At 57.9% G+C, this 115,343-nt stretch carries 105 protein-coding genes, 1 tRNA gene and 1 riboswitch (2 of these 107 cut by a window edge); of the genes, 65 read left to right on the forward strand and 41 right to left on the reverse strand.

The window, feature by feature from the left end; all coding sequences use genetic code 11:
• The 6 genes from HNQ50_RS15110 to HNQ50_RS15135 form a co-directional block, all read right to left on the reverse strand.
• Positions 1-1,481, reverse strand: the 5' portion of a protein-coding gene (locus tag HNQ50_RS15110; RefSeq protein WP_184102028.1) for a hypothetical protein. The gene continues 16 nt to the left of window position 1, outside the view; the window shows 1,481 of its 1,497 coding nt (coding positions 1-1,481); it begins with the start codon at positions 1,479-1,481; its stop codon lies off the left edge, out of view.
• 25 nt (positions 1,482-1,506) lie between these two features.
• Positions 1,507-3,078, reverse strand: a complete 1,572-nt coding sequence (locus tag HNQ50_RS15115) for an NAD(P)/FAD-dependent oxidoreductase (RefSeq protein ID WP_184102029.1) — start codon at positions 3,076-3,078, stop codon at positions 1,507-1,509.
• Positions 3,075-3,518 carry a GtrA family protein gene (locus HNQ50_RS15120; RefSeq protein ID WP_184102030.1) on the reverse strand — a complete coding sequence of 148 codons (444 nt, stop codon included), beginning with the start codon at positions 3,516-3,518 and terminating at the stop codon, positions 3,075-3,077. The genes HNQ50_RS15115 and HNQ50_RS15120 overlap by 4 nt, the downstream gene beginning before the upstream one ends.
• Complete coding sequence (locus tag HNQ50_RS15125) at positions 3,515-5,509, reverse strand: hypothetical protein (RefSeq protein ID WP_184102031.1); 1,995 nt, start codon at positions 5,507-5,509, stop codon at positions 3,515-3,517. Before HNQ50_RS15125 ends, HNQ50_RS15120 begins: the two co-directional genes overlap by 4 nt.
• Positions 5,506-7,410 (reverse strand): hypothetical protein, encoded by a 1,905-nt coding sequence (locus tag HNQ50_RS15130; protein ID WP_184102032.1) that lies wholly within the window; start codon positions 7,408-7,410, stop codon positions 5,506-5,508. Before HNQ50_RS15130 ends, HNQ50_RS15125 begins: the two co-directional genes overlap by 4 nt.
• A gap of 103 nt (positions 7,411-7,513) precedes the next feature.
• Positions 7,514-7,960, reverse strand: coding sequence for a pilin (locus tag HNQ50_RS15135; protein ID WP_184102033.1), 447 nt, complete (start codon positions 7,958-7,960; stop codon positions 7,514-7,516).
• 146 nt (positions 7,961-8,106) lie between these two features.
• On the opposite strand from HNQ50_RS15135, the gene HNQ50_RS15140 reads away from it, so the two are divergent.
• Positions 8,107-8,182: transfer RNA gene (locus tag HNQ50_RS15140), tRNA-Thr, on the forward strand.
• 261 nt (positions 8,183-8,443) lie between these two features.
• Here the strand turns inward: HNQ50_RS15140 and HNQ50_RS15145 are convergent.
• The 5 genes from HNQ50_RS15145 to HNQ50_RS15165 all read right to left on the reverse strand — a co-directional run bounded on the left by HNQ50_RS15145 (position 8,444) and on the right by HNQ50_RS15165 (position 13,498).
• A complete protein-coding gene (locus HNQ50_RS15145; protein ID WP_221303215.1) occupies positions 8,444-9,619 on the reverse strand; it encodes an NAD(P)H-dependent flavin oxidoreductase in 1,176 nt (391 codons plus the stop codon).
• A gap of 142 nt (positions 9,620-9,761) precedes the next feature.
• Entirely contained in the window at positions 9,762-10,487 is a 726-nt protein-coding gene (locus HNQ50_RS15150) for an anaerobic ribonucleoside-triphosphate reductase activating protein (RefSeq protein WP_184102035.1), read from the reverse strand.
• Positions 10,484-10,672 (reverse strand): anaerobic ribonucleoside-triphosphate reductase, encoded by a 189-nt coding sequence (gene nrdD, locus HNQ50_RS15155; protein WP_184102036.1) that lies wholly within the window; start codon positions 10,670-10,672, stop codon positions 10,484-10,486. The genes HNQ50_RS15150 and nrdD overlap by 4 nt, the downstream gene beginning before the upstream one ends.
• 78 nt (positions 10,673-10,750) lie before the next feature.
• Positions 10,751-12,751, reverse strand: coding sequence for a ribonucleoside triphosphate reductase (locus HNQ50_RS15160; RefSeq protein WP_184102037.1), 2,001 nt, complete (start codon positions 12,749-12,751; stop codon positions 10,751-10,753).
• Positions 12,752-12,877: 126 nt separating this feature from the next.
• A complete protein-coding gene (locus tag HNQ50_RS15165; RefSeq protein WP_221303205.1) occupies positions 12,878-13,498 on the reverse strand; it encodes a TetR/AcrR family transcriptional regulator in 621 nt (206 codons plus the stop codon).
• Positions 13,499-13,557: 59 nt separating this feature from the next.
• Between HNQ50_RS15165 and HNQ50_RS15170 the strand changes: the two genes are divergently transcribed.
• A complete protein-coding gene (locus tag HNQ50_RS15170; RefSeq protein ID WP_184102039.1) occupies positions 13,558-14,124 on the forward strand; it encodes a hydrolase in 567 nt (188 codons plus the stop codon).
• Between the two features lie 63 nt (positions 14,125-14,187).
• Here the strand turns inward: HNQ50_RS15170 and HNQ50_RS15175 are convergent, their stop codons facing one another.
• The 5 genes from HNQ50_RS15175 to argH all read right to left on the reverse strand — a co-directional run bounded on the left by HNQ50_RS15175 (position 14,188) and on the right by argH (position 18,574).
• Positions 14,188-14,730, reverse strand: coding sequence for an MOSC domain-containing protein (locus HNQ50_RS15175; RefSeq protein ID WP_184102040.1), 543 nt, complete (start codon positions 14,728-14,730; stop codon positions 14,188-14,190).
• A 3-nt stretch (positions 14,731-14,733) separates the two neighbouring features.
• Complete coding sequence (locus HNQ50_RS15180) at positions 14,734-15,474, reverse strand: pyridoxine 5'-phosphate synthase (protein WP_184102041.1); 741 nt, start codon at positions 15,472-15,474, stop codon at positions 14,734-14,736.
• Positions 15,475-15,551: 77 nt separating this feature from the next.
• Positions 15,552-16,166, reverse strand: coding sequence for an NUDIX hydrolase (locus HNQ50_RS15185; RefSeq protein WP_184102042.1), 615 nt, complete (start codon positions 16,164-16,166; stop codon positions 15,552-15,554).
• A 476-nt stretch (positions 16,167-16,642) separates the two neighbouring features.
• Positions 16,643-17,110: a GNAT family N-acetyltransferase gene (locus HNQ50_RS15190; protein ID WP_184102043.1), complete on the reverse strand. Its 468-nt coding sequence runs from the start codon at positions 17,108-17,110 to the stop codon at positions 16,643-16,645.
• A 78-nt stretch (positions 17,111-17,188) separates the two neighbouring features.
• Entirely contained in the window at positions 17,189-18,574 is a 1,386-nt protein-coding gene (gene argH / locus HNQ50_RS15195; protein WP_184102044.1) for an argininosuccinate lyase, read from the reverse strand.
• Between the two features lie 332 nt (positions 18,575-18,906).
• On the opposite strand from argH, the gene HNQ50_RS15200 reads away from it, so the two are divergent.
• Both HNQ50_RS15200 and HNQ50_RS15205 read left to right on the forward strand, forming a co-directional pair.
• Positions 18,907-19,587 (forward strand): SPOR domain-containing protein, encoded by a 681-nt coding sequence (locus tag HNQ50_RS15200; protein WP_246428742.1) that lies wholly within the window; start codon positions 18,907-18,909, stop codon positions 19,585-19,587.
• A gap of 133 nt (positions 19,588-19,720) precedes the next feature.
• Entirely contained in the window at positions 19,721-20,401 is a 681-nt protein-coding gene (locus tag HNQ50_RS15205) for a thiol:disulfide interchange protein DsbA/DsbL (protein WP_184102046.1), read from the forward strand.
• A gap of 87 nt (positions 20,402-20,488) precedes the next feature.
• Here the strand turns inward: HNQ50_RS15205 and ubiT are convergent, their stop codons facing one another.
• The 6 genes from ubiT to HNQ50_RS15235 all read right to left on the reverse strand — a co-directional run bounded on the left by ubiT (position 20,489) and on the right by HNQ50_RS15235 (position 25,802).
• The gene (gene ubiT, locus HNQ50_RS15210) at positions 20,489-20,932 is read right to left on the reverse strand and encodes a ubiquinone anaerobic biosynthesis accessory factor UbiT (protein ID WP_184102047.1); all 444 of its coding nucleotides are present in this window, start codon (positions 20,930-20,932) and stop codon (positions 20,489-20,491) included.
• Positions 20,929-21,816, reverse strand: a complete 888-nt coding sequence (locus HNQ50_RS15215; protein ID WP_184102048.1) for a U32 family peptidase — start codon at positions 21,814-21,816, stop codon at positions 20,929-20,931. Before HNQ50_RS15215 ends, ubiT begins: the two co-directional genes overlap by 4 nt.
• A gap of 13 nt (positions 21,817-21,829) precedes the next feature.
• Positions 21,830-22,828: a ubiquinone anaerobic biosynthesis protein UbiU gene (gene ubiU, locus HNQ50_RS15220; protein WP_184102049.1), complete on the reverse strand. Its 999-nt coding sequence runs from the start codon at positions 22,826-22,828 to the stop codon at positions 21,830-21,832.
• Between the two features lie 121 nt (positions 22,829-22,949).
• Positions 22,950-23,891, reverse strand: coding sequence for a carbohydrate kinase family protein (locus HNQ50_RS15225; protein WP_184102050.1), 942 nt, complete (start codon positions 23,889-23,891; stop codon positions 22,950-22,952).
• 118 nt (positions 23,892-24,009) lie between these two features.
• Positions 24,010-25,071 carry a patatin-like phospholipase family protein gene (locus HNQ50_RS15230; protein WP_184102051.1) on the reverse strand — a complete coding sequence of 354 codons (1,062 nt, stop codon included), beginning with the start codon at positions 25,069-25,071 and terminating at the stop codon, positions 24,010-24,012.
• A gap of 8 nt (positions 25,072-25,079) precedes the next feature.
• Positions 25,080-25,802 (reverse strand): pseudouridine synthase, encoded by a 723-nt coding sequence (locus tag HNQ50_RS15235; protein ID WP_184102052.1) that lies wholly within the window; start codon positions 25,800-25,802, stop codon positions 25,080-25,082.
• An 81-nt stretch (positions 25,803-25,883) separates the two neighbouring features.
• On the opposite strand from HNQ50_RS15235, the gene HNQ50_RS15240 reads away from it, so the two are divergent.
• The 8 genes from HNQ50_RS15240 to HNQ50_RS15275 all read left to right on the forward strand — a co-directional run bounded on the left by HNQ50_RS15240 (position 25,884) and on the right by HNQ50_RS15275 (position 33,498).
• A complete protein-coding gene (locus HNQ50_RS15240) occupies positions 25,884-26,501 on the forward strand; it encodes a uracil-DNA glycosylase family protein (RefSeq protein ID WP_184102053.1) in 618 nt (205 codons plus the stop codon).
• A 22-nt stretch (positions 26,502-26,523) separates the two neighbouring features.
• Entirely contained in the window at positions 26,524-27,039 is a 516-nt protein-coding gene (locus tag HNQ50_RS15245) for a MarR family transcriptional regulator (RefSeq protein WP_184102054.1), read from the forward strand.
• A gap of 92 nt (positions 27,040-27,131) precedes the next feature.
• Positions 27,132-28,562 (forward strand): efflux transporter outer membrane subunit, encoded by a 1,431-nt coding sequence (locus HNQ50_RS15250; RefSeq protein WP_184102055.1) that lies wholly within the window; start codon positions 27,132-27,134, stop codon positions 28,560-28,562.
• A 160-nt stretch (positions 28,563-28,722) separates the two neighbouring features.
• Complete coding sequence (locus HNQ50_RS15255) at positions 28,723-29,889, forward strand: HlyD family secretion protein (RefSeq protein WP_184102056.1); 1,167 nt, start codon at positions 28,723-28,725, stop codon at positions 29,887-29,889.
• Positions 29,886-30,056, forward strand: a complete 171-nt coding sequence (locus tag HNQ50_RS15260) for a hypothetical protein (protein ID WP_184102057.1) — start codon at positions 29,886-29,888, stop codon at positions 30,054-30,056. Before HNQ50_RS15255 ends, HNQ50_RS15260 begins: the two co-directional genes overlap by 4 nt.
• 56 nt (positions 30,057-30,112) lie before the next feature.
• A complete protein-coding gene (locus HNQ50_RS15265; RefSeq protein ID WP_184102058.1) occupies positions 30,113-31,675 on the forward strand; it encodes a DHA2 family efflux MFS transporter permease subunit in 1,563 nt (520 codons plus the stop codon).
• Between the two features lie 772 nt (positions 31,676-32,447).
• Entirely contained in the window at positions 32,448-32,825 is a 378-nt protein-coding gene (locus HNQ50_RS15270; protein WP_184102059.1) for an antitoxin Xre/MbcA/ParS toxin-binding domain-containing protein, read from the forward strand.
• Positions 32,800-33,498: an RES family NAD+ phosphorylase gene (locus tag HNQ50_RS15275; protein WP_184102060.1), complete on the forward strand. Its 699-nt coding sequence runs from the start codon at positions 32,800-32,802 to the stop codon at positions 33,496-33,498. The genes HNQ50_RS15270 and HNQ50_RS15275 overlap by 26 nt, the downstream gene beginning before the upstream one ends.
• A gap of 7 nt (positions 33,499-33,505) precedes the next feature.
• Here the strand turns inward: HNQ50_RS15275 and HNQ50_RS15280 are convergent, their stop codons facing one another.
• Positions 33,506-34,408, reverse strand: a complete 903-nt coding sequence (locus HNQ50_RS15280) for a LysR substrate-binding domain-containing protein (protein ID WP_184102061.1) — start codon at positions 34,406-34,408, stop codon at positions 33,506-33,508.
• Positions 34,409-34,536: 128 nt separating this feature from the next.
• On the opposite strand from HNQ50_RS15280, the gene HNQ50_RS15285 reads away from it, so the two are divergent.
• The 11 genes from HNQ50_RS15285 (at position 34,537) to HNQ50_RS15335 (ending at position 48,979) form a co-directional block, all read left to right on the forward strand.
• A complete protein-coding gene (locus HNQ50_RS15285) occupies positions 34,537-35,115 on the forward strand; it encodes a nuclear transport factor 2 family protein (RefSeq protein ID WP_184102062.1) in 579 nt (192 codons plus the stop codon).
• A gap of 911 nt (positions 35,116-36,026) precedes the next feature.
• Entirely contained in the window at positions 36,027-37,040 is a 1,014-nt protein-coding gene (locus HNQ50_RS15290; RefSeq protein ID WP_184102063.1) for a substrate-binding domain-containing protein, read from the forward strand.
• Positions 37,041-37,417: 377 nt separating this feature from the next.
• Positions 37,418-39,046, forward strand: coding sequence for an alpha-glucosidase family protein (locus HNQ50_RS15295; protein WP_184102064.1), 1,629 nt, complete (start codon positions 37,418-37,420; stop codon positions 39,044-39,046).
• 68 nt (positions 39,047-39,114) lie between these two features.
• Entirely contained in the window at positions 39,115-40,218 is a 1,104-nt protein-coding gene (locus HNQ50_RS15300) for an ABC transporter ATP-binding protein (RefSeq protein WP_184102065.1), read from the forward strand.
• Positions 40,219-40,428: 210 nt separating this feature from the next.
• A complete protein-coding gene (gene malE / locus HNQ50_RS15305) occupies positions 40,429-41,634 on the forward strand; it encodes a maltose/maltodextrin ABC transporter substrate-binding protein MalE (protein WP_184102066.1) in 1,206 nt (401 codons plus the stop codon).
• Between the two features lie 463 nt (positions 41,635-42,097).
• Positions 42,098-43,627, forward strand: a complete 1,530-nt coding sequence (gene malF / locus HNQ50_RS15310; RefSeq protein WP_184102067.1) for a maltose ABC transporter permease MalF — start codon at positions 42,098-42,100, stop codon at positions 43,625-43,627.
• Positions 43,628-43,804: 177 nt separating this feature from the next.
• Complete coding sequence (malG, locus tag HNQ50_RS15315; RefSeq protein WP_184102068.1) at positions 43,805-44,695, forward strand: maltose ABC transporter permease MalG; 891 nt, start codon at positions 43,805-43,807, stop codon at positions 44,693-44,695.
• A 986-nt stretch (positions 44,696-45,681) separates the two neighbouring features.
• Positions 45,682-46,149 (forward strand): CreA family protein, encoded by a 468-nt coding sequence (locus HNQ50_RS15320; protein WP_184102069.1) that lies wholly within the window; start codon positions 45,682-45,684, stop codon positions 46,147-46,149.
• Positions 46,150-46,167: 18 nt separating this feature from the next.
• Positions 46,168-46,374 (forward strand): SlyX family protein, encoded by a 207-nt coding sequence (locus HNQ50_RS15325; RefSeq protein WP_184102070.1) that lies wholly within the window; start codon positions 46,168-46,170, stop codon positions 46,372-46,374.
• A gap of 153 nt (positions 46,375-46,527) precedes the next feature.
• The gene (gpmA, locus tag HNQ50_RS15330; RefSeq protein WP_184102071.1) at positions 46,528-47,217 is read left to right on the forward strand and encodes a 2,3-diphosphoglycerate-dependent phosphoglycerate mutase; all 690 of its coding nucleotides are present in this window, start codon (positions 46,528-46,530) and stop codon (positions 47,215-47,217) included.
• A 64-nt stretch (positions 47,218-47,281) separates the two neighbouring features.
• Positions 47,282-48,979, forward strand: a complete 1,698-nt coding sequence (locus HNQ50_RS15335; protein ID WP_184102072.1) for a bifunctional metallophosphatase/5'-nucleotidase — start codon at positions 47,282-47,284, stop codon at positions 48,977-48,979.
• Between the two features lie 219 nt (positions 48,980-49,198).
• Here the strand turns inward: HNQ50_RS15335 and HNQ50_RS15340 are convergent, their stop codons facing one another.
• The 4 genes from HNQ50_RS15340 to HNQ50_RS15355 form a co-directional block, all read right to left on the reverse strand.
• A complete protein-coding gene (locus HNQ50_RS15340; protein WP_184102073.1) occupies positions 49,199-50,146 on the reverse strand; it encodes a DegV family protein in 948 nt (315 codons plus the stop codon).
• Between the two features lie 365 nt (positions 50,147-50,511).
• Complete coding sequence (locus HNQ50_RS15345; RefSeq protein ID WP_184102074.1) at positions 50,512-51,003, reverse strand: gluconokinase; 492 nt, start codon at positions 51,001-51,003, stop codon at positions 50,512-50,514.
• Positions 51,004-51,070: 67 nt separating this feature from the next.
• Positions 51,071-52,411, reverse strand: a complete 1,341-nt coding sequence (locus HNQ50_RS15350; RefSeq protein WP_184102075.1) for a GntT/GntP/DsdX family permease — start codon at positions 52,409-52,411, stop codon at positions 51,071-51,073.
• A 350-nt stretch (positions 52,412-52,761) separates the two neighbouring features.
• Positions 52,762-54,033, reverse strand: a complete 1,272-nt coding sequence (locus tag HNQ50_RS15355; protein WP_184102076.1) for an amino acid deaminase — start codon at positions 54,031-54,033, stop codon at positions 52,762-52,764.
• A 122-nt stretch (positions 54,034-54,155) separates the two neighbouring features.
• On the opposite strand from HNQ50_RS15355, the gene HNQ50_RS15360 reads away from it, so the two are divergent.
• The 9 genes from HNQ50_RS15360 to HNQ50_RS15400 all read left to right on the forward strand — a co-directional run bounded on the left by HNQ50_RS15360 (position 54,156) and on the right by HNQ50_RS15400 (position 63,648).
• Entirely contained in the window at positions 54,156-55,025 is an 870-nt protein-coding gene (locus HNQ50_RS15360; protein WP_184102077.1) for a MurR/RpiR family transcriptional regulator, read from the forward strand.
• Between the two features lie 59 nt (positions 55,026-55,084).
• Positions 55,085-56,560, forward strand: coding sequence for an N-acyl-D-amino-acid deacylase family protein (locus HNQ50_RS15365; RefSeq protein WP_221303206.1), 1,476 nt, complete (start codon positions 55,085-55,087; stop codon positions 56,558-56,560).
• 28 nt (positions 56,561-56,588) lie between these two features.
• Positions 56,589-56,978 carry a RidA family protein gene (locus HNQ50_RS15370; RefSeq protein ID WP_221303207.1) on the forward strand — a complete coding sequence of 130 codons (390 nt, stop codon included), beginning with the start codon at positions 56,589-56,591 and terminating at the stop codon, positions 56,976-56,978.
• Between the two features lie 539 nt (positions 56,979-57,517).
• Positions 57,518-59,935 carry a beta-N-acetylhexosaminidase gene (locus HNQ50_RS15375; RefSeq protein WP_184102079.1) on the forward strand — a complete coding sequence of 806 codons (2,418 nt, stop codon included), beginning with the start codon at positions 57,518-57,520 and terminating at the stop codon, positions 59,933-59,935.
• Positions 59,936-59,948: 13 nt separating this feature from the next.
• On the forward strand, positions 59,949-60,287 hold the full coding sequence (locus HNQ50_RS15380) for a 2Fe-2S iron-sulfur cluster-binding protein (RefSeq protein ID WP_184102080.1): 339 nt from the start codon (positions 59,949-59,951) through the stop codon (positions 60,285-60,287).
• 96 nt (positions 60,288-60,383) lie between these two features.
• On the forward strand, positions 60,384-61,382 hold the full coding sequence (locus HNQ50_RS15385; RefSeq protein ID WP_184102081.1) for a sulfate ABC transporter substrate-binding protein: 999 nt from the start codon (positions 60,384-60,386) through the stop codon (positions 61,380-61,382).
• A gap of 121 nt (positions 61,383-61,503) precedes the next feature.
• Positions 61,504-62,142 (forward strand): peroxiredoxin, encoded by a 639-nt coding sequence (locus tag HNQ50_RS15390; protein WP_184102082.1) that lies wholly within the window; start codon positions 61,504-61,506, stop codon positions 62,140-62,142.
• Positions 62,143-62,254: 112 nt separating this feature from the next.
• Positions 62,255-63,055 (forward strand): EAL domain-containing protein, encoded by an 801-nt coding sequence (locus tag HNQ50_RS15395; protein WP_184102083.1) that lies wholly within the window; start codon positions 62,255-62,257, stop codon positions 63,053-63,055.
• Between the two features lie 5 nt (positions 63,056-63,060).
• Complete coding sequence (locus tag HNQ50_RS15400; RefSeq protein WP_246428743.1) at positions 63,061-63,648, forward strand: RBBP9/YdeN family alpha/beta hydrolase; 588 nt, start codon at positions 63,061-63,063, stop codon at positions 63,646-63,648.
• Between the two features lie 356 nt (positions 63,649-64,004).
• On the opposite strand, the gene HNQ50_RS15405 is transcribed toward HNQ50_RS15400, so the two are convergent.
• The gene (locus HNQ50_RS15405; RefSeq protein WP_184102084.1) at positions 64,005-64,331 is read right to left on the reverse strand and encodes a hypothetical protein; all 327 of its coding nucleotides are present in this window, start codon (positions 64,329-64,331) and stop codon (positions 64,005-64,007) included.
• 220 nt (positions 64,332-64,551) lie between these two features.
• On the opposite strand from HNQ50_RS15405, the gene HNQ50_RS15410 reads away from it, so the two are divergent.
• Both HNQ50_RS15410 and HNQ50_RS15415 read left to right on the forward strand, forming a co-directional pair.
• Entirely contained in the window at positions 64,552-65,601 is a 1,050-nt protein-coding gene (locus tag HNQ50_RS15410) for an NADP(H)-dependent aldo-keto reductase (protein WP_184102085.1), read from the forward strand.
• A 135-nt stretch (positions 65,602-65,736) separates the two neighbouring features.
• Positions 65,737-66,954, forward strand: a complete 1,218-nt coding sequence (locus tag HNQ50_RS15415; RefSeq protein ID WP_184102086.1) for an MFS transporter — start codon at positions 65,737-65,739, stop codon at positions 66,952-66,954.
• Positions 66,955-67,094: 140 nt separating this feature from the next.
• Here HNQ50_RS15415 and HNQ50_RS15420 read toward each other — a convergent pair whose 3' ends face one another.
• The 3 genes from HNQ50_RS15420 to HNQ50_RS15430 all read right to left on the reverse strand — a co-directional run bounded on the left by HNQ50_RS15420 (position 67,095) and on the right by HNQ50_RS15430 (position 71,112).
• Positions 67,095-68,414, reverse strand: a complete 1,320-nt coding sequence (locus HNQ50_RS15420) for a hemolysin family protein (RefSeq protein WP_184102087.1) — start codon at positions 68,412-68,414, stop codon at positions 67,095-67,097.
• Positions 68,415-68,751: 337 nt separating this feature from the next.
• Positions 68,752-69,759: a porphobilinogen synthase gene (hemB, locus tag HNQ50_RS15425; protein ID WP_184102088.1), complete on the reverse strand. Its 1,008-nt coding sequence runs from the start codon at positions 69,757-69,759 to the stop codon at positions 68,752-68,754.
• 33 nt (positions 69,760-69,792) lie between these two features.
• Complete coding sequence (locus HNQ50_RS15430; RefSeq protein WP_184102089.1) at positions 69,793-71,112, reverse strand: D-amino acid dehydrogenase; 1,320 nt, start codon at positions 71,110-71,112, stop codon at positions 69,793-69,795.
• Between the two features lie 125 nt (positions 71,113-71,237).
• On the opposite strand from HNQ50_RS15430, the gene HNQ50_RS15435 reads away from it, so the two are divergent.
• The gene (locus HNQ50_RS15435; RefSeq protein WP_184102090.1) at positions 71,238-71,726 is read left to right on the forward strand and encodes an Lrp/AsnC ligand binding domain-containing protein; all 489 of its coding nucleotides are present in this window, start codon (positions 71,238-71,240) and stop codon (positions 71,724-71,726) included.
• Positions 71,727-71,824: 98 nt separating this feature from the next.
• Here the strand turns inward: HNQ50_RS15435 and HNQ50_RS15440 are convergent, their stop codons facing one another.
• The 3 genes from HNQ50_RS15440 to HNQ50_RS15450 all read right to left on the reverse strand — a co-directional run bounded on the left by HNQ50_RS15440 (position 71,825) and on the right by HNQ50_RS15450 (position 75,008).
• The gene (locus tag HNQ50_RS15440) at positions 71,825-72,481 is read right to left on the reverse strand and encodes an NAD(P)H-dependent oxidoreductase (protein ID WP_308419168.1); all 657 of its coding nucleotides are present in this window, start codon (positions 72,479-72,481) and stop codon (positions 71,825-71,827) included.
• Between the two features lie 150 nt (positions 72,482-72,631).
• Entirely contained in the window at positions 72,632-73,834 is a 1,203-nt protein-coding gene (locus HNQ50_RS15445) for an ammonium transporter (protein WP_308419169.1), read from the reverse strand.
• Positions 73,835-74,111: 277 nt separating this feature from the next.
• On the reverse strand, positions 74,112-75,008 hold the full coding sequence (locus HNQ50_RS15450; protein ID WP_184102092.1) for a 5'-nucleotidase: 897 nt from the start codon (positions 75,006-75,008) through the stop codon (positions 74,112-74,114).
• Positions 75,009-75,270: 262 nt separating this feature from the next.
• Between HNQ50_RS15450 and HNQ50_RS15455 the strand changes: the two genes are divergently transcribed.
• Positions 75,271-75,954 (forward strand): glycine zipper 2TM domain-containing protein, encoded by a 684-nt coding sequence (locus HNQ50_RS15455; RefSeq protein WP_184102093.1) that lies wholly within the window; start codon positions 75,271-75,273, stop codon positions 75,952-75,954.
• 80 nt (positions 75,955-76,034) lie between these two features.
• Here HNQ50_RS15455 and grxD read toward each other — a convergent pair whose 3' ends face one another.
• Complete coding sequence (grxD, locus tag HNQ50_RS15460) at positions 76,035-76,343, reverse strand: Grx4 family monothiol glutaredoxin (protein WP_184102094.1); 309 nt, start codon at positions 76,341-76,343, stop codon at positions 76,035-76,037.
• Between the two features lie 77 nt (positions 76,344-76,420).
• Positions 76,421-77,248 (reverse strand): peptide chain release factor N(5)-glutamine methyltransferase, encoded by an 828-nt coding sequence (prmC, locus tag HNQ50_RS15465; protein ID WP_184102095.1) that lies wholly within the window; start codon positions 77,246-77,248, stop codon positions 76,421-76,423.
• A 74-nt stretch (positions 77,249-77,322) separates the two neighbouring features.
• Here prmC and corA point away from each other — a divergent pair, with 74 nt between their 5' ends.
• From corA to HNQ50_RS15505, 8 genes are all read left to right on the forward strand, one after another.
• Positions 77,323-78,282: a magnesium/cobalt transporter CorA gene (gene corA / locus HNQ50_RS15470; protein WP_184102096.1), complete on the forward strand. Its 960-nt coding sequence runs from the start codon at positions 77,323-77,325 to the stop codon at positions 78,280-78,282.
• Between the two features lie 468 nt (positions 78,283-78,750).
• On the forward strand, positions 78,751-80,049 hold the full coding sequence (gene gshA / locus HNQ50_RS15475) for a glutamate--cysteine ligase (RefSeq protein WP_184102097.1): 1,299 nt from the start codon (positions 78,751-78,753) through the stop codon (positions 80,047-80,049).
• A gap of 80 nt (positions 80,050-80,129) precedes the next feature.
• Positions 80,130-81,083 (forward strand): glutathione synthase, encoded by a 954-nt coding sequence (gene gshB / locus HNQ50_RS15480; RefSeq protein WP_184102098.1) that lies wholly within the window; start codon positions 80,130-80,132, stop codon positions 81,081-81,083.
• A complete protein-coding gene (locus HNQ50_RS15485) occupies positions 81,083-82,132 on the forward strand; it encodes an FAD:protein FMN transferase (protein ID WP_184102099.1) in 1,050 nt (349 codons plus the stop codon). Before gshB ends, HNQ50_RS15485 begins: the two co-directional genes overlap by 1 nt.
• Positions 82,133-82,471: 339 nt before the next feature.
• Complete coding sequence (locus tag HNQ50_RS15490; RefSeq protein WP_184102100.1) at positions 82,472-82,873, forward strand: PTS sugar transporter subunit IIA; 402 nt, start codon at positions 82,472-82,474, stop codon at positions 82,871-82,873.
• An 18-nt stretch (positions 82,874-82,891) separates the two neighbouring features.
• Positions 82,892-83,161: an HPr family phosphocarrier protein gene (locus HNQ50_RS15495; protein ID WP_184102101.1), complete on the forward strand. Its 270-nt coding sequence runs from the start codon at positions 82,892-82,894 to the stop codon at positions 83,159-83,161.
• Between the two features lie 108 nt (positions 83,162-83,269).
• A complete protein-coding gene (gene ptsP, locus HNQ50_RS15500; protein WP_184102102.1) occupies positions 83,270-84,997 on the forward strand; it encodes a phosphoenolpyruvate--protein phosphotransferase in 1,728 nt (575 codons plus the stop codon).
• A gap of 160 nt (positions 84,998-85,157) precedes the next feature.
• A complete protein-coding gene (locus HNQ50_RS15505) occupies positions 85,158-85,487 on the forward strand; it encodes a YegP family protein (RefSeq protein ID WP_184102103.1) in 330 nt (109 codons plus the stop codon).
• A gap of 75 nt (positions 85,488-85,562) precedes the next feature.
• Here HNQ50_RS15505 and HNQ50_RS15510 read toward each other — a convergent pair whose 3' ends face one another.
• From HNQ50_RS15510 to thiC, 3 genes are all read right to left on the reverse strand, one after another.
• Entirely contained in the window at positions 85,563-86,957 is a 1,395-nt protein-coding gene (locus tag HNQ50_RS15510; RefSeq protein ID WP_184102104.1) for a phosphohexomutase domain-containing protein, read from the reverse strand.
• A complete protein-coding gene (locus tag HNQ50_RS15515; protein ID WP_184102105.1) occupies positions 86,954-88,339 on the reverse strand; it encodes a mannose-1-phosphate guanylyltransferase/mannose-6-phosphate isomerase in 1,386 nt (461 codons plus the stop codon). The genes HNQ50_RS15510 and HNQ50_RS15515 overlap by 4 nt, the downstream gene beginning before the upstream one ends.
• A 422-nt stretch (positions 88,340-88,761) precedes the next feature.
• Positions 88,762-90,675: a phosphomethylpyrimidine synthase ThiC gene (gene thiC, locus HNQ50_RS15520; RefSeq protein WP_184102106.1), complete on the reverse strand. Its 1,914-nt coding sequence runs from the start codon at positions 90,673-90,675 to the stop codon at positions 88,762-88,764.
• A gap of 61 nt (positions 90,676-90,736) precedes the next feature.
• Positions 90,737-90,833, reverse strand: a riboswitch (TPP riboswitch).
• Between the two features lie 156 nt (positions 90,834-90,989).
• Here thiC and HNQ50_RS15525 point away from each other — a divergent pair.
• The 21 genes from HNQ50_RS15525 (at position 90,990) to HNQ50_RS15625 (ending at position 113,327) form a co-directional block, all read left to right on the forward strand.
• Positions 90,990-91,643: a protein-L-isoaspartate O-methyltransferase family protein gene (locus HNQ50_RS15525; protein ID WP_184102107.1), complete on the forward strand. Its 654-nt coding sequence runs from the start codon at positions 90,990-90,992 to the stop codon at positions 91,641-91,643.
• An 83-nt stretch (positions 91,644-91,726) separates the two neighbouring features.
• Complete coding sequence (locus tag HNQ50_RS15530; RefSeq protein ID WP_184102108.1) at positions 91,727-92,050, forward strand: rhodanese-like domain-containing protein; 324 nt, start codon at positions 91,727-91,729, stop codon at positions 92,048-92,050.
• 226 nt (positions 92,051-92,276) lie between these two features.
• Positions 92,277-93,095: a glycosyltransferase family protein gene (locus HNQ50_RS15535; protein ID WP_184102109.1), complete on the forward strand. Its 819-nt coding sequence runs from the start codon at positions 92,277-92,279 to the stop codon at positions 93,093-93,095.
• A gap of 89 nt (positions 93,096-93,184) precedes the next feature.
• On the forward strand, positions 93,185-94,297 hold the full coding sequence (locus HNQ50_RS15540; protein ID WP_184102110.1) for a glycosyltransferase family 4 protein: 1,113 nt from the start codon (positions 93,185-93,187) through the stop codon (positions 94,295-94,297).
• A gap of 27 nt (positions 94,298-94,324) precedes the next feature.
• Positions 94,325-95,383, forward strand: a complete 1,059-nt coding sequence (gene rfbB, locus HNQ50_RS15545) for a dTDP-glucose 4,6-dehydratase (RefSeq protein WP_184102111.1) — start codon at positions 94,325-94,327, stop codon at positions 95,381-95,383.
• A gap of 1 nt (position 95,384) precedes the next feature.
• Entirely contained in the window at positions 95,385-96,284 is a 900-nt protein-coding gene (rfbD, locus tag HNQ50_RS15550) for a dTDP-4-dehydrorhamnose reductase (RefSeq protein WP_308419170.1), read from the forward strand.
• A gap of 18 nt (positions 96,285-96,302) precedes the next feature.
• Positions 96,303-97,184, forward strand: coding sequence for a glucose-1-phosphate thymidylyltransferase RfbA (gene rfbA / locus HNQ50_RS15555; RefSeq protein WP_184102113.1), 882 nt, complete (start codon positions 96,303-96,305; stop codon positions 97,182-97,184).
• Complete coding sequence (gene rfbC / locus HNQ50_RS15560) at positions 97,184-97,729, forward strand: dTDP-4-dehydrorhamnose 3,5-epimerase (RefSeq protein ID WP_184102114.1); 546 nt, start codon at positions 97,184-97,186, stop codon at positions 97,727-97,729. Before rfbA ends, rfbC begins: the two co-directional genes overlap by 1 nt.
• A gap of 128 nt (positions 97,730-97,857) precedes the next feature.
• Entirely contained in the window at positions 97,858-98,610 is a 753-nt protein-coding gene (locus tag HNQ50_RS15565) for an ABC transporter permease (protein WP_246428755.1), read from the forward strand.
• Positions 98,600-99,937, forward strand: coding sequence for an ABC transporter ATP-binding protein (locus tag HNQ50_RS15570; protein WP_184102116.1), 1,338 nt, complete (start codon positions 98,600-98,602; stop codon positions 99,935-99,937). Before HNQ50_RS15565 ends, HNQ50_RS15570 begins: the two co-directional genes overlap by 11 nt.
• Positions 99,930-103,250, forward strand: coding sequence for a glycosyltransferase (locus HNQ50_RS15575; RefSeq protein WP_184102117.1), 3,321 nt, complete (start codon positions 99,930-99,932; stop codon positions 103,248-103,250). The genes HNQ50_RS15570 and HNQ50_RS15575 overlap by 8 nt, the downstream gene beginning before the upstream one ends.
• A gap of 50 nt (positions 103,251-103,300) precedes the next feature.
• A complete protein-coding gene (gene wecB / locus HNQ50_RS15580) occupies positions 103,301-104,401 on the forward strand; it encodes a non-hydrolyzing UDP-N-acetylglucosamine 2-epimerase (protein WP_184102118.1) in 1,101 nt (366 codons plus the stop codon).
• A 3-nt stretch (positions 104,402-104,404) separates the two neighbouring features.
• The gene (locus HNQ50_RS15585; RefSeq protein WP_184102119.1) at positions 104,405-105,523 is read left to right on the forward strand and encodes a glycosyltransferase family protein; all 1,119 of its coding nucleotides are present in this window, start codon (positions 104,405-104,407) and stop codon (positions 105,521-105,523) included.
• A 46-nt stretch (positions 105,524-105,569) separates the two neighbouring features.
• On the forward strand, positions 105,570-106,013 hold the full coding sequence (locus tag HNQ50_RS15590; protein WP_184102120.1) for a GtrA family protein: 444 nt from the start codon (positions 105,570-105,572) through the stop codon (positions 106,011-106,013).
• Positions 106,014-106,032: 19 nt separating this feature from the next.
• Complete coding sequence (locus HNQ50_RS15595) at positions 106,033-106,875, forward strand: glycosyltransferase family 2 protein (protein WP_184102121.1); 843 nt, start codon at positions 106,033-106,035, stop codon at positions 106,873-106,875.
• Positions 106,875-107,885, forward strand: coding sequence for a lysylphosphatidylglycerol synthase domain-containing protein (locus HNQ50_RS15600; RefSeq protein WP_184102122.1), 1,011 nt, complete (start codon positions 106,875-106,877; stop codon positions 107,883-107,885). The genes HNQ50_RS15595 and HNQ50_RS15600 overlap by 1 nt, the downstream gene beginning before the upstream one ends.
• Positions 107,882-109,345, forward strand: coding sequence for a capsular biosynthesis protein (locus HNQ50_RS15605; RefSeq protein WP_184102123.1), 1,464 nt, complete (start codon positions 107,882-107,884; stop codon positions 109,343-109,345). Before HNQ50_RS15600 ends, HNQ50_RS15605 begins: the two co-directional genes overlap by 4 nt.
• 7 nt (positions 109,346-109,352) lie before the next feature.
• Entirely contained in the window at positions 109,353-109,751 is a 399-nt protein-coding gene (locus tag HNQ50_RS15610; RefSeq protein WP_184102124.1) for an HAD family hydrolase, read from the forward strand.
• Complete coding sequence (locus tag HNQ50_RS15615; protein WP_184102125.1) at positions 109,748-110,482, forward strand: glycosyltransferase family 2 protein; 735 nt, start codon at positions 109,748-109,750, stop codon at positions 110,480-110,482. The genes HNQ50_RS15610 and HNQ50_RS15615 overlap by 4 nt, the downstream gene beginning before the upstream one ends.
• Before the next feature lie 140 nt (positions 110,483-110,622).
• Positions 110,623-112,233: a hypothetical protein gene (locus tag HNQ50_RS15620; RefSeq protein ID WP_184102126.1), complete on the forward strand. Its 1,611-nt coding sequence runs from the start codon at positions 110,623-110,625 to the stop codon at positions 112,231-112,233.
• The gene (locus HNQ50_RS15625; protein WP_184102127.1) at positions 112,233-113,327 is read left to right on the forward strand and encodes an acyltransferase family protein; all 1,095 of its coding nucleotides are present in this window, start codon (positions 112,233-112,235) and stop codon (positions 113,325-113,327) included. Before HNQ50_RS15620 ends, HNQ50_RS15625 begins: the two co-directional genes overlap by 1 nt.
• A 120-nt stretch (positions 113,328-113,447) precedes the next feature.
• On the opposite strand, the gene HNQ50_RS15630 is transcribed toward HNQ50_RS15625, so the two are convergent.
• Complete coding sequence (locus HNQ50_RS15630) at positions 113,448-113,858, reverse strand: GMC oxidoreductase (protein ID WP_184102128.1); 411 nt, start codon at positions 113,856-113,858, stop codon at positions 113,448-113,450.
• A 27-nt stretch (positions 113,859-113,885) separates the two neighbouring features.
• Positions 113,886-115,343 carry the 3' portion of an FAD-binding protein gene (locus HNQ50_RS15635; protein WP_184102129.1) on the reverse strand. It continues 129 nt past the right edge of the window, so the window shows 1,458 of its 1,587 coding nt (coding positions 130-1,587); its start codon lies off the right edge, out of view — the gene reads right to left on this strand; its stop codon occupies positions 113,886-113,888.

The raw sequence follows: 115,343 nt of genomic DNA on the forward strand, positions 1-115,343 counted from the left end.
TTCGCAGCGTTGACTGGCTGTATCTGCAGTTGAATGATGGTGCCAGGTGCCAGTTTTGTAGATAAAAAGCCGTTATCAATGCGCGCAAAATAATGGGCTACACCGCTAGTCTCAACAAATGTATTGGCATATGGCGGGGAATTCCATCTGGGCAGAACGAGCGCCCGTGCAATTTCATGCAAGCCGGTGATCGCGCCAAGACAAAGCACGGCGATCAGCAAATGATGGCCCTTTTTGTGCGCCACACCGTTCGCTGTGCTATTGCCCAGCCGTTCCACAGCGTACAGGGCCAGAATGATCAGCGGGGCAATCGATGCCCGCATGGCCAGATCATTGGCCAGCCCAAGCCGGTATAGCGGCAGCACAAGCAAGATGATGCCCGAAGTGAGTAACAACGCTTCGCGGCGTGTGCGCAGCAACAGCACCCACAGGATGCCAAACTCCAGCGAGATGAAAGCACCATACAGGCGTAACCATTGCGCGAAGGGCAGCGCCTGCATCGTCCAGTTGCTGGGTACGCCGGCAGAATCCATCGTCAGATAAGCTGCGCACAGTATTGCAGGGGGCAGCAGGCAAAGTGCAACACCGGCACCCGCAAACAGGGTGGCCTGGTTGTGCCGGACATGTTTGAAGAACCAGACAGCCAGCAACGGAATGACGCCGATTGTGGTTAGCGGAGACCACAGTGGCATTACCGCAATCCACCACGGAATCGTGCGTATGGCTTTCGGGTTATGCCAATGCAGGTAAAGACATGCTGCCAGTAACCACCCCGGCAAAGCATGATTGGGGACCCAGAAAAGCTGGGTGGAGGCCGAGGAGTACTGAAATAGCCCCGCCCACCATTGCAGATGTACGGTAGAAAATAGCGGCAGCGGATGGGCAAGTATCCAGCCGCCTAGCCAGTCCATCCCGCCAAACAGGGGCAAGATCAACAGGGTCAGCGTGACGTGACGCCAGCCGCTACGCAATGAGGCGGCCAGCGAGAGAAACAGGAATACCCCCAGGAAGGTCCAGGCCAGCAAGAACAGCTGACCCAGCTGTTCACCCCACAGTTTTGCGGCCAGGGCGGGCACCAGAAAATAGCCGAGCGGGCAGCGCAACAGCCAGACCGCATTCTGGGAAGACAGCTTGAAGCCGATCGGACCCAGGTGGCGCGCAAGGTCCATTAGCAGCGCATCGCGGACATGCCAATCGAAATAGTTGGCGTAGAAAAGGTGCCCGGCTCCGCCCAATGCCGACCAGATCAACGCCACCAGGACAATTGCAAGCCATTGCAAGTGGGTAAAACCAGGCTCTCCGGGCTGACCGAAAACGTGGTCCGGGCTGGCATTGCGCCAGGCCAGCCAGGAACCCAGCACCGTCAGAGCGCCCAGTGGCAGGCCCCAGGCCGGTTGTAACCAGGTCAGCAGGAAAAGTACGACCGGAGTGGCCAGATAAAGGGCCACCAGGGTCGTCAGTACGCGTTGGATTCTGGACAAAACGGTTACCTGCTTGAGCGATTACTTATTTTTCTTCGTGATACTCGTCATCAACGTTGATCGCCCAGATGGCGGCCTTGTCGGTATTGGCGGTCAGGATCGATTCCACTGCCAGCTTGGCGGTCAGCATGGAGTGATCCTGGTTGTTGTAGCGGTGCATGCCGTTGCGGCCCACCAGAAACAGATTGCCAATCCGGTCGATCTGTTCACGCAGCGTGTCAAACTCGTCATAGCTGCCGAAATACGCCGGGTAGGCTTTTTCTACCTTCACCACGGTGCCATCAAGCACTTCGGCTTTATCGATCAGACCAATCTTCACGAGTTCGTCCTGGGCAAATTCAAAGAACTTGTCCTTGGGCATTTCCCACAGCTCGTCGCCTTCGGAACAGAAATACTCCAGGCCCAGCCACACTGTATTGGGTTCATCCACGACCAGATACGGGCTCCAGTTGTTGAAAATCTGCAACCGGCCCAGTTTAACGTCGCGCTCCTGGATGTAAATCCAGTTATCCGGCAGCAGATTGTTGGCGGTGCCTGGCAAAGAATGTTTGTTTTGGCGCAGTTTGCGCACCAGCACACCCACGGTGATGAAGTCGCGGTATTGCAGGCCGGCGGCCACCCGCTGCGCTTCGGCCCCCAGCGCGGGCGAGATACCGGCAACCAGTTCGCGAACCGGCATGGTTGAGATGACATGGTCCGCCCCAAACTCGCGGATTTCGCCAGTTTGGGTATTGCGCGCGCTGACGCTGGCAATGCGGTCGCCTTCCCGTTTCAAGCCCACGGCCTTGTGGTGGAAATGAATCTCACCACCCAGCTCGCGCACTTTTTCTGCGACCACTTCCCACATCTGGCCGGGGCCAAGACGCGGGTAGAGAAATTGCTCGATCAGGCTGGTTTTGACTTCTTTTTGCTCACCACCGGCTACGTTTTTAACAATCTGTCGTGCCGCATGCTTGAGCGCCTCGGTAATCGACAAGCCCTTGATGCGTTGGGCCCCCCATTCCGGGCTGATTTCCTGGCACGGTACGCCCCAGACTTTCTCGGTGTAATCCTTGAAGAAGGTCAAATAGAGTTCGCGGCCAAAGCGGTTGACGATAAAGTCTTCCAGGCTTTTCTCGGGGGAAATCGGGTTCAGGCGCGCTTTGGAATAACTGGCCATAATCCGGGCAATCCGCACCGGACCCAGATTGCGCACCGTATTCAGATTCATTTTGACCGGGTAGTCAAAGAAGCTGCGCAAGAAGTAGATCCGCGACAGCCGCGGGCGCAACAGCATGTGGCGATCATCATCCGTGCTGTCTTGCGTATCAATGCTGCGCTGTTTGTTCTGGTAAGAGATCACCGCATCGCCGCCATCACCGCGCGCGGGCAGTATCTGTTGCCACCAGTTCATGACCCAGTCAGATTTGGAGAAAAACCGATGTCCGCCAATATCCATGCGGTTGCCGTTGTAATTGATGGTTTTTGAAATGCCACCAATATCACCGGAGGATTCAAGCACGATGGGTTTGAAGCCCTGATTGGCGCGGAGCAACTCCAGCGCAGCAGTCAGACCGGCGGGGCCGGCACCAATGATCACAACTTGTTTTTGGGTCATGTTTCAGGAAGGTCGGATTTGCGAAAAAAACTACTCAGCCAGTTGAGCACGTTGCTGTTTTCACTGAACAGCAAATACCGTCGGCCAAAGAAATTGAAGAAGAAGACTGCCGCAGTGGCAACCAGTTTGCCGGTTTTATAATCCACCCCTGCTTCAGCGAGGCCGTAGATCACCAGATCATTGATGAATAGTCCAGCGACTCCGACAGACGCAAAAATTATGAACTCAAGCGGATGCTTGTCGGCATTATTCTTGCTGAATACGAAATGCAAACATAATACGTAATTCAGTATCAGCCCGACGACAAAACCGGTTGTGGCAGCGTAAATGGTTCCCCAATGCAACACTTCACGGCAAAACGTCAGGGTAGAGAAATCAAGCGCAAAAGCCGCGCCGCCGACAAAGCCGTAACGCAGCAATTGTTTGAAAAGCGAATTCATCGGGCTGATCCGGACAGGAAATGCGAGCAGTCGTAAAGGTACATGGATTGCGGCGCACCCGGGATTTTGGGAGACCAACGGGATACCACATACCCTGGAAGGTCAACATAGCTCACCACAAAGTTGATTTGCGGATCAGCTTGGCAAAGCAGCTGGAATGTTTGTGCATCCCCGATGCATTGCCGCGCGTCGTTGCTGCCCTCGCACCCCTTGATTGATCTGGCCTGGGCAACCTGCATGGTCAGCGTTTGCCGTTTGTTGTATGCCATGGCCAGTTCCCGGTTAAAGACAATGGCCGCGGCGCTCATGCCACTAACATAACTGGCCCGTTGCAGGGCCACCCATGGATAGGGAAAGAACTCGGGCCAGTACACATTCGCCGTGCGGGGAATATGTTGGTCGAATGGATTTTGCCCAGAGTTCGTTTCAGTAGCGTGTTGCCAATCCGAGCGTTGGTCCCAGACAAAGAGTACGAGCGCAAAACTGGCAATCAACACGACAAAACGCAGCGTGTTCCTGCGCGCAAGGTAGCAAAGCAGTAATACCAGCAGGCAGAAAACGGCACTTAAAAGACGTGGGTAAAACCCGGTCAGATGGATGCTTGCAAACAGGTGTTTGTCATAGATGATCTGCGCTACGGCCTCGGCACTGAGCGCGATCAGTAGCACTGTCATCATGATGACATTGTAGACGCGTTGTAAAAACGGGCGGATCTTGTTCGCGCCAGGGAAATAAGACATTTCCAGACCCAGCATGCAAAACAGCAAGCTGATCTGAAAATTGCGGGCAAGGTAGGCCAGCAGCACCAGTTGCAGGGTGAGGATATGGCGATAATCAGGGCGTTCTGCTTCGCTGAAGAGCAAAATCAGTCCAAGGCAGTCCAATACCACCACCAGCCACATGCCACGCCACAGCTGCAGTGAGGTGCCCAGTACGCTATGGATGACATCCGAACCCAACACCGCGAGTGCCAGCAGAGGAATCGCCATGAAACCCAGCACAGTAAATACACGCTGGTTTACCGGATTTTTGAAGGCGCGCAGCAGGCAAAGTGTCAGGGTCAACTGCGCTGCCAGCAGATTAAAGTCAGCCTGACGCCATTGGGAAAAAAAGCACTGCGCGGTGTTTCGCCTGGCGGCTGCCAGCCAGAGTGGATCGTACAAAACGTCCCAGCTGTTAAATGGCCCAACCCGTAAAGCGCAGAGACCCACCAGCACGAGCAGCAAAACAGGAACACCACAGAGAAGGACTTTCTGGCGTTGAGCGCGCGTCATCCCTGTGAGATGCCAGACGACGAACATGACCAAACCCGGTAACGTCATCAGAGGATGCACTGCCGCAGACAACGCAAAGCAGGCCAGCGCGGCCTTCCAGCGACCACGGAAAGTCAGCCCTAATGCAAACAGCGTCAGCGGTTCTGCGTAGCTGCGGGCAGTGAGAAAATCTTCTGAAATTGTGAAGATGTTGTAGCCACCATAACCGCCAGGCATGGCGATGACGGCCAACCCGGCCGCAAACAGCGCAAACCGCCGCAAGCCAAGGCTGTATGCCAGAAACAAATAGCCGGCAAACCACAACAAATGGGCGACAAACATCAACCCGATCGATGATCTGGACACGCCCAGCCACTTGATTGCCGTGGCCTGCAGCGAGGCAAAAATGGTGAACTGGTCCTGGGAACCAAAAACAAAAAACAGATCGTGCCCAAACGTTGCAGGGCTTAGGTGCAAGAGCGCCTGCGCCAGGTAAAGTACACCATCGTGATAGATGCCATGCCAGGAGTGGGCAGACATCCAGCCGATGATGGCAATGGCGAGGAGTTGCCATTCGGGGATCTGGCCGGGCAAGGCTTTCAGTGCTTGCCTTGCACGATTGAACCATGGCTTCGATAAGCTACTGGATGAGCCCTCTGCCGCTTGAGTGCCAAGCATGAAATCTGCAGAGGTTTCCTGGCCCGTTGGCGCACGCAAGTTTGGCTCGGCAGGGATCATTTTTTCTTTTTCCCCTGCAAATAATCTTTGCAGCGGTAGAGGTAAATGGTCTCGGGGCCGAACGGCACTCGAGGTGTCCAGGTCGCAAGGGCTTTTCCGTCTAGCGGGTAGTAAGTAACCAGGTAAGCCAACCGGTCATCGATATCACATTCTTTGAGTGAACTGGCTATCAGATTGGTAGCGCAGTCATCTTCGGAGTATCCGTGAGCCTGGCATGCCTTGATATCTGCGGCGTGGTAAACCAACTGACGGCGTTGCACGTATTCCAGTGCAAATGCCTTGGTAAAGGGAACGCCTGCAGCACTCATTATGTTGAGGTAAGAGGGGCGATTGAGAATAATCCAGGGGTAGGGGTTGAAAGAGCCCCAGAGAACTGCTTCATCTTTACCAATATAGTGGCTGAACGGATTACGGTCACCGATATTTTCAGTGTAAATAGTCCAAAGCGGGCGCCTATCCCAAGTGAGCAAAGTGAGTACGATCAGCACGGTCAGAATAAGGCCGCGTATGACGGATTTTGGAGAGAGGCAAAAAAAAGTGAGGGCAACAGCAATGATAAATAAAGAAACTGCCCTGGGAAATAGAAGTTGATAATAGGAGTAAGGGGACATTCCTCCTACCAAAGGCAGTTGAAGCCAGTTTTCATTTAGAAAGGCTGCAATAACACCAACAATAAGCGCACTACTGATGGCAATTCGAATTCGCGGATCAAGATGAATTTCTCGGTGAAACACGGTTAATAGCACGCTTGATCCGATCAATATGGAAGACCAAGGGTAGTACTGGGCAAATAAACTGATCACCGCACAAGCCAGTGCCCAGAAGTAAACCGGATCAAGTCGGTGACGATTGCTCCAGAACCAGGGGAGTACGAGGAGGTGGACAATCAGATTCCAGACCCACTGGGCGCGCCAAAGCTGACAAGAAACAATGAAGACATTTTTGAGTACATCCGCGCCAATGTAGGTGAGCAACATGGCGCTGATAAAAACGGCAGTACTTGCGAGCACCAGGCGTCGTAGTGGGCCGTCTTCGGCCAGGCGGAAATAAAGAAGGATAATCGCGAGGTTGACCAGCACCGGCGCCCAGTCTTTCCATTTCCAGAACCAGACAAACAGGTCGGCAGTCCAGGTTGAGGTCACCGCATACCACGCACCATCGTAGCTCTTCGTCAGATTGCCAAAGGGAGGCACTTTAAATACGACAAGCAGTACAACTGAAGCGACAAGAATAAGGGTAAACGCAGCGTAGACCCATTTTTGTCGAGAGTCTTGCAGGATTAGAGCGAGGGAAACATACCAGATTGCCAATCCGGGCAGAGCGATAAGGGGGTGAATCGTTGCAGCAAAGGCAAGTACAATTAGTGAACTAACTGTCTTTTGACGGACGAGCAATGCAATACCCAGGATAACCAGCGGTTCGGAATAACTCCGCGCCGTCAAAAAGCCTTCCGCAGAGGTGAATAGCGTGGCTGCGCCATAATATGTTAGCAGTGCTATGCCGAGCACCAAACCAAGGTACACGGACGACCATTGCTTGAAAATGCTACGTAGCAAGAAGGTCAGGCTGCCAAACCAGGCCAGTTGCCCCAGAAACATCATGGACCGCGCGGCGTTGGGCAACCCAAGCCACAAAATGACTTTTCCATATAACCAGGAAAACCAGGTGAAGCTATCTTGCGATCCGTACAGGAAAAATAAGTCTCCTGCGTAATGATCAGGATAGATTGACCGGAGTGCCTGGCCAGCATAAAGAAAACCGTCATGGCGAATGCCCAGATAAGGATGGGAAATCAGCCAGCCACAGAAAAGTACCGCAAGCCAGAGCCAGAATGGCAATTGTTTAAGTGGATGCACAAAAGCATCGAATCTTGCGTAGGTGGGGGGCAGGCTGGTTTTCATTCGCCGATATAACAGGTGGGGGATTAAACAGATGACAAAACGCCTTCCAGAATAACAGGAAGGCGTTTTGAAGAGCTGAAGTACTTCTACAGCTATTTAAAGCTTAGCCGCGGCACTGTGCCGGCAGGTATTTCTGAGCAACACCGGTACCAACGGAAGAAGTGCAGGCCCAGGTCAGTACACCAACGGGGATGGTGCCACTGGCCAGCGACGATGTGGTGCTGGAGTCTGTCGGGTGCAGCACAATGTTGCTGTTACCAGCTTTGGCAGTGTAGGCAATGTTGATGTTGCCGTTGGCGGGATCGATAGTGATGGAGTTGATGTTGGCAGTCGAACCCGGAGCGTTATAGCCCAAGCCCAAGGAAGTGCCGTTAGCAGCGTTTTCAGCAACAGTCACCTTGGCAGCGTCAGCCAGGCCCAGACCTTCAGTGATACGGGCGCGGACGGTGTAGTCCTGGTAAGCCGGGATGGCCACAGCGGCCAGAATACCGATGATCGCAACAACGATCATCAGTTCGATCAGGGTGAAACCCTTTTGCATGCGTTGCATGTTCAGTCTCCGAAAATTTGTTTGTTGGTGTGCGGTGGCACCGCGCCAGCGAATACAGAGCAAAAGCTATGCCAGCGGAATGACAGTCGCCGGCGCATTGTGCCCGGCTTGGTATCTGTTGCAAAGTTGCTTATAATGCTGGCTCCGCCGTTGTAGCTCAGTTGGTAGAGCAACTGATTCGTAATCAGTAGGTCGAGTGTTCGATTCACTTCAACGGCACCAAAGACAGTAAGGGTCAGGCTTTCGAGCCTGGCCCTTCTTCGTTTCCGGGGTCTGGCGGGTTGATTGCAAACGCCATAATCACGACGCGCTTATGTCCGCAGAACCACGCCAGGCGGCGACGAGTGGCGGGATTGTGGTGCAAAAACAAAGGCCGGCGTGGGGTTCCACGTCGGCCTTTGTGCCCGGATGTGACAAAAATCGTCACCCGGAATTTCTGTAATTCGTCAGGTTTCTCTTATATTCGCCCTGACCCGCTTGAACTTAAGCCACGCCAGCGGTGAGCCCGGCCGGGTTTTGACCGGTGAGCAGGTAGTCGATCAGCTCGCGGACCGGGCGGATGGCATTGCCAAAGGGCAGGCTGTCGGCACCACGGAAGAAGAGGCCACGATTTACTTCGCCGCGCATGGCTGCAGCCAGTTTCAGATCAATGCAGAACTGCCCCACCTTGGCCAGACCATCGCGCAGGCCACAGACGGATAGGCAATTGAGGCCTTGTGTGCAACGCGCCGGGTCTGCTTTGGCGTTGGATTGCAGGCGTGCTTCACGGTTGATGTAGTTTTTGAGCCAGGGCGTGAGCACGGCGCGGGCGGGCAGGCCGGCCACGCTCATGAATTCCACGATGTCTTCATCACGCGCGTTGGCCAGCACTTCTTTGAAGTTGGGGTGGGCATCGCCTTCTTCTGACACCGCAAAGGCGGTGCCCAGTTGCACGCCGCTGGCGCCGCTTTGCAGATAATGCTGAACCTTGGCGTGGCTGTTGATGCCGCCGGCCACGATGAGTGGGATGCGCAGGCTTTCCAGTTGCAGGTCTTTGAAAATCTGCAGGGTTTCGCTGAGCACACGATCAAAGCCGAATTTTTCGTTGTGGACATCATCCAGGCGCGTCGCGCCCAGGTGGCCGCCAGCGTGGCCCGGGTGTTCGATCACAATGGCATCGGGCAGGCGGTTTTTCTTGAGCCACTTTTTCAGCACTACGCTAATGCCGCGGCTGTCCGAAAGGATGGGGACCAGGGCGATCTCCGGATGATCTGCCGTGATCTCGGGCAGGTCCAGCGGCAGGCCCGCGCCCATGACGATGGCGTCGGCACCGGCTTCGCAGGCGCAGCGCACGTAGTCGGTGTTGGCCGAGACGGCCTTCATGACGTTGACGGCGATGAGACCGTTGCCTGCGGCGGTGGCTTTGGCCAGGTGTACTTCGCGGGTGAGCGCTTCGAAGTTGAGCGCATCCAGACCGGCCTGGTCTTTGATGGTTTTGCTCTGTTCCATCAGGTCGGGGTGATGATGACGCAGATCAACGCTCGCGACTGTACCCATAGCGCCCTCGCGGGCGACCGCGCCAGCCAGTTTGTGCGCCGAAATACCCACGCCCATGCCACCCTGAACAACAGGGAGCAAGGCTTTGCCTTTGATCAGCAGTGGTTTGAAAGCATGTTGCAGCATGGGTGAGTCTCCCGCCGTGATGGCGATTCCGGGTTAAGAGCGGGGAGTCTGCGGCTTTGCCTCTGGTTTGATTTTGATTTAGATCAAAGCGTTACCGGGAGGATGATGCCGTGTATACAAATCACCAAAACCAGTGTGACTAATGCGTACGCACTTGCGTGCCGGGCAACAATTGGCGTAACCGGGCCAACATGGCGGTGTCCGGCCAGCCTGGCGGTACGGGTTGTTGCAGCAGCATGGCGCTACTGCAGCCTGACGCCCGAAATGGTTGCAAGACAAAATCCTGGATACCTTGCACGGCCAGTGTACCGGCCAGTTGCAGTAGCGAATCCAGGTTGTGCAAGGCGGGGTGGATGGTGGTACGGCACTCAAAGGGGACGCCGCTTTCCACCAGCATTTGCAGCGAGGCACGCGCGGCCTGACCGCTGTTACGGATCTGTGTGACCTGTTCGTAATCGGCAAAGGGCGCTTTGACGTCAAACCCGACCCAGTCCAGCAGTGGCAGGCATTGCTTGAAGCGGGCCGGATAGGCTCCGCCAGTGTGCAGGGCGATTTTGAAGCCGAGAGCGCGGCTGTCTTGCATCATCTGCGGCAGCCAGTGTTCTGCCAGCGGTTCGCCGCCGCAGAACACGACGGCATCCAGCAAGCCTTTTCTGGTGGCCAGCCAGGCCAGGGTGTCATCCCAAGAAGGGGTAGTGGGGCCTTTGTGCCGAGCCTGCAAATGCGGATTGTGGCAGTAGTGGCAGCGCCACGGGCAGCCAGAGATAAACACCACAGAGGCTAGATGACCGGGGTAGTCGCAGCTGGAAAACGGCACCACACCGCCCAGTTTGGGCGGTGTGCGTGGATGGTCATCGGCATTCATGGCCGTTCCTGGAAGAATTGGCGTTCCTTGAATTCACCCTGTTTGCCAATATTGAAGGCGGATACCGGGCGGTGGTAGCCCATCACCCGGGTCCATACTTCGCAACGCGTGCGCTCTTCGGTTTTGAGGGCAGGGATTGCGGACTGGGCGGTGTCGATCAAGGTCTGGGTGGCGCGGTCGTTCATGGCATGCTCCAAAAAAAACAAGGTGGGTAGAAAAAGAACGCGACCGGCATTCCGTGGCAATCTCCGGTCGCGTCGCTGCTAGTTGCAGCAAACTGGTTTGGCGGCCAGCAGTTCCTGATCGCACTTGGGGCAGAACTCGTGATGCCCGCTGAGATAACCGTGTTTCGGGCAGATCGAGAACGTCGGCGAGACCGTGATATACGGCAGCCGAAAGCGCGTTAGCGCGCGGCGAACCAGGGCCCGGCAGGCGTCGGCCGAAGAGATCGCCTCGTTCATATACAGGTGCAGTACCGTACCGCCGGTGTATTTGCGCTGTAGCGCGTCCTGGCGTTCCAGTGCTTCAAACGGGTCATCGGTAAAGCCGACCGGCAATTGGGTGGAGTTGGTGTAATACGGCTGATCTTCTGTGCCGGCTTGCAAAATATCCGGATAGCGGCGTTTGTCTTCTTTGGCAAAACGGTAGGTGGTGCCTTCGGCCGGCGTGGCTTCCAGGTTGTACAAGTGGCCGGTTTCTTCCTGGAAGCGGGTCATGTTTTCGCGGATGTGGTCCATCAAGCGCGTGGCCAGATCGTAGCCATAAGCGGTGGTGATATCGTCCTGATCTGCCGTGAAGTTGCGGATCATCTCGTTGACGCCGTTCACGCCCAGCGTGGAGAAATGGTTGCGCAGCGTGCCGAGATAACGCTTCGTATACGGGTAGAGGCCACCATCGATCAGACGCTGGATCAGTTTGCGTTTGATCTCCAGGCTTTGTTTGCCCAACTCCATCAATTCATCCACCCTGCCAAACAGGCCCGCTTCATCGCCCTTGAACTCATGGCCGATGCGGGCGCAATTGAGGGTCACTACGCCCAGGCTACCGGTTTGTTCGGCCGAACCAAACAGACCGTTGCCGCGCTTGAGCAGTTCGCGCAGGTCCAGTTGCAGGCGGCAGCACATGGAGCGAACCATGTGCGGCTCCAGATCACTGTTCAAAAAGTTCTGGAAATACGGCAAACCGTATTTGGCGGTCATCTCAAACAACAGGGCCGTGTTGGGATGATCCCAGTCAAAATCCGGCGTGATGTTGTAAGTGGGGATAGGGAAAGTGAATACACGGCCGCGTGCATCGCCTTCCATCATGACTTCGATGTAGGCGCGGTTAATCATATCCATTTCGGTTTGCAGATCACCGTAGGTGAACGGCATCTCCACACCGCCCACGTAGGGAATCTGCTCCCGCAAATCTGCCGGGCAAGTCCAGTCGAACGTCAGATTGGTAAACGGAGTTTGCGTGCCCCAGCGGCTGGGCACGTTCAGGTTGTAGATTAACTCCTGGATGTACTGCTTGACCTGCGTGTAGCTCAGCTTATCCACCCGCACGAACGCAGCCATATAGGTATCGAACGACGAAAACGCCTGGGCACCCGCCCATTCGTTTTGCAGCGTGCCCAGAAAATTGACAATCTGCCCAATGGCGGACGACATATGCTTTGGTGCGGTCGCCTCCACTTTGCCCGGCACGCCATTAAAACCTTCGTGCAGCAAGCGGCGCAGCGACCAGCCAGCGCAATAACCCGACAGCATGTCCAGATCGTGGATATGGATGGCGCCAGAGCGGTGCGCCGCGCCAATTTCGGGTGGGTAAACGTGGTTGAGCCAGTAATTGGCAATCACCTTGCCGCTGGTGTTGAGAATCAGCCCACCCAGGCTCCAGCCCTGGTTGGCATTGGCGTTAATACGCCAATCGGACTGGTTGAGGTATTCGTTGATGCTGGCCTCAACATCCACCACCGTACGCACGTCCGAGCGCAGCCGCGCGTGCTGGCTACGCCAGGTGATATAAGCGCGTGCGGTCTTCAGGTAGCCGTCGCCTAGCAGGGCTTCTTCAACATGATCCTGAATGATCTCGATGCCAGGGCTGGTGAGGCCAGCCTGCGCCAGCCGCCCCGTAATCCGCTCGGTCAGCTTCTGGGCCGTGGCGGCATCAAATTCACCGCTGTTTTGGGCTGCCGCAAGCAAGGCGCGGGCGATGCGGCTGGCATCAAAGCCGACAATACGACCATCGCGCTTGTGAACATGGGTGGGCTGACTGGACACGGCGTACCTCAATATCTTGTTGTTGATGTGGGCTCAGGCACAAGATATTGGGGTTTTATACGTAATGGCGTGTTGACCGGGGTCAATTCTCAGAATAGTGAGCATTGCCCCTTGTCGGCAGGCCTGTCAGGTGGTGGGGTTTAGCCGGCTGGTCAGCCACTGCACCAGCATTTCGCGCATTTCATCGAGTGCCTGCGGGCGTGTTGGCAGATCTTCTTCGCCGTTCAAGGCCACAGCCGCTTTCATGATTTGCAGCACCACCACGGCGACGGGGGCCAGTGCTTCATCGGTTTTGTCAGGGGCTTTCAGGCGCAAAATGGCCAACACATGTTCGCGCATTTTCTGCCGTACCCCCATGGCCTTCACCGGTGGTGCGCCGCGCGCTTCCACCAGTACGGCAAAGGCCGGATGAGCCGCGCGGAACTGGATCAGCGCCGTGAACAGATGACGGGCCGTATCGGCCACGGACCATTGGGTGGCCTGTTGGGTGAGCAGGTCCATACGCTGGTACAGGTCGGCGGCGTGATCGGTCAGCACGGCATCCGCTACATGTTCTTTGGTGGGGAAAAACTGGTACAAAGAACCGATGGATGAACCCGCCTGAGCGGCGATTTCAGTCATCGTCGTGGCCTCGAAACCCTTGCTGGCAAAGAGCTGGTCAGCCGCTTCCAGCAGTGCGGCCACGCGCAGGCGGCCACGCTCGCGCTGCGGCTGTCTGGCGGTGACACTTGCGTTTTGTGAGTCCATCCTCATATACTCGGTGTGTTTTATGAGGTTTCCCTCACATATTGACGGAGTGTAACGACATGCTTGATCCAAAAACAACTGCCCTGGTGCTGATTGACCTGCAACAAGGCATCTTGCCGTTTGCTGGCGGTCCGCACAGTGCACAAACTGTGGTTGATCATGCGGCGCAACTGGCAAAGCGGTTTCGCGAACTGAATGCGCCGGTGGTGCTGGTGCGTGTGGGTTGGTCGGATGACTTTGGTGATGCGCTCAAACAACCGGTAGATCAACCGTCTCCGGCCAGGGCCCTGCCGGAGAACTGGATGATCTTTGCACCCGAACTGGCGGTTACCGAGCAGGATATCAAGATCACCAAGCGTCAGTGGGGTGCGTTTTACGGTACGGATCTGGATTTGCAACTGCGTCGTCGCGGTATCAAGACCATTGTGCTGGCTGGCATCTCGACCAATATCGGCGTGGAATCCACCCTGCGTGCGGCCTGGGAACACGGGTATGCGGCGGTCGTGGCAGAGGACGCCTGCAGCGGTGCCAATGCCGAACATCACAACTTTGCCATGCAGACCATCTTTCCAAGATTGTCTCATGTGCGCAGCACCGAAGCGGTTCTGGCAGACCTGGCCGCCTGAACCCCAGCCACACGGTGACATCAGAAAACGGGCGTTCGCAGCGCCCGTTTTGTTTTTACAGGTTCAGACACGTTCCAGCTTGCGGTGCGGTAGCGGCGGCAGGGTCACGCTGATGAGGTCACCGGGCCGGACTGCGCCACCGGCCAGCACAATGCCCATGACACCGGCCTTGCGCACCAAATTGCCCTGGGCATCTCGCCCCAGTACGGCGGCGGTCAGTCCGGGCTGGTGGTGATCCAGTTGCCCACACGGATTACGCAAGCCGGTGATCTCGATGATGGCATCGGGGCCAAGGTGCAGACGGGCGCCTTGCGGTAGCGCTAGCAGATCAATGCCACGGGTGGTGATGTTCTCACCCATCTCGCCGGGTTGCAGGGTAAAGCCGGCAGCGGCCAGTTCATCGTGCAACTCGCCGTGGATCAGATGCACCTGCCGCAAATTGGGTTGCGTCGGGTCGGCCGCCACGCGGGAGCGATGTTTCACCGTGACGCCCATATGCGCATCGCCCTCTACCCCAAGCCCGGCCAGCAGCCGGATCGCAGCGGTATTGGATTTGCTGAACGTGTGGCCAGTGCTCAGGCTGACATGGCTGACGGTGGCCGGCATGCGTTAGCCCGCGGCCTGGCAGATCGCGACGTACTGGCGCACGACGTTGGCGTAGCCTTGCTCCAGCGCTTCGACGGTGAGGGCATGGCCAATAGAGACCTCATTGACCCCGCGTACCGCGCTCAGAAAATCGGCCAGGTTATCCAGATTAAGATCATGCCCGGCATTCAGGCCCAGCCCGGCCTGGCTGGCGGCTGCGCCGGCCTGCACATAACTGTCGATGACGCTGGCGTGTGAGCCTTCGCCATGCTTGAGCGCATAGTCTTCGGTATAGAGTTCCACGCGGTCTGCACCGGTTTGCGGGGCCAGTGCCACTTGCGCCGGGTCCGGGTCGACAAACAGGCTGACACGCACCCCGGCCGCATGCAGTTCGGCCACGACCTCTTGCAAAAACGTCAGATGGCTGCGGATATCCCAGCCGTGGTCGGAGGTAATCTGGCCCGGTTCATCGGGCACCAGCGTGCATTGCGCGGGCCGTGCTTGCAGCACGACATCCAGAAACTCACGCGAGGGGTAGCCCTCAATATTGAGTTCTGCACCGGCAAAGTCTTTGACCAGTGCGGCCAGTGCCATGGCGTCGGCATTACGGGCATGCCGCTGGTCCGGGCGCGGGTGGATGGTCACGCCGCTGGCGCCGTTTTCCAGCGCAATCCGGGCGAAGTGTTCGACAGAGGGGTAATCCCGCCCGCGTGAATTGCGGATCAGGGCGATCTTGTTCAGGTTGACGCTAAGCAGGGTGGGCATGTCGGAACGCTGTGTTTTCGCCAAAGCATGCATTTTTGCCTGATTGACCGGCCCTGTCCATTCCAGGCGCTGCCGCCTTAGTCAAACTCGGTCTGGCCGCTTTGGCGCAAGGCAAACAGGCGTGCAATCTGGGCGGGCAGAATGCGCCCTTCTGACAGCGGTGGCAGGGCGTCTGCGGCAAAGAAATCCACGCCATCGGTCTCAATACCATCCGGTGCGGTTTGTCCGGTGATTTCGCCTTCAAAAACCAGCTTCCAGATATGAAACGGCATCACCGGGTGAGGGTGCAGGTTCATGTCGATCAGCTTGAGCAAGCGGGTAATGCGGACCACGTAGCCGGCTTCTTCCAGCACCTCGCGCTCGGCACACTGGGCGGGGGACAGCCCGATATCGGCCCAGCCACCGGGGAGTGTCCACAGGCCATCGCTCATCTCACGCACCAGCATGATGCGGTTGTCGCGAAAGACCGCGGCGCGGACATCCAGCTTGGGATTGGCGTAGCCGGCTTCCGGCATGAAGATGCGGGCGACGTCCTCGGCTTTGGTGTTGCCAATCAGTTCTGCCATTTGTGCCTGCGCGATGGCGGCGACTTCTTCAAAGCGCTGGATATCAAACTTGTCTTTGCCGTAGGCAAGGCCAGTCTGGGCGATGGCGAGCAGGCGGCGGGCTTGTTCAAGGCGGGAGGTGGACATTTGAGGTGAGGGGGCAGGCTGTTGACCGGGTTATGGTCGGGGTGGCGGGGGGCTGTGTCAACCCGCAGGCCGCAGGTAGTTTTTACCGATTAGAGCCACTTCGTAGCCGAGCCGTCAGGCGGGAGTCCGGGTTGGAGGGCGTGTTGCGAGCGTAGGGTGGATTCGGAGCGGTAGCGACAATCCACCGTTTGCTGTGTTGGGGTGTTAGCGCCTGACGGCGCGGTTGGTTTTGATACCGGCGGTGGCCGGAGCACGTTACTTTCTTTGCTTCGCCAAAGAAAGTAACCAAAGAAAGGCGACCCCCGGACTTTTTCGCTCCGCGATGCCCTCAATCAGTCGGGAGCCTAAGGTCTCCCTCCCTCAATCGGAAAAGTCCTCGACAGGGGGAGAACGTCAAAGGCAACTTCAACGGCAACTTCAACGGCTGAGGCAACGGCAAGGCAACGTCACCCCAACCACCTGCGGTGATCGCTGGCCTAACCCCGCCAAAGCATATCCACATGTGCAATCCCGTCTTCGTCGTATTCCGGGCCAACGGTTTCAAAACCCAACGTGGCGTACATCTTTTGCAGGTGGGCTTGCGCGCCAATACGGTTGCCCTGACCGGGCCACAACAGGGCTGATTGGCGTAACCCCTCAGCCACCAACAGCTTACCCATACCGCCGCCGCGCGCTTCTGCCGCCACAACAACACGGCCGATGGAGGGCTCGGCATATTTCATGCCGGGCGGGACGATGCGCAAGGCGGCGACCACCTTGCCATCACGTTTACCCACCAGGTGCCAGGATGGCTGATCCAGGGCGTCCAGATCGGGGTAAATGCAGGTTTGCTCGATCACGAACACGTCCTGACGCAGTTTCAGATAGTCATACAAGGTGGGGGCATCAAACTGGGCAAATTCAAACCATGACCACTGGATATCGGCGGGGGCGGGTGTGTTCATGCTGGGTAGTCCTGGTGTTGGGCGACAAAAACAAACAGGCCGCAAAGGCGGCCTGTTGGGGGCAAGGGCAGGCCGGGGTCAGACGCCCAGGCGTTGACGCCACTTGCCAATCTGCAGACGCACTTGATTGGGCGCAGTGCCGCCAATGTGATCGCGTGCGGCAATGCTGCCGTCGGCGGTCAGCACTTCGGCAATGTCGGCCTCGATCAAGGACGAGAAGCTTTGCAGCTCGACCAGTTGCAACTCGGACAAGTCCTTGCGTTTTTCTTCGGCGTAACGCACGGCCAGTGCCACGGCTTCGTGGGCGTCGCGGAAGGGCAGGCCCTTCTTGACGAGGTAATCGGCCAGGTCGGTCGCGGTGGCGTAGCCTTGCTTGACGGCTGCGGCCATACAGTCCGGGCGCACCGTGATGCCACGCATCATGTCGGCGTAGATGCGCAGGGTGTCAGAGAGCGTGTCGACGGTGTCAAACAACGGCTCTTTGTCTTCCTGATTGTCTTTGTTGTAGGCCAGCGGTTGACCCTTCATCAGGGTCAGCAGAGACACCAGGTTGCCGTTAACGCGACCGGTCTTGCCGCGGACCAGTTCCGGCACATCCGGGTTTTTCTTCTGCGGCATGATCGACGAGCCGGTACAGAAGCGATCAGCAATATCAATAAAGCCAAAGCGCGGGCTCATCCACAGGATCAGCTCTTCTGACAGGCGCGACAGATGCGTCATGGTCAGCGAAGCGGCCGCAGAAAACTCGATGGCGAAGTCGCGATCCGACACGGCGTCGAGCGAGTTCTCACAGACCGCTTCAAAATTGAGCAGTTCAGCGGTGTACTGGCGATCCACCGGGAAGGTGGTGCCCGCCAGCGCAGCGGCGCCCAGCGGCAAGCGGTTAACGCGGCGGCGGGTGTCGGCAAAGCGTTCGGCGTCGCGGCCCAGCATTTCCACATAGGCCAGCATGTGGTGACCAAATGTCACCGGCTGGGCCACTTGCAGGTGCGTGAAGCCCGGCATCACTGTTGCGGCGTGCTTCTCGGCCAGATCCAGCAGCGACAATTGCAGGTCGTGGACCAGACCAATCAGCATGTCGATGGCGCCACGCAGGTACAGGCGAATGTCGGTAGCCACCTGATCGTTGCGGCTGCGGCCGGTATGCAGGCGCTTGCCGGCGTCGCCGATTTTCTCGGTCAGGCGACGCTCGATATTCATGTGCACGTCTTCCAGATCCAGCGACCATTCAAACGTGCCGTGGCGGATTTCGTCCAGGATATCCGCCATGCCGGACTGGATGGCGCGCAGATCGTCGGCGGTGAGCACGCCGGCGCGTTGCAGCATGGTGGCATGGGCCAGCGAGCCCTGAATATCCACCTCGGCCATGCGCTTGTCGAAATCGACCGATGCGGTGTAACGCTTGACCAGATCGGATACCGGTTCGGTAAAGCGGCCGGACCAGCCTTTCTTGGAATCCTGCATGAGGAAAACCCTGGAAACACGAAAAGAGGGGACTGATTATATGACGGTCGCGCTTCTGTTGCACTGCACCGTCCCTTCCTGGGAAGCAAAATTCCCCTTTATTATCTGCGGCAAGCCGGAAACAGGGTGCTAGAATTCCGCCATTTGCCACCAACCACGCCACTTTGGACGCAATCAACCGTCTGGCGTCTGGATGGGGCCTTTCGGTATGGCATTGAAATCGGTACGCTGCGGATTACGGTAAAAACCTGGCCAGACTGGCACCATTGTCAGTATGGCTGGCGGGACAGGCGTGAGGATAAGCGCCGGAGAAGGAATACATGAGTAGAGACATGAAACGCACCCGTTCAAGTGGGAACAGCTCACGCGGGGGCGGTGGGGGAGGCGGCGGTTCACTGCTGACGGGGCTTGTGCTGGGTGCACTGGTTGGTGTCGCGGTGGCCGTTGGCGTTGCCTTTTACATCAATCGCGGCACCAATCCGTTTGCCAACAAGGTCTCCGCGCCGCCGCCCGATGCGGTGTCCAGCGCGCCAGTGACCGTGGCGAATCAGCCAGAAGTCTTACGCCCGCAAGGCGAGGGTAAGGATGTGGCGCAACCGCTGCCGCAGACCGTGGCCCCGGTGTCCTCTACGCCCGCAGCCAAAGCGGCCAGCGATGGCGAACGTTTTGATTTTTACAAAATGTTGCCCGCCATGTCAGATAAAAGCGACAACAAGGCGGCGACGGGCAAGAAACCAGTCCAGCCTGATGCGACGCCACCGGCCACAGTCGAAGCGCCCAAGGGGGCTTATCTGCAAGTGGGCGCGTTCCAGGATGAACAGGAAGCGGACAATCTGAAAGCCAAGCTGGCCCTGATCGGCATTGAAGCCCGTATCCAGACCGTAGAAACCCAGGACAAGGGCGTGTGGCACCGCGTGCGCGTAGGGCCGTTCACCAGTGTGGCGGATATGGACAAGGCCCGCGCCGATCTGAAGGCCAACGGCATTGTCAGCGCGCAGGTCAAAGCCCAGTAAACGGGATATCCTGGCTCACCGTTGAGTTCAAGGCCGGGATACAAACTATTTTGCGTGAACATTGAATCTAAAACGGGTAACGCGGGTCAGAGTCGCCGTTGCCCTTGAATCAAACACAAAGGAAAAGTTAGCAATGACTCGCTGGATCAAATCTCTGTTGCTGGCCGTCGGTTTTGTTGCGGCCACCGTTGCCCATGCCGATATCAAGGAAGGCACTGAATACAAGCTGATGGCCCAACCGGTACCGGTGCAGGTGCCGGGCAAGATCGAAGTGATCGAGTTCTTCTGGTATGGCTGCCCGCATTGCTTCCACGTTGAGCCGTTTGTTGAGCAGTGGGCGGCCAAGTTGCCGTCTGATGTGAACTTCATCCGTTATCACGTGGTGTGGCAAGGCCGTAGCGATATCGAAGCACATGCCAAAATTTTCATTGCGCTGAACCAGATGGGGATTGCCGGCAAATACCAGCAAGCCGTGTTCAACGCGATCCAGCGTGACAACATTGAATTGCGTCGCCCGGAAGCCCTGTTTGACTGGGTGAAGAAGCAAGGCATCGATGTGAACAAGTTCAAGGCTGCGTATAACTCTTTCTCGGCCAATGCCGAACTGGGCAAGCTGTCACAGCTGGTTGAGACCTACCACATCGACGGCGTGCCGACCTTTGTCGTGAACGGCAAGTTCGTCACCGCGCCGTCCATGGTGGGCAAGGAAGACGGCACCGTGCTGACCGTGATCGACCAACTGATCGCCAAAGAACGTGCCACGATGAAGCCGGCCGCTGCCGCTGCCACGACGGCCACCAAAAAGAAGAAGTAAGGGGGCTACCCTGGCGACGAGCCAGGGTCGGTCACAGCAAAACGCCCGGTGCAAGCCGGGCGTTTTTGTTTTGGGATCGGCCTGGTATCAGGCGCGCGGGCTGAGCCAATGCGCTGCCGGGCCGGGTAATACGCTGCGCAACGCATCCCAGTCTGTCGCATCCAGCCAGTTTTTCAGATGCAGCCCCAGTTCGGTGTCCCCGTCAATTTGCAAACGGCGCTGGAAAAACAGCGTGTCCGGGTCTGCCTCTTGCCGGATCATGGCCAGGAAGTCTTGCCAGCCTGCGCGCAGCGTGACATCGGCCGCCTGCTGCATCGGTACAAAGTGCCGGCCGTCATGCCCCAGCGTGATGCCGATGGCCGGTTCGACCAGCGCAATGCGGATGGCACGGCCCGCCAACCAGGCAAAGTCTTCGTCTTGCCATAGCCGTGGCGCGAGCCGGTTGAGTACAAAAGCGGCAATGCGGGCGGGCGGGGCTTCCGGCAAGCGCGGCAACGTTTTGGCGGGGAGGGTGCTGAAGAAACGGATCATGTGCTGCTCCCCACGATGTGGGCCAGCCCGGCTTTACCGTGCCAGTAACCGTTGGAAATCCCCTCCGGCTGCCAGGTGGCCACGTCCGGTGGCGTGGCGGTGCCGGCCAGCGCGGCCGCCCAGGCGGCGACCCATTCTTGCGTGTATTGCGCTTGCGGGCTAATGCGTACCGCGTCGACGCCGCTGGCGGCCAGCTCTGGCAGGTCATTCCACAAGCTCTGACAGGTGGCCGATTGTGTCTGGATGCCGTTGATGCGCAAGAACGGCTGGCCTTCCCGCGTGTTGACCGGCAGGCCGTCCGGATGCTCAATGCAGCGGAACTCGCAGGCATCCTTGTTCAGGTCGAAATGGCGGGCGGTAAAACAACGGGCGGAAAACGCCAGCGGGGCGTGACCGTGACCAAAGACCTCGGTCTGGATAGTGCATTGGCGTTCGGCCAGCAACTGCCGCAGCGCCGCGCCGGACATTTCCAGTGCGGGCACCCAGCCAATAGCCCCCATGCTGGCGTACCAATCCAGCGTGGCACCGTTGTAGATATTCAGATGCGGCCCGGCAATGATGGGGGCGCCGGCATCGCGGGCAATGCGTACTGCACCCATGTCGTTGGCTTCCAGCGCAAAACCCGCTTCGGCCAGTTTGCGCAGGCTGATCAGGTCGCCGGCAGACTCCAGCAGCGCTTGCGAACTGAGTACGACATTTTTGCCCGCCGTTTTCAATTGCTGCGCCAGGGCAATCCAGTCTGCTGTGCGTAGTTCATGCCGCCGTGCACAGACCACTTCGCCCAGGTAAATGGTATCGACTGGCCAGGTGGCCGCAGCTTCGTAAAAATCCAGCACCTGCTGGCGAGGCCAGTAGTACAGCAAGGGACCGAGTGTGAGTTTCATGATGACCTCCGGCTCAACGCCATGGACGGTGATAAGCACCCAGCGTTTGCTGGTGCCCTTCGGAAATCGCGGTCAGCTGGCTTTGCCATTCCGGGCGCACGCTGTAGCGTTCCTGGCTGGCGGCATCAATGGCCGCGCGCAATACGCGGGTGACTTGCGCGGTGTAGGTCGGGCTGCGCTGGCGGCCTTCGACCTTGATGGCGGCGATGCCCATGCGCATCAGCTCCGGCAAGATGGATAACGTATTAAGGCTGGTGGGTTCTTCCAGTGCGTAATACGTATCGCCGGCGACATCAAAGCGGCCCTTGCACAAGGTGGGATAACCGGCAGGCTCGTCCTTGCCAAAACGATCAATCAACAGGCCGTTGAGGCGGGCATAGAGCGTGTCGCCTTGCTGATCCCAGCGCACATGGGTGGCGGGGGAGCAAACGCCGTGGGTATTGGGAGATTCGCCCGTAGCCCAGGACGACAATGCGCAGCGGCCTTCCGCCATGACGCACAGGCTGCCAAAGCCAAAGACTTCAATCTCGACCGGTGTATGTGCGGCGACGTATTCCACCTGGGGCAGCGTCAGCACGCGTGGCAGCACCACGCGGGAAATGCCAAAACATTCATGCGCCAGGTTGATGGCATCGGCATTGGTGGCAGAGCCTTGTACGGACAGATGCCGGCGCAGTTGCGGCCAGGTGCGGGCGGCGTAGGCCAGGAGGCCGGGGTCGGCCATGATGACTGCATCGGCGCCCAGTTCTGCCGCACGGTCTACCGCGCGGTGCCAGTGCCCGGTCTGACCGGCTTGCGGGTACGTGTTGATGGCGACCAGCACCTCGCGGCCGTGGCGGTGAGCATAGGCCACGCCTTCAGCCAGTTGCGGATCGGTGAAATTGAGCCCGGCAAAATTGCGGGCGTTGGTGGGGTCTTTGAAGCCGACATACACAGCATCTGCGCCATGATCGACGGCTTTTTTCAGCGCGGGCAGGCTACCTGCCGGGCAAACAAGATGAGGAACACGCATGGTGCGCTCCGCCGGGTGGCAAAGCGCACGAGCTTAGGCGTGTTCAGACCGTTGGGTTTTAACCCAGGTCAAACCGGATTCTTGTAATCAAGTTTTGCCTTGATGAGAAGTATCCGATGGCTTAACCCGGCCAGCGCTGACCAAACTCCTTCTCATATTGCGCTTTGATATCGGCCAGCACCACTTGGTGGTTCTGCGCGCCGCGGCGCGCAATTTTGAGCGCGCCCAGCAAAGAAGCCAGGCGGCCGGTGCTCGGCCAGTCCCAACCCTGGCTGATGCCATACAGCAGGCCGGCGCGGAATGCGTCGCCACAACCGGTGGGATCAACCACCGCTTCAGCCTTGACCACCGGAATACGGTGGATTTCGCCATCAGCGTAGATTTCCGAGCCCTCGCCGCCGTAGGTCACGATCAGCGCCTTCACTTTCCTGGCCAGGTCTGCAATGGAGACCCCGCTCTTGCGTGCCATGACTTCGGCTTCGTAATCGTTCAACGTCAGGTAGTCGGCCTGTTCGGTCATTTCCAGCAGTTCTTCGCCCGAGAACAGCGGCATGCCCTGGCCCGGATCGAAAATGAACGGGACGCCGGCCTCGGCCAGTTGGCGGCAGCGCGCCTGCATGCCCAGCTTGCCATCCGGCCCGACAATGCCCAGTTCTACCGGCACGCCGATGTCTTTGGTGTTGATGAAGTGCGAGAAATTCATCGCACCCGGGTGGAAGGCGGCGATCTGGTTGTCATCCAGGTCTGTGGTGACAAAACATTGTGCGGTGAAGTGTTCCGACAATTCTTTGATGCCGGCGCGCGAGATACCTTGCTGATCCAGCCGTGCCGCATACGGGCCAAAGTCACTGCCGACCGTGCCGACAATCAACGGATCGCCGCCCAGACCTTTGAGCGTGTAGGCGATATTGCCGGCACAACCGCCCAGTTCCTTGCGCATTTCCGGCACCAGGAAAGAGATGGAAATGATATGCAGCTGGTCGGGTAGCAAGTGGTTCTTGAATTGGTCCTGGAACACCATGATGGTGTCGTAGGCAACGGAACCGCTAATCAGAATGGCCATGGCGCGCTCAAAAGGGGTGAGATGTGAACAATGCCCGCATTATGCCACTGGTGTATGGCAAGCAGGCTGAACGCGGCTGTTGTGTCTTAAAAAGGAAGAAATCGGGCCGGAGCGCGTTTCAGCCCGGCAGGGGCCGCACCAACTGCAGCGGTTCTTTGCTGTGCATGAACGTGGCAAAGTCGTCCGCCAGGTGCTGCCCCAGATCGATGGCCTTTTTCCAGTCCCGTTCGCGTTCGGCATCCCGCCCGGCGTAGCGTGCAAAGTCTTTGCGACTGGGCACGCGGCCATTGGGCAGCAACTGCAGGAATTCGGCTGTGGGGGTCAGCAGCAGGGTGCGTTGCATGTAACGGGGTTTGCGCCACGGTAAAAACTGATCCAGCCAGCCGGTGGTGACCCGGTGCGAGAAGTGCGGTAGCAGCAACAGACCGGCCGGCTCGTGCAGCGCCAGATCCATGTGGTAATCGATCAGCCCGCCATCCAGATACGCGCCGGCCGGTGCGCCGGGAATATCACTCACGGTTTCCAGCACGCCCGGAATGGCGCCACTGGCCAGCAAGGCGTCGGCAAAGTTGCCTTGATTGAGCGCGACAGCGGTATCGCCAAAACCATCGTCAATAAAGCGCATTGGTGTCTGGCCGGTATGAAAAATCACGCGCTGGAAGAAGTCCGCCATGTGGCGACGGCCACGCGCATTGGCCAGCACTGCGCGGGCCAGCGCCAGTTTGTCGCGGCCGCTGCCTGAGCCGTCCACGCCGGCAAGGCCGCGTGCGGTCAGTATGGAAAGATGCATGCGCGGGTTAGCCAGAATCTGGGCTACACCGTCGTCTCCCAGCATGGCGTCCATGATCTGGCGTACGACGCGGGTGACTTCTTGTGGCGTGGGTTTCAGGCTGTAGCGCTGGGCCAGGTACGCTTCTTCCAGCCGGTCCAGACCGGCCAGCGGGTCTGCCACGGCGACAGCCGCCAGGCGCCATGCGCCAATGGACGCGCCAACGGCGTGCAAGGGACGTGTCCGCTGGGGCAGCCACTCGCCAAACAATACGCGATCCAGCCGCGCCAGCACCTGCCATTTGGGGCCGCCTGCCGCTGCGCCCAGGTGCGAAAACAGATCAGCTTTGAAGCCATCCGTCTGTAATTGCCGCAAAGCCTCTGGCCCGGCGGTGATGTCCAGATATTTCATGGTCTGGTTCAGGCGGGTTCGCTGTTGAGGGCGGTGATCTGGTCGGCGCTGAGATAACACCATTCGCCTTCGGCCAGATTGAGCGAGGCCAGCGTCAAGCCGCCAATCGCCACGCGGGTCAGCGCCGCACAATGGTTGCCGGCTGCGGCCAGCATGCGTTTGACCTGATGATATTTGCCCTGGTCGAGCATGATCTCAAGATGCGTTGGGTCCAGCAGTTTTGCGGACAGTGCGGCAATGGGCGCAGGCTCGTCATGCAGCTGCACGCCACGGACGAGTTCATCGGCCAGCGCCTGGGTGGCGGGTTCGGCCAGTGTAGCCATATAGGTTTTGGGTTGGTGATGGCGCGGGTGGGATTGGGCGTGGATAAACGCGCCATCGTCCGACAGCAGAATCAAGCCGGTGGTGTCATGATCCAGCCGGCCCACCGGTTGTACATCACGCCAGCGCAAGGGCTCAGGCAGCAAGGTCAGAATGCCGGGGTGATGGCTGGGTTTGCGGGAGCACTCGTAGTTGGAGGGCTTGTTGAGCGCGGCGTACACCTGCGCGTGGTAGGGCCAGTCTTCCTCGCCGAACAAGGTGATCACCAGGCCGTCCGTTTCCACCACGGTGCGCCAGTTGTCGATGACCTCGCCGTTGATGGAGACATCACCGTCGGTAACCAGCTCGCGGCAGCCTTTGCGGGTGCCGAAGCCCTGAGATTGGAGAATGCGATCGATTGCCAGTTTCATGTCCGCAACTTTAACGCGCCAGCGGGCAGATCGAAAGTGCCATTACACTACGCTTTGTGCGCTGCCTGATCTCAAATTGCCATGATCTCCCTGGAAAACCTGCTGGTTGAAATACGTGCTTGCCACGCGTGTACCGATTTACCGCTGGGCCCACGCCCTGTTGTGGTGGCAGATGCACGCGCGCCGATTCTGATTGTCGGGCAGGCGCCGGGCGCCAAAGTCCATGCCAGTGGTGTGCCGTGGTCTGACGCTTCCGGGCGACGTTTGCGGCAATGGCTGGGTGTCGACGAGGCGACGTTTTATGATCCGGCGCAGTTTGCCATTGTACCGATGGGGTTTTGTTATCCGGGCAGGGGCAAGTCTGGCGATCTGCCGCCCCGACCGGAATGCCGCAGCTTGTGGCATCCGCAATTGCTACCTTTGCTTATTAACGTGAAACTGATCCTTGCGATTGGTCAGTATGCGCAGGCGTATTGTCTGGGCGATACCCGCAAGGCCGATCTGACGGCCACCGTACTGGCCTGGCGGGACTACGCCCCGCGTACCTTCCCGCTACCCCATCCCAGCCCGCGTAACCAGTTGTGGTTAAAGCGTAATCCGTGGTTTGAAACCGGGGTCATCCCCGCCTTGCAGACACGGGTTGCCGACTTGCTGACCACAAAGTGCTTGGCCGGTTCAAATATTTCTTGCCAAAAATAGTACAACTATTTACTATTTATTCATGAACGAAATCCATGATCAGACAGATATCCCGAGTTTCTCGGATATCGAAAACCGCATCGACCGTGTTTGCGCTCGTGTACCCGGCAGCAACCGTCAGGCGGTCTTGCTTAAAATGCTGCTGCAGCACGTGGCCGGCGGATTTAATTCGCGCATGAATCAGGTGCTGCGTGAATACGGCCTGAACCGCATCAGTTTTCTGGCGCTGATCATGCTGGTGAGTTCGCAAGGCAAGCCGCTCAATCCGTCAGACCTGGCCGAAGCCACGGGCGAATCTCGCGCCAATGTCACCCGCATTTGCGATGAACTGGTCGCCAAAGAGCTGCTGTCACGCGAACCCAATCCTGAAGATCGCCGCCGCATTGATCTTTACCTTGCCCCGCATGGGGACGAACTGGTGAAAGAGTTGCTACCCAAAATCCAGGACTATGCCTTTGTGGCATTCCAGGTGCTCAGCGGCGACGAGTGCGACCAGCTGGAAACGATCCTGAAAAAATTGCTGGCTGGTTTTGCCTGACCGATCTGGTCACTGACAGATTCCGAGAGAGTGGTTGATTGATAGCGGCCACTTTTTTTTGCTCAAATAATTTAACTTTTGATTATAACGCCATGAAACAAAAGCTTGCATTTGGCATATTGGTTCTGCTGGCAGGTTGCGCCAGCATTCCCGATGACCACCCGACTGTGCAGATGCGTGACGCCGCTGCGGCGCAACTTTCCACCCAGCTCAAGCTGGCACAGGAAGGCTGGCCCGCCGCCCGCTGGTGGACGCGTTATCACGATGATCAACTGAATGCCCTGGTTGATGCCGCCCTCAAGGGCTCGCCGTCGCTGGCCGTCGCGCAAAGCCGTGTAGCATTGGCGCAGACCACCGTTAGCCAGGCGCGTGCCGCCGATGGCCTGAATGTGGATGCCAGCATCCGTGCGACGCGTGAGCTGACCTCCAAGTACGGGATCTACCCGCCGCCACTGGCAGGTAACTGGATTACCGATACAGAGCCAATGATCAACGCCTCCTACGATTTTGACTGGTGGGGCAAGCACAAGGCCGAGATTGCTTCCGCGCTGGGCGAAACCGCCGCTGCGCAAGCCGATTACGCCGCCGCAGAACAGCAACTGACCGCCGCTGTGGCCCAGGCTTATTTTGACTGGCAGGCCGATCAAGCCCGCATCCAGATTGTCGAGCAACAGCGTGATGTGCAGGATCATCTGCACCAGATCGCCGCCCGCCGCGTACAAAGCGGTCTGGATACCGATGCCGTCCAGCGCAGCGCGCGCGGTGACGTGGCCAACCAGGACAGCGTGATTGCCCAGCTGCGTACCAGTGAGCGCAAAGACCGTGAGGCGCTGCGTGCCCTGGTGGGCGCCACCGGTGATGTCGCCAGTATCGATCAACTGAAAGCCGTACCGCTGCCCACCACGGCCGGTGGCGTGCCGACGGACCTGGGTTTGAACCTGTTGTCGCGTCGCCCGGATCTGCAAGCCGCCCGCTGGCGTGTGGAAGCCAGTGTGAAGCGCACGGATGCCGACAAGGCCGCGTTCTACCCGGACATCAATATCTCGGCGTTCATTGGTTTTTCCAGTATCAGCCTGGATGACTTCCTCAAGCGCGGCACCCGCACCATGGGTATCACGCCAGGGATCAGCTTCCCGATCTTTGATAACGGTCGGTTGTCGGCGGGTTTGCAAGGCGATCGCGCCCAGCGTGACGTGATCATTGCCCAGTACAACCAGGCGCTGGTGAACGCAGTCCAGGACGTCGCCAATCAAGGGATCGCCCTGCAAGGTCTGTCGGATCAGGAAAAAGCGATGACGGCTTATCTGCGTGCGACTGAAGCGGTGCGGGACAACCAGCAACGCCGCATGCAGAACGGCCTGACCGATCAAGGTTCGGTACTGCGCGCGCAATTGCCGGTGTTGTTGATCCAGGAACAACTGCTGATCCTGAAAAACCGCCAGTTGGCTGCGGAAATTGGCCTGACCCACGCTTTGGGTGGTGGCTACGAAGCGCCGGCCGATACGGTGGCCCAAGCCAAATGATTCGCAACTGATTCGCGACTGATTCGATTAATGAGATGCAGCTGGTAGCAAACCGGCTTGATGAAAAAACCAAAGGCGGCTAACAAAATCTCGCTGGCAAGGCGTGCGAACGCAGCCAGCGGCATTTTGTTAGCCGCCAGGAATCCGGAGATACGTTTAAATGACCACCGAAACCAACGCAGCCCAACCGGCAGAGCAGCAAAAGCGCCGCAAGCCGGTCATGGCGATCCTGACCACCGTATTTGTGCTGGCAGGCATTGGCTATGGCATCTATTACGCGACCGTGCTGTCGCAACGTGAAGAAACCGACAACGCCTACGTCGGCGGCAACCTGGTGACGCTGACCAGCCAGGTGAGCGGTACCGTGACCGAAATCCGCGCGGATGAAACCCAGTTTGTGAAAGCCGGTGAAGAACTGGTCAAGCTGGACCCGGTCGACGCCAAAGTGGCACTGGCACAGTCCGAAGCCGCACTGGGTGATTCTGTGCGCCAGTTGCGCCAGCAGTACGCCAACGCCGCGCAATATGATGCCGCCCTGGCGCAACGCAAGATCGATCTGGCCCGTGCCCAGGACGACTTGAACCGCCGTGCACCGCTGGCCGCGGACCACACCGTGTCGAGCGAAGAAGTGTCCCACGCCAAAGACTCGGTGGAAAACGCCAAGGCCGCGCTGGATGTAGCCGAAAAACAAGCCGCAGCAGCACATGCCGCGATCGACGGCGTAGACATCCCCAACAACCCGACCGTGCTGCGGGCCCGCGCCAACTTTGAACAGGCCTGGCTGTCGGTGCAACGTAACGCCATCGTCGCCCCGGCTTCGGGTTATGTCGCCAAGCGCGGCGTGCAAGTGGGCGCACGCATCACTCCGGGGCAATCGCTGCTGTCGATCGTGCCGCTGGATCAAGTGTGGGTCGATGCCAACTTCAAGGAATCCGAACTGCGCAATATCCGCATTGGTCAGCCGGCCAAACTGACTGCCGATATCTACGGCGGCAAGGTGGAGTACAGCGGCAAGGTGGTGGGTCTGGGCGCAGGTACGGGTAGCGCATTCAGCCTGCTGCCGGCACAGAACGCCACCGGTAACTGGATCAAGGTGGTGCAGCGCGTACCGGTCCGGATCGAACTGGACAAGAAAGACCTGGCTGAACACCCGCTGCGCGTGGGCTTGTCGATGGTGGTGGATGTGGATACCCACAACCGGGATGGCGCCGTGTTGTCCGCCGCGCCGGAAAACAAGCCGCTGTTCAGCACGGAAGCGTTCACTCAACCGATGCAGGACGCCGACAAACTGGCTGACAGCATCGTGCGCAAGAACCTGGGCAAGTGATCTGCAACGCTGATCACCACGCGCCTGCCCGGCAGCAGGTGAGTTCGTGGACCGGGCTGGCGGTGCTGATGGCACTGTCCGCGCTCGTGCCCGAACCACTGCGCCTGCCGTTTGTGCGCCGGGTGGCCAGCCGCGAAAACCGCTGGATTCTTACCGTAATCAAATAGCTCTGCATGGCCGCCTGCTGCGGCCGTGAGGGGCAAACTCCGTCTGGAGGCGAATCATGACTGCCAGTACTCAGGCGGTTGCACCCAGCCCGGCGCCGTTACACGGCGGCAAACTGGGCATGATGACCGTGGCACTGTCTTTTGCCACGTTCATGGAAATTCTGGACACGACCATTGTGAACGTGTCCGTGCCGCACATTGCCGGTGATCTGGCGGTGGCGGCCAACCAGGGGACCTGGGCCATCAGTTCGTACGGTCTGGCCGCGGCGATTGCCGTGCCGCTGACCGGCTGGCTGGCCGGGCGCTTTGGTCAGGTCAAATGTTTTTCGATGTCCGTGTTGTTGTTCACGGTGATGTCCATCATGTGCGGCCTGGCCAATAGCCTGCCCATGCTGGTGGCTTTCCGCTTCTTGCAGGGCCTTGTGTCTGGCCCGATGGTGCCGCTGTCGCAAACGCTGTTGCTGAACAACTACCCGCCCGAGAAAAAAGGCGTGGCGCTGGCGCTGTGGTCCATGACCGTGATTGTGGCGCCGATCTTTGGTCCGCTGCTGGGTGGCTTCATTACCGACCAGTACAGCTGGCCATGGATTTTCTACATCAATGTACCGATCGGGATTGTGGCCGGGATTGCTTCCTGGCAGTTGCTGAAACACCGCGAAACGCCCACCGTGAAAAAGCCGATTGATGTGGTCGGGCTGATTCTGCTGGTGCTGGGTGTCGGTAGCTTGCAAATGATGCTGGATAACGGCAACGATCTGGACTGGTTCAACTCCACCTTCATCGTCACCCTGGCGGTCATTGCGACGCTTGCCATCAGTTACTTTGTGGCGTGGGAACTGACCGATGACCACCCGATCGTGGATCTGACGCTGCTAAAGCGCCATAACTTCCGCATTGGCGTGATCGTGCTGTCGCTGGGGATGTTCTGCTTCTTTGGCTCGACCGTGCTGTTCCCGCTGTGGCTACAAACCGTGATGGGTTACAACGCCACCTGGGCCGGTATTGCCACTGCGCCAGGCGGGGTGCTGGCGCTGTTCCTGTCGCCAATCATTGGCAAGAACATCACCAAACTGAACCTGCGCATGGTGTCGTCCGTCGCGTTTGCCACGTTTGCCGCCACCATGTTCTGGTATTCGGGCTTCACGCTGGAAACCAACTTTGGCTACATCGCCATGGCGCGGTTTACTCAGGGCATCGCCATTGCGTGTTTCTTTATCCCGATCAACCAGATCATTCTGGCGGGCCTGACGGGTGGGCAGATGGCATCCGCCTCTGGCTTGTCGAATTTCTTCCGGACCATTTCCGGCAGCTTTGCGACCGCCATTGCCGTGTTCTTGTGGGACCGGCGCCAGACCTTTAGCCATGCCCGTTTGACCGAGAACATTACCAATGCCAGCCCGGCCACCACGGACTATCTGAACAAGCTGCAAGACCTGGGCATTGCCGGGCAGACGGCGTATGCGCAGATAGACCAGGTGATCAGCCAGCAGGCGTTCATGATCGCCACCAAGGAAGTGTTCTGGTTGCTGGGGGTGATTTTCCTGTCGCTGGTGGTGGTGGTGTGGTTTGCCAAGCCGCCGTTTACCAATAGCGCGGGGTCGGGGGGCGGCGGGCATTGATTTTGTCCTGGCCTGGCGGGCCGGCTGCGGTGCTTGCAAGGATGAAGAGGTCTGTTATCCCACGACCGCGTCATTCCGGCCTTGAGCCGGAATCCAGCTGCGGTGCTTGCAAGGATGAAAGGGCTATCTATCCCACTACCTCGTCATTCCCGCGGAGGCGGGAATCCAGTCTGGAGCCGGGACGGCTCCGTTCCCTGGCGAGAACCACTTTGTTAGCGCCTACGGCGCGGGTTTTAAAAGCATTTGATACCGGGGGTGCCCGGAGCACGTCACTTTCTTTGGGGCCGCCGAGGTGCTTCGCCACCTCGGCGGCCCCAAAGAAAGTCCCCTTCGAGGATAAATAACCAAAGAAAGGCGACCCCTGCCGGGCGGCCCTCCGGGCTTCCCTCAGTCAGTCGGGAGCCTAAGGTCTCCCTCTCTTCTTCGGCGCTTGGCTTTAATGGGGGAGAAAGTCAAAAGCAAGGGCAATGGCAAGGGCAAAAGCAACGGCAACGGCAACGGCAACGGCAACGGCAACGGCAACGGCAACGGCAACGGCCAAATCGTTTGCGTGCTGTTTTGTAGGGTGGATTCGGAGCATCGCGACAATCCACCGTCGCCATGGCCGATTGCAGGGCCAATCCACCCCACAGGCCGATCTACATCTGCCCCATTCGCATCATGCGCCGTGCCAGGCGCAGGTGTGACGATGACAAGCCCTGCCGCTTGACCGGCCGGGTTTTTCTTTAGAAAAGAAATCGTGGTATATTTTCAGTAGAAAAGGAGATCCATCATGACCGCTCTGCAAAAACCGACACCGCAAGAAGAAGCCGTGGTGACCCGGGCCGTGGTGCGCACGGCTGAGAAGCTGGATTTCCGTCAGTCTGACCTGGGCCGCCTCTTGGGGTTGTCCGGTGCCAGTGTCAGCCGCATGGTCCACGGTCAGTACGAACTCAATATCCACCGGCCCGAGTGGGATGTCGCGCTGGCGCTGATCCGTGTGTACCGCTCACTTTCGAGCATTCTGGGCGGGCAGGAAGATTTGATCCGCCGCTGGATGCACTCGCCCAATACCGATCTGGGCGGTGTGCCGTCCGATATCCTGCGCCGTGGTGCGGGCGGTCTGTTTCAGGTAGGCATTTATCTTGATTCCATGCGCGGCCGTATCTAACGCAGAAGTCACCCTCAAACCCTGGCGTTCCGTCGAAACCCAGCGGGAAGTCGCCACGCTGGCGCTGGTGGATAACGACCCGGATGAACAAGCGCTGCTCGAATCCATTCTGGACGACAACAAGCCGCCGCTGCCGGCTGAGGCCAGCAAACTGCATTACCTGCTGGCGACGCCGTTCCGCTATCCGGCGCATCCGCCCAATGGCAGCCGCTTTGTGCGCCCGGGCGCGCTGGGTATGCTGTACGCCGCCAACAACAAGGTGACCGCCATGGCCGAATCCGGTTACTGGCAACACCGCTTCAACCGGGCCTCAGAAGGCCTGCGTGATACCCACGTGACCCTGGCGCGTACGTTGTTCCAGATCAGCGTTGCAGGCAAAGCCATTGACCTGTTGAAGGCACCCTTCAGCGATCATGCCGGTCTATGGAATCAGCCAGACAACTATGCTCCCACTCATGAACTGGGCAGCGCCGCGCGCGAAGCGGGGGATGTCGATCTGATCTTGTATGAATCCGTGCGTGATCCGGAGCATGGCGTCAATGTGGCCGTGGTGAACGTGCGCGCCTTCAAAAGGCGCAAACCGTTGGCCAGCGAGGAATGGCATTTGACCCTGCAGGGCCCCAACGTGCTGTTCCGGCGCGGCGAGGAAACCATCGGCTTCAAATTCGACTGAGCGTGGCTCAGTCTTCTTCCCCATCTTGTTCATCCGCTGGCGCATCGGCCAGCGCCAGATAAGCCAGCACCGCGCCCGTGGTTTCATCTTGCCGGTTGATGCGCACCAACCGGGCGGCCAGGTCCGGATGCATGATGTGCCGATAGGTGATGCCAGGCATGGCGATATCCGCCAGTGAAGCGGGCACCAGCGCCACACCCAGCCCTGCTGCCGCCAGGGCCACCACACTGAGCGTATTGCTGGCGCGATGGGCGATGACCGGCTCACGCCCGAACTCCGCGCGCAGCACGTCAAGCGTGTGATCGCTGTCTTCCGCGCTGTAGACAATCAGCGGTTCAGCGGCAATATCCGATAAACCAATATGCACGCGGCCGGTGAGCGGGTGGTCGGTCGCCATGGCCGCCAGCAAGGGCCATTCGCCAATCAGTACCATATCCAGCCCCGGTGCGGCCAGGCCGCCATGGTCCGGGCAATAGGCGATATCAATCCGGCCTTCCAGCAACGCGGCCATTTGTAGTTGTGGCGACACTTCTGCCACCTCTAGCTGCGCCTTGGGGTGGGCGCGGTGGAACCGGTGCAGGTCAGCGGTGAGCTGGCCGCTGAATACGGCGTTGCCGGCAAAGCCGATACGTACAGAGCCCACATCGCCACTGAGAGAGTCCGCCACCACGGCCCGGGCGCGTTCGGCTTGCTCTAGCGTGCGGCGGGCTTCGGTCAGCAGGGCCGATCCTGCGGTGGTCAGCGTTACCTTGCGGCTGGTGCGTACAAACAGCGGCCCGCCCAGTTCTTCTTCCAGCGCCTTGATTTGCATACTGAGCGCCGGTTGCACGATATGCAGCCGCTCCGCCGCGCGGCCAAAATGACCTTCTTCGGCCACCGCCACAAAGTAACGCAAATGCCGCAGTTCCATGATGGGCTATCAATCAAAAAATGTGATTGATTGATCATATCAATCTATTTTTATTTTGTCCGGGGCTGGTCCATGATGAGTGCATGAAGTGGTGCCCGACCGGTGCCACAGTACACAAGGAGTTCACCATGGATACAGCACGTTTGGCCGATCGCCAGGCCATTGCAGATTTGATGACCGGCTGGATGTTCCGCGACCTGGCGCAGTGGGACAAACTGCGTGGTCTGTTTCATGCCGATGGTCGCATCGAGATCACCTGGTTTGATGGTCTGGCCAGCGATTTTGTTGATGCCTCTGCCCGCATGGGCAAGTCTGACCTGCGCACCAAACACGTGGTTGCCGCACCGACTGTCCTTTTTAACGGCAACCGCGCCGTAGTGGAAACCAACGCGCTGATCCTGGGTGAGAACGTCAAGCTGGGGCTGGGTTGTACGTGTTATTCGCGTTTTTATGATCAGGTTGAGCAGCGCGATGGCGTCTGGGGTATCGTCCAGCGGCACGCTATCTATGATCTGGGCACATTCAATTTCCCGCGCGGCGTGGTGGAGATTGATCTGGCTACGCTGGACCGTTACCCACGGGAATACGCGGCGCTGGCTTATCTGCTGGACAAGAGCGGGTTTCCGGTGGAGAACCTTCAGGCTACGCACGGCAGTGATCTGGAGAAAGCACTTAAAGCGAAGGCTGAGGCGTGGTTGCGCGGGTGAAACGGTTTTCCTGTTGCGTAAGTGCAGGGGCCAGCTTCGTAGCCCGGATGGAGCGATAGCGGGAATCCGGGGTGGCGTGCCTGGCTCATATTGCTTTGTATGTAGCGTGTAGGGTGGATTCGGAGCGAAGCGACAATCCACCTTTGCAATGTTGTTAGCTCCGTAGCCCGGATGGAGCCGGAGGCGGGAATCCGGGGTAGCTGGCCTGTTTAATGTTGCGGTGGGTGTTAGCGCCTTTGGCGCGGGTTTGAAAGGCATTTGATACCGGCGGTGGCCGGAGCACGTTACTTTCTTTTGCTTCGCCAAAAGAAAGTAACCAAAGAAAAGGCGACCCCTGCGACAGCGCCCCTTCGGGGTTCCCTGCGCTTCTCGCAAGGCGCGGCTGGCTACGGGAACTCGGGCTACGCCCTCAAACACCCCTTCGCCGAAACCCCGCGCCTTGCTGCGATGCTCGGCGCTGCCGGAGGGGAGGTATGTCAAAGGCAACAGCAACTTCAAAAGCAACTTCAAAAGCAACTTCAAAAGCAACTTCAAAAGCAACTTCAAAAGCAACCCCAACCCCGCAAACCATCTGCTCGCAAGAATGATTCACCTCACCCACCACTTCGTCATTCCCGCGGAGGCGGGAATCCAGCTGTGATGCAGGCCAGAAAGTTGCCCTCACGAATTTTCAAAACCTTCCCATTCCTGCACAAGGGGTCTCCTCACACTGCCCCAGCCAGCAAACGGCAGCACCGCCCCCAACCAGCCATCCGCCCCCTGGTTTCATTCGGCGTTTACCTGATTACGGCCTTGTGCCACGTCACGCACAATCGCGTTTTGAAATCGTTGTCAAAACGCGATCAGGCGGCGCTCACCAAAACCGGGCCGCCTGAACTAGAATCTGCTGACACCTCAATCAGACCCGGCCCATGAATCTCAGAGAACTTGCTGCTCATCTTCAGTTGTCCCCGACTACGGTCAGCCGCGCACTCAACGGTTTTCCCGAGGTCAACGCCGAAACCCGTGAGCGCGTGGTGGAAGCGGCAGCCCGCCTGGGTTATCGGGCCAACACGGTGGCGCGCCGGCTGGCTACGGGCAAAACGGACAGCATCGGCATCATTTATCCGTTTGAACCGTCTGACCTGGGTGATCCGGTGTTTCTGGACATCATTGCCGGGATTACAGAGCGGCTGGGTGAGGCGGCCATGGATCTGGTGATTGTCTCTGCCGCGCAGGAAAACGAACTGGAAACCTACCAGCGCGTGGTCTCCGGCGGGCGGGTCGATGGCTTGATTGTGGCGCGGACCCAGGTCGATGACCCGCGTCTGCAATATCTGCAGGAACGCAATTTTCCGTTTGTGGCCCACGGCCGCAGCGAGCTGGCCAAACCGTATGCCTGGTTCGATTATGACAACGAATACGGCATGCGCCTGGCGGTTGATCGCCTCACCGCGCTGGGGCACCAACACATTGCGCTGATTAGTGCGCCGTTGTCGCTCAACTTTGCCGCACAGCGTCGTATGGGCTATCTGGTGGGGCTGAATGCCGGCGGCGTGGCGGTCGAGCCCGAGTTCATGATTTCCTGTGGCCTGTCGCCAGCGGAAGGTGCGGCTGCCATGAATCGTTTGCTGGCCATGCCACAACGGCCCACGGCGGTGGTGGTGGATAACAACGTCTCTGCCGTTGGGGTGATGAGCGCATTGCGCCAAAGCGGGCTGCATCCGGGCGAGGATATCTCCATCATCGTGTTTGGTGGCTTGCCAACCTTGCTGGCCGATACCATGACCGTGAGTGCCGTCATGCAGCCGCGCGCCCGGCAAGCGGGTCGCACGCTGGCGGAGCTGATGTTGAACCGCCTGGCCGGGCACAGCGCCCCATCGCTCAGCGCGTTGTGGAAACCTGAACTGGTGAGCGGCAACACCGATCAGCCGCCACGCAGCTGACGTTTTTCAGCGACAGCATTCCACCGTTTGACGCTTTTTTCAGCAAGCAACAAGTAGTGCCGATTGTCGTGACTACGGCTTGATTGTTGGGTTTGGTGTTTCAAACCGGTTTGGATTTTGACTATAGTAAGTGATTTACCGGGGTTTCGATCCAGCCACATGCGGGATTAAGATGCATCCCAATGGTTTTCAAACCGGTTTGAATTGTGTTGCGGACACCGCCGCAAGCGGCAAACGGGCAGGGTGCGGTTTATAACTCAGCCAGTACGTCCATAGCCGCTTTTGTAGTGGCCGGTTAATACGCAACATCCAGTGCCGCTGACAAAAATATCTGGCAGGACGTTTTTGCCAGCGACCCTTTTTAACAGAAGATCACAATGACTCAACCCATCGCACAACAGAAAGCCGCGCCGTGGTGGCGTGGCGCCGTCATTTACCAGGTGTACCCACGCAGCTTTGCCGACAGCAACGGCGACGGCGTCGGTGATTTGAACGGCATTGCCGGCCACCTGGAATACATTGCCAGCCTGGGCGTGGACGCAGTCTGGATCAGCCCGTTCTTCAAGTCCCCGATGAAGGACTTTGGCTATGACGTGTCTGATTACCGCGATGTGGACCCGCTGTTTGGTAACCTGGCCGACTTTGACCGCCTGCTGGCCAAAGCGCATTCGCTGGGTCTGAAGATCATCATCGACCAGGTGTTGTCGCATACGTCCGATGCGCACGCCTGGTTCAAGGCTAGCCGCCAGGATCGCACCAATGACAAGGCCGACTGGTACATCTGGGCTGATCCGCAAGCCGATGGCACACCGCCGAATAACTGGTTGTCCATTTTTGGTGGCCCGTCCTGGCGTTGGGACACCCGCCGCCTGCAGTATTACATGCACAATTTTCTGTCCAGCCAGCCGGATTTGAACTTCCACAACCCGGCGGTGCAGGACGCCACGCTGGGCGAGATCGAATTCTGGCTCAAACGGGGCGTGGATGGTTTCCGCTTTGATGCATGTAACTACCATTTCCACGACCAGCAATTGCGCAGCAACCCGCCCGCCACCGTGCGGGATACGGCCTCGGTCAGCGTGGAGAACCCCTACGGCTATCAAGCCCACCTGCACGACAAGACCCAGCCGGAAAACGTCGCGTTCCTGCAGCGTATCCGCAAGCTGCTGGATCAATACGGTGCGATGAGCGTGGGTGAAGTGGGTGACGACAACAGCATTGCCATCATGGCGCAGTACACCAATGGCGGCGACAAGCTGAACATGGCGTACAGCTTCAACCTGCTGACTGCAGATTTTTCAGCTGCGCATATTCGCAAGCAGGTACAAGACCTGGAAGCGCAGATCAAGGATGGCTGGGGCTGCTGGACCACGGGCAATCATGACTCCGTGCGCGTGGTCACCCGCTGGGGCAAGGACACGCAACACCCGCGCTTTGCGCCGATGATCGTGGCCATGGAAACCGCGCTGCGCGGCTCGTCCTGCCTGTATCAGGGCGAAGAACTGGGCCTGCCAGAAGCGCAATTGACCTTCGAACAATTGCAAGACCCATACGGCATCACCATGTGGCCGGAATTCAAAGGCCGTGATGGCTGCCGCACGCCGATGCCGTGGCAGCACAATGCGCCGCACGCCGGTTTCAGCAAGGCTGACACCTGGTTGCCGGTAGTGGCGCCGCATGTGCCGTTGGCGGTCGATACGCAAGAGTCGAACAGTGATTCCACGCTCAACGCCTATCGCCGGATTCTGCACTGGCGTAAAACCCAACCCGCGCTGATTACGGGTGACATCACCTTCTTGCAAAGCGCGGAACCGATACTCGCCTTTACGCGTAGCCAGGACGGCCAGACGCTTGTCGCCGTATTCAACCTGAGCGAAACCGACGTCACGTTTGAGCTGCCGGTAGCCGCCACCGAACTGGTAGGCCACGGCCTGACCGGTGCCAGCCTGGCGGGCAAGACGCTCACGCTGGGTGCGTGGGGCGGATGGTTTGGTACGGTTGATTGAGCAACAACGAGCTTGAAGAAGCTTCAGCGGCCGGGCGCCGATGAAGCTTCGAATCACAGAGAGACAGCATGGCAACAGTTAGCCTGAAAAACATCGTAAAGCGCTTTGGTGATGTCACCACGCTGCATGGCATTGATCTGGAAATCCGCGATGGCGAGTTCATCGTGTTTGTCGGCCCGTCCGGCTGTGGCAAGACCACGTTGCTGCGCACGATTTCCGGTCTGGAAGACATCAGCGAGGGCGAGCTGCAGATTGGCGGCGTGCGCATGAACGAGTTACCGCCGGTCAAACGCGGCATTGCCATGGTGTTCCAGAGCTACGCCCTCTACCCGCACATGAGCGTGTTCGAAAACATGGCGTTTGGTTTGCGCCTGGCCAACATGAAAAAGGCCGAGTACACGCCGATTGTCCAGGATGTGGCCAAGGTGCTGCAGCTGGATCATCTGCTGGAGCGCAAGCCGCGCGAACTCTCTGGCGGTCAGCGTCAGCGTGTCGCCATTGGCCGCGCCATTGTGCAAAAGCCGGAAGTCTTTTTGTTTGACGAGCCGCTCTCTAACCTGGATGCCGCGTTGCGCGTACAGATGCGGATCTACATCGCCCAACTGCACCGCAAGCTGGGCGCCACCATGATCTATGTGACGCACGATCAGGTTGAAGCCATGACGCTGGCTGACCGCATTGTGGTGTTCCAGGCCGGGCGTCTGGAGCAAGTGGGTACACCGACCGAGCTTTACTACGAACCGGTCAATCTGTTTGTAGCGGGCTTCCTCGGCTCGCCCGGCATGAACTTCATGACGGGCAGTATCAGTGCCATCTCCAGTGAGCTGATCACCGTGGCGCTAGCCGATGGCCAGAGTGTGCATGTCGCCGTGGATGGCAGCACGGCCAAAGTGGGCGATGCCGTGACCGTGGGTGTGCGTCCGGAACATTTGCTGGCCGGCGTGGCAGACAACTGCGTCAGCGGCAAGGTGGTGGTGCTGGAGCGCTTGGGTGATTCGTCCGTGCTGTATGTCGAGCACCCGGGCAGTGCGCAACCGTTGGCGGTGCGGATTCCGGCGCTGAAACATGTCGCGGTCGGAGAAACGGTCACACTGGGCTTCAAGCCGCAGCATGGATATCTCTTTAATGCGCAGGGCATTGCCTTGCGCCGGCTGGACCCCCTGGCCGAGTAGGGATCACCAATACCCTTTCGCTGGCTGCGTTATGCGCGGTACTCACGTACTGTCTGCGCGCGCAGGCCTTGCCAGCAAAAGGGTCTTGGCGATCCCGAATCGTCAGGGGCTGGGGCAACTGCAAATCGGCCTGGTATGACTCTGTAATCCGGGGCGGATTTGCGGTTTTCTCACTCTCAAAACTCTGAAAATACATTGATGGAGAGTCACATGGATATGTCGAGCAGTCGTTTGGGTCGGGTTGTTGTTTCTTCGGTGGCCGCCGCCGTGATGGGGCTGGGCGCCATGTCTGCCTTTGCCGGCGAGCCGGGCAAGCTGTTGATCTGGACCAACGGCGACAAGTCGTACAAAGGTCTGATGGCCATTGGTGCAGAATTTACCAAGGCCACGGGCGTACAAGTGGTGGTTGAGCGTCCGGAAGATGCGCCCAACAAGTTCCAGCAAGCTGCTGCCGCAGGCAAGGGCCCTGATATTTTCATCTGGCCGCATGACCGCATGGGCGAGTGGGCAACCGCTGGTTTGCTGAGCCCGATCAACCCGAGCGCCAAGGTCAAGGGCGAGATCGACCCACTGGGCTGGAAAGCCTGGACCTCCGGCGGCAAGACCTGGGGCTACCCGATCGCCATCGAAGCCGTGGCCCTCGTGTACAACAAGGACCTGGTGCCGACCCCGCCCAAGTCGTTTGACGACGTGATCGCGCTGGACAAAAAACTGTCTGGTCAGGGCAAGAAGGCCATTCTGTGGGACTACACCAACACCTACTTCACCTGGCCGCTGCTGGCCGCTGGTGGTGGTTACCCGTTCAAGCTCAAGGCTGACGGCACCTACGATGCCAATGATGTCGGCGTGAACAATGCCGGTGCCGTGGCCGGGATGAACACCCTGATGAAGCTGATCAGCACCGGTGCCATGCCCAAGAGCGCTTCCTACGCTGAAATGGAAGCCGGCGTGAACCAGGGCAAGATCGGCATGATGATCACCGGCCCGTGGGCATGGGAAAACCTGAAGAAGAGCAAGATCAACTTCGGCGTGGCCCCGATCCCGACCGTGAACGGCAAGGCTTCGGCCCCGTTTGTGGGCGTGCTGGGTGCCATGCTGGTTCAGTCCAGCCCCAACAAGGATCTGGCCGTGGAGTTCCTGGAGAACTACATGTTGACCGTGAAGGGTCTGAAGACCATGAACGACGACGTGCCGCTGGGCGTACCGGCCAACAAGGCGTTCTACAACGAGCTGAAGGCTGATCCGAACATTGCCGCCACCATGAAGAGCGCGCAAGCCGGTAACCCGATGCCGAACAACCCGGAAATGGGCAAGTTCTGGTCGACCATGGCCACCACGCTGCAGAACATCACCCAAGGCCGTCAAGGCGTGAAGGATGGTCTGGACGCTGCTGCTGCCAAGATCAAAGCCAAGTAATCAGTGAGGGGTGAGGCGGGAGGGGCAACCCCTCCGCCTGATCCGGCTGTATTGACGTTGACGGGCGGATTTGATGGCGCTGCCACGCTATGAAACCGGCCGGGAACCTCAGAAAATCTGACGGCACCGGGGCGATGATTCGCTCCGGTACTGGCAGACCCGTAGTACCGCTGTGCCGCTATGCGCATTGTCGTAGCCCGAGGCCACACCCCTTGGTGGGAGCCCCCACAAAGCCATTAGATGTCTCAGATGGTCGTTGCAGTGGGGCAGGGCGGGAATCCTGGGATGCGATGTTGGCCAGGGGGCTGCCCCGGATTCTCGCTGCCCCGCTGCTGCTGCCATTTGGTATACCAGTACCATTATGGGGGCACCCGCCAAGGGGCGCGTTCAGCCGGGCTACGCAATCACGTTTCTATTTTTTGGGAAGTTCCGGGGCGTGCTGCCACCGGCAAGGACTACCGCAATGCAAAGCAAACTGGCCCGCTGGGCCGGCTCCGCGCTGGGGCTGCTGCTGATACTGGCATCCATCTGGTTGATTACGGCGGTATACCGCGCCGGTCACACCGGGATTGCGATCACTTTTACCGTTATTCTGGCGGCCTCGATCTGGCTGCTGGCTTCGCCACGCCTGTATGCGTGGCGCTATCTGTACCCGGGTGTGTTTGCCGCGCTGGTGTTTGTGGTGTTCCCGGCGGCCTACACCGTGAGTATTGGCTTTACCAATTACAGCTCCACCAATTTGCTGACGTTTGATCGCGCCACGCAGTATTTCCTCGATCAAACGTACTCTGCCGGCGGCGATGCGCTGGATATGGCCATTTACCCCGCTGGTGCGGATGCCCGGGTGTTCCTGACCGCAGCCGACGGCCATAGCTGGGTATCTGACACCATCAACCTGGACAAGCCCACCGGCAAGCCGGTTGAACTGAAGGTGTCCCCGGCCACCGCTGCACCGGCGGGGGAGAAAATCCCCATCCGTGGCGTCATTGCCCTGCAGCCAGCGCTGAAAGAACTGCGCATCAGCGTGCCGGATCATGTGTCCAGATACCAGATTTCCGGCTTCTCCAAGGTGTCCCCAGCGGCACCGCTGTACCAGCAAAACGCCGATGGTTCGCTGAAGAACCTGCAAACCGGCGATGTGATCAAGCCCAACATCAAGACCGGTTTCTATGAAACCGCCACCGGCGACAAAGTTGCGCCGGGTTTCTCGGTCAAAGTGGGTCTGGCCAACTTTGTGCAGTTGTTTACCAGTAGCCAGTTCCGTGGCCCGCTGTTGAAGATTTTTGTCTGGACCGTCTGTTTTGCCGCCGGCACCGTGGTGCTGACCTTTGTGGTGGGTTTCCTGCTGGCGGTTGCGCTCTCCTGGGAATCGCTCAAGTTCCGTGGCATTTACCGCGTCGCGCTGTTTTTGCCGTACGCCGTGCCGGGGTTTATCTCCATCCTCATTTTCAGAGGGTTGTTCAACGAGAACTTTGGCGAGATCAACTACGTCCTGCATGCCATGTTCGGCATCAAGCCAGAGTGGTTCTCCAACCCCTGGCTGGCGCGCACCATGCTGCTGGTGGTGAATACCTGGCTGGGCTATCCGTACATCATGTTGCTGGTGATGGGCCTGATCAAATCGATCCCGTCGGACTTGTACGAGGCCTCCGCCATTCATGGTGGCGGCGCGTGGACCAACCTTAGCCGCATTACGCTGCCGCTGATTGCCAAGCCGATCATGCCGCTGCTGCTGGCCAGCTTTGCGTTCAATTTCAACAACTTTGTGCTGATCTCGCTGTTGACCGCAGGCGGCCCGGACTTTGCCGACAGCCTGACCCCGGCCGGTGCGACGGACATTCTGGTGAGTTACACCTACCGCATCGCCTTCCAGGATTCCGGCCAGAACTTTGGTCTGGCGGCGGCCATCTCCACGGTGATCTTTGTGCTGGTGGGCGCGCTGTCTTTGCTGAATTTGAAGCTGACCCGGGTGAATGCGCCGGATCGGAAGTAGCAAATATCCTGGAGTAGGGTGGATTCGGAGCAGCGCGACAATCCACCTGGCAATGGTGGATTGCTTCGCGAATCCACCCCACGCCTCGCCCCATAGTTAAATGGATATCACGTGACCCGCTCAAGGGATCACATCAGGCCTGCATGGGCCAGGCTGTCGAACGAAAGGAAAACCATCATGGCCATGGTGCTGGATAAAAGTCATACCGGGCGGGTGTTTGCCACCCATCTGGCGCTGCTCGTGTTCATTGCGCTCTCGTTGTTCCCGTTCCTGATGATCATCTCGATCTCGTTGCGGGCGGGCAACTTTGCGGCGGGCAATATCATTCCGGATCACATCAGTCTGGAACACTGGAAGCTGGCGCTGGGTTTCTCATACATCGACCAGTTCGGTCATCAGGTGGACCCGCCGTTCCCTGTGCTGCACTGGTTGTGGAACTCCTGCAAGGTGGCCATGATGACCGCCGTCGTGGTGCTCACGCTCTCCACCACCTGCGCCTATGCCTTTGCCCGGCTCAAGTTTGTCGGCCGCAAATTTGGCCTGAACGCGCTGTTTCTGATGCAGATGTTCCCATCCGTGCTGTCCTTGATTGCCATCTACGCCATTTTCGACCAGATCGGTAATTACGTACCGTGGCTGGGCATTGATAGCCACGGCAGCCTGGTGCTGGCCTATGCCGGCGGCGTGGCGCTGCATATCTGGACCATCAAGGGTTACTTCGAAACCATTCCGGTGGAAATCGAAGAAGCCGCACTGGTCGATGGCGCTAGTCATTTCCAGACTTTCCGCCTCGTTTTGCTGCCCATGGCGGTGCCGATTTTGATCGTGGTTTTCCTTCTGTCGTTCATTGGCGCGATCATCGAGTACCCGGTGGCATCAGTTTTGCTTCACCAAGAACAAAACCTCACGCTCGCCGTGGGATCGAAGTTATATCTATACACGCAGAACTATCTGTGGGGGGACTTCGCCGCCGCTGCAATCTTGTCAGGGCTGCCGATTACATTACTGTTTTTGCTTTCGCAAAAATGGATGGTCAACGGCCTGACTTCGGGCGGGGTGAAGGGTTAAGCGGGCACCAGCGCGGCCAGACGGCCAGCGGTAGCCAGCGCAAGGGGAAGGAAAAGAAATACATTGCAGTAAGCAGTAGCTTTGCACGCGACTTCGACCGGTCCCCCAATGCGCGGGGCCGGTTTTTTTATGTCCGCGCGCCGGCGGTACTTACCTGTGTAGTAGTTTCGGAACTGCCCGATTGCGTCACTTTCAACAATCTGCGTCAGCCAAGTGACGAAGATTGTCACGTGCCAGGCTATATCTTTGATTTGCTTACAATTTGTGCCAGCAAGAAATAGCTCTGAAACACTGCCGTTCAGCGGCTCGGCGTAGTGATGAACCCTGGCGGTTAGCGAGATTGAGTGGCGTTATATTGTCAGCTAGCCCAAAGGGGAAAGCTGCCTTTGGTGTTGCAGTTGGTGTTGCAGTTGGTGTTGCAGTTGGTGTTGCAGTTGGTGTTGCAGTTGGTGTTGCAGTTGGTGTTGCTTTTGACTTTCTTCCCCCATTAAAGCCCAGCGCCGAAGGAGTGGAGGGAGACCTCAGGCTCCCGACCGACTGAGGGCAGCCCGGAGGGCCGCCAGGCTGGGGTCGCCTTTCTTTGGTTCCTTTCTTTGGCGAAGCAAAGAAAGGGACGTGCTCCGGCCACCGCCGGTATCAAACGCCTTTCAAACCCGCGCCACAAGGCGCTAACACCCACAACAATATTAAACGGGCCCGCCACCCCGGATTCCCGGCCATATGGCCTCCATCCGGGCTACGGAGTAGCATCTGCCAGCAAAGGCCACCTGCGGCGGCCAGACTGGATTCCGGCTCAAGGCCGGAATGACGAGATCATGGTCGGACAAGCGGTCCATGCTTGCAAACACCGCCACCCCGAATCCCTCCTCCCGCCATCCAGACAACGAACCTGCTATCCTGCACCGCGCGCTCATACCCCGCCGCTGCGCATCGTCACGCCCCGGCAACGCCAGCATGCCTATGCTGGCAAAAAAGGAGCCCTCCCCATGAAAGCTGCCGCTATAGTCGTCACCCTGCTGTCGCTTGCTGCCCTGAGCCACGCCGAAGAAATCGGCTCGGTCGATACCGCCTTCCAGTGGATCGGCCCGGATCACAAAATTGTGGTCGAGGCGTTTGATGATCCATCCGTCAATGGCGTAGCCTGTTACGTCTCGCGCGCCAAGACCGGCGGATTGAGTGGGGCGGTGGGTCTGGCCAAAGACCCGTCGCGTTTTTCTGTCGCCTGCCGGCAGGTAGGGCAGATCAAATTCGTCAAACCGCTGCCCAAACAGGAAGAGGTCTTCAAGCAGGGCGCATCGCTGGTGTTCAAGCATGTGCGCGTGGTGCGCATTGTGGACGTCAAACGCAATGCGCTGACCTATCTCAGTTACTCGGACAAGCTTGTGGATGGCAGTCCGGATAACGCCATCACCGCCGTGGCGGTGAGCGGCCAGGCTATCCCGGTTAAACCTTGAATGCCCCAGGAGGCACCGATGGAATCCCGTATTACCGAACTGGAAATCAAGGTCGCGTTGCAGGATGATCTGCTCGATGCGCTCAACCGTGTCGTGGCCGAACAGTCTTTGCAGATCAGCCGCTTGCAGCAAGAACTGATGATACTGGCGGGCAATGTCCGCACGCTGGAGGCCGACAGCGGCCGCAGTTCGTCGCTGCGGGATGAAATTCCGCCGCATTACTAAGGCGTGGCCCCGGCCGGTTCCATCCTGGCGTATGCCAATACGCACAATGCGCGCCGCCCCATGCGCCTGCTATCCTTGAGAGTATTCTCAAAAAGCAGTCCTGCGGCCCGGACAGGAAAACCGGCTGCGCTTACCCAATAACCGGAGAATTTCATGGCCAAACTGGTACTTGTGCGCCACGGCGAATCGCAGTGGAATCTGGAAAACCGCTTCACCGGCTGGGTGGATGTGGATATCACGGAAAAGGGCGCGGCCGAAGCGCGTAGTGCGGGTGAACGCCTGAAAGCCGCCGGTTATACCTTTGATGTGGCGTATACCTCGGTGCTCAAGCGCGCCATCCGCACGCTGTGGCATGTGCAGGACGCCATGGATCAGATGTGGATTCCGGTAAAGATCAACTGGCGTTTGAATGAGCGTCACTACGGCGCGCTGTCTGGCCTGAACAAGGCCGAAACTGCCGCGCAGCACGGTGATGAGCAAGTACGCATCTGGCGCCGTAGCTATGATGTACGTCCGCCTGCGCTGGAAGCCGGTGACAGCCGCGATGTATTTGGCGATCCGCGCTACGCCGGTGCCACCCGCGCCGAAGTGCCGCTGACCGAATGCCTGAAAGACACCGTCGAACGCGTGTTGCCCTACTGGGAGTCTGACATTGCCCAGTCGCTGCGCGAAGGCAAAAACGTATTGATTGCCGCCCACGGTAATTCGCTGCGGGCGCTGGTCAAATATCTGGAAAATGTCTCTGATGCAGACATCATGGGCGTTGAAATCCCGAATGGTGCGCCGCTGATTTATGACTTTGATGAGAACCTGAAGCCGACCCGCATTGGTTATCTGGCTTAAGTTGTGACCCACAGCCGGGCGGTGCAAACCGCCCGGTTTTGTTTTTTGTTACCCGTTCACGTTTATGCGTCTGCTTTCACTGATTGTCCTGGCTCTGCTCTGGAGCCGGCTGGCCATTGCGGCCGAACTCCCCGTTGCCAATCGTACGGTTGAAGTGGAAATCCTTGCGCTCAATGATTTTCACGGCAATCTGTTGCCGACGCCGTTTTACGCGCCGCAAGCCGATGGCGGCTGGCGTATGCAACCGGCCGGCGGCATTGAGGCGCTGGCGAGCCTGGTGCGCCAGGAGCGCGCGCGCAACCCGCAGCTGATCTTTGTCGGCGGCGGCGATCTGATCGGCGCCAGTCCGCTCAATTCTGCCTTGCTGCGTGACGAGCCCACTGTTGCTGCCCTCAATCAGTTGGGGCTGGAGTTTTCTGCGCTCGGTAACCATGAGCTGGACCGTGGTCGTGACGAGTTGTTGCGCATGCAAAAGGGCGGCTGCGACTCGGTTGATCCGCAGCGTGCCTGCAAATACGCGCCTACCTATGACGGCGCGCGGTTTAGCTGGATTGCCGCCAACGTGCTCGATACCGCCACGCACCAGACCCTCCTGCCGTCTTACGCCGTGCGCGAGGTCAATGGCGTGCGGGTGGCATTCATTGGTGCCGTGCTCAAATCCACGCCGCTGATTGTCGATGCCGACGGCGTGGCCGGGTTGAGTTTCGAGGACGAAGCCAATGCCATCAACCGCGTGGTGTTCCAGTTACGCAAGCAAGGTATCCGCGTGTTCGTGGCGCTGATTCATCAGGGTGGGGACAGCCGGCAGCACTTTGATGTGGAAAACTGCGACACCTTGACCGGCGAGATTGTCGGCATCGTCAAGCGGCTGGACCCGGACGTGCGCACTGTGATTTCCGGCCATACCCACCGGGGTTATCAATGCCGGGTGGACCATAAACTGGTGACGCAGGCCGACGACTATGGGCATCTGCTGACCCGCATTACCCTGAAGATTGACGCCATCACCGGGAAGGAAGTGGGCGAGCGCTCGGTTAACCTGGTCGTTGACCCGGCCCGGCTGCCGCCGGACCCCGCCATGCACGCCATCGTGGCGCGTGCACAGTCGCTGACCGATCCTGCTGCCGCGCGCGTGGTGGGCAAGCTGGCGGTGACCCAACTGGTCCGCGCCGGCAAAATGCACCCGGATACCGGCGAAGCGCCGCTGGGAGATCTGGTGGCCGATGCTTTCCTGGCGGCAACCCGCCAATGGAATACCCAGATTGCTTTTGTGAACCGCAGCAGCCTGCGCGCAGATTTGCCGGTCTCGCCGGTCATGAGCCAGAGCGTGAGCTGGGGCGACGCCTTTGCCACGCTGCCGTTTGGCAACAAACTGGTGCTGATGACATTGACCGGCGCGCAGATCAAAACCGCGCTGGAACAGCAATGGACGTTGACCGCCTCCACTGCCCACGTCATGCAGGTGTCCGGCGGCTTTGCCTATGCCTGGGATGGTGCCGCACCGATCAAGGAGCGCATAGAGACGTCCTCTCTGGTGCTGAACGGGCATCCGCTTGAACCCGAGCAAACCTACCGCGTGGTGATGAGTGATTTTCTGGCGGAAGGTGGGGATGGCGTATCGGTGTTCCGGGACGGCACCGACCGCCTCATCACCCCGCTGACGGATTTACAGGCCCTGACTGGTCACATCCAGCGCCGTAGCGCCGCCAACAACCCGCCAGGCCATGCGTTGGCGGCAGACCGGATCGTGCGGCGCAATTGAGGCGGAGCGAGCTGGACGGAGTGCGTAGGGTGGATTGCTGCGCGAATCCACCCTACAGACTGACTCGTCACTCCCGCGAAGGCGGGAATCCAGAACGTAGCCCGGATGGAGCCGGAGGCGGGAATCCGGGGCAAGCTGGCAGGTACTTGCAAGTGCTTGCATATTGGGTCTCCCCGGATTCCCGCTTCGCTTCATCCGGGCTACGGTTTGCCCCAGCCGTTAATCCAGCGTCGCTTCCCGGGGCGAGGCAAATGCCACTGACACGCCGCCCGTCCCGATATTCACCCCTGCAGTCAGGCTCATTTCCGACACCAGCACGGTTACGCCCTGTTGCTGGGCTGTTTTTTGCAGGCGGCCAAAGCCGGGCAGGGCAGATACGCGAGCCGGGTCACCGCCATAACTCACGGTCACGATAGGCGCATCCAGTCCGGATTCGATGTGGGAAACGGCCAGATCAAACAACTTTTGTACGCCGGTTTCAAACCCGCGAATGCGCGCCACCGGCTCGGTGTTGCCCTGAAAGCCCCGGATCACCGGTTTGATATCCAGGGCCGAGCCCATCATGTAAGACATCAGCCCCACACTCTTGTCGCCCTTGCGCCGCGCCTGCGTGCGCAACTGGCCCAGGTTTTCCGGGATCAGGAAGGCTTGTGTGGTTTTTTGCAGGCGTTCGATCTGGCGGATGATTTCCAGGGTAGAGGTCCCGGCCGCAGCCAGGCGCGCTACTTCACCCACCACCAGACCTTGCCCGGTAAAGAGGTTGTTGCTGTCAAACACCCGCAGCGAGAACGGGCCGGTGACGGCGGCTTGTTCCCGGATCGGCTTGTAGCTGTTCAGAATGCCCAGCGCGGCCTGAGTGGCGTTTTCGTGGATTTTGCTGCGGCTGGACATCACGGTCAGACAAAACACGTAATCAAACTCAACCACCAGTTTGTCCAGGAACAGCTTGCGGATCTCGTCGACCGAGTAAGGCGAAGATTCGTATCCGGAATTACCGGCCTCCAGGCGCTCCCGATAGAACTTGAGCGTGGCCGCGGTATCCCGGTTGTCGATGAAGGTTTGACCTTCCGCGTCTTGAATGGTGATGGGCAGGATGACGATGCCATGCTCATCCAGGTATGAGCGTGGCAGGTCGCAGCAGGAATCGGTGACGATGCCGATGCGCATGCGGATTTCCTCCAGAGTGGTACGGGCGTTGTTATATGTTCATCAATACGGCTTCGCCGTACATGACGCCGGCATGGCTCGCAATGATGCCAGTTACATTACAGATAGCAAAACGATGGGAGGCCGCACAACAGGGATAACCGGCAGGGGCGGCGTTTCAAACCATACTTGTGTTGCACAAGTGTGGCAGCACAGCCGCAAGTTCAAATAGAACAGGGCGCAAAGCCGCGTCTTTCAAGGCATCCAGCCATGCTGACACGGCGCTGGCACGCGTTGCACATGCCATTGGTCTGCCTGGCTTGCCGTGACATGAATACAACAAACCCGACGCAAGGTCGGGTCTGGTGGAGTAAAAAACCGTCGGGTCAGGCAGCGCCGAGCCGGCGCAGCACCTCGCTGGCGATCTCATCGGGCGGTGGGGCGATATCGACGACGATGGCGTGTTCCGGCATTTCCAGAATATCGATCTGGCTCTGCAACAGATGCGGATCAAAAAAGTGACCCTTGCGCTGCGCCAGACGCTGCTGCAAGAGTTCCGCCGTGCCATTGAGCAGCACAAAATGGATATCCGCTTCCCCAGGATAAGCCAGTTTCTCGCGGTAGATTTCCTTGAGCGCAGAGCAGGTGAATACATGGGTGACCCCGCGCTGACGGTAATCCTCAATCGCGGCGCGAATGGCCGCCAGCCAGGGCCAGCGGTCGTCATCGGTCAGGGGGATGCCATTGTGCATTTTTTCGATATTGGACTTGCTGTGAAACACGTCCGCATCCGAAAAACCACAGTCCAGTTTCTTGGCCAGCAATTGCCCCACGGTGGTTTTACCGCTGCCCGATACACCCATCAAAATCAGAATCATGTTACCGCTCCGCAAAAAACGCGGCCTGCCGCCGAAGGGCGACGGGCCGTTTGCTGCACAATGAAGATCAGGAGACCACGGTGGCCAGCGCCAGCGTCAGCAACAGCGCAACCACCGAGATAATGGTTTCACACACGGACCACGTTTTAAGGGTCTGCGGTACGGTCATGTTGAAGTATTCCTTCACCAGCCAGAAACCGCCATCGTTCACGTGCGAGAAAATCAGCGAGCCCGCGCCGGTGGTCAGTACCATCAGTTCCGGATGCGCGCCGGCTGCGGCGGCAATCGGCGCCACAATCCCGCAAGCGGTCGTCATGGCGACGGTGGCGGAACCCGTGGCCAGGCGAATCAGCACGGCGACCATCCAGCCCAGCAACAATGGGCTGATATGTGCGCTGGTGGCCATATCCACCACGACTTTGGAGACACCGCTATCCATCAGGATGCGACCAAAGCCGCCACCGGCACCCACCACCAGGGTAATGGTGGCCGTCGGGGCCAGACATTCATTGCTGAACTTGAGGATGGTTTCACGGCTGATGCCGCGCGCCAGACCCAGCGTCCAGAAGCTGACCAAGGTGGCAATCAACAGCGCCATGACCGAATTGCCAATCAGCTTGAGGAAGTTGTTACCCAGCGTGCCGCTGGCAAAGAACAGATCGGCCCAGCTACCGATCAGCATCAGCACGACAGGCAGCAAAATGGTGCCCAGGGTGATGGCAAAGCTGGGCAGTTCGCGCTCTTTGTCTTGCGCGAACTGCTTCATCATCGGGTTTTCACCATCCAGCTTGATGACCTTGCTGATCTGTTTGGCAAACACCGGGCCAGCCAGCAAGGCCGTGGGGATACCGACAATAAGCGAATACAGAATGGTGCGGCCAATATCAGCGTGATATGCCGTCACGGCCAGCAACGCTGCCGGGTGGGGCGGGATCAGGCCGTGCACGACAGAGAGGCCGGCCACCATGGAAATCCCGACCAGTACCATGGAGGTATTGGTGCGCTTGGCGACGTTGAAGGCAATGGGGATCAACAACACAAAACCCACTTCAAAGAACACCGGCAGGCCGACAATCAAACCAATGGTGACCATGGCCCAATGGACGTTCTTCTCGCCAAACCAGTCAATCAGCGTGCGCGCAATGCGCTCCGCGCCGCCAGATTCGGCCATCATCTTGCCCAGCATGGTGCCCAGTGCAATCACGAGTGCAATATGCCCGAGCGTATTGCCCACGCCGGTTTCAAACGATTTGACGATGGTGGTCATGGGCATGCCGGCGGAAACCGCCAACACAAACGACACCACCAACAGTGTGATGAATGGATTCATCTTGAAGCGCGCGATCAGGACGATCAGCGCAATAATCGCCACCAGGGCGTAGATCAGCAGCAAGCTACCCTGCACCATTTTTGAGTCGACTCCTGTTTTGCCTTGTGGTGCGACTGACCCGGGCGGCGTGATGACGCCCGTGTGTGCGAGTCGCATTTAAAAGCTTTGTAGTTAGGTCCGGGCCGTTTTACCGGTGAATTTGTAGCGCACTCCCATGCGCTTTCACCGCTGGACCCATCGCCGTCCCAAAAAAGCGGTCAGGCGACTGGCTTATAACATCATGATTTACGACTTATGTTAACGTTAACATCGACAGTTTTTGTCGTGTATCAGGGAAGAACCGTAGTCGCCCGGATGAACGCTACATGCATCATCCAGAAGACGACGGGGTGACGCATGGGCCATCTGGCGGACACTTCGATCATCGGTCAGAAAAAGGTCTGCACCACGTCGATGACGTTGAACTGTGCGTCCAGTACCGGGATGTGCCGCCATTTGTCGAACGTCAGGCACGGATGAGAAATATCAAACGCCACCAGATCGCCCACTTTGACGTCATCGCCGGGCTGGATCTGCAAATAGGCGTGCTGATCCATCATGCCGGTGAGCTGCCAGTGCGCGGGCACGGCGACCGGCGTGGTGCTGCTGCCGGGGCGGAACAGTTGCGCCGGGGTGGGCAGGCCCGCGTCGAACGCCGCATCGCGCTTGCCCAGGGCAATGATGGCTTTTTCCGGCTCCGGGATGGATTGCACACACGCCCACAATTGCAACGCCGGTTTCAGGCTGGTGCGTAATTTGCGGGCGATCGGGTTACGGGTCTGGATTTGCGCCTGCGCGGCCTTGTAGATGCCCACATCTTGGGTCAGATAACAGCCCGGCCGCAGCACCACGTCCAAAGGCATGCCAATCTGCGCTTTGCTGAATTCTTCTGCCACCACGTCATACCAGGCCGAGCCCGCGCCGGTCAGCACGGCGGGCGTGCGGCGGATCAACCCGGCCTGCGCCAGTTCACGGCTCACCGCCACGGCGCGTTGCAAGAACGCACGAATATCGGCTTCTTCTTTGAGCACGCCTTCGTAGACCTCAACCCCAGCCAGTTTGATGGCCTCTGGCCAGCGGGCAATGGCAGCCAGGACCTCGGCCTGCTGAGTGGCGTCGCGCACGCCGGTACGACCGCCGGCCACACCCAGTTCCAGCAGCACTTGCAGGGTCTGGCCCCGGCAGGCAAAGAACTCGCCCAGCAGATTCACGCCAGCGGCCGAGTCCACCAGACAGAAATACTCGAACGCCGGATCGCGCAACAAATCGGCCACGATTTCCATATTGCGCCGGCCCACCAGCTGGTTGGCCATCAGCACGCGGCGGATGCCGTGTTCGTAGGCCACGCGCGTCTGGTGTGCCGTGGCCAGGGTAATGCCCCATGCACCGGCTTCAATCTGTCGGGCAAACAGTTTGGGGGCCATGGTGGTCTTGCCGTGCGGGGCCAGTTTGGCGCCGTATTCAGTGACAAACTGCTGCATCCAGGTCAGGTTGTGCTGAAGCAGGTCTTCATACAGTACGGCGGCCGGCAGGCTGAGTTCTTCCGCCAGCAGGTTCCAGCCCAGCGTGCCCGCCTCGGTTGGGGGCACCGGTGTGGTCAGCGCGCCAACCCCTTTGTTCAGCGGGTCGATCATGCCGGTCTGGTATTTTGTATCAGCCATATAAATCACCATTTGTCTGGAGTTGTAGCGCCTGTTTGAGGCAAAGCGTGTGACTTCTGAATTTGATCTGTTATAAAGTAACAGTCAAGCGCAAATGACTGCGCACTGGATCAGCGGCAAATATGGAATCCTCGTTCGACATTGTGACGCGCATTGCAGAGCGTATTGATCAACTCAGCTTGTCTGAACAAAAGGTCGCACGCTGGATCCTGGCGGATTTGTCAGTGGCCGGCGCCGCCAGCATTGATACGCTGGCAGTGCAATCTGGAGTAAGTAAGGCGACGGTAACCCGGTTTGCCAGAGCGCTGGGGTGTACGGATGTGCGGGAATTGAAACGCCGGCTCACCCAGGCGGCGGCGATAGGCTCACGCTTTTTGCAACCGCGCCCGGATGCACCGGCAGACAGCGCCGACGTGGTTTACCAGGACATCGTGTCCATGCTGCAGGCCAATCGCGCGCTGGTGAACATGGACGTGATCAAACGGGCCGCCCTGGCCGTCCGCAACGCCGGCATGGTCTATGCCTTTGGTATGGGCGGGGGCTCGACGGTGGCGGCGGACGAGGCCCGGTTCCGGCTAGTGCGCTTCGGGATTCCGGTCAGCACTTACCAGGATGCGGTGTTGCAGCGGGTGGTTGCGGCCACCATGGACCAGCGTGCCGTGGTGCTGGCATTTTCTGTCACCGGCCAGGTGCCGGAAATGCTGACCAGCGTGCGCATTGCCCGCGAATACGGGGCGCAGATCGTCACCATCACCGCGCTGGGTTCGCCACTGGCCGGGTTGGCAGACCACCTGTTGCCCATCCAGATCATGGAAACCGATTTTGTGTTCAAGCCATCCAGCTCGCGTTACGCCATGTTGATGATGCTGGATATCCTGGCGACGGAAGTCGCCATGCTGGAACACGCCCGGGCACAAGAACTGTTACGGCGCATCAAATATGTACTGGATACCGGCCGGGGTGGTGACGACCGCCAGCCTTTGGGCGACTGAGTCCCAGCGGCCAGAACTTGATAGAAAGATGAAAGATGGACAGAGAGAGGAGCAAGCCCATGTCGCAATGTGATCTGTTAATCCGCAACGCCCGCATCGTGGATGGCAGCGGCGCACCGGTACGCAATGGCGATGTGGCCGTGACACGTGGCCGCATTGTGGCGATTGGCGATCTCTCTGGCTGGGTGCCGGCAGAGGTGGTGGATGCCGACGGCAAGGTACTCAGCCCCGGATTCATCGACGTGCACACGCATGACGACACCAACGTCATCCGCCAGCCGCAGATGTGGCCCAAGCTTTCGCAGGGCATCACCACGGTGATTGTCGGCAATTGCGGCATCAGCGCCTCGCCGGTCACGCTCAAGGGCGACCCGCCAGACCCGATGAACCTGCTGGGCACGGCCGAGGCCTTTCAATATCCCTCGTTCGGGGCCTATGCCGATGCAGTGAATACGGCCAGCCCCTCGGTGAACGTGGCCGCTCTGATCGGCCATACCGCCTTGCGGCAGAACCAGATGGACACGCTGGACCGCGCCGCCAATGCCAAAGAAATTGCCGCCATGCGTGCGCAACTGGCCGAAGCGCTGGACTACGGTGCGCTGGGCCTCTCCACAGGTCTGGCCTACGCCAATGCCTATGCCGCCAGCACGCAAGAAATCATGGCGCTGGCCGAGCCGCTGGCCGATGCCGGCGGCATCTACACCACGCATCTGCGCAGCGAGTTTGCCGAGATTCTGGACGCCATGGATGAAGCCTTCCAGACCGGCAAACACGCCCGCGTGCCGGTGGTGATCTCCCACCTGAAATGCGCCGGGGTGGAGAACTGGGGTCGCACGGTGGATGTCCTCAAAGCGCTGGATGCAGCACGCAAAGAACAGGTGGTTGGCTGCGATTGCTATCCCTACACCGCTAGCTCATCCACGCTGGATCTTAAACAAGTCACCGACCAGATCGACATCCTGATTACCTGGTCCGAACCGCACCCGGCCATGGGCGGCAAGCTGCTGGCGGAGATCGCCGCAGAGTGGCGCCTGCCACAACTGGAAGCCGCCAAACGCCTGCAACCGGCCGGCGCGGTCTATCACTGCATGAGCGAAGCCGACGTACGCAACGTGCTCAAGCACCCGGCCACGGCGGTGGGCTCGGATGGCCTGCCCAATGACCCCATGCCGCACCCGCGGCTGTGGGGCGCCTTCCCGCGCGTGCTGGGTTATTACTGCCGCGAACAACAATTGTTTGAGCTGCCCGAAGCCGTGCACAAGATGACCGGCTTGTCGGCCGAGCGTTTTGGCCTGGCCGAGCGCGGTTTTATCCGCGAAGGTTACTGGGCCGACCTGGTACTGTTTGACCCGGAAACCGTGCGCGATCTGGCCACCTTTACGGACCCGCAACAAGCCGCTGAGGGCATTGCGGCGGTGTGGGTCAATGGCGTGCTGTCTGCCACCGACAAACAACCCACCGGCCGCCGCGCCGGGCGTTTTCTGCGCCGTGGCCGCATAGGCAACACATTGCCCGCTGCCGCGTCTGCGGTTTGAACTGATCATTACCAGAGAGGAGTAACTCATGAGCGACATCACCCGATATGGCGTAGGCGGCGGCACCGGCACTGGCGGCCAGCACCTGCCGTTTGCCCGCGCTGCCGGCGCGGATGGCTGGCTGTTTGTGTCCGGCCAGACCCCCATGGAAAACGGCGAAGTGATTGAAGGCGGCATCGTCGCGCAATCGCACAAGACCATCCAGAACCTGATCGCCATCCTGCACGAAGCCGGCTATGGCACGGAACACGTGGTGCGGTGTGGCGTATGGCTGGATGACCCGCGTGACTTCCAGTCTTTCAACAAGGTGTTCAAGGAATACTTTGGCGAAAACCCGCCAGCGCGCGCGTGTGTGGTCTCCAGCATGGTGATTGACTGCAAAGTGGAAGTGGACTGCGTGGCGTACAAGAAGCCGTGAGGAGTGAGAGATTGGCATACCCCGCCTCGTCGTTCCGGCGTTCGCCGGAATGACGGTGTAGTTTGCCGTGGTGGATTGTCGCTTTGCTCCGAATCCACCGCGACAGGGTAGTGAGGTGCCAGCATCCCTCTGCCTCGTCATTCCGGCCCTGAGCCGGAATCCAGGTGTAAATGTTTGTGCCGCAGGTACTGAACGTGGTTTACCAGCAAGGGCCCACCTGGGGTGGGCGTGCTGGATTCGTCCGCCGGATTGACGATGTAGTTTGCGGTGGTGGATTGTCGCTTTGCTCCGAATCCACCGCGACAGGGTAGTGAGGTGCCAGCATCCCTCTGCCTCGTCATTCCGGCCTTGAGCCGGAATCCAGGTGTAAATGTTTGTGCCGCAGGTACTGAACGTGGTTTACCAGCAAAGGCCCGCCTGGGGTGGGCGTGCTGGATTCCGGCGTCGGCCGGAATGACGGTGTAGTGGGTCAGGGTCGAGTGCGCCGAATCCACCCTGCGAGTTAGCCGGTTCTTCCAACAACAAGAGAAACCTGCCTGATGAACAAGCGTGCTTTGCTCCAGCCCGTTCTTGCCGCTGTATTGGCGGCGGGTTTCATTCACCCGGCGCAGGCCGCCGCACCCAATACCAGTTTGCCGTTGATGCCCTATCCGGCACACGTCACACAACAGGCTGGTGCGCTGCCGCTCACTGGCAATTTCTCTGCCATTGCCACCGGGCCGGATGCCGCCGCACTGCAACCCGCACTGGCCGACTGGCTCAAGCAGTTACAACGCCAGACCGGCATTCCCCTGACGCAGGCCCTGGCGGATCAACCCGGCACGGCCACCTTGCGCATCAAGGTGGAACAGGCGGTAGCCGATGCAGTACCGCCGCCGGATATGGTGGAGAGCTACCGGCTGGAAGTGACCGACAGCGGCATCATCCTCACCGCGCCGCAGCGCTACGGCGCACTGCGTGGTTTGCAAACGCTGCTGCAATTGCAGACCACAAATAGCCAGGGCGTGGTCTTCCCGCATGTGTTGATTGAAGATGCGCCACGTTTTGCCTGGCGGGGGCTGCTGCTGGATGTCTCCCGTCATTTCATCCCGGTCGCCGACGTCAAACGGCAACTTGATGGCATGGCGGCGGCGCGGCTCAATGTCTTGCATTGGCATTTATCGGATGACCAGGGCTGGCGCATCGAATCCCTCCGCTACCCCAAATTGCAGCAACTGGCCTCTGACGGCCAGTTCTACACCCAGGCGCAAATCCGGGATGTGGTCGCTTATGCCGCACAGCGCGGTATCCGCGTGGTGCCGGAAGTCGACATGCCCGGCCATGCCTCTGCCATCGTGACCGCGTACCCGGAACTGGCGGCGGCGCCCGGCCCGTATCAGATTGAGCGCCACTGGGGCGTGTTCCGCCCCACGCTGGACCCGACCAACGATGACACCTGGCAATTCATCGGCGGTTTGCTGGATGAACTGACTGCGCTATTCCCTGATCCGTATTTTCATATCGGTGGGGATGAAGTGAACGCCTGGCAGTGGAATCACAATCCGCAAATCCAGTCCTTCATGCAAGACCAGCACCTGAGTGACGCCGCAGCCCTGCAGGCCTGGTTTAATGCACGCCTGGAAAAAGAGCTGGAACAGCGCCACCGCAAGATGGTGGGCTGGGATGAAATCTTCCACCCCGATCTGCCCAAAACCGTGATGGTACAGAGCTGGCGTGGTATGGATTCGCTGGCGCAGGTGGCGAATGCGGGGCATCCTGGTTTGTTGTCGACGGGGTTTTATCTGGATCAACCGCAGGCCGCCGCCTACCACTATCGAAATGAACTGAACCCCAAACCGGAAACCTTTACCGCCCCCGTTTCCGGGGAAGCCTGGCAAAGCTGGTACTTTGTCATTCCACGCAAGCGCGGGTCTGCCCTCAAAGGCAGTTTCACCCTGGTGGGTGACAAAACCCATCCCTGGCGCGGGTATATCGACTTCGATGGCCAGACCCGCCGTGCGGTACGGGACATTGCCTGGCGCGGTAATCAGGTCAGTTTCTGGCTGGATACCTGGATGGGCGAAACGCGTCCAGTGTTCACGGTGGACGCCGACCCGGACACTGCCAGTGGCTATTTTCTGCTGGGCAATGTGGCGTTTGCCTCGACCGCCGTGCGGCTCAAGGGTGATGCCCCGCCAGAAGGACAAATGCCACCCGTACTGGCGCCGGACAATGCCGCCCATATCCAGGGGGGCGAGGCCGCACTGTGGGCGGAGATCGTCAACCCGCAAACGCTGGATCTGCGCTTGTGGCCGCGTACGTTTGCGGTCGCAGAGCGGCTGTGGTCGCCCGCAGAGCTAAGCGATGAAACCAGCCTGTACCGCCGCCTGAAAGTGATGGATCGCTTTAGTACGGTGTCCGTGGGCACCTTGCAACAAGCGCAAATGGAGAACAACCTGAGGCGCCTGGTCAGTCGTGGTGACATCGGCCCCTTGCGTACCCTGGCCGAGCCCGTCGAACAAGCGCAGTACTACACCCGTTTGTACGAGAAATACGGCGCGGGTCAGTACACCAGCGCAGAACCGCTCAACCGCTTTGCGGATGCGCTCCCGGCAGAGAGCTTTGCGGTCCATGATCTGCAGCAAGCGGTCGATGCCCTGAGCCACAACCGCAATGACGCTGCCGCGCAAGCTGCGCTGGCCGGCTGGTTCAAGCGTTGGCAGGGCAATACCCCCGCCGTGAGCCAATTGCTGGATGCCAATCCGGCGTTGCTGCCATTGCGGCCGGTGGTGGAATACGCCGATCAGGTTGCTGCGCTGGGGCTGACCTTGCTGGCGCATTGCAAAAGCGGCAAACCCTTGTCCGCCAAAGAACGGCGTAATGCCTCCACCCTCTTGCAGAATGCGCTTTCCGTGCGGGATGAAGTAGTGGTGGGGGCCGCGCGGCCCGTGCGCGCGCTGTTGTGGCTAACGCCGTGAGCGGATGACGAATATGCCTGCCGTGACCTTTGTCTCTGAAAAATTGACCAGCCCGCTGACGGTACACGGCGAGCCGGGCCAGCGCCTGATTGAGGTGGTGCGTGATCAGGTCAGCGCCGGGACGTTGCCCATGAGCTGGCGCTGCGGGCAAGGCACGTGCGGTGCGTGTGTAGTGCGACTGCTGCATGAAGGCCAGCCGCGCCCGGTGCATTTATCCGGGATCGAGCGCAATGTGCTGATCCGCATCGGGCTGATGGCGCCATCGGCGGCCAGGGATCAACCCGACAGCCCGGAATTGCCACGTCTGGCCTGTCATGTGACGCTGGATCGAGAGCTTTTCGTATATTTCTGAAAGGCATTAGAAATTAGTTTAATAGTCTTTGATGTTAAATAGCTAAATGGCATGATCTGGCTTGTCTTGATAAATAACAAGCCTAAGAGAACCGCCATGAGCCTCAAACCCCTGCTGACCTCCCTTGTTTTTGCTTTCGCAGCCACGTCATCTCTGGCTGCCAGCTTTGAACTGCTTAACGTGTCCTACGATCCGACCCGTGAGCTCTACCAGGATTACAACAAGGCCTTTGCCAAGTACTACAAGGCCAAGACCGGTGATGACGTCACCATTCGCCAGTCCCATGGTGGCTCTGGCGCACAATCCCGTTCCGTACTCGATGGCCTGCAAGCCGACGTCGTGACGCTGGCGCTGGCCTATGACATCGACGTGCTGGCCGACAAAGGCAAGCTCTTGACGCCAGACTGGCAAGCCAGGCTGCCAGACCACGCCACGCCATACACCTCCACCATCGTGTTCCTGGTGCGCAAGGGCAACCCCAAGCACATCAAGGACTGGACCGATCTGGTGCGCTCTGACGTGAAGGTGATTACCGCCAACCCGAAAACCAGCGGTGGTGCACGTTGGGCTTACCTGGCCGCCTACGGCTGGGCCAAGAAGACCTACGGTTCGGACGACAAGGCCAAGGATTACATCCAGAAGGTGTACAAGAACGTCCCGGTACTCGATACCGGCGCCCGTGGCTCGACCATCTCTTTCACGCAGCGCGGTCTGGGTGACGTGCTGCTGGCCTGGGAAAACGAGGCTGTCCTGTCGCAAAAAGAATTCGGTGCCGACAAGTTTGACATTGTGACCCCGTCGATCTCCATCAAGGCAGAACCGCCGGTGGCCGTGGTGGACAAGGTGGTCGACAAGAAGGGCACCCGCAAGGTGGCTGAGGAATACCTCAAATACCTGTACAGCAAGGAAGGCCAGGAAATTGCCGCCCGCAATTTCTACCGCCCGATCGACAAGGACGTGTACGCCAAGTACGCCAGCCAGTTCCCCAAGGTGCAACTGTTTGACATCGACGACGTGTTTGGCGGCTGGACCAAAGCCCAGCAAACGCACTTCGCTGATGGTGGCGTGTTCGACCAGATTTACAACGCACGATAAGACTGGCCAGGCTATAAGCAGGGTACGGATGCGGGCGCCCGCCGCCACATCCGTACAGGCGGGCCACCTGGCCCTGGTCATGACACTCTGAAGCCGTACCTATTGAAGCAGGAGTAATACGATGACGCTGCGCCTGGGCGATGTTGCCCCCGATTTCACGCAAGACTCTTCTGAAGGCCCGATCCATTTTCATGAGTGGGCCGGTGACAAATGGATTGTGCTGTTCTCTCACCCGGCTGACTTTACGCCGGTGTGCACCACCGAACTGGGCTACACCGCCAAACTGGCGGACGAGTTCAAAAAACGCAATGTCAAACCGCTGGCAGTCAGCGTTGATCCGCTGGATTCCCACGCCAAATGGATTGAAGACATCAACGAAACCCAGCACACCCGGGTCAATTTTCCGATCATTGCCGACGCCGACAAAAAAGTCGCCACGCTGTACGACATGATCCACCCCAACTCGCTGGCCAATGCCACGGTGCGTACCGTGTTCATCATCGACCCCAGCAAGAAAATTCGCCTGACGTTGACCTACCCGGCCAGCACGGGCCGCAATTTCAACGAAATTTTGCGCGTGATTGATTCGCTGCAACTCACCGACAACTACAAGGTGGCCACGCCGGCCAACTGGCAAGACGGTGATGAAGTGGTGATCGTGCCTTCCTTGCAAGATGAGGCCGAAATCAAACAACGCTTCCCCAAGGGTTACCGTGCCGTGCGCCCGTATTTGCGCCTGACACCGCAGCCCAACAAGTAATCACGGATCACGGTTAACACCACGGTCTGACCGCCGGGTCTGCGGACCTGGCCTTTTTTTTGCCGCAAACCGCTTGATGCCCACGCCGGTTTGTGGCGGTAAAGCCGCTGCCATGACGCAACAAAACACCGCTGTTTCCGTACTGCCCCTGCCGGACTTCATCCGGCAAGAGTGGCCTGAAGCCGGCTTTTCGATCGACGGCTCCCGCGGGATGGGTGTGCGTGCGCTGGGGCTGGCACTGACCAGCGTGTTCCAGCCGGTGTTTGATGCCGACGGCAACATTTACGGGCACGAGGCGCTCTTGCGGGCCACCACGCGCGGCAAACCGCTTTCGCCGGCTGGCGCTTTCCAGGCCGCTGCCGCACACGGGCGCCTGATCAGCTTTGACCGGCTGGCCCGCACGCTGCATCTGTACAACTACGCCACCTTTCATGGCGATCAGAAATGGTTGTTCCTGAATGTGCATCCAGGTTTGTTGACCGGTGTGGAGCGGCACGGCGTGGTGTTTGAGCGGGTGCTGCACAGTGTGAACTGGCAACCCTCGCAGATCGTGCTGGAAATTGTGGAAGACGAAATCGTGCCCGGAGAACTCAACCGGGTACGTGACGCGGTGAACAACTACCGCAAGCTGGGCTACCGCATCGCCATCGACGATTTTGGTAGCCGCCATGCCAACCTGGACCGCTTGTGGCAACTGGAGCCACACGTGGTCAAGCTGGATCAGGCGTTGATTGCGGAGGCGGCTACCTCCCACCGCCTGCAACGGGCATTGCCACGGCTGGTGGCACTTTTGCATGAACTGGACGCCACCGTGGTGGTGGAAGGCATAGAAACCGCAGCCCAGCACAGCATCGCGCGTGACGCCGGGGCCGATCTGCTGCAAGGGTTTTATCTGGGTGAACCACGGGGATAAGCACAATGATGATCGACCCGATCGAACGCTGGCTGGAGGCCGGCAACAGCATCGTCGTCGCGCCGGGCTGGCGCGGTTCTGGCGATGAACACTGGCAAACCCGCTGGTGCGAGCAATACCCGGAGCTGATCCGCGTGGAACAGCAAGACTGGGAAAAACCGCGTGCCGCTGAATGGGTGGCCGAGCTGGAACGCACGCTGGATCGTGCACCGGGCCGGGCCGTGCTGGTGGCGCACAGCCTGGGCTGCGTGACCGTGGGGCACTGGTCCGCGTTGACGCGTCGGGCTCATCAGATTGGCGGGGCGCTACTGGTGGCGCCGGCCGATGTCACCCGCGACGAAGCGCCCGACAGCTTCCAGGGGTTCATGCCCTTACCTGCCCGACCACTGCCGTTTCCGAGCGTGGTGGTGGCCAGTGACAACGACCCTACATGCACGCTGGATCGCGCTACCGCGCTGGCGGCTACGTGGGGAAGTGAGCTGGTGCCACTGTCCGGTGTGGGGCATATCAATGTGGATTCCGGCCATGGCGACTGGCCGGTGGGGGTGAAGTTGTTGCGGCAGTTGTTGCGGAAATTGGGGCGGATGAATTAGGGGGAGGGTACGCTCGCAGTGGAGGAGGCAGCGGCCTCTGCCTGGAAGGAGGACGAGTTTACTGCTCACCACTTCGTCATTCCCGCGAAAGCGGGAATCCAGTCGGCCACCGCAAGGGGGCCTTTGCTGGCAAGAATGCCGATTTGGTAGGGTGGATTCGAAGCGGTAGCCGCAGCCACTTCGTAGCCCGGATGGAGCCGCAGGCGGGAATCCGGGGTGGCGATGCGTACAAGAATGGGCTGTTGGCTTTGTTACTGACTCGTCATTCCCGACCTCGGCGGCCCCCTTGGTGGGAATCCAGTCGGCCACCATAAGTGGCTTTTGCTGAACGAAGCCGGGAAACCTTGAACACTGTGTTAGTCCTTGTTAGCGCCTTCGGCGCGGTTGTTTACATGTCGGGGGTTGCCCGACAGCAAGTGCCTTTCTTTTGGATCGCCAAAAGAAAGGCACCAAAGAAAAACGACCCCTGCGACAGCGCCCTCCGGGTTCCCTGCGCTTCTCGCAAAGTCCGGCTGGCTCCAGGGAACTCGGCCTTTGGCCTCAAACACCCTTGCGCCGAAACCCCGGACTTCGCTGCGATGCTCGGCGCTCCCGGAGGGGAAGAAAATCAACAGCAACCCCAACAGCAACCCCAACAACAACAACAACAACAACAGCAACAGCAACAGCAACACGTCAGACATTGCCCGTCTGTTTCTACCTGACCCGTTCGGCATAGGCAGGCGTTTGAAACAGGTTAATATACGACCGGTCTGGTCAACGGTGAGCGATGTTGATCGTTACATATGAAATCATCGCCTGAAGCATGGCCCGTTGCCGCACGCATGCAAGGTTCAAGCCAGCAAAGCAGCCATACGCTTTGCCGTCACCATAAAAAGCCATCTACGATAGCCAGGAGACACAATGGAATACCGCAAGCTTGGTCGTACCGATCTGGAGGTCAGCCTGATCGGCCTTGGCACCATGACCTGGGGCGAGCAGAACACAGAGGCTCAAGCCCATGAGCAAATTGATTACGCACTGTCGACCGGCGTGAATTTCCTGGATGTGGCCGAGATGTATCCTGTGCCACCCAAGCCGGAAACCCAGGGCCGCACGGAAGAATATATTGGCACCTGGCTGGCCAAAACCGGTCGCCGCAAAGAGGTTGTGATTGCCACCAAGGCCGCCGGCCCGGTGCGGCAGGCGCATCAGCCCAACCATATCCGGGGTGGGGAAACCAACCACAATCGCGCCAGCTTGTTTGCGGCGGTGGATGGCAGCCTCAAACGCCTGCAGACCGATTACATTGACCTGTACCAGTTGCACTGGCCAGATCGCAGCACCAATACGTTTGGCCGCCTGGCCTATCCCTGGATTGATGGCGAAGAAACCGTCGCGATCGATGAGACCCTCTCCGCGCTGGCAGAACTGGTGAAGAGTGGCAAGATTCGTCACATCGGCGTATCCAACGAAACCCCGTGGGGCGTAGCGCAGTTTCTGGCGGCGGCTGAAAAGCACAACCTGCCGCGTATTGTGTCGATCCAGAACCCGTATTCGCTGGTGAACCGCACGTTTGAAATCGGCTTGTCTGAGTTCAGCCACCGCGAACACGTAGGTCTGCTGGCGTATTCGCCGATGGCATTTGGCACGCTGTCGGGTAAGTATCTGAACGGGCAGCGCCCGGCGGAGGGTCGCATCACGCTGTATCAGCGCTTTACCCGCTATACCAAACCAGAAGTGGAAGCCGCTGTCACAGGGTATGTCGAGATCGCCCGCAAATACGGCCTGTCGCCAGCCCAGATGTCCCTGGCGTTTGTGAACAGCCGTCCGTTTGTGACCAGCAATCTGATTGGCGCGACCACCATGGCGCAACTGAAAGAGAACATCGAAAGCGTTAACGTGACGCTTGGCGCAGAAATTCTCACCGAGATCGAAGCAGTACATAACCGGCAGCCTAACCCGGCGCCGTGATCGCGAACGGCCAAGGCCTCAGTGGCTGGTGATTTTCTGGCTGGCCACTGAAGCGCTGACCGCTCGCGAGTGTTTGCATTCACGGAACAGGCAACATGCCTGTTCCGTTTTCTATTCCCCGGAACAAGCCCGCACATGGCCTCATCGTTACTGTCACTGAAAACCTACCGACATTTCCTGGCGAGCCGCCTTGGTTCATTTCTGGCCTACCAGATGCTGGCCGTGGCTGTGGGCTGGCAGATGTATGACCTGACCCACTCTGCACTCAATCTCGGCTTTATCGGCATCGCCCAATTTTTGCCGCAATTGCTGCTGACGCTGGTGGTAGGGCACGTGGCAGATCGTTACGACCGCCGCCGTATCGTCACCCTGTGCCAGGGGCTGGAGGGTAGCGTTGCGCTGTTGCTGGCGCTGGGCAGTTTCTTTCATCTGCTCACGCCGACACTGCTCTATGTGGGCGCGTTCTGCATTGGCGCGGGCCGGGCGTTTGAATCACCCAGCCTGCAAGCGCTGGTGCCCAGCCTCGTGTCGGAAGAAGACTTGCCGCGCGCGCTGGCGCTGAACTCCAGCGTGATGCAGATCGGGATTATCTCTGGCCCGGCGCTGGGCGGTTTCATTTACGCCATCGGCCCGGATGCCGTCTACGCCACCTGCGCTGTAGCCTGGCTGGTCGCTACCGTGGCCATCGGCACCATGCCGCTGTTACGCAAGGTAGAGAACAAGCAACCACCGGCGTCGCTGGAGTTCCTGTTTGCCGGTATCCGTTATATCCGCGAAAAACGGGTGATCCTCGGGGCGATTTCGCTGGACCTGTTTGCCGTGCTGCTGGGGGGCGCCACCGCGTTGTTGCCCATCTACGCCAAAGACATCCTGCATACCGGCCCGTGGGGCATGGGCATGTTGCGCTCCGCCCCCGCTGTGGGGGCGTTGTTGATGTCGGTCTATCTGGCGCATAACCCCTTGCAGCGACGGGTGGGCAAGATCATGTTTGGTGCCGTGGCGTTGTTTGGGCTGGCGACGGTGGTGTTTGGTCTTTCCGGCAATTTCTTTGTCTCGCTTGGCGCGCTGGCGGTGCTGGGCGCGTCTGACATGATCAGCGTGGTCGTGCGCTCGTCGCTGGTACAACTGGAAACCCCGGATGCCATGCGCGGCCGGGTCAGCGCGGTCAGTTCAATTTTCATTGGCGCATCCAACCAGTTGGGCGAGTTTGAGTCTGGCGTGACGGCTGCCTTGCTCGGGCCTGTGCCGGCGGTAGTGATTGGCGGCGTGGGCACGCTGATTGTGGTGGGCTTGTGGATGAAGTGGTTTCCGCAGCTGACGCAGCGGGAGTCGCTGGTGAACAAGCCGGCGTGACATGGGGGCTGGATCCGGCCTTCCGGATGTAGCCCGGATGAAGCGAAGCGGGAATCCGGGGGGACCAAGCCGGCAAGGAGTTTGCAAACGGCGCAACCCCGGATTCTCGCCTTCGGCTTCATCCGGGCTACGGGTCCGGATTACCCCGCCGCCACCGCTTCCGCCCGCGGATAAATCCGCACCAGCACAATCCGTGGTCCGCGCATTTTCTTGATCACCACGCTGAAGCGGTCAAACTCGATCCGCTCGCCTTCTTCCGGCACGCGGCCGGTTTGCAATTGCACCAGGCCACCCACGGTATCGGCGCCGTCTACGTCAATGTCGATGCCCAGCGCGCGTTCCAGCGTCACCACCGGCAAGGTGCCTTTGCCGATCAGTGAGCCGTCGTCCATCTGGGTCCAGTCATCCTGGTTCTGGCGGAATTCATCGCGGATTTCGCCCACCATCGCACTCAGGAGGTTATCCATGGTGATGAAGCCGACCGGGTCGCCTTCGCCATCGGCCCAGGCCACTACGGCAAAGTGCGGAGAGCCACTGCGCATTCGCTCCAGCAAGGTGCGGGCGGGCAGGGTGGGCAGGATGGTTTCGGTATTGCGCACCAGACTGTCGAGGGAGTCCTCCAGCCGGCCGTGCCTGCTGGCCAGGAAAATATCCTTCAAGTGGATCACGCCTTTCACGTCGCCGCTGGCATCCAGATACGGATACCGGCTGTAGCGATTGCGCGCAATGATGTCCAGGTTCTCGTCCAGGCTATTGCGGGCATCCAGCACCACGGCCTCGGTAAACGGATGCATCAGGTCTGCCACGTCCAGCGTGGGGAAATCCAGCGACTGCGCCAGCGTGCGCCAGGCCTTGCGGGAGAACCCGGCTTCCGGCTTGCTGGTGCGCATGATCAGTTTGATCTCGTCGGCGGAGTAATCCCCTTCGTGGTCATGCGCCACGGACAAACCCACCCACTTGAGCACCAGGGAGGCGCTGGCGTTCAGCAGCCAGATGGCCGGGTACATCAGCCAGTAGAACGCGTACAGCGGCGGCGCGGTCCACAGGCCAATGGTGGCGGAACGGCGGATGGCCATCGATTTGGGTGCGAGTTCACCCACCACGATGTGCAAAAATGAAATGGTGAAAAACGCGACGGCGAAAGACACGCCGCTGATGATCTCGGGATTGGTCACGCCGATCCAGCCCATCACCGGCTCGATCAAATGGGCAAACGCGGGTTCACCCACCCAGCCAAGACCCAGCGAGGCCAGCGTAATGCCCAACTGGCAGGCCGACAGATAGGCATCCAGATCTGCGTGGGTTTTGGCCAGAATACGCCCGCGCAAACCGTACATGCGGGCCATGGCCTTGACCTGGGTTTGCCGCAGTTTCACCAGACCAAACTCGGCGGCCACAAAAAAACCGTTCAACAACACCAGTGCCACGGCCAGCACAACCAGCATCAAGCTGCTACTCATTGAGGGGGATAACAAACGCAAGTGATGATCACCACTTTAACTGACGCCGTCGGTTTACGCCGCCCCTTTATTTACGGGGCCGGGCCGTCGCTGGTGATTATTTACGCGGGTTGAACCGGGTACGGGGTAAGGGAATCTGATGCAGATCAGTTTGTTGCAATGAAAAGGATACGCATGAGAGCCGCCCATTTTGTGCTGCTATTGGTGCTGTGTGGCAGCGCCTTTGCCTGGTCTGCCCTGAGCGATAGCGCACCCTCGCCGGCTTACCGTGTCGCAGGCAACCCGTAACAAAAAGCCCGCCGGATGGCGGGCTTTTTCATGAGGATCACCAAAGTGATCAGACCTGGCCTTTAAGCCAGCGCGCCGCATCCAGCGCGTAATAAGTCAGGATGGCATCTGCACCAGCACGCTTGAACGCCAGCAAAGATTCCAGCACCACTTTCTTTTCATCCAGCCAGCCGTTGCGGATGGCGGCCTGCAGCATGGCGTATTCGCCAGACACCTGGTAGACAAAGGTCGGCACGCCGAACTCTTCTTTTACCCGGCGCACAATGTCCAGATACGGCATGCCTGGCTTGACCATGACCATGTCCGCGCCCTCGGTCAGATCCATGGCCACTTCATGCAGCGCTTCGTCTGAATTGGCCGGGTCCATCTGATACTGGAACTTGTTGCCCTTACCCAGGGTGGCCGCAGAACCCACGGCATCACGGAACGGGCCGTAAAAGGCGGAAGCATACTTGGCCGAATACGCCAGGATGCGGGTCATTTCATGACCGTTGTCATCCAGCGCGGCGCGCACAGAACCAATGCGCCCATCCATCATGTCGCTGGGGGCCACGATATCCACGCCGGCATCGGCGTGACACAAGGCTTGCTTGATCAGCGCCACCACGGTTTCTTCGTTGAGCACATAACCGTCGCCATCAATCAGGCCATCCTGACCGTGGCTGGTGTAGGGGTCCAGCGCAATATCGGTGATGACGCCCAGTTGCGGAAACGCCTGCTTGAGCGCGCGCACAGTTCGCGGAACCAGACCATCCGGGTTCCACGCTTCTTCCGCGCCTTCCGTCTTGAGCGATGGATCAATCGACGGGAACAACGCCAGCGCCGGCACGCCCAGTTCTACCGCCTCTTTGGCGGTTTTGAGCAACAGGTCGATCGATTGACGCTTCACGCCCGGCATGGACGCGATGATTTCTTCCCGGTTCTCGCCTTCATGCACAAACACGGGCAGGATCAGATCGCTGGGCATAAGTACGTTTTCACGCATCAGGCGGCGGGAGAAATCATCACGACGCATACGGCGCATGCGCGTGGTCGGAAACTGGCGTAGATAACTCATGGCGGGCTTTGTTCGCGGGTTGATTGATGAAGATCAATCAGCCCATTTTATCTGACCCTGCGCCGGGTTGCCGTTGTGAATACGGGCATTGCGTTTGTCATAACGCGCCATGCCCAACTCGCGGGAGTCGATCTCCGCGCGGCGGCCCAGGACAGCGTCGGCAATCACGCGCGCGCTACCGCAAGACATGGTCCAGCCCAGCGTGCCGTGCCCCGTGTTGGTAAACAGGTTCTCATACGGGGTCGCGCCCACAATCGGCGTGCCGTCTGGCGTCATCGGGCGCAGGCCGGTCCACTGCGTGGCCTGGCGGACATCCCCGGCGTGCGGGAACAGGTCGTTGGTGACCATATTGAGGGTTTCAATGCGGGTCGGGTCGATCCGCTTGTCGAACCCGGCCACTTCTGCCATCCCACCCACCCGCAGGCGATTATCAAAGCGGGTCAGCGCAATCTTGTAGGTTTCATCCAGCACGGTGGAACGCGGCGCGCCATCCGGGTTGGTCAACGGCACGGTAATGGAATAACCCTTGACCGGATACACCGGCAAATCCAGCCCCAGCGGCAACGCCAGCGCGCGGGAGGCACAACCGGCGGCCAGCACCACGGCATCGGCCACCACAGATTCGCCACCGGCCAGCTCTACGGCATCGATGCGGCCCTTGTTGGCGACCAGTGCCTCTACCGAAACGCCAAAGCGGAACTTCACGCCCATCTCCAGGCAAATGGCGGTCAGGCGTTCGGTAAACAGTTTGCAGTCACCCGTTTCGTCATTGGGCAATTGCAACGCGCCGGTGAGCTTGTGGGCGACGGCCTTGAGTGCGGGTTCAACCTCCAGCAAGCTGTCCTGGTCGAGCACGCGGTTGGCGACGTTCATTTGATCCAGCAAGCCGGCATCCCGCTTGCCAGCGGCCAATTGCTTGTCATTGCGGAAGATTTGCAATGTGCCCAGCGAGCGTTCTTCGTAATGCAGCCCCAGGTCTTTGCGCAACTGACGCAGGCAATCCCGGCTGTATTCAGCCAGCGGCACCATGCGGTTCTTGTTGCGGGCGTAGGCGGTCTCGGTACAGTTGGCGACCATGCGTGCCATCCAGGCCAACTGGAAGAAAGAGCCATCCGGGCGGATGCGCAGCGGCGCGTGTTCCGGATGCAGCAGCCACTTCACGGCTTTCCACGGAATCCCCGGCGCCGCCCACGGCGCTGCGTAACCCGGCGACACCTGGCCGGCGTTACCAAAACTGGTTTCATCTGCCGGGCCCGACAACCGCTCCAGCACCGTTACGTCGCAACCCGCTGCCTTGAGGTAATACGCGGTGGTGACACCGACGACACCCGCACCAATCACAATTGCTTTCATCGCTCGACCCAGTGGTTTTTTGACACACTGTTGTATGTCATATCGTTGGAGAATAAGCCGAGTATAAAAAGCCTTATGGAGTGATATTCTCCATATTTGAGGTAAAAAACAGGGACTACATTGGTATGCGCACGCGTTATCAGGCGGGACGGTCTCTGGACCGCGTGGATTACAAGATTTTGCGGCTACTACAGGCCAATGCCCGCATGCCGATCACCGAACTGGCCGAGCGCGTCGGCCTCACCGCCACGCCCTGCGCCGAACGGGTAAAGCGGCTGGAAGAGACCAACGTCATCACCGGTTACCACGCCCGGCTAAACCCGCAATTGCTGGAAGCGCCGCTACTGGTGTTTGTAGAACTCAAACTCGGCCGCAAATCGGGCGAAGTGTTCGACGACTTTCGCCGCTCCGTCGCCACCATTCCAGAGGTACTGGAATGCCACCTGATCTCTGGGGATTTTGACTACCTGCTCAAAGCCCGCCTGCCCGATATGAGCCATTACCGGCGCTTGCTGGGCGACATCCTCTTGCGGCTACCCAGCGCCGCAGAATCCCGCAGTTATGTGGTCATGGAAGAAGTCAAAGAAACCCTGGCGCTACCCTTGCCGGATTAAACCTGCCGGATACAAAAAACGCCGTCTATAAAAGACGGCGTTTTCTCTGGGCGGCGGCCGGTTAACCGACCCGCGCGCAGGCGAGGGTATCGAACAGATCAATCCACCTGGCTGATAAACGCATCACGGGCGCGGCGCACCTTGGGCAGATTAACCAGCCAGTCACCCGACGCGTCGCGGTAGCCCACTGGCAACAGCGCCACACTGCGCAGCCCGCGTGCTTTCAGGCCCAGGATTTCATCCAGCGCGGCCGGATCAAAACCTTCCATTGGCGTGCTATCCACTTCTTCATACGCGGCGGCGACCAGCGCAACGGACAGACCAATATAAGCCTGGCGCGCCGCATGCTGGAAATTGACCTCCGCACTACGCTGCGGATAGGTATCCAGCAGCATCTTGCGGTAGTTTTCCCAACCTTCATTGGTAAAACCGCGTACATCGTTCACCAGGTCAAACATCGTGTTGATGCGCTCGGTGGTGTAGTTATCCCACGCCGCAAACACCAGCAGCGTGCTGGCATCTGTTACCTGACCCTGGTTCCAGGCAATCGCCTTGATCTTTTCCCGGATTTCCTTGTTGTTCACCACCAGTATTTCATACGGCTGCAAGCCGCTGGACGTCGGCGCCAGGCGCGTGGCTTCCAGAATGCGCTCCAGCTTGTCAGCCGGCAGTGCGCGGGTGGGGTCCATCTTCTTGGTGGCATAACGCCATTGCAGATGGGAAATCAGATCTTTGGAGTTTTGGGTATCGGACACAGCGGAGGTTTCCTGAAAATTGGAAACCACTAGATGCTGGCGGTTGCTCATATTTCAAATGTAAGAATGCCCAACTCCAGGATACTGCCCACAAAAAAGGAGCCACAGGGCTCCTTTTTGAACTGGAAAACTGGATGGCACGTGTCACCGTTACCAGTGGCTTTCCCGCTCTGGCGTGGCAGAGATGTAGTGAATCGACAAATCCGCGCCGTTGTATTCCTCTTCTTCCGTCAGGCGCAGGCCGACGGTTTTTTTCAGCGCGCCGTAGACCAGGAAGCCGCCGGCAAAGGCAATGGCGATGCCCATGAGCGTGCCGATCAACTGGCTGATCAGACTCACGCCACCCGCGCCGCCCAGCCAGGTCTGGCCGAAAATGCCGGCTGCAATACCGCCCCAGGTGCCGCACAGCCCGTGCAGGGGCCATACGCCCAGCACGTCGTCGATCTTCCAGCGGTTTTGCGTGATGGTGAACAGGTAGACAAACATGCCGCCAGCCATTGCACCGACCACCAGACTACCCAGTGGATGCATGACGTCGCTGCCGGCACAGACGGCCACCAGACCGGCCAGCGGACCATTGTGGATAAAGCCCGGGTCATTCTTGCCGACAAACATGGCGGCCAGCGTGCCGCCGACCATGGCCATCAGCGAATTCATCGCCACAAGGCCAGAGATGCCAGCAATACGCTGCGCGCTCATCACGTTAAAACCAAACCAGCCCACAATCAGAATCCACGCGCCCAAAGCCAGGAACGGGATGGATGAAGGCGGGTGCGCGCTGATACCACCATCCTTGCGGTAACGGCCTTTGCGGGCACCCAGCAACAACACGGCAGGCAGGGCGATCCAGCCGCCCACAGCGTGGACCACTACTGAACCGGCAAAGTCATGGAACTGTGCACCAAAATGGGTCTGTAGCCAGTGCTGCACGCCGTAGTTGCCGTTCCACATCATCCCTTCAAAAAACGGGTAAACAAAGCCGACCAGCAAGAAGGTGGCCGCCGATTGCGGATGAAACCGGGCGCGCTCGGCAATCCCGCCGGAGATAATGGCGGGGATGGCGGCCGCAAAAGTCAGCAAGAAGAAAAACCGCACCAGACCGTAGCCCTGGCCGACATTCAGTTCATGCACCGGCACCAGAAAATGCACGCCATAGGCAATGCCGTAGCCGATGAAGAAATACGCAATGGCGGATACCGCAAAGTCGGTCAGGATTTTGACGAGCGCATTGACCTGATTCTTCTGGCGTACGGTGCCCAGTTCCAGAAAGGCAAAGCCGGCGTGCATGGCAAGAATCATGATGGCGCCGAGCAGAATGAACAGCACGTCGCTACTGGCAGGAAATTGATTCACAAAAAGCTCCACAGAGTCGGGCAGTGCGCGCCTCAATGTGGCGCACTTTTATTGGTGTGCACCAAAAGCAATCTGTGTGCCAGTTGTATATGGTCTTGATTGGTTGGGGTATTTCTGATGTACAGGGATAATCCAGTGCATTTTCTGAACCAAAATGGTTCACGCTCTGCTTGCCATAAACAAACAATGCACCGAATTAATGCGTTGTGCGGAAGTGGCGTTCTTTATGGGGGCGTTTTGCGTGAGGTGCATCCCCAAACGCCCGATTTTTGGGCGGTCAGCCCCCGTTGGCGATTCCGGCGACTACTTGCCCGGTTGGGACCGCCAGGGCGCCAGACAGGCAATGGCCGGTTTGGTCGTCAAAGAAGAAGTCCGGTTCAAATTCGCGCAGGAACGGGCCTTTTTCCAGTCCGCCCAGAAACATGGCTTCATCGACCTCAATTTGCCAGTCCATCAAAGTGCGGATGGCGCGTTCATGCGCTGGTGCGCTGCGGGCGGTGACCAGCGCCGTGCGTAAACGTACCGGCGCGTCAGCGCGTTGTAGACGGTGCAGGGCCTCAAGCAGGGGCTTGAACGGGCCGGGCGGTAATGGCCGGGTGACATGGGTGCGTTCGTGCCGCTGAAATTCCGAGAGACCGCCTTGCTGGTAAATGCGCTCGGCCTCATCTGAGAACAATACGGCGTCGCCATCAAACGCAATGCGGATTTCAGTGGGGTGACGACCCGCTGCATGCACGGATTGCGGGTACACCCGGGCGGCAGGAAAGCCCGCGGCCAGCGCGTCGCGCACATCGGCTTCGTTCATCGACAAGAACAGGTTGGCGTGCAGTGCGTTCAGATACTTGAAGGGGGGACGGCCCTGCGTGAATACGCCGCGTTCCAGGGTTAGCCCGTGGTGTTCGGCAGAACGAAACGCCCGTAATCCGCTGACCGGGTCATTGCGCGAGAGGATGACGACTTCGACGCGGTGGGTGTTGCCATCGTTCAAGGCCAGCAGCTTCTGTACCAGTGCGTAGGCCACGCCGGGGTTGGCCGGTTGGTCCAGCAGTTTGAGCTGGAGCGCTTTGTAAGCTGAGGCATCACCTGATTCAAACAGCGTGTTTTCAGATTCAAAATCGAACAGTGCGCGCGATGAAATGGCAACGACCAACTGGTTGGCCAGAGAGTAAGGCATTGCAACCCCAAAAATGGCTCATGAACGGTGTTTGCATCATAACCGGATGCCCGGTTTGTATCTGCGGGTTTTCATGTGTAAAGAATGCGAAAAACCGTGAACCGGACGTCGCATCCGCTGCTCCAAGCAGTTGAAAAGGCGTAGATTCAGGGGTGTGAGCTACACCCTGGTGCGTTACCCCGCATCGGGCACAAAATAGCAATACCGGCGCCATGAGCGTACGGAAACAATATGCAGCCACGTGCTGCAAGTGAGTGGGAAAATGAAAAAAGTCGTTCTGTTGATCAGTTTTGCCGGCATGGCCGGTCTGGCACAGGCTGCTGAATATGGCCGCGTGATCAATACCACGCCCGTAGTGCAGCAGGTGTCGGTACCGCAACAACAATGCTGGGATGAACAAGTCCAGGTGCAACAGCCACGGACGTATGGCGGCGCGTTGCTGGGCGGCATCTTTGGCGGCTTGCTGGGTAATACCGTGGGTCATGGCAACGGCAATGTCGCAGCGACGGCCGCTGGCGCAGTGGTCGGTGCACTGGCCGGTGACAGTATCGCCAACCAGAATGCCGGGGTATCTACCCAGAACGTACGTCGTTGTTCCACTACGCAAACCATGCAGCAACGCACTGTCGGTTACGATGTCACGTATGAATATGCCGGTCAGCGCTACACCACGCGTATGGCTTACGATCCGGGCCGCGAAGTCCCGATCACCATCGGCGTAGATGGCGGCTCTGCCGCCCCGCAAGCGCCGGTAACAACAGCGACCACCACGTATGTAGATCAACCGCAGACCGTGGTGGTTCAGCAGCCACAAGTGGTTTATCAGACCGCGCCCGTGGTGGTGGCGGCCCCTCTGATCTATCCGGCGCTGTCCATCAACTACGGTTACTACCGGGGTTGGGGCGGCGGTTGGGGCTACCGTGGTGGCGGCTACTGGCACCACTAAGCGCCCAGGCGCAGGCAATAAAAAACCCCGCATTGCGGGGTTTTTTATTGGGCGTGATACGGGTCAATCGGCCCAGCGCATCAGCCTTGTTGCAGCATCTGTTGCAGTTCACCCGAGCTGAACAGTTCACGCATGATGTCAGAGCCACCCACAAACTCGCCCTTGATGTACAACTGCGGAATGGTCGGCCAGTTGGAGTATTCCTTGATGCCCTGGCGTACGTCTGCGTCGGCCAGCACATTCACGGCGACAAAATCAGCGCCAAGGTTTTTCAGAATGCTCACGGCGGCGGAAGAAAAACCGCACTGCGGAAAGGTCGGAGTGCCTTTCATGAACAGCACGACCTGGTTTTCGGTCACGGTCTGACGGATGGATTCCTGGATGCTCATTGGAGACTCGCTGTGTGTTGCGGCGCGGCCAGGCGCCTTTAACTGATTAATTTACTCGGGTATTTTACGCCTTGAGTTCAAGCCGGGGCAAGCCCACCACTGACCCGGTCCATGCCGGCAATATCCTGCCAGGTTTGTACAGCGGTAAACCCTGCCGCTTCCAGCAGATCGCGTGCGGCCAGACCCTGATCAAAGCCGTGTTCAAACAGCAACCAGCCGCCGGGTAACAAGCGGCTGACTGCACCGTTGATGATCTGCCGGATATGAACCAGCCCGTCGGCTTCGTCCGTGAGCGCAGAACGGGGCTCAAAGCGCAGATCACCTTGCTGCAGGTGCGGATCGTCTTGTTCGATATACGGCGGGTTGGACACAATCAGCGCAAACTTTTCATCGGCCAGCGCGTTGTACCAGTCGCTCTGGAGTACGCTCACTTGCGGTGCCAGTCGGGCCGCGTTGCCACGGGCGATGTGTAACGCCGCCTCAGAGACATCCAGTGCGGTGACGTGCGCGTCCGGGCGTTCATGGGCCAAGGTGATGGCAATAATGCCGCTGCCCGTGCCCAGATCAACCACCGCGCCACCTTGCGGCAAGCGCTCCAGTGCCAGATCAACCAGCAGTTCGGTGTCCGGTCGCGGAATCAACACCCCGGGGCCGACATTGAAGGTCAGGCTATAAAACTCTTTCTCACCCAGCAAATAGGCCACTGGCTCACCCGCGCGCCGCCGTGCTGCCAGCATGGAAAAGCGCTCGACAAAGGCGGGGTCTGCCGCGTCATCACCGTGGGTGATCAGAAACGCGCGGTTGTATCCGCCCAAATGGTGAAACAGGGCGTAGATGTCAGGGCGGTCAAGGCCGCTGTCGCGGGCCAGTTCTTGATACGTGGGCATATTGGCAGTGTAGAGCATTTACCAGACTGCCAGCCAGGCGGTGTGGGCGGGCTTCTCTTATAATGCGCGCGGTACCCTTGCAGGATGACTCCATGCTCACCGCTTATGGTTTTGTAGACAAACGGCTGCGGCCGGTGCCGGTGGAATCGGCCGAAGACTTGCTCCGCCCGGATGTGGTGTGGATCGACTCGGTCGAGCCCAACGAGCACGAGCGCGCCCTGCTACAAGACGTGTTCCGCCTGAAACTTGACGATGAAGAGGTGGAAGATATCGAGGATTCTGCCCGCTGCTTTGTCGATGAGGCCGGGATTCATCTCAATTCATTCTTCTTGCATCAGCATCATGACGGCGCAGAAGTGGTTACGGTCTCTTTTTTACTGAATGAGGGCCGCCTGCTGAGCATCCGGAACGAAGAACTGGCCGCCTTTCGCTTGTTCCGCATGCGCGCCCGTATGCAGGTGGATTTTGTGCGAACTGCCGAGGACGTTTTGCTGTCCATTTATGATGTGGCAGTGGAATACGCCGCCGACGTGCTGGAAGGGGTGTATGCCGACCTCGACAAAGTCAGCCGGCGCGTGTTGAACCGCAATGCGGTTATGACCGATGCTGCCATGGCCGATACCGTGGCCGACATCGCCGCGCAGGAAGACTTGAACGGCAAGGTGCGGCTGGACTTGATGGATACCCGCCGCTCACTCTCGTTCTTGCTGCGTTGCCGGGTATTGCAGCAAACGCAGGAAGAAGACCTGCGGGAAGTCTTGCGAGACCTGGAGTCGCTGAACAACCACACGGCGTTTTTGTTCGACAAGATCAACTTCTTGATGGACGCCGTGATGGGGCTGATCAACCTGCAGCAGAACAAGATCATCAAGATATTTTCGATTGCCGCCGTCGTGTTCCTGCCGCCGACCGTCATTGCCAGTATCTACGGCATGAATTTTGGCGAAATGCCGGAATTGCAGTGGCACCTGGGCTACCCGTTTGCGCTGGTGCTGATGGTGCTGTCGGGTATTGCACCTTATTGGTTCTTTAAGCGCAAGGGATGGTTGTAAAGTGTTGGCGGCTGTGGTGCTTGAGGTGGGGCGGGGTAAGCCCGCCGCTGGCGGGCGACTGGATTCCGGCTCAAGGGAGCCGCCGAGGACCGGAATGACGAAGCATTGGAACGCGTATTGAATTGGCCGTTGCCGTTGCCGTTGCCGTTGCCGTTGCTTTTGACCTTCTCTCCCCTTTCAAGGACTTTTCCGATTGAGGGAGGGAGACCTCAGGCTCCCGACTGATTGAGGGAACCGCGGAGCGGAAAAGTCCGGGGGTCGCCTTTCTTTGGTTACTTTCTTTGGCGAAGCAAAGAAAGTAACGTGGGCCCGGCACTCCGGGTATGCAAACCCCGCGCCGCAGGCGCTAACAAGACTTTTCCTGGCACCCCGCGACGCACGCACTAGATGAAACATCCTCATCCGGGTTGTATTATCGATGTGCCGCCCGCATTTCTGGCTGACGCTGTTTTAGACGAGTGTTCTCCCATGACCGTTCCGCACCTCACCACCGCGCTGTCTGGCCCCTTGCTGGATCTGGAGCGCCGCATTCTCTCGGCCCAGCCGGAAATCGAACACTGGTTCCGCAATCAGTGGCAAGAGTCCACGCCGCCGTTCTACGGCTCGGTGGATTTGCGCAATGCCGGCTACAAACTGGCACCCGTGGACATGAACCTGTTCCCGGGCGGCTTCAACAACCTCAATCCGGAATTCCACCCGCTGGGTGTCCAGGCCGTGATGACGGCGCTGGAAAACATGTGTCCGGATGCACGCCGCGTGCTGTTGATTCCGGAAAACCACACCCGCAACACCTTCTACCTGCAAAACGTCGCTGCGCTGACCCGCATCATGAAGATGGCCGGGCTGGTGGTGCGTCTGGGTACCTTCAACCCGGAAATCACTGAACCGACGACGTTTGATCTGCCGGATGGCCAGAAGCTGACGCTGGAGCCGCTGGTACGCAATGGCAACCGGGTGGGTCTGGCTGGATTCGATCCGTGTGCGGTGCTGTTGAATAACGATCTTTCCGCCGGTATTCCAGACATTCTGGATGGCGTAGAGCAAATTGTGGTGCCGCCGCCGCACGCCGGCTGGGCTGTGCGCCGTAAAACCACCCACTTTGCCGCCTATGACGGTGTGGCCGCAGACTTTGCCAAACTGATCGGCATTGATCCGTGGACCATCAATCCGTATTTCGCCCATGTCGACGGTCTGGATTTCCACGCCCGCGCTGGCGAAGAACAACTGGCCGATGCGGTGAACAGCACGCTGGCCAAAATCCGCGTCAAGTACAAGGAACATGGCATTGATCACGAGCCGTTTGTGATCGTCAAAGCCAACGCCGGTACGTATGGCATGGGCATCATGAGCGTGAAGTCGGCAGATGAGGTGATTGGCCTCAATCGCAAGCAACGCAACAAGATGTCGGTCATCAAGGAAGGCCTGGAAGTGCACGATGTGATCGTGCAGGAAGGCGTGCCGACGTTTGAAAGCATCAACGACGCTGTGGCCGAACCTGTGGTGTACATGATCGACCGCTTTGTGGTCGGTGGTTTCTACCGCGTGCACACTGGCCGTGGCCCGGAAGAAAACCTGAATGCGCCTGGCATGCATTTCGAGCCACTGGCCTTTGCCTCGCCGTGTACCACGCCAGATTGCGATGGCGCGCCGGATAGTGCCCCCAACCGCTTCTACTCTTACGGTGTGGTAGCGCGGCTGGCGCTGTTGGCGGCCTCGCATGAAATTGAAGCGACTGCGCCAGAGCCGCTGCTGTCATTTGCGGCCTGATGTACTGACACAATGAGGCGGGAAACCGCCTCATTGTCTATCGAACTGCCCTTTGTTATTACTTGTCTGGAACGCCGGATATGTCCACACGCCTGCTTGTCATTGCTGATCCCGTTGCCGGTTTCAAAATCCACAAAGATTCCACCTATGCCATGCTGCGTGAAGCCAACAAGCGCGGTTGGGAGTTGTGGATCACGCTGGCCGATGACATGCGCGTGCAGAACGGCATGGTGCAAACTGCCGCACAACGGCTGACATTCACGGCAACACAAGAATACAAACACTGGTTTGAGCTGGCCGAACCGCAGCATCTGGCGCTCAAAGACTTTAGCGCTGTGCTGATGCGCAAAGACCCGCCGTTTGATCAGCAATATCTGTATGCCACGCATCTGCTGACCCTGGCGGAAGCCCAAGGCGCGCGCGTGTTTAACCCGGGCCAGACACTGCGGGATTACAACGAAAAACTGGCTATCCTCAAACACCCGCAATTCACCGCGCCGACCCTGGTGACCCAACGTGCCGCCGATATCCGCGCGTTTCTGGCGGAACATGGCGATGTGATCCTCAAGCCGCTGGACGGGATGGGCGGCATGGGGATTTTCCGCATCCGGCCGGATGACGCCAATATTGGTTCGATCATTGAAATGCTCACCGCCAACGAAACCGCCACCATCATGGCGCAGCGCTATCTGCCAGCGATCAAGGACGGCGACAAGCGCGTGCTGATCATTGATGGCAAGCCGGTGGATTGGTGCCTGGCACGTATCCCCAAAGCGGGTGAAACGCGCGGCAATCTGGCCGCCGGGGGCACCGGCGTGGCGCGCCCGCTGACTGCCAAAGACCGGGAAATTGCTGAAACGCTGGGTCCGCAACTCGCCGCCAAGGGCTTGTTCCTGGTCGGGCTGGATGTGATTGGCGAAAACGTCACCGAGATCAACGTGACCAGCCCGACGTGCTTCCAGGAAATCACCGACCAATCCGGCATTGACGTTGCGGCGCTGTTTATTGACGCGCTTGAACGCAAGCTGTCCTGATGCGCGCGGTGCTGTTTGGGCGCTTGCGCCTGTGGGTATGGGTGACCGCGACGCTGTTGCTGGCTGCCTGTGGCAAGCCACCGGTCTACCAGCAAGAGAGCTTTGTCTTTGGCACCAGCGTGCAGATCACCATCTATGGCACGCCTGAGGCGGATGCCAAAGCCGCCACGGCCGCCGTACTGGCTGACCTGGACCGGTTGCATACGCGGCTGCACGCCTGGCACCCCTCTGATATTACCCGGCTGAATCAGGCGTTTGCTGCCGGTCAGAGTGCCCAGGCAGATCCAGAGATGATGGGCATCTTGCAGCAAGCCAAAGGGTATGCCGAACGTGCCGATCAATTATTTGATCCGGCCATTGGTGACCTCGTGGCGGCCTGGGGCTTCCACAACGATACATTTGCGCCCGTGCTGCCCGATCCAGACAAGATCAAGGCCTTGGTTGCCGCCCACCCCACCCTGGATGACCTGCGTTTTGATGGCCCCAATGTCTCCAGCACCAATCCGGAGGTGAACATTGATCTGGGCGGTTTCAAGGGCTTTGCACTGGACCGTGCGGCCTCTTACTTGCGCAAACATCACATCTATAACGCGCTCATCAATATCGGCGGCAATGTACTGGCGCTGGGTAAAAAGGGCGATGCACCGTGGAAAGTGGGGCTGCAGCATCCGCGCAAACCCGGTGCGATGGCGGTGATTACGCTGGGCGACGGGGAGTCCATTGGCACCTCCGGCGACTACGAGCGTTATTTTGAGGTCGATGGCAAGCGTTATTGCCATCTGATTGACCCGCGCACCGGCTGGCCGGCCCAGACCATGCAGGCGGCCACGGTGATTACACCGGCCTCTCGTGAAGCGGGGGCGATTTCGGACGCTCTGACCAAACCAGTGTTCATTGGCGGGATCGACAAAGCCGTGGGTTATGCCACCCGCTTTGGGGTGAAAGATGTATTGATTGTGGCCAATGATGGCAGCGTGTACCTGACACCATCGATGCAGGCTCGGGTAGAGTGGCTGATTACCCCGCCGCATGTTTACCGTTTGCGCTGAGAATCTGCCCACGATCGATTGCGCATCGGCAGTACGGCGTTAAAAACAGGCTCAGAGTGCTCGTTTACGCTATGTAAACTGCGCTTCTTCGGCTATTTTTGCCTTGTGCTGCGCTAGCTCGCCTGAGCGTGAACAGATTCGGAAACGCTGCGCTGCCATCGGGGGCGCTGTAATGCCCGGGGGAATTCGGTTAAATTTGCTTATAAAGTCAGAAAAAGAACGTCCGGCATGATCGGTTGCCTGCACCCCAGGTAACGGACAACGGACGTTTATATAAGCCCGGAACCGGCCGGTACAGGCAGCCAGGTTCGTTGTGGCCATGCACAAGGAATGCTCCGAATGGTAGGTATCATCATCGTCACACACGTGTCGCTTGGGGAAGCGCTGATCTCGTGTGCCGAGCACATCATGGGTCGGCCGCTGACCAATGTCGGCCAGCTTTCGGTCAGCAAGACCGAAGACCCGGATGACGTTGTGCTCAAGGCGCATGACCTGATCGACATGCTGGATGATGGCTCAGGGATTTTGCTGCTCACCGATATTTACGGCGGTACACCCTCCAATGTCTCTAACCGGCTGATCCAGCCGGGGCGGGTAGAGGCGGTGGCCGGGGTTAATCTGCCCATGCTGGTACGGGCGTTGACCTACTGTCAGCAGCCGCTGGAAGTCGTGGTCAGCAAGGCCATCACCGGCGGGCTTGAAGGTGTTTTGTATATGTTGCCCAATGCGGCGCAGGGTTGAATCAGGGGATCAGTGGTCATGCCGGTAAAAGAACTCGAAATCGTGAACAAGCTGGGCCTGCACGCACGGGCCTCCAGCAAGCTGACGCAACTGGCCAGCCAGTTTCAAAGCGAAGTATGGATCAGCCGTAATCAAAAACGTGTCAACGCCAAGTCCATCATGGGCGTCATGATGCTGGCCGCCGGCAAGGGCAGCATGGTGACGATTGAAACCACGGGTCCGGATGATCAGATGGCGCTGGATGCACTGGAAGCACTGATTGCCGATTATTTCGGTGAAGGCGAATAAGCGCGGTCAACAATATGGCTGGCTGCATGGCCGGCACCGCTTCGCTGAGTTTGGTCAGCCGCGTTTGCGACCCAGGGTTGCAAAAAGGGCGGCGACACAGGAGTCCGAATGAGTCTTGCCTTGCACGGGATCGGGATTGGCGGCGGCGTAGCCATCGGGCACGCCCACCTCATATCGCATACCGACATCGAAATTGCGCACTACACGGTGCGTCCGGAAGACATTGCCGGCGAAGTGGCGCGTTATGACTCTGCGGTCAAAACAGCGCGGCAAGAGCTGGAAATGCTCTGGGGCAGCATCCCGGAAAATGCGCCGACAGAACTGGGCGCTTTTCTGAGCCTGCATATCATGCTGCTCAACGACCAGACGCTGTCGGTCGAACCCAAAGAAATCATTGAAAAGCGCAAGTGCAACGCGGAATGGGCGCTCAAGCTGCAGCTGGACACCTTGCTGGCCCAGTTTGACGAGATCGAAGAAGAATACCTGCGGGAGCGTCGTACCGACGTCATTCAGGTCACCGAACGCATTTTCAAGACGCTGGCGGGCCACGATATGGCCATGCATACGCCCGCGCCGACCGACCGGGACTCCATCCTGGTTGCGCATGACCTCTCGCCTGCCGACATGGTGCTGTTCAAGGACAGCGAATACCTGGCGTTCATTACCGATGTCGGAGGGCCAACCAGCCATACCGCCATTCTGGCGCGTAGTCTGGATTTGCCCTCTGTGCTGGCGCTGCGCCATGCGCGCTCGCTGATTCACGAAGATGAACTGATCATTGTCGATGGCGTGAACGGCGTGGTGATTGTCGACCCCGACGAGCGCACATTGACTGAATACCGTGCCCGCCAGGATGAATGGAGCGAACGCCAGGCGCGCTTGCAGGATATCCGCACCAGCAAGCCAATCACCCAGGATGGGATTGAGATCGAACTCTTCGGTAATATCGAATTGCCGGAAGATACCGACCAGGTGCTGGAAAACAACGCCACCGGTATCGGGCTGTTTCGCTCCGAGTTTCTGTTTTTGTCCGAAGATGATCTGCCGACCGAACAAGAACAATACGAAGCCTACCGCGCGGTGGCGGAGCAAATGAATGGTCAGCCTGTCATTATCCGCACCATTGACCTTGGCAAAGACAAAATCCCCAAGTGGCAGGAAGAAACCGATGCGCCCAACCCGGCGCTGGGCTTGACGGGCATTCGCTTGTGCCTGGCCGAAGCGCAGTTATTCCGGACCCAGTTGCGCGCGTTGTTGCGGGCTTCGGCCCACGGCAAGATCAAGTTGCTGGTGCCCATGCTCTCGCACGTGGGCGAGGTGCGCCAGACGCGCCGGCATCTGGAAGAAGTTAAAACGCAGTTGCGGCTGGAAGGTATCCCGTTTGACGAGCATATTGAACTGGGCGGGATGATTGAAGTGCCGGCGGCGGCGTTTACGGTGGAGCATTTCCTGCATCACCTGGACTTTGCCTCGATCGGCACCAACGACCTGATTCAGTACACGCTGGCAGTGGATCGCAACGATGATGCGGTGTCTCACTTGTATGACCCGGTGCACCCGGCGGTGATCCGGCTGTTGCATCACGTCATCAGTACCTGCAACCGGGTTGGCAAACCGATTTCCATGTGCGGGGAAATGGCTGGTGATCCGGCCTTGACGCGGCTGTTGCTGGGTCTGGGCTTGCGGCGCTTCTCCATGTTGCCGGCCCGCTTGTTGAAGGTCAAAGAGCAGGTGTTGTCGACTGATCTCTCCCGCATCAAGCCGCTGATTGTGCGTTTGCTGGAGGCCGATGACATCGAAACCTTGTGGCAAGTGATGGAAGAACTGCAGGCCTGAGTAGGCGGCTTTGCTTGATCTGGCGCATCAAAAGCCCGGCTTGCCGGGCTTTTTTGTGTTTGCCGTACAGGATTTCCTTTGAAAACCGGGCGTATGTTTCAAATACTGCAACAAGCCGCGCAGTCCACGGCCGCAAGTCAACCGGGCACAAGGAGTAGTCATGTCAGGCAAATTTCATCTGAAAACGGCCAAAGACGGCCAGTTTATGTTCAATCTGCATGCGGCCAATGGCCAGGTCATCCTCACCAGCGAGTTGTACACCGCCAAGGCTTCCGCGCTGAACGGGATTGAGTCCGTACGCAAGAACGCGCCAGAAGATGCACATTTTGAACGCAAAGAAAGCAAAGATGGTCATCCGTACTTTGTGCTCAAAGCGGTCAATCATCAGGTGATTGGCAAGAGCGAGATGTACAACAGCAAGGCAGCCATGGAAAACGGCATTGAGTCCGTCAAGAAAAACGGCCCGGAGGCCGTGTTGGTGGAAGACTAAGTACCACCGCGGACCCCATAAAAAAGCCCCGGCATGCTCCGGGGCTTTTTCATGGGCGCTACTGTTCCTGCAAGATCATGCCGTGCGGGCTTCTGGCGTAGTGGCAAAGTGATCGAGCACCTTGAGAATCTCATCAGTGCGTTGCTGCATCAGCGCCGGATTGCCACGCGACTCCACGTTCAGCCGGATCACCGGTTCGGTGTTGGACGAACGCAGGTTCATGCGCCACTCGGCAAACGCCAGGCTGATGCCATCGGTTTCATCCACGCTGAGGGCTTCCGGCTCATAGCGGCGGCGCACCTCTGCAATTGCACCTGGCGCATCGGCCAGCTTGCGGTTGATCTCGCCGGAGGAGGGAAACCGTGCGATCCGGTCGGCCACCAGTGCGGACAGGGGCTGGCCAGTGTGACTGAGCAACTGGCAGACCAGCAGCCACGGAATCATGCCGCTGTCGCAATAGGCAAAGTCGCGGAAGTAGTGATGCGCGCTCATTTCGCCGCCGTAGACGGCATCTTCCTGGCGCATGCGTTCCTTGATGAAGGCATGACCGGTTTTACTTTGCACCGGAATGCCGCCCGCCTGCTGCACGACATCGACGGTATTCCAGGTCAGGCGTGGGTCGTGAATGATGCGTGAGCCAGGCTGGAGGGCCAGGAAGGCGGCAGCAAGCAGACCGACGATGTAATAGCCTTCAATAAACTCGCCACGTTCATCAAACAAGAAGCAGCGGTCAAAGTCGCCATCCCAGGCAATCCCCATGTCGGCACCGTGTTCACGCACCGCATTGGCGGTATCGGCGCGGCATTCCGGCAGCAGGGGGTTGGGGATGCCGTGCGGGAACGTGCCATCGGGCTCGTTGTGGATCTTGATGAAGGTGATCGGCACCTGCATGCGCTGCAGAACGGCTTCCAGCGCGTTGACCACGTGACCCGCCGCACCGTTGCCCGCGTTGACCACCAGCTTGAGCGGGCGCAGCGCGGAGAGATCGACATAACCCAGCAAATGCTGGATATACGCATCCAGAATGCTCTGTCGGGCCAGGCCACCGCGCTGGATGGCCGGCGCAAAGTTGCGCGACTCTGCCAGGGCCTGGATTTCCCGCAGGCCGGTATCGCCACTGATCGGGCGGGCACCGCGTCGTACCAGCTTCATGCCGTTGTAATCGATGGGGTTATGACTGGCAGTGACTTCAATGCCGCCATCCACATCCAGGTGGAATGCGGCAAAGTAGACTTCTTCCGTCCCGGTCATGCCGATATCGATGACGTCCGCACCCGCATCCATCAGCCCGTTGGCCAACGCCGTTTTAAGGCCTGGCGTGGAGGTGCGCACGTCGCCGCCGATCACCACCCGCTTTGCCTGAAGGAACTGGGCGTAAGCACGGCCGATGGCGTAGGCGATGTCCTCGTTCAGTTCATCACCCAGCCGGCCACGGATGTCATACGCCTTGAAGCAGCGTAATGAGCTCATTTGACAACCTCGGGTTTGTCCACGCGACCGTAGGTGTCTTCAAAGCGCACGATATCGTCCTCGCCCAGATACGCGCCCGATTGCACTTCAATGAGTTCCAGCGGAATCTTGCCCGGATTCTTGAGGCGGTGGGTGGTGCCCAGCGGAATATAGGTGGACTGGTTTTCGGTCAGCAGCAGGTGTTGCTCACCATTGTCCACCAGCGCGGTGCCCTTCACCACGATCCAGTGCTCCGCCCGATGGTGATGCATCTGCAGACTCAGTTGGGAGCCCGGATTGACGATGATGCGCTTGACCTGGAAGCGCGCGCCGCTATCGATGCCTTCGTACGAGCCCCAAGGGCGATAGACCTTGCGGTGAGTGACGGATTCAGAACGCTTGGCGGCGTTCAGGCGCTCCACCATCTTTTTCACGTCCTGCACTTTGTCTTTGTGTGCGACCAGAATCGCGTCAGCGGTTTCGACGATCACCACATCATCGAGGCCAATTGCTGCCACCATGCGATGCTCAGCGCGGATATAAGAACCATTGACCCGATCAGTCAGGACGTCGCCGACCAGGGTATTGCCTTGCTCATCCTTGTCCCCAATATCGGCCAGCGCATCCCAGGAGCCAATATCACTCCAGCCCAGACCGGCGGCCTCAATCACGGCGGCCTCGGTGGTTTTTTCCATGACGGCGTAGTCAATGGAGTCGGAAGGGCAAGCCAGGAAGGCGTCTTTGTTGAGGCGGGTGAAGTCGCCATCGCGCAGACTGCGTTCCAGTGACAATTCGGCCTTGACCAGCATGTCGGCATTCAAGCGACGCAATTCAGACAGATAGACCGAGGCCTTGAGCATGAACATGCCGCTGTTCCAGTAATAGCGGCCATCCCCGACGAAACGTTCTGCCGTAGCCAGGTCTGGCTTCTCGACAAACGATTGCACCTTGTATGCGTTGGCTGAACCCAGGGCCTCACCGCGCAAGATGTAGCCGTAGCCAGTCTGCGGGGAAGCGGGTTTGATCCCGAAGGTCACCAGTTTGCCGGTAGCTGCCACCTGGGCGGCCTCGTTACATAACCGGGCAAACACATCGCTGTGGCGGATCACATGATCAGACGGCATGACCAGCAGCAGGGCATCCGGGTCTTTGGCCGCCAGAATCAGCGCCGCGATGGCCACCGCCGGGGCAGTATTGCGGCCAGCGGGTTCAAGCACGATGGTTTCTGCTTCGATGCCCACTTTGCGAATCTGCTCGGCGACCAGAAAGCGCTGTTCTTCATGAGAAATCAGAATGGGGGGCTCTGCACCCTCGATCTGCTTGAGGCGCAGTACGGTCTGCTGCAGCAAACTCTGCTCGCCAGCCAGGTTCAGATATTGTTTGGGATAGCCACCGCGGGACATGGGCCACAACCGCGAACCGCGAACCGCTACCACCACACAAAACCACGGGATGAATGGACATGATGTTGTTCCTGCTCAACGGGATCGGCACAAAGAGGTGCCCGGCACATGATTACTATAGATGAAAACTTAATCGTCATGAATAGTAATTTTGTGAACAGAACTACATCAGCATTTACTGTAAAAGGTATTGAATAATCAGCGTAAATGGCTAGAAATGGCGATTTTAGTCGTTTTCATGGTTTCTGCTTTGTCACGTTAACTGTTTTGAGAAAGCACTTAACTTACGTCCGTTTGTCAAAAAGTGTTGCCGTAAACCTTTGTTGTAAAAGCATTTTTGTGCATTGCGGCAAAGTCGGGCACAAAAAAACGGACACCTGCAGGTGTCCGTTGTGTGTTTGCCGCAGTCACTGACGGGCTGTTTAAGCCTTGTGATACACCTCAGCCCCACGTTTCACGAACTCGATCGACTTGGCCTCCATGCCCTTGTTCAAGGCCTCTGCCTCGGCAATGCCCTGCTGAGCAGCAAAGTCGCGCACATCCTGAGTGATCTTCATTGAGCAGAAATGTGGGCCGCACATGGAACAGAAGTGGGCCAGCTTGGCGCCTTCCTGCGGCAAGGTTTCGTCATGGAAGGCGCGTGCCTTGTCCGGATCCAGACCCAGGTTGAACTGGTCTTCCCAGCGGAATTCAAAACGGGCCTTGGACAACGCGTTGTCCCGAATTTGCGCGCCGGGATGGCCCTTGGCCAGGTCGGCTGCGTGCGCGGCCAGCTTATAGGTGATGATCCCTTCCTTCACATCATCCTTGTTGGGCAGACCCAGGTGTTCCTTGGGCGTGACGTAGCACAGCATGGCGGTGCCGTACCAGCCAATCTGTGCTGCGCCAATGGCCGAGGTGATGTGGTCGTAACCCGGAGCGATGTCGGTGGTCAGCGGGCCCAGGGTGTAGAACGGGGCTTCCTGGCAATCCTGCAGTTCAAGGTCCATGTTTTCCTTGATCAACTGCATGGGCACGTGGCCCGGGCCTTCGATCATCACCTGAACATCGTGCTCCCACGCAATCTTCGTCAGTTCGCCCAGCGTGCGCAGCTCACCCAGTTGGGCGTCATCGTTGGCATCCCACACGGAACCAGGGCGCAGCCCATCGCCCAGACTGAAACTCACGTCATAGGCCTTCATGATTTCGCAGATGTCCGCGAAATGCGTATAGAGGAAGTTTTCTTTATGGTGCGCCAGACACCATTTGGCCATGATCGAACCGCCGCGCGACACAATGCCGGTCATGCGATTGGCGGTGAGCGGTACGTAGCGCAGCAGCACGCCAGCATGGATGGTGAAATAGTCGACCCCCTGTTCGGCTTGCTCGATCAATGTGTCGCGGAACAACTCCCACGTCAGGTCTTCGGCCTTGCCGTTGACCTTTTCCAGTGCCTGGTAAATGGGCACAGTCCCAATGGGTACCGGGCTGTTACGCAGAATCCACTCACGCGTTTCATGAATGTTCTTGCCGGTCGACAGATCCATGATCGTGTCCGCGCCCCAGCGGATACCCCAGGTCATCTTGTCCACTTCTTCATTAATGGAAGATGTCACGGCCGAGTTGCCGATATTGCCGTTGATCTTCACCAGGAAATTGCGGCCGATGATCATCGGCTCCAGTTCCGGGTGATTGATGTTGGCGGGGATGATGGCCCGGCCGCGCGCAATCTCGTCACGCACAAACTCGGGCGTGATCTTCTCTGGAATGGCCGCGCCAAAACTCTGGCCTGGATGCTGACGCAGCATCAGTTCGGCCATGCGCTTGCTGCGCTCGCCCAGGGTTTGCAGGCTGGCAATGTATTCTTCGCGACGCAGATTTTCGCGGATGGCCACGTATTCCATCTCTGGCGTGACAATGCCCTGACGCGCGTAATGCATCTGGGTCACGTTGGCACCTGCTTTGGCGCGGCGCGGTTGACGGTGTAATTCAAAGCGCAATTCGTCCAGCGATTTGTCACCGGCACGCAGACGACCAAACTCACTGGTCAGATCGGTCAGTAGTTCGGTATCGGCGCGTTCTTCAATCCAGCTGCCGCGCACGCTGGGCAAACCCTTGCGCACGTCAATCTTCGCGCTGGGATCCGTGTACAAGCCGGACGTGTCGTACACGGTGATGGGCGGATTTTGCTCGCCGCCAAACGCAGTAGGGGTGTCATGCTGGCTGATTTCGCGCATGGGGACGCGCAGATCGGGGCGGCTGCCTTCTACGTAAATCTTGCGGGAATTGGGCAGCGGCTGAATCGCCGCCTCATCCACATGGGCATCAGCAGCGGTGAAATCTGCACGGGTATTCATGGCGTCTTCCTTTTTGGGAAAAGGGCGCAGGGTGCGCGATAGACGCCAGACCACGGACGTGGCAACGGCGGCTTCGCTTCCCTACGCCGGTGTGAACCGGATCAGGTGCAAAGGGACTCTCTCATCCGCACGAACGTACGGAACCCCTAGCGAAACTCTGCTGTGACGTTACGCAGTTTATGAGATAATCGCAAGTTAATTTACAACCTGACCGGGCAAATGACGTGGTCGCTGTCAGCCTGCATTCCCGGTCCGGGCCATCTGTTGCATTGGTCGACGCCGCCGCCTGGCGCCCGTTTTTTAAGGTGATACGCATGGATTGGGAACACGCCCGCTATCTGCTGGTAGAGCAGCAAATTCGCCCTTGGGATGTGCTGGATCAGAAAGTGCTGGACCGCGTTTTGACGGTCAAGCGTGAGGACTTCGTCCCCGCTGACAAAAAGGCCCTGGCCTTTGTTGATTCCGAGCTGCCTATCGGTCACGAAGCCACCATGCTGGCGCCCAAGGTCGAAGCGCGTTTCCTGCAGGACGTGGAAGTGCAGCCATCTGACAAGGTGCTGATTGCCGGTGCCGGTACGGGTTACCTGATGGCGCTGGCCGCAGGATTGTCCAGCCAGGTTTATGGTGTGGAAATCGAACCGGAACTGGCTTCCCAGGCCGAAGCCAACCTGGCGCGTGCCGGCATTCGTAATGCCCGTGTCATTGTCGGTGACGCAGTGCGTGGCTTTGCTGAACAGGCCCCGTTTGATGTCATCATCGTCACTGGCTCGTTTGCCAGCGTACCTGCTACGCTGAAAGAGCAGTTGGCTGTGGGTGGTCGCCTGATTGCCATCGTGGGTGAGTTGCCTATCATGAGTGCCACGTTGATCCGCCGCGTGGATCACAACGCCTACAGCGAAGAAAAGCTGTTTGAATACAACCTCCCGCGCATGAAGAACGCGCCGGCGGTATCGGCCTTTACGTTCTAAGCAGAACGTAAGCCGGTCGACGTGAAGGCGCGGCTGAGAGCCGCGCCTTTTTTGTAACACTCGATGTATCAGGATACTTACAGATGCGGCAACTTTCCGCACAAGAGCTGGCAGCCTGGCTGCAAGACGAATCCCGCCCGAAACCGGTTTTGCTGGACGTGCGGGAAAATTGGGAATACGCGCTCTGCCATCTGGAAGGCAGCGTCCAGCTTCCCATGAACGAAATCCCGCAGCGCTTCACCGAACTGGATGAAGGCGCAGAGATTGTGGTGATCTGTCACCACGGCATGCGCAGCTATCAGGTGGGGGTGTTCCTGGAGCGCCAGGGCTTTGGTCACGTTAACAACCTGGCCGGTGGTGTGGATGCCTGGGCTGGAGCGGTTGATCCGGCGATGGCGCGGTATTGAATGTGCCATTGTTACCAGTGCATGCGGGATGTTGTTGTTATGCTGCGTATGCAGACGAAAGGGTCGATTTTCGCGACAGTTAAATAGTAAGATGCTGTGTTGATTTTGTTTGAGTTAATGTAAGGTTTTGATTGGAATTGCATTCCCTTGTTTTCATGCGACACGTTGCTCGAACCGCCGTATGCGCCACACGGTTTGCTTTTATCTGTAGCTGGAGATGCAGCTGATGGTTGTGCTTCAGGAGCATGTAAAACGGACTGGGCCAGCGCTGCGCGCTACGACAAATGTCGCTTTGGTGGTATACCGCACCCCTGTCGCAGAGCTGAGGTCCCTGTTCGATTTGCTCGAACGCACGCCTGAAGTTGCCGCAATTGCTATTTTTGATAATGGTATAGATCCGGCGCTTGAGGTGGAGGTGCTTGGCCGGGGCTGGATCTATCAAACTGCCGGCCGCAATATTGGATTTGGCTCAGCCCATAACCGGCTATTTGAAGCCCTGCGCAGCCAGAGCGATGCAGCTTTTCATTTGTTGCTTAATCCCGATATCGGCTGGACAGTCAATCCTGTAACCGGATTGACGGCTTATCTAGTGGCCCATGCGCGTACCGGGGCCGTTATGCCGGATGTGATCTCTCCGACGGGGGAGCGGCAGTTCCTGGCAAAACGGCTGCCAACGCCGTTGGGATTGATCTGTCGGCGCTTCCTGCCGGCAAAGTGGACTCGTAAAACCATGGCCCACTACGAGTTGCGCGACTGGAGCTTTGAAGGGTCCCGCACCGTGCCAATTGTCTCCGGCTGCTTCATGCTGCTTCGCAGCGAGGCATTCCTCGAAGTCGGTGGATTTGATGAAGGGTACTTTCTCTATCTCGAGGATTACGATCTCTGTCGCAGGCTGACGCATCGACAGTGGGATCTGGCAATTGAAACAGCCGCGCAGGTTGTTCACGCGCACAATCGCACCTCCTATTCCTTGGGGCGACCGCTGTGGTGGCACATTCGCTCTGCAATCCGGTATTTCCGGCGTTGGGGTATTAACGGACTTTAGGTCATTGCCAAGAATTATAACCGGCTGCTGGCTGGTGTGGTCAGGCAGTCGGTGTTCGAAGCCATACACCAGTCAATGGGGAATTACAGTTGTCGTTGCTTTATCTTTTCATCGCGCTGCTTGTCAGCTTCATCGTGTGCATGCTCTTGGTGCATTATGCTCACGCTCATGCGCATGTAACGGGAGATCACGATACGACTGGTGTACAGAAGTTTCATGACTCCCCGGTGCCCCGGGTCGGTGGGCTTGCGCTGTTTGCCGGTATGTTGTCTACGCTCCCGGCGATGTTTGTGCTGGAAAATGGATATGACGCCCATGGCGCGCTCTGTTTCATGCTCACCGCAGCGGCGCCGCTGGCAGGCGGAGTTGCGGAAGATGTACTCAAGCGCGGATTTATCAAGCTTCGCTTGGCGGCAATGATCGCCGGCACGTTGCTCATGATTGCGTTGCTCGGATGGCGGGTTGTTCGCCTCGACATTTCCAGTGTAGACCATTGGCTAACGTTGATGCCTTTGTTGTCAGTCTGTCTGACGGTATTCGCTGTTACCGGGGTTACGAACGCCATCAATATTATTGATGGCTATAACGGGTTGGCCAGTGCAGTCAGCATGATTATCCTGACGTCAATCGTCTATATCGCACTTAAGGTCGGGGATCGGCAGATCGCGATTCTGGCTATTAGTTTGCTGGGGGCTTGTGCCGGTTTCATTTTCTGGAATTGGCCACGAGGTTTGATCTTTCTTGGGGATGGCGGCGCGTATATCCTGGGGTTTGTAGCCTCCAGCCTTGCTGTCGCTCTCGTGATGCGTAACCCTGCCGTGTCGGCCTGGTATGCGCTGGTATTAATGTTGTATCCCATTGTTGAAACGGTTTTTACAATTAACCGGCGGGTTTTTCGCAAGGACAATCCAGGATTTCCGGATGCAGCTCATCTGCATCAATTGATTTACAAACGCATGATGCGCTGGGCCGTGGGAAGTTGCGACGTTGCCGACCGAAAAATGCGAAATTCAATGACATCGCCATATTTGTGGCTGTTTTCTTCATTGTCGGTGATTCCGGCCAGTATTTTCTGGCAGCACGGACACTTGTTGCAACTATTCACGCTGGCATTCGTGCTTGCTTATTTGTGGCTCTATCGCCGCCTTGCGCGTTTTCGTACGCCTAAATGGCTTATTTTTCGTAAACCTACAAAACCCTGATTTTGTGAAAAGAAAGGTTTTAGTTTCATGATTCTCGTAACTGGCGGCGCAGGCTTTATTGGTGGCAATTTTGTACTTGATTGGCTTGCCGGTAGCAATGAGCCTGTCGTCAATCTGGACAAGCTGACCTATGCCGGCAATCTGGATACGTTGTCTCCCTTGGCGCAAGACAAGCGGCATGTTTTTGTCCGTGGCGATATCGGTGATCGTGATCTGGTCGTAAAGTTGCTGGCCACGCATCAGCCGCGTGCCGTGATCAATTTTGCGGCTGAGTCGCATGTTGACCGTTCCATTCATGGTCCCGGTGAATTCATCCAGACCAATGTGGTGGGGACCTTCAATCTGCTGGACGCTGTGCACGAATACTGGAGAGCGCTTTCCGGTACTGCGCGTAGCGAGTTCCGTTTTTTGCACGTCTCGACCGACGAAGTTTATGGTTCGCTGGCTGCAGATGATCTGCCTTTCCGCGAAAGCAACCCGTATGAACCCAATAGCCCGTATTCGGCCAGCAAGGCCGCATCGGACCATCTGGTGCGGGCATGGCACCACACCTATGGCTTGCCGGTGCTGACCACCAATTGTTCCAACAATTATGGGCCATACCATTTCCCGGAAAAGCTGATCCCGCTGGTGATTCTGAATGCTTTGGCAGGCAAGCCATTGCCGATTTACGGGGATGGGCAACAGATCCGTGACTGGTTGTTTGTCACAGACCATTGTGCGGCGATCCGGCGGGTACTGGCAGATGGCACGCCGGGCGAAACCTATAATGTCGGCGGCTGGAATGAAAAAGCCAATATTGATGTGGTCAATATCATCTGCAGCATTCTTGATGAAATCAAGCCGCGCGGGGACGGGAAGGCTTACGCAAGCCAGATCACCTATGTGCAGGATCGGCCGGGGCATGATCGCCGTTATGCCATTGATGCGGGAAAGATTGAGCAGGGGCTTGGCTGGCGGCCGGCTGAGACCTTTGAAACCGGTATTCGCAAAACGGTTCAATGGTATCTGGATAACCCGCAATGGGTAGAGAATGTCACTAGCGGTACCTATCGCGAATGGGTCGAGCTGCAATATGGTCAATGAGGTGCCTGTAATCCTGGTTACCGGCAAAGGCGGCCAGGTAGGATTTGAGTTGCAGCGTAGTCTGGCAGTGCTTGGCCGTGTTGTGGCTCTTGACCGCACTGAGTGCGATCTGTCGCAACCAGAATCCATTCGTGCTGCGGTACAACGGATTCGACCTGACGTGATTGTGAATCCGGCGGCCTATACCGCTGTCGACAAGGCTGAGTCTGATCAGCTTGCTGCATTGGCCGTGAATGGCACTGCGCCTGGGATTCTGGCGCAAGAGGCCGCGCAACTCGGGTCGCTGCTGGTACATTACTCTACGGACTATGTGTTTGCCGGAGATGACCAGCCTGAAGCATATAACGAAGCCGCAAAACCCGCCCCTCGTTCGGTTTACGGTCAAACCAAACTTGTGGGGGAACAGTCCATCCTGGCCGCACATGAGCGCCATCTGATTTTGCGGACCAGTTGGGTTTACGGGGCGTATGGTGCCAACTTTCTCAAAACGGTGTTGCGGCTGCTTGAGGAGCGTGACGAACTGAAAATTGTGGCGGACCAGATTGGCGCACCCACCGCAGCCAGCTTGATTGCAGATGTGACAGCTCAACTTGTGGCCCGATATCTGCGCGCGGGTGATACCGACTACCCCTATGGGACTTATCACTTGTCTGCGTCCGGAGAAACCAGCTGGTACGGTTATGCTTACTATGTTGCGCAGCAGGCCCATCTGGCTGGTCTACCGCTGAAAACAGCCTTGGAACGGATTCTGCCGATACCCACTAGCGCTTATCCACTCCCGGCACCCCGACCTGCTAATTCACGGCTGGATACACACAAATTACGAGCCACTTTTGGTCTCTCGCTGCCGGAATGGCAAGCGGGTATTGACCAGGCGCTGGCGCTGTTGCTGCGTCGCTAAGGAAAGGAATATCGCATTATGAATCGCAAGGGGATCATTCTGGCTGGAGGCTCAGGTACCCGTCTGTATCCGGCCACACTCGCCGTGTCCAAGCAACTGCTGCCCATTTATGACAAACCGATGGTGTATTACCCCCTTAGCACACTGATGCTGGCGGGGATACGTGAGATCTTGCTGATTTCGACACCCCAAGACACGCCACGCTTTGAGCAATTGCTGGGTGATGGCAGTCAGTGGGGAGTCAAACTGCAATATGCTGTACAGGAAAGCCCGGACGGGCTGGCCCAGGCATTTATCATCGGTGAGGAGTTCATTGGTGATGAAGATTGCGCACTTGTGCTGGGTGATAACATTTTCTACGGCCATGACTTTGCTGATTTACTGCAACGGGCCTCGACCAAAGCGCAGGGTGCTACAGTATTCGCTTACCGTGTCACCGATCCCGAGCGCTATGGTGTCGTTGAATTTGATACGGAAGGCCGGGCGCTGAGTCTGGAAGAAAAGCCTGCTCAACCCAAGTCCAATTACGCGGTCACGGGTTTGTACTTTTATGACAATAAAGTGGTCGAGATTGCTCGCTCTATCAAGCCGTCCGCTCGGGGCGAGTTGGAAATTACCGATGTCAATGCGGCCTACCTGGCTCGGGGTGAGCTGGATGTGCAAACAATGGGACGCGGTTATGCGTGGCTTGATACCGGTACGCACGAATCGATGCTTGAAGCCAGCCAGTTTATTCAAACCATCGAATCACGCCAGGGTTTGAAGGTATGTTGTCCTGAAGAAATTGCATATCGCTCTGGCTGGGTCAGTGCCTCAGATATCGAGCGTCTGGCCCAACCCCTAAAAAAGAATGGTTATGGCCAGTATCTGCTGGGAATGCTCAAAGAGAAGGTTTTTTAATGAAAGTGATTGATACCGCGATTCCGGACGTCAAGATTATCGAGCCGCAAGTGTTTGGTGACGACCGGGGCTTCTTTTACGAAAGTTTTAACCAGCAACGCTTTGAAGCCGCGGTGGGCCGGTCGGTTGAGTTTGTCCAAGACAACCATTCTCGTTCGGTGAAAGGCGTTCTGCGCGGTCTGCACTATCAGATCGAACATGCCCAGGGCAAGCTCGTTCGCGTGATTGGCGGCGAGGTATTTGACGTCGCTGTGGATATGCGCAAATCATCGCCGACCTTTGGCAAGTGGGTCGGTGTGACTCTTAGCAGTGAAAACAAGCGTCTGTTATGGGTGCCGGAAGGCTTTGCTCATGGTTTTATCGTGACTTCAGAGTCCGCTGAGTTCCTGTACAAGACGACGGATTACTGGTTCAAGGAGCATGAGCGCAGCATCCTCTGGAGTGATCCTGAGTTGGCGATTGCCTGGCCGCTGGATGGCGCACCGCAATTGTCCCCTAAAGACCAGGATGCCCCGTTGCTGTCTCGCGCCCAGGTTTATGAGTGATTTGTCAGTATGACTCGTAGTCAAGCAATTCTGGAACAATAACCATAATGGGTCGTCTTGTTGTAACGCGAAAACCGGCCACCCTTTTGAGTGGCCTGCGTAGTATCTGGTTGCATCGCAGCTTGCTGATGGACCTGGTTCGCCGCGATATTGCCAGTCGCTACCGTGGGGCTTGGGCTGGGGTTCTTTGGTCTTTGCTCAATCCATTGTTGATGCTGGCGGTGTATACCTTTGTATTTAGCGTGGTATTCAAGGCGCGCTGGCAAGGTGGCGGGGGCAGCAAAGTGGAGTTTGCCCTGGTGTTGTTTGCAGGCTTGCTGATCTTCAATTTGTATGCCGAGTGCGTGAACAGAGCACCAGGGCTTGTGCTTGCCAACGTCAACTTCGTCAAGAAAATTGTTTTTCCGCTGGAGTTACTACCGTTGGTCTCCATTGGTTCAGCGCTTTTTCACCTGGTGATCGGGTTGCTGGTCTGGTTGGGTTTTTACTGCCTCTTTTTTGGTGTACCGCATCTGACCGTCATTTTGTTGCCGCTGGTTATTCTCCCGGTCTTGCTGATTGTTGCTGGTGTGAGCTGGTTTCTGGCTGCACTTGCGGTGTATTTGCGCGATATTGCCCAACTGGTTGGGGTGCTGACAACGGTGCTGATGTTCCTTTCCCCGATTTTTTACCCACTTGCGGCGTTGCCCGAACGCTATAGGCAACTGGCGGAGATCAATCCTTTGGCATTTGCGGTGGAGCAAGCGCGTGCGGTGCTAATGTGGGGTGATCGTCTGGCTTGGGGTAGTTGGCTCGTTTATCTGTTGGGTTCTTTGATGGTGGCGCTTGCAGGGCTGTTCTGGTTTCAACGCACGAAGGTAGGCTTTGCCGATGTCCTCTGAGAATGTGGTCATTGCGCTTGATCGTGTTGGCAAGTGCTACGAAATTTATGCTGCTCCCCATGATCGACTCAAACAGTTTCTGTTGCCCCGTCTCCGGCGGCTGACCGGACGCGCTGCGAGTAAATACTTTCGCGAGTTCTGGGCCGTACGCGATGTGTCGTTCTGTATTGAGAAGGGAGAGACGGTCGCGCTGGTTGGCCGCAATGGCTCTGGCAAGTCCACATTGTTGCAAATGATCTGCGGGACGGTCGCGCCCACCATTGGCCAAATCTCGGTGCATGGTCGAATTGCCGCCTTGCTCGAGTTGGGCGCGGGGTTCAACCCAGATTTTTCCGGGCGCGAAAACATTGCGCTGAATGCGGCCATCCTTGGTCTGAGCCGCAAAGAGATTGAATCCCGACTCGATAGCATCATTGCATTCTCTGAACTGGGTGAGTTTATAGACCAGCCGGTGAAAACCTATTCCAGTGGCATGTATGTCCGGCTTGGTTTTTCCATTGCCATTCATGTTGAGCCGGATATCCTGATTGTGGATGAAGCGCTGGCTGTCGGCGATAGCCGCTTCCAGGCGAAATGCATGCGCAAGATCAAGGAAATCCAGGAGCGCGGCGCAACCATCCTGTTTGTTAGCCACGATGTCAGTTCAGTGCGCACCTTGTGTGACCGGGCTATCTGGCTGGATCGGGGCCAGGTAGCCATGGATGGTGACGTGTTTCCGGTGACTGGGCGATTCATGGAGTTTCTCTTCAAGGATGAGGAAGAGCAGACGAAATCGCAGGCAACGATGGCGCAGCCCATTCCACCCTCTGAAGCGGATGATGGCACTGCAGTTGGCGCACATAGCGCTGCCGCAGCCGGTGCTCAGGACCTTGACCGCCGGCCGGTTACCCATTGGGGGTCGCATCAAGGTATCATCCGCGCCGCCTGTGTGCAGGATCGCCACGGTGAAAAAAAAGATGTGCTGGGGTGGGGCGAGGCCATTGAGGTCATGGTGTCCGTCAACTTGCCCGCAAACTTTCACCCCCACACGCTCAGCGTGGCGATTTCCATCAAGGATTTGCGCGGGACGGACCTGTTTGTTGCCACAACCCACGACGCAGGGGTGACTCTGCCGCATGGCGGGGGCTTTACACTGCGCTTTAGTTGCCCGAACCTGCTGGTGGAAGGCAAGTATCTTCTGGTTGCTGCGGTCGAAGACCGCGAGCAGCGTGACATTCATTATTACGAATATGTGGAAGGCGCTCATTATTTCAGTGTGCTGAGCCAGCGGCGCCTGTTTGGCGTGTTCCACCCCCAAGTTAACGTAGAGCTTCAGGCTGATGAATAATTCGGTTATCAATAGTGCAGATTACTGGGACACCCGTTTCGCTGAGGATTGGGATGCGCATGGGGGCACAGAGCAGTCTCGCTATTTCGCTGATCTGGCCGTCAAGCAGCTACCGCCATGGCTGAAGGTAGCCCAGCGCCTTGAAAATATGTCTGTCTGCGATTGGGGCTGCGCTCAGGGCGACGGCACCGATGTCCTCGCTCGTGTGTTTGATCCAGAGCGTCTGGTCGGTGTCGATTTCTCCGAAACGGCAATCGCTCAGGCAAAAGCGCGTTACCCGCAAGTTGGCTTCAAGACTGAAGACTGGACGGTATCCGGCGCAACTGAGCCAGAGTACGACATTGTTTTTTCCTCCAATACGCTTGAGCATTTTCATCATCCGTTCGAAACGCTCGATGTCGTGGCGCAGCACGCCAGGAAACTGCTGGTGCTGATTCTGCCGTACCGCGAACTCAATCGGATTGACGAGCATTACTTTACGTTTGCTCCCGATAATCTCCCCGCCACCCTGACTGGCAATTGGGTGCCGTTGTTCTGCAAGGTCATCGATTGCAAGCATAACTCGCCCTGCTATTGGCCCGGGGAGCAGGTATTCCTGATCTATGGTCGTCAAGAGTGGGTGCTGCAGGCAAAGTTGACGATGGGGGATCTGCGAATCGATGCGGATGTTGAAATGGATCTGGCTCGAGGTGAGCTGAACCGGCGCGTTGATATCCTTCAAGCTCAGCTTGAGCACCATGTTGCTGAGTGGGATGCCGTAGAGTCTGCCTGTAACGAATTGGAAATACGCCGGGCGGAAGAAGCGCTGCAAGTGCTACAAACTCGTGTGACTGCGGAGTCCCATCTGCTTGAAGAAGCGCGCCAGGAACTCGAGGCTCGCCTGGCCGACGAAGCAAAGCTGATAGAAGATGCCCGGCAGTTGCTGGAAGCCCGGATGGTAGAAAAAGCCTACCAGGCAGAAAAGAAACGGCTGACCGAAAAAGCCCGACTCGCTGAAGAAGCACACCAGATTGAAAAATATAATCTGATCGAAGCTGCCCGCCAGGCTGAAGGAGTTCACCAGAATGAAAGAGCCCGCCTGACTGAGGAGGTGCGCCAGGTCGGCGGGAAGTTGTCAGATAAAACGGCCGAAGTGGCACAATTGAACAAGGTTATCGAACAACTGCGTGAGCAGTATCGAGACCGCGAACAACAATTTCTGCTCTCCACGTCCTGGCGCATTACCCGCCCCCTGCGGGTGATTGCGCGTAGTGCCTCGCGTGACGGGATGGCCAGTCTTGTCCGCCAGACTTATGCGGTCTTGCCTCCCAACACCCGGCAACAACTGGTAAAGCTACCTTTTGTGCGCCGGGTCAAGTCCTGGGTGGCCAAATCGGCCGCAGCGCCGTTGCCGACAGGGATGATTGGTGTTGATCAAACGCGCCTGCCGGCCAATTTGCCTGTTTTGCCCGCACCTACGCAGCCGGATGTGATTGTCTGGGGGGTAATTGACTGGCATTTCCGCATTCAACGTCCGCAACAACTGGCCCGTGGTTTTGCCCGCGCCGGGCATCGGGTGTTCTATATCAGCTCCGAACTGATCGATACACCTGCTCCGGGCTTCGCGGTTGAACGCATCGAAGGTGAAGAGGGCGTTGTTTTCCAGTTGCGCCTGAATGTGGCTGGCGGGGCTCCCATTTATGGCGCATTGCCCGGGCAGGCCGCAGCGGCTCAGTTGCGGGCTTCGACAGCCATACTCAAGCGCTGGCTTAATCTCAATTCCACCATCTCGGTGGTTCAGCATCCGTATTGGTCATCGACCGCGTTTGCGCTGCCGGATAACCAGGTGGTGTATGACTGCATGGACCATCATGAAGGATTTGGCACCACGGCCGATGAGATGATCCGCGCTGAGCACCAGTTGATGGATCTGGCAGACCTGGTGGTCGTCACGTCCGACTGGCTGTATGACGTGGTGAAGCCGCGCAATGCCAACGTGCATATCGTGCGCAACGCTTGTGAGTTCGAGCATTTCAACACCCCGCCTGCAACGCGCTGGCTTGACCCTGCCGGTCGCAAGGTCATCGGATACTATGGGGCGATTGCGGAATGGTTTGACCTGGATCTGGTCAGGGCGGTTGCCAATGCCTATCCGCAGCATAGTGTCTTGCTGATCGGGGGCGACACGACCGGGGCAGCCGCAGCGCTGCGCGATCTTCCTAACGTGACATTCACCGGGGAGGTCCGCTATGGCGACTTGCCGCACTATTTATACGGAATTGATGTTTGCCTGCTGCCTTTCCGGGTGATCGATCTGACCCTGGCCACTAATCCGGTCAAGGTTTACGAATATCTCTGCCCGGGTAAGCCGGTTGTGTCAGTGGACCTGCCGGAAATGAAGCAATTTGGCGACATGGTTTACACCGCGACCGGACATGGCGCTTTTATTGAAGCCTGCGGTAAAGCGCTGGCCGAAAACGATGCGGCGTTGGTACAGCGCAGAATCGAGTTTGCTTCCCGTCAGACCTGGGTTCATCGCGCGCATGAATTTCAGGCCGCACTGCTGGCAAGCACAAAGCCGCGCATGTCGGTGATCGTCGTTACATATAACAATCTGGACCTGACCCAGAAATGCCTGGCGAGTGTTGAGAAGTACACAACCGGCGTCGAGCTGGAACTCATTATTATTGACAATGCCTCTGCTGACGGCAGCCCGCAGTGGCTGGGCGACTACGCCAGCACGCGCAGCTTTGTCAAATTGCAGCTCAATGAGGATAACCGAGGATTCTCCGCTGCCAATAACCAGGGCCTGGCTATGGCGACGGGTGAGTATCTGGTTATCCTGAATAATGACACCGTGGTCACCCCAGGGTGGGCAACCGGTTTTATCCGTCATTTGCGCACAGATAAGAGCGTGGGCTTGATCGGCCCGGTGACCAATAACATCGGGAACGAGGCCCGTATTCCGGTGAGCTACCCTTCCCTGGAAGAAATGCCTGCAGCAGCGGCCCAATATACCGTTCACCATATGGGCGAGTTGTTTGATATCTATACCCTTGCCTTCTTCTGCGTGGTCTTGCCCAGAAGGGTATACGAGCAGATCGGCGGGCTGGACGAGGCCTTTGGCATCGGTTTCTTTGAAGACGATGATTACTGCCGCCGCGTTCAGCAACTCGGCTTGCGTTGCGTATGCGCAGAGGACGTATTTGTTCACCATAATCTTTCCGCTTCATTCAATAAAATGGCTCAGGAAAAGCGCCAGGCATTGATGGATAAGAACAGAAAAATCTATGAAGCGAAGTGGGGTAAATGGTCTCCTCACTGCTATCGCTGATTCCGGTCGCGCGCGATCCTGAGATAACCAGAAACTGGAAATAAATAAAAATGAAGCAAAAAATCCTTTGCGTAGTGGGGACTCGCCCCGAGGCCATCAAGATGGCGCCGGTGATTAACTTGCTCAAACAACAGGAATGGGTTGATTGCCGTGTGCTGGCGACCGCACAACATCGGCAGATGCTCGATCAGGTGCTGGACGTTTTTGATATCACACCCGATATTGACCTTAATATCATGCGTCCCAACCAGACTTTGCCGGAGTTGACGGCCAGATTATTGCTGGAACTGGATCAAGTCTTGGCTGCAGAGACTCCGGCGGCAGTGCTTGCCCAAGGCGATACCACGACAGTGATGGCCGTCGCGATGGCCTGCTTTTATCGCAGGATTCCCTTTGGGCATATCGAAGCCGGCTTGCGCACCGGGGACATGTCCAACCCGTTTCCGGAAGAAATGAATCGCGTCGTGGCAGGTAATCTGGCGCGCTGGCACTTTGCTCCGACAGAGGGTTCGCGGGCCAATTTGTTGCGTGAGTCCTTTGCGGCAGAGGCTATACACATGACCGGCAATACGGTGATTGACGCCCTGCTGGACGTGGTCGACCGTTGTGGTCCTTCGCCATATACCCCGGCCGCTGGCCGTCGACTGATTCTGATGACCTCGCATCGTCGCGAAAACTTTGGTGCGCCATTTGAAGAGGTTTGCCGGGCAGTGCGTGATCTTGTGGACCGCAATCCCGATGTGGAGTTGCTGTATCCGGTTCACCCCAATCCCAATGTTCGTGATACCGCTCATCGTATGCTCGGTGGCCATGACCGCATCAAACTCTGTGATCCGCTGGACTACCTGCCGTTTGTTGCCGCGATGAAACAAGCTTATTTCATCCTCAGTGATTCCGGTGGCGTGCAGGAAGAAGCGCCGGCCCTGGGCAAACCGGTGCTTGTCCTGCGCCACGAAACAGAACGGCCAGAAGCTGTGCAGGAAGGGGTAGTGCGTCTGGTTGGCACCAACTATGACCACATCATTACCACGGCCCAGCGTTTGCTTGATGACAAGCAAGAATATGCCGCCATGGCCAAAGGTGTTTCTCCCTATGGCGATGGCAAGGCCAGTGAACGCATCGTCCAGATTCTGCGTGCCACATTGAGCTAACCTGTGAAGCTGATTTATTTTGCGCCCGTGCCGTTTGACAGTTACTGGCAACGGCCGCATTACATGGTGCGCTATCTGCTGGAAAACGGGTTTGATCAGGTCACTTGGGTCAACCCGTATCCGACCCGTTTGCCCGTACTTTCAGATTTGAAGGCACGTACCGGCAAGAAGGGCGGTGGTTTGGCCCTCGCGGGGGTGCAAGTATTGCGCCCACGCGCGCTCCCTGTAGAACCGCTGCCACTCATGAACCAGACCAATCGTTTGCTCTGGCGGGCTTTTCTCAAGCGGTTGACTGGCGAACTGGATCGTCACACCGTCATTGGCGTAGGGCGGCCCAGTCGCCTTGCACTCACCGCATTGCGGGCCGCGCCCGCCGCGACCACCACGTTTCTGGACGTGATGGACGACTTCTCTGCGTTTTATCGCGGCCTCTCCCGGCGCTCAATGCGTCATGTCGAGGCGGCGGTAGCGCATGAAGTGCAGCATATCTGGTGTTCGGCTCCCGGCTTGCTGGACAAGTACCGCTCAATGGTGGGAAGGCAAGATATCGAACTGGTTCCCAATGGTTATGACATGAGGCGCTTGCCCGCCCCGCTCAGGGCGGGGGATGGCCGCCCGGTCATCGGTTTTGTGGGCAGTATTGCTTCCTGGTTTGACTGGGAACTGGTGATCGCCATGGCCAAGGCTTTGCCAGAGACTACTATCAGGCTGATTGGTCCGGTTTTTGGGCATCTACCCTATCCCTTGCCAGCCAATATCGAAATGCTGGGCGAATGTAATGTGGATGAGGCCATTGGCCACATCAGGCAGTTTCACGTGGGGATCATTCCCTTTCGCCGGAACCAGCTGACCCATTCCGTTGATCCCATCAAGTTCTATGAAATGCGCGCGATGGGGGTGCCGGTATGGTCCACTGACTTTGGCACCATGTCGGCACGCTTGCAGCATGGTGAGGCGCTGACCATGAGTGAAGATGCCGACTGGCCTGCCTTGCTGACCCAATCCCTGGCAAGCGTGCTGGACGAGGCTGCGATTGAGCAGTTCCGGCATGAGCATGACTGGGCTCACCGCTTTGCACACATGGGCTCAAGGTTGACGGCTGCGGCGGGCCGCGTAAGGTAAAGCTGGCATAAAGTCACTGATTGTTTCGGGTATCATGCAGGGTTTAATGACGCGCCGGATCAAACCGGCGCGTTTCTTTACACTTTTCACGTCATCCCTGAACGTACATCGTATGCATTTGATCATGTTTGGACTCACCTCCGGCATCGGCTGGCTTATCGATTTTGGTGTGTTCAGTTTACTTGTACACCTTTCGCTGAGACCCGGATTCGCCAATCTGATCTCTGCCAGCCTGGCCGTGACCTTTGTCTATTTCACGTCGGTACGCCGCATTTTCAGCACTAGCCAGACCAAGGGTGTGGCTAACAAATTTGTGGTTTACCTGATTTATCAGGCCATGGCGGTGCCACTGGCATCGATTGTTGTCGACCTGCTGGTGTCTTGGCACACCACGCCCTTGGTCGCCAAAATCGCAGTCGTACCCTTTACCTGCTACAGCAATTTTGTCTTTACCTCTTACCTGCTAACCGGCCGGGCACGCTGGTACTAAGCACAGTCACGGAATCAATATGGGCCAATCCAGCCTCGAACAGAAAACGGGCAGCAGCGTGCGCAATTTGCTGTTTGTTCCGATGTATAACTGCGAGCGTCAAATTCCGCGCGTCATTGAACAGCTTGCAGACGTTCCGCCGGGCTTTATCTCTGAAATGATTGTGGTGGATAACCGCAGTCCGGATGGGGGGGTGGCCGCTGCCAAAGCGGCGTTGGGTCGCTTCCCGGACGTTCCCGCGAAAGTGATGGTCAATGACGGTAACTATGGTCTGGGTGGCTCGCACAAAGTCGCGTTCAACTATGCCATTGAGCATGGCTTTGACAACGTCATTGTGTTGCACGGGGATGACCAAGGCGCCATTGCAGATCTGTTGCCCTTTTTTGAGCCATTCAGAAACAGCGACGCAGATTGCCTCTTGGGAGCGCGTTTCATGAAAGGTGCGAGACTCCAGAACTACTCGCTGTTTCGTACATTCGGCAACTACGTATTCAATACCCTGTTTTCTGTCGCTGGCGGACAAAAGTTGTACGACCTGGGTTCAGGGCTGAATCTGTATCGCGTCAAATCCCTGACCAAGGTTGATTATCTGCGCAACGCAAATGATCTGACCTTTAACTACTACATGATTTTGAACACGCTGGCTGCGGGCTGGAAACTGCGTTTCTTCCCGATCTCCTGGCGTGAGGATGATCAGGTTTCCAACGTCAAATTGTTTAAACAGGCGCGCCGTACGCTGGGTCTGGTCCTGCAGTTCATGGTCCAGCGCCAACATTTTCTGGGTACTGATCATAGTGGTAAGCCTGATCGCCAATATCCTTCAACCGTCGTGTATCAACAGCCGGCAGGACAGACCAGATAATGGCCTGGAATGAACTGTCGCGATCCGGGGCAAAAATGGATATGTCTGGATCTGGATACAAGGCACGGCGGGTTCTTGATGGCTGTGCCCTGGCTTTCTGGATATTGGCCATCTCCTTGCTGGTTAGGCTCGGTTTTCTCTGGCGGGGACAAGGCGACCTGGGGGCTGGCGTATCCAGTTTGCTCGCAGCGGGGGGCCTCTACCTGATTGGCCACGGATTCCGGGCTGCCCGGCTGATGTTGCTGATCGGGGACTATCGGGTTGGCATCAAGAAAATTGCGCTGGTGCATTTCTTTACCGCCGGGGTCAGCGTATTGCTCCCATTCAAGCTGGGCGAGATTTACAGGGTCGCGGAACTCAGCAATCTTTTGAATGACATGCAAAAAGCAGTTCTTGGCGTCTGGATAGAGCGGGCGTACGACATTGCCATCCTGTGCGTACTGTTGGGTGTAGTTGCATTTGGCGGCGGCCCCTGGAGCAACAGCTTGGGACTGCTGCTGGTCATTTCGACTATTTTTGTCGTTGGAACGGTCGTTGTTTTTGGCATTTTGCCGTACAACGTGAACGAACTTGCACTTTATATGGTGAGACGTTACCGCTCCCCGGGCAGTGTGCGCGTTCTGCAAGGCATCAGTTTGTTCAAGGAATTTACAGATGCTGCATCCAGAATGTTGAGTCGCAAGAAAACGATTCTGTTATTGATTACAGCGCTGATCTGGGCTTGTGAAACGTTTGCAATCGTGATCGTGTTCCATCACGCGGACTGGAATGTTGCTGCGGCAGTTGCCCAGATGCTGGGGAGCATTTCTGATGCCGCATCCAGCATTAATATGCTGCACGTGACCCAGACCCTGACCGCGCTTTCTACGCTGGAACGCGAATATTTTCTTGTTCTTCTCAGTAGTTTGTTATTGGCAGCGGTCATTGCCGGTGCAAAATATATTCCCCCCAGGATTCATTCGACGTTGAATGGTCCAAAAACCGCTTTGAGTGGCAAGCCGAACCGATGACTTTGCAAATCTTGATTGACGATACCGTACGGGTACCAGATGACGTATTTGCGCTTACAGGTGTAAGTCGCTTTGGCGATATCCTGTACCGTCGCCGTTCGCTTGCACAGCATCTGAAAGACGCTGCGGCAGCGGCCGACCTGCCTGAGCCGCAGTTGCTTTCGGGCGTCCAGTCCATGTTGGACCTGCAACAAAAGCTGTCGCATCCGGTTCCGGCTGGTCGCTATCTGATTATTCCGACCAATATCGTCGCGCAGACCAGCAAAAGTGCGTTTGCCATCTTTCTCAGGCAGCTGCGCTATTTACCGTCAAACTTACTGATTTCAGTGACCTCGGGGGCGGAGTGGTCCGGCCTTGTGCTTGGCGATGCTCGAATTGTCTCTGAGTATCTTGCGACCCTGTCCGCCACGGGAACACCAGCGGAGTTTGCCCGCAACTGGCAAGGCGAAATTCCGGAGCTGAAAAATGAGCTGAACCTTGTCGATTTACGTGACCAAGCCAGTTTCCTGGTCTTTCTGACCAGCAATTTTGACGTTCGCCACTTCAATGCCATTGAGAACCAGAACTTCACGATTGTGAAGCGCTCGACCGACAAAAAGAAGCTCAAGCGGGAATACGATTTCTACAGTTGGCTGCCGGCTGAAGTACAGACATTCTTTGTTCAGCCGTTTGATTTTCAGGAAAGCGCGGATAGTGCCAGCTATCGCATGGAGCGGTTTTTCCTGCCGGATATGGCCATCCAGTGGGTGCACGGCGCATTTTCCGAGGCGGAATTTGAACGACTGCTGGACCGGCTTTTCCACTATATCAATATCCGTCCGAGAAAACCGGTCGCCCGCGATGCTGCTCTGGCAGAAATGGACCGTCTTTATGCAGACAAATTGTCCGCACGTATAGAGCAACTGGAGGCCCTGCCGGAGTACGCGGATCTCCTGCCTTTTGTGAACAGGGCCGTTGGTGATCTGGGGGCCGTAGTCAAACGCTACCAACGTATTTATCAGAAGCACCGTGCAAAGTTCCCGGCAAACTACCTGGCAATCGGGCATGGGGACTTGTGTTTCTCGAACATGCTGTACAGCAAAGCGACCCAGATACTGCGCTTTATCGATCCCCGGGGCGCGTCCACGCCGGACGAGATGTATTTTGACCCTTACTACGATGTTGCCAAACTCTCTCATTCCATCCTGGGTGGGTATGACTTCATCAACAGCGGCCGATTTGATATTCAACTCGATGCGGATCTGAAGATGGAGCTGCAGACCGATGAAGGCGATCGCAAATGGGCCCGCAAGATATTCGAGCGCAAACTGCGTGATCACGGATTTGATCCGCTGCTGGTCCGCATATGCGAAGCGTCTTTATTTATCAGTATGCTGCCGCTGCATATTGATATCCCCAAGAAAGTGCTTGGGCTTTTGATTAATGCGGACATGATTTTGAACGAAATAGAAGCTCTGTGAGGCCATCATGATTAATCAAAAGCGAAATCTTGTGCTGGATGTGGATGGCACCCTGGTCCCGTCTAAAAAAAGTGGCGAATCCTATGCTGATCTTGTGCCGTTCCCGGACATGATCGAGAAAGTTCGCGAGTATCGCGAAGCAGGCTTTTATATCATCCTGTACTCGGCCCGGAACATGCGGACCTATGATGGCAATGTTGGCTTGATTAATGCCAATACAGCCAAGACGCTGATGCAGTGGCTGGATAAGCACCAGATTCCCTACGATGAGATTCATCTTGGCAAACCATGGCCGGGAGAGGGTGGCTTTTATGTTGATGACAAGGCGATCCGTCCCAACGAATTTCTGTCGCTGACCTACGACGAAATCATGGAACTGGTTTGTGCAGAGGAAAGTGGCGCATGAGAACCCCTGAAGTTGTGATCACCATGGCTGGATTCGGTAGTCGGTTCCGCAATGCGGGGTACGATTTGCCGAAATACGAGATTGTGGTCAAGGGCAAAACGTTGTTTGCCTGGTCCATGGAAAGTCTCGCCCATTTCACGCGGTTGGGGGCGCCCTTCATCTTCGTCGTGCGCGCGGCGGATGACGCTGCCGGGTTTATCGAGAAAGAATGTCAGGCGCTTGGGATACAGCGTTTTTCGATCATTGAGCTTGACCAGCCCACGGACGGCCAGGCCACCAGCGCCTTGCTGGCCGGTACGAAAATCAGCGACCCGGACGCGCCCATGCTGATCTACAACATCGACACCTACGTCAACCCGGACGCGCTTCCGGCAGAGGCTGTTCACGGTGATGGCTGGCTGCCCTGTTTCCCTGGTGAAGGGAGTGCCTGGAGCTTCGCTGAACTGGACGACCAGGGGCGTGTGGTACGTCTCGCCGAAAAAGAACGCATTTCCCCCCATGCAACGGTCGGGCTGTACTGGTTCTCATCGTTTAATTTGTTCCGGGACACCTACCACGACTTCTTTGCTGAAGCGAGCAGTGTGGCCAAGGGTGAGCGCTATATTGCGCCCATGTACAACGCACTGATCCGCCATGGCCATCCCGTGTATATCCATTCATTGCAATTGCAGGATGTCGTGCCATTGGGTACGCCGGCAGATGTAGAAACCTTTATCAAGGCTAATAGCTGATGGTTGCTCGTTTCATTGCCTGGCAGGCCAACCGTAAAACCTTGCTGGTATTGTTGCTACTGCTGGCGATCTATCTGGTTGCCGCTTGCCTGTATTTGCATGTTCCTGGCACGTATATGGATGGTGTGAATCCGGACTATATGGCGGTGACCATGACCCACCCTCGGGGCATGATTCCGCTGTGGGCTTACCCGGATAACTTGCTGTCGAAAGGCTACCGGTTTCCGTTGTTGACGTCGCTGTACGGCGGTAATCCGTCTGCATACGCCGGTGCCTTGTTCTGGGGCGTTTTTGGCTACAGTGCAGCCAAGGTTTTTCTATTACATCAACTGTATGGTGCTGTCGTCATCATCCTGATGTTCTTCTTTATGAAGAACATGACGGGTAATTTGCTTTTCGCGTTTCTGACGTCGGTTGCCCTTGCGGTAGAGCCCTCATTCTTGTTTGCCTGGCGCACGCAATATTATTTGCAGCTTTTCCCTCTGCTCGGTTTTATTGCTGGCTTGGGCTTGCTGGCCCGCAACCTCACCACGCAAAACTATCAGGAGCAAGCATGGCGGCGCTCCCTTTTCCTGGCGGCGGTGCTTCTGGGATTGAGTGCTTGGGGTTACTTCATTTATGCCATTTATGGCTTTGCAATATTCCTGGTCTCCGTCGTTCTGCAAAGCCGTGAGCCAGAACGCCGTCAGCAGTTTATCCCGTTGTTCGCCAAGGGGTTTGTGATCGGCTGGGGCCCCTATTTGTATGCGCATTTTTCCATGCTGTTGCGCCTGCGTCTCTCCGGCTATATCGATAACTTGCATTCCTTGCAGTCGACCTATGGCGTGATGAATGGTCAGTCCACAGCCATGAAGGAAAAGTTTCTTTATGCCCTGCGCCAGATTCTGGGCGTGACGGGGGGGGCTAACGTAGAAACCTTGTTCTACGGAAGAGGCCTGAGCGCACCAGTGGCGCTGTATGGCACCGCCATCGTCATTGCCGGTGTCGCCGGTTTGGTGTTGTCCTGCGTGCTGGCAGGACGCCAGGGGCAAGACAAGCTGCCGCTACGGTCTGATGTAGCCCGGACGGCCGGGCTGTTGTTGCTGGGCGTACTGGTCATGCACCTGTTGTTTGGCACATATGTGGGCATGCCACTGAACAATCAGCACTACGTAATGCTGTTGTTTGTGACTTATGCCGGCCTTGGGCTGGGCGCGGCAGCAGTGGGACGGCTCATTTTGCGCAACGGCTGGCGGAAAGCCTGGGCCGCGCTGGTCTCGGTGTGTTTTATCGGGCTGATTGCCGTGCATGGCTTTCGCGATACCGGGATTTTTCGCTTACTTGAGACCACGGGCGGGCAGGGTTATTACTCCGACGCGATCAACAAACTGGCTTACGATGCTGCGGCTGTGCCGCCAGATACTATGTATTTGTTCCCGCAATGGGGTTACTGGATGGGCTTTGCCACCAGCAACGGGGGCAAGCACGCGATACAGCAGGCACCCGATATTGAGGGATTGATCGGCAAGATAAACAGCTACGCCGCCCATAACGACGACCCGCTGCCTGTTAACTTCATGCTGCTGCTGACAGGGGCCAATACCCAAGCAGTTGCAACCGACTTTGCCACGAGAACGGGTATGCAGTTGAAAGGCCTGGTTCAGTATAACGAGCGCAACGGAGCGCCCGCATTCACCATGTACAAATTGACTCGGATTGTTCCAGCCGCAGCATTGCAACAGCCGGCTGGGCAAGTGGCAGGTAGCAAATAATGTCAGGTTCTTTTCTCGATCGAGACCGCAACAATTACGACTTGGTCCGGTTGATGGCTGCATCTGCAGTCATTTACGCCCATAGCTATGCAATTGCCCCGCGCCCGGGACAGGTGAATGCAGATTTGATTTTGCGCTGGACTGGCGTGACGCATTTGGGTGAACTGGCTGTTTCTGTCTTCTTTTTTCTTAGCGGCGTCTTTGTTACCAAAAGCTATTTTGAATCCAGCAGCATATCGGACTTTATCCTTAAACGGGTTTTGCGGATTTACCCGGGCTTAATGGTCAGCGTTCTGCTCAATGTATTGCTGATCGTCCCGCTGTTTGGGGGCGTTAGCTTGATGAATTATCTGGTAGAACCGCAAACCTGGCATTACATGATCAAAAACATGATCTGTTTTACCAATGAACATTTCATTCCGGGTGCATATCAAAATCATCCGACGCCTGCGCTGAATGGTTCTTTGTGGTCAATTACGCTGGAATTGCGGCTTTATTTTGTCTGGGCATTGGTTGGTCTGATCGGGTTTCGCAAATCGCCGCTGGCTGGAACATGTATCTGTTTGCTCGGGATTATCCTGGGTATGGCCACCCATGACGTATTACCCCTGCTGGGATCTAACCCGGATACCTACGGAGCCAACGCGTTCCCGACGTTCTCCCTGATTTTCACAATGGGGGCGCTGGTTTACATACACCGGGCTGAAATTCATTCACTCGGGGCTGCGGTGATCATGAGCGGTCTGTTTTTGTACCTGGGCTGGCATACGGGCTTGCTGCTGTGGTTGCTGTTTGCTTTTGCCATTGCGGTGGCGACCTGGTTCGGTACGACCAAAGTGGCCAGAAAAATAGGATTGCCAGGTGATTATTCTTTTGGCGTTTATTTGTATGGTTGGCCTTCCCAGCAGATCATTGTTTCTATCTGGCCCGATGCACCGACATTGGTCAGTGCGGCGCTCGCGCTTGTTGTCGCGGTCAGTTTTGCCATTTTTTCATGGCATTGCGTTGAAAAGCCCGCTATGAACTGGGGCAAACGGCTGTTGAAAGCACGCCTGACCAGACCCTTGCGGGAAAGCGCAGCATTGGCTAACTGACCACGTGCGGAGCACCTGCTACAGCAGGTGCTTCCCACTAGTATTGTTTGCGCAGGAATGCTTTTGCGGTCAGGACGGTCTCCTTCCGCGGGTGTTTTTCTCCCGACGAAGGCACCGCGCTTAGCCGGTGCTTCTTTTCCGGGTTAGTTCGGCCTTTGCAATACGATCTGCATTGGCCATGATGGTGAGCGTATGTGACTTCTCTGGCAGCGTGCTTAACGATGCCCCATCGACGATGTACACCCCCGGCAAGCGGGCCAGTTGCCCCAACGGGTCCGTTTCCATGTCGGAGGGGTTGGCGCGCATTGGAAAAGTGGCGGCGTAGTGAATGCAGCTTCCCAGTGCGCCCGGTTTGAAACTGCCCGGAATCATCAGCACGCCAAGCTGGCGGAAGAAACCTGCCAGATTTTGCCGGGCATGTTGCAACAACGCGGGTGTCTGCTCACCTTCATGTCCCTTGATAAGCAGGGTGCCATTCGTTTTGCGCTGAACTGTTACGCCAGAAACTACCCCGGCTTTCAGGTTATTCAATCAGATGGAAGAGCTGGAATACTTGTTCTAGCTAGCGGCTGCGTACCCATCTCTGGCCCCGAGCAGTTTTCCGATCCGGTCAGCATTGGCCATGATAGTCAGGGTATGAGATTTTTCAGGTAGTGTCGTCAAGCAGGCACCGTCGGCCACGAAGACCCCTGGGGCGCCAATGAGTTCTCCTGTGACAGTCGTCTCTCCCAATGCGGGGGTATTGCGCATCGGCAATGAGCCCGCATAGTGGATATCGCTGCCGGGTCGGCCCGGTGTGAAGCTCATTGGAAGCATGAATGCTCCGAGTGAACGATAGGCCCGGGACAATTGCCTTTTCGCCTCCAATAGCAACTGCGGTACCCGCTCACTATAGTTGCCTTGTACGTGCAACTGAGAGCCCGTCCAGCGTACTTTGTTTTCCGAGAGATGCCCGGGTAGGAATAAATTTCCAACGACACATGAACTGAGCAAGGTACGAGCGACATCTACCGCTTGCGGGCGCCTCAAGGGGAGGTGTTTGACAAACTCGGACATGGGAAGGCCGCTGGTCGAAAATGTCGAGCCAAACGCTTTGACGTCACTGGCGAGTGTCTGCACAAACGCAAGTTGCCCATAGCCGAAAGAGGCGCGGCGAGCGCTTCCAAAGAAAGAGGGTAGCCACAGCACAAAGGCTGCAGTAGGGCAGGAAAGAACTCTGCCCTCCGTTTTGAGCCCAAGCATTTGATACGCAAGTTTTGTTGTGGCTAAAGTACCCGCGGCTAAAACTACACGAGCCGCCGCGTAGCTACGCAGGGCCGCAGTCGTATGTTCTTGCCCCTCCACCTGCCAGAGGTTCCCGTCCCGGTACAATCTGTTTACAACCAGGTTCGCATAGTTAAAGCGAGGGTGTTGTCGCAGCTGCTGCAAATCAAATTTCGCGTTGTACAGTGCACCGCGAGAGCAACCGTAGAGACAGTTGCCAGATTGATTGCAAGCGTGTCGGCTGCCAGCGTCCTGGCTTAACGCTGCAACTGGAAACCGTCCCAGCGCGAAGCCAAGTTTGCGTAGTTGATGTCCGCGCAGACGATAACGCTGTTCCAGCGAGTTATGCATGGCATCAAGGGCAATGGCCGGGAGCGCGCTATCGGCTAGCCCGAAATAGCCTGCCAATTCATCTTGCGTGTCCCCGCTAACGCCAATCCGGCGAGTGACTTCGCGGTATGACGCATCAAGATCTGCTGGATTAAAAGGATAACTTGCCAACTCGTCTGCTGAGAGTCTGGCTACGCCGCACCCCCAAGCGTTTGAAAGCCCGCCTGGCGCCAGTGAACCGACAGCTACAAAATTATCAGAGATGATACTGTTTGCTTCGCCAAAGTTGCGAAATACATATTCATGGCCAGGAATTCGCAATTTGGGCGAAATTGCGGCTGAATTTTTCAGCGCATAAAAATCTGAACCGACCATCCATTGCCACTGCTTCGGATCTTTTACCCGGCCTTCCAGAAAAGGCAG

Origin of the sequence: Silvimonas terrae (genome assembly GCF_014202765.1) — a bacterium.
Taxonomy (GTDB): Bacteria; Pseudomonadota; Gammaproteobacteria; order Burkholderiales; family Chitinibacteraceae; genus Silvimonas; species Silvimonas terrae.

Excerpts from the sequence above, each read along its gene's own strand:
- grxD (WP_184102094.1), bottom strand. The coding sequence starts at position 76,343 with ATGAGCATCCAGGAATCCATCCGTCAGACCGTGACCGAAAACCAGGTC.
- ptsP (WP_184102102.1), top strand. The coding sequence starts at position 83,270 with ATGAGTCTTGCCTTGCACGGGATCGGGATTGGCGGCGGCGTAGCCATC.
- HNQ50_RS15230 (WP_184102051.1), bottom strand. The coding sequence starts at position 25,071 with ATGAAATATCTGGACATCACCGCCGGGCCAGAGGCTTTGCGGCAATTA.
- HNQ50_RS15530 (WP_184102108.1), top strand. The coding sequence starts at position 91,727 with ATGCGGCAACTTTCCGCACAAGAGCTGGCAGCCTGGCTGCAAGACGAA.
- HNQ50_RS15495 (WP_184102101.1), top strand. The coding sequence starts at position 82,892 with ATGCCGGTAAAAGAACTCGAAATCGTGAACAAGCTGGGCCTGCACGCA.
- HNQ50_RS15150 (WP_184102035.1), bottom strand. The coding sequence starts at position 10,487 with ATGAATGCCGATGACCATCCACGCACACCGCCCAAACTGGGCGGTGTG.
- ubiU (WP_184102049.1), bottom strand. The coding sequence starts at position 22,828 with ATGCGTGTTCCTCATCTTGTTTGCCCGGCAGGTAGCCTGCCCGCGCTG.
- HNQ50_RS15180 (WP_184102041.1), bottom strand. The coding sequence starts at position 15,474 with ATGCCCACCCTGCTTAGCGTCAACCTGAACAAGATCGCCCTGATCCGC.
- HNQ50_RS15395 (WP_184102083.1), top strand. The coding sequence starts at position 62,255 with ATGACGCAACAAAACACCGCTGTTTCCGTACTGCCCCTGCCGGACTTC.
- HNQ50_RS15320 (WP_184102069.1), top strand. The coding sequence starts at position 45,682 with ATGAAAGCTGCCGCTATAGTCGTCACCCTGCTGTCGCTTGCTGCCCTG.
- thiC (WP_184102106.1), bottom strand. The coding sequence starts at position 90,675 with ATGAATACCCGTGCAGATTTCACCGCTGCTGATGCCCATGTGGATGAG.
- rfbB (WP_184102111.1), top strand. The coding sequence starts at position 94,325 with ATGATTCTCGTAACTGGCGGCGCAGGCTTTATTGGTGGCAATTTTGTA.
- HNQ50_RS15435 (WP_184102090.1), top strand. The coding sequence starts at position 71,238 with ATGCGCACGCGTTATCAGGCGGGACGGTCTCTGGACCGCGTGGATTAC.
- HNQ50_RS15225 (WP_184102050.1), bottom strand. The coding sequence starts at position 23,891 with ATGGCCATTCTGATTAGCGGTTCCGTTGCCTACGACACCATCATGGTG.
- corA (WP_184102096.1), top strand. The coding sequence starts at position 77,323 with ATGCTCACCGCTTATGGTTTTGTAGACAAACGGCTGCGGCCGGTGCCG.
- HNQ50_RS15600 (WP_184102122.1), top strand. The coding sequence starts at position 106,875 with ATGGCCTGGAATGAACTGTCGCGATCCGGGGCAAAAATGGATATGTCT.
- HNQ50_RS15190 (WP_184102043.1), bottom strand. The coding sequence starts at position 17,110 with ATGAACACACCCGCCCCCGCCGATATCCAGTGGTCATGGTTTGAATTT.
- HNQ50_RS15385 (WP_184102081.1), top strand. The coding sequence starts at position 60,384 with ATGAGCCTCAAACCCCTGCTGACCTCCCTTGTTTTTGCTTTCGCAGCC.
- gshA (WP_184102097.1), top strand. The coding sequence starts at position 78,751 with ATGACCGTTCCGCACCTCACCACCGCGCTGTCTGGCCCCTTGCTGGAT.
- HNQ50_RS15420 (WP_184102087.1), bottom strand. The coding sequence starts at position 68,414 with ATGAGTAGCAGCTTGATGCTGGTTGTGCTGGCCGTGGCACTGGTGTTG.
- HNQ50_RS15605 (WP_184102123.1), top strand. The coding sequence starts at position 107,882 with ATGACTTTGCAAATCTTGATTGACGATACCGTACGGGTACCAGATGAC.
- hemB (WP_184102088.1), bottom strand. The coding sequence starts at position 69,759 with ATGAGTTATCTACGCCAGTTTCCGACCACGCGCATGCGCCGTATGCGT.
- HNQ50_RS15620 (WP_184102126.1), top strand. The coding sequence starts at position 110,623 with ATGGCGGTGACCATGACCCACCCTCGGGGCATGATTCCGCTGTGGGCT.
- HNQ50_RS15280 (WP_184102061.1), bottom strand. The coding sequence starts at position 34,408 with ATGGAACTGCGGCATTTGCGTTACTTTGTGGCGGTGGCCGAAGAAGGT.
- HNQ50_RS15570 (WP_184102116.1), top strand. The coding sequence starts at position 98,600 with ATGTCCTCTGAGAATGTGGTCATTGCGCTTGATCGTGTTGGCAAGTGC.
- malE (WP_184102066.1), top strand. The coding sequence starts at position 40,429 with ATGGATATGTCGAGCAGTCGTTTGGGTCGGGTTGTTGTTTCTTCGGTG.
- HNQ50_RS15170 (WP_184102039.1), top strand. The coding sequence starts at position 13,558 with ATGCTTGATCCAAAAACAACTGCCCTGGTGCTGATTGACCTGCAACAA.
- HNQ50_RS15625 (WP_184102127.1), top strand. The coding sequence starts at position 112,233 with ATGTCAGGTTCTTTTCTCGATCGAGACCGCAACAATTACGACTTGGTC.
- HNQ50_RS15410 (WP_184102085.1), top strand. The coding sequence starts at position 64,552 with ATGGAATACCGCAAGCTTGGTCGTACCGATCTGGAGGTCAGCCTGATC.
- HNQ50_RS15575 (WP_184102117.1), top strand. The coding sequence starts at position 99,930 with ATGAATAATTCGGTTATCAATAGTGCAGATTACTGGGACACCCGTTTC.
- HNQ50_RS15380 (WP_184102080.1), top strand. The coding sequence starts at position 59,949 with ATGCCTGCCGTGACCTTTGTCTCTGAAAAATTGACCAGCCCGCTGACG.
- HNQ50_RS15370 (WP_221303207.1), top strand. The coding sequence starts at position 56,589 with ATGAGCGACATCACCCGATATGGCGTAGGCGGCGGCACCGGCACTGGC.
- HNQ50_RS15115 (WP_184102029.1), bottom strand. The coding sequence starts at position 3,078 with ATGACCCAAAAACAAGTTGTGATCATTGGTGCCGGCCCCGCCGGTCTG.
- HNQ50_RS15235 (WP_184102052.1), bottom strand. The coding sequence starts at position 25,802 with ATGAAACTGGCAATCGATCGCATTCTCCAATCTCAGGGCTTCGGCACC.
- HNQ50_RS15355 (WP_184102076.1), bottom strand. The coding sequence starts at position 54,033 with ATGGCTGATACAAAATACCAGACCGGCATGATCGACCCGCTGAACAAA.
- HNQ50_RS15240 (WP_184102053.1), top strand. The coding sequence starts at position 25,884 with ATGATCTCCCTGGAAAACCTGCTGGTTGAAATACGTGCTTGCCACGCG.
- HNQ50_RS15405 (WP_184102084.1), bottom strand. The coding sequence starts at position 64,331 with ATGTCTGACGTGTTGCTGTTGCTGTTGCTGTTGTTGTTGTTGTTGTTG.
- HNQ50_RS15215 (WP_184102048.1), bottom strand. The coding sequence starts at position 21,816 with ATGAAACTCACACTCGGTCCCTTGCTGTACTACTGGCCTCGCCAGCAG.
- HNQ50_RS15450 (WP_184102092.1), bottom strand. The coding sequence starts at position 75,008 with ATGCCTTACTCTCTGGCCAACCAGTTGGTCGTTGCCATTTCATCGCGC.
- HNQ50_RS15455 (WP_184102093.1), top strand. The coding sequence starts at position 75,271 with ATGAAAAAAGTCGTTCTGTTGATCAGTTTTGCCGGCATGGCCGGTCTG.
- HNQ50_RS15120 (WP_184102030.1), bottom strand. The coding sequence starts at position 3,518 with ATGAATTCGCTTTTCAAACAATTGCTGCGTTACGGCTTTGTCGGCGGC.
- HNQ50_RS15485 (WP_184102099.1), top strand. The coding sequence starts at position 81,083 with ATGCGCGCGGTGCTGTTTGGGCGCTTGCGCCTGTGGGTATGGGTGACC.
- wecB (WP_184102118.1), top strand. The coding sequence starts at position 103,301 with ATGAAGCAAAAAATCCTTTGCGTAGTGGGGACTCGCCCCGAGGCCATC.
- HNQ50_RS15515 (WP_184102105.1), bottom strand. The coding sequence starts at position 88,339 with ATGTCCCGCGGTGGCTATCCCAAACAATATCTGAACCTGGCTGGCGAG.
- argH (WP_184102044.1), bottom strand. The coding sequence starts at position 18,574 with ATGCAGGATTCCAAGAAAGGCTGGTCCGGCCGCTTTACCGAACCGGTA.
- HNQ50_RS15245 (WP_184102054.1), top strand. The coding sequence starts at position 26,524 with ATGAACGAAATCCATGATCAGACAGATATCCCGAGTTTCTCGGATATC.
- HNQ50_RS15340 (WP_184102073.1), bottom strand. The coding sequence starts at position 50,146 with ATGCGCATCGGCATCGTCACCGATTCCTGCTGCGACCTGCCACGCTCA.
- HNQ50_RS15255 (WP_184102056.1), top strand. The coding sequence starts at position 28,723 with ATGACCACCGAAACCAACGCAGCCCAACCGGCAGAGCAGCAAAAGCGC.
- ubiT (WP_184102047.1), bottom strand. The coding sequence starts at position 20,932 with ATGATCCGTTTCTTCAGCACCCTCCCCGCCAAAACGTTGCCGCGCTTG.
- HNQ50_RS15185 (WP_184102042.1), bottom strand. The coding sequence starts at position 16,166 with ATGTCCACCTCCCGCCTTGAACAAGCCCGCCGCCTGCTCGCCATCGCC.
- malG (WP_184102068.1), top strand. The coding sequence starts at position 43,805 with ATGGCCATGGTGCTGGATAAAAGTCATACCGGGCGGGTGTTTGCCACC.
- HNQ50_RS15335 (WP_184102072.1), top strand. The coding sequence starts at position 47,282 with ATGCGTCTGCTTTCACTGATTGTCCTGGCTCTGCTCTGGAGCCGGCTG.
- HNQ50_RS15590 (WP_184102120.1), top strand. The coding sequence starts at position 105,570 with ATGACGCGCCGGATCAAACCGGCGCGTTTCTTTACACTTTTCACGTCA.
- HNQ50_RS15510 (WP_184102104.1), bottom strand. The coding sequence starts at position 86,957 with ATGAGCTCATTACGCTGCTTCAAGGCGTATGACATCCGTGGCCGGCTG.
- HNQ50_RS15270 (WP_184102059.1), top strand. The coding sequence starts at position 32,448 with ATGACCGCTCTGCAAAAACCGACACCGCAAGAAGAAGCCGTGGTGACC.
- HNQ50_RS15535 (WP_184102109.1), top strand. The coding sequence starts at position 92,277 with ATGGTTGTGCTTCAGGAGCATGTAAAACGGACTGGGCCAGCGCTGCGC.
- HNQ50_RS15525 (WP_184102107.1), top strand. The coding sequence starts at position 90,990 with ATGGATTGGGAACACGCCCGCTATCTGCTGGTAGAGCAGCAAATTCGC.
- HNQ50_RS15325 (WP_184102070.1), top strand. The coding sequence starts at position 46,168 with ATGGAATCCCGTATTACCGAACTGGAAATCAAGGTCGCGTTGCAGGAT.
- nrdD (WP_184102036.1), bottom strand. The coding sequence starts at position 10,672 with ATGAACGACCGCGCCACCCAGACCTTGATCGACACCGCCCAGTCCGCA.
- HNQ50_RS15205 (WP_184102046.1), top strand. The coding sequence starts at position 19,721 with ATGACTCGCTGGATCAAATCTCTGTTGCTGGCCGTCGGTTTTGTTGCG.
- HNQ50_RS15415 (WP_184102086.1), top strand. The coding sequence starts at position 65,737 with ATGGCCTCATCGTTACTGTCACTGAAAACCTACCGACATTTCCTGGCG.
- HNQ50_RS15400 (WP_246428743.1), top strand. The coding sequence starts at position 63,061 with ATGATGATCGACCCGATCGAACGCTGGCTGGAGGCCGGCAACAGCATC.
- HNQ50_RS15505 (WP_184102103.1), top strand. The coding sequence starts at position 85,158 with ATGTCAGGCAAATTTCATCTGAAAACGGCCAAAGACGGCCAGTTTATG.
- HNQ50_RS15360 (WP_184102077.1), top strand. The coding sequence starts at position 54,156 with ATGGAATCCTCGTTCGACATTGTGACGCGCATTGCAGAGCGTATTGAT.
- malF (WP_184102067.1), top strand. The coding sequence starts at position 42,098 with ATGCAAAGCAAACTGGCCCGCTGGGCCGGCTCCGCGCTGGGGCTGCTG.
- HNQ50_RS15345 (WP_184102074.1), bottom strand. The coding sequence starts at position 51,003 with ATGATTCTGATTTTGATGGGTGTATCGGGCAGCGGTAAAACCACCGTG.
- HNQ50_RS15295 (WP_184102064.1), top strand. The coding sequence starts at position 37,418 with ATGACTCAACCCATCGCACAACAGAAAGCCGCGCCGTGGTGGCGTGGC.
- HNQ50_RS15490 (WP_184102100.1), top strand. The coding sequence starts at position 82,472 with ATGGTAGGTATCATCATCGTCACACACGTGTCGCTTGGGGAAGCGCTG.
- prmC (WP_184102095.1), bottom strand. The coding sequence starts at position 77,248 with ATGCTCTACACTGCCAATATGCCCACGTATCAAGAACTGGCCCGCGAC.
- HNQ50_RS15200 (WP_246428742.1), top strand. The coding sequence starts at position 18,907 with ATGAAACGCACCCGTTCAAGTGGGAACAGCTCACGCGGGGGCGGTGGG.
- HNQ50_RS15610 (WP_184102124.1), top strand. The coding sequence starts at position 109,353 with ATGATTAATCAAAAGCGAAATCTTGTGCTGGATGTGGATGGCACCCTG.
- HNQ50_RS15165 (WP_221303205.1), bottom strand. The coding sequence starts at position 13,498 with ATGGACTCACAAAACGCAAGTGTCACCGCCAGACAGCCGCAGCGCGAG.
- gshB (WP_184102098.1), top strand. The coding sequence starts at position 80,130 with ATGTCCACACGCCTGCTTGTCATTGCTGATCCCGTTGCCGGTTTCAAA.
- rfbC (WP_184102114.1), top strand. The coding sequence starts at position 97,184 with ATGAAAGTGATTGATACCGCGATTCCGGACGTCAAGATTATCGAGCCG.
- HNQ50_RS15430 (WP_184102089.1), bottom strand. The coding sequence starts at position 71,112 with ATGAAAGCAATTGTGATTGGTGCGGGTGTCGTCGGTGTCACCACCGCG.
- HNQ50_RS15135 (WP_184102033.1), bottom strand. The coding sequence starts at position 7,960 with ATGCAACGCATGCAAAAGGGTTTCACCCTGATCGAACTGATGATCGTT.
- HNQ50_RS15125 (WP_184102031.1), bottom strand. The coding sequence starts at position 5,509 with ATGATCCCTGCCGAGCCAAACTTGCGTGCGCCAACGGGCCAGGAAACC.
- HNQ50_RS15390 (WP_184102082.1), top strand. The coding sequence starts at position 61,504 with ATGACGCTGCGCCTGGGCGATGTTGCCCCCGATTTCACGCAAGACTCT.
- gpmA (WP_184102071.1), top strand. The coding sequence starts at position 46,528 with ATGGCCAAACTGGTACTTGTGCGCCACGGCGAATCGCAGTGGAATCTG.
- HNQ50_RS15365 (WP_221303206.1), top strand. The coding sequence starts at position 55,085 with ATGTCGCAATGTGATCTGTTAATCCGCAACGCCCGCATCGTGGATGGC.
- HNQ50_RS15290 (WP_184102063.1), top strand. The coding sequence starts at position 36,027 with ATGAATCTCAGAGAACTTGCTGCTCATCTTCAGTTGTCCCCGACTACG.
- HNQ50_RS15130 (WP_184102032.1), bottom strand. The coding sequence starts at position 7,410 with ATGAAAACCAGCCTGCCCCCCACCTACGCAAGATTCGATGCTTTTGTG.
- HNQ50_RS15285 (WP_184102062.1), top strand. The coding sequence starts at position 34,537 with ATGGATACAGCACGTTTGGCCGATCGCCAGGCCATTGCAGATTTGATG.
- HNQ50_RS15265 (WP_184102058.1), top strand. The coding sequence starts at position 30,113 with ATGACTGCCAGTACTCAGGCGGTTGCACCCAGCCCGGCGCCGTTACAC.
- HNQ50_RS15595 (WP_184102121.1), top strand. The coding sequence starts at position 106,033 with ATGGGCCAATCCAGCCTCGAACAGAAAACGGGCAGCAGCGTGCGCAAT.
- HNQ50_RS15615 (WP_184102125.1), top strand. The coding sequence starts at position 109,748 with ATGAGAACCCCTGAAGTTGTGATCACCATGGCTGGATTCGGTAGTCGG.
- HNQ50_RS15565 (WP_246428755.1), top strand. The coding sequence starts at position 97,858 with ATGGACCTGGTTCGCCGCGATATTGCCAGTCGCTACCGTGGGGCTTGG.
- HNQ50_RS15375 (WP_184102079.1), top strand. The coding sequence starts at position 57,518 with ATGAACAAGCGTGCTTTGCTCCAGCCCGTTCTTGCCGCTGTATTGGCG.
- HNQ50_RS15300 (WP_184102065.1), top strand. The coding sequence starts at position 39,115 with ATGGCAACAGTTAGCCTGAAAAACATCGTAAAGCGCTTTGGTGATGTC.
- HNQ50_RS15350 (WP_184102075.1), bottom strand. The coding sequence starts at position 52,411 with ATGGTGCAGGGTAGCTTGCTGCTGATCTACGCCCTGGTGGCGATTATT.
- rfbA (WP_184102113.1), top strand. The coding sequence starts at position 96,303 with ATGAATCGCAAGGGGATCATTCTGGCTGGAGGCTCAGGTACCCGTCTG.
- HNQ50_RS15250 (WP_184102055.1), top strand. The coding sequence starts at position 27,132 with ATGAAACAAAAGCTTGCATTTGGCATATTGGTTCTGCTGGCAGGTTGC.
- HNQ50_RS15175 (WP_184102040.1), bottom strand. The coding sequence starts at position 14,730 with ATGCCGGCCACCGTCAGCCATGTCAGCCTGAGCACTGGCCACACGTTC.